The 115,343-nt window shown below is 63.5% G+C and carries 100 protein-coding genes (2 of these 100 only partly in view); 57 read left to right on the top strand and 43 right to left on the bottom strand.

Going from position 1 to position 115,343, the window contains the following annotated elements:
* The 3 genes in view from BM338_RS03390 to BM338_RS03380 are tightly spaced (each overlapping or abutting the next) and all read left to right on the top strand, a layout consistent with a single transcriptional unit that may run on beyond the window.
* Positions 1-3,088: the 3' portion of an efflux RND transporter permease subunit gene (locus BM338_RS03390; protein ID WP_090449413.1), read on the top strand. It extends 119 nt beyond the left edge of the window; only the last 3,088 of its 3,207 coding nucleotides appear in the window; the start codon falls outside the window, past its left edge; the stop codon is at positions 3,086-3,088.
* Complete coding sequence (locus tag BM338_RS03385; RefSeq protein WP_090449412.1) at positions 3,078-4,280, top strand: efflux RND transporter periplasmic adaptor subunit; 1,203 nt, start codon at positions 3,078-3,080, stop codon at positions 4,278-4,280. The genes BM338_RS03390 and BM338_RS03385 overlap by 11 nt, the downstream gene beginning before the upstream one ends.
* Complete coding sequence (locus BM338_RS03380) at positions 4,264-5,724, top strand: efflux transporter outer membrane subunit (protein ID WP_090449411.1); 1,461 nt, start codon at positions 4,264-4,266, stop codon at positions 5,722-5,724. Before BM338_RS03385 ends, BM338_RS03380 begins: the two co-directional genes overlap by 17 nt.
* A gap of 58 nt (positions 5,725-5,782) precedes the next feature.
* On the opposite strand, the gene tal is transcribed toward BM338_RS03380, so the two are convergent.
* The 4 genes from tal to BM338_RS03360 all read right to left on the bottom strand — a co-directional run bounded on the left by tal (position 5,783) and on the right by BM338_RS03360 (position 12,152).
* Positions 5,783-6,736, bottom strand: a complete 954-nt coding sequence (gene tal / locus BM338_RS03375; protein WP_090449410.1) for a transaldolase — start codon at positions 6,734-6,736, stop codon at positions 5,783-5,785.
* Between the two features lie 37 nt (positions 6,737-6,773).
* Positions 6,774-8,069, bottom strand: a complete 1,296-nt coding sequence (locus BM338_RS03370; RefSeq protein ID WP_090449409.1) for an NAD(P)/FAD-dependent oxidoreductase — start codon at positions 8,067-8,069, stop codon at positions 6,774-6,776.
* A 98-nt stretch (positions 8,070-8,167) separates the two neighbouring features.
* On the bottom strand, positions 8,168-10,336 hold the full coding sequence (locus tag BM338_RS03365; protein ID WP_090449408.1) for a primosomal protein N': 2,169 nt from the start codon (positions 10,334-10,336) through the stop codon (positions 8,168-8,170).
* Between the two features lie 478 nt (positions 10,337-10,814).
* Positions 10,815-12,152: a DUF3667 domain-containing protein gene (locus BM338_RS03360; protein WP_255367175.1), complete on the bottom strand. Its 1,338-nt coding sequence runs from the start codon at positions 12,150-12,152 to the stop codon at positions 10,815-10,817.
* On the opposite strand from BM338_RS03360, the gene BM338_RS03355 reads away from it, so the two are divergent.
* Positions 12,114-13,493: an MATE family efflux transporter gene (locus BM338_RS03355; RefSeq protein ID WP_090449406.1), complete on the top strand. Its 1,380-nt coding sequence runs from the start codon at positions 12,114-12,116 to the stop codon at positions 13,491-13,493. The genes BM338_RS03360 and BM338_RS03355 overlap by 39 nt on opposite strands.
* A gap of 51 nt (positions 13,494-13,544) precedes the next feature.
* Positions 13,545-15,407 (top strand): signal peptide peptidase SppA, encoded by a 1,863-nt coding sequence (gene sppA, locus BM338_RS03350; protein ID WP_090449405.1) that lies wholly within the window; start codon positions 13,545-13,547, stop codon positions 15,405-15,407.
* A gap of 30 nt (positions 15,408-15,437) precedes the next feature.
* On the opposite strand, the gene BM338_RS03345 is transcribed toward sppA, so the two are convergent.
* On the bottom strand, positions 15,438-16,271 hold the full coding sequence (locus tag BM338_RS03345) for an ABC transporter ATP-binding protein (RefSeq protein ID WP_090450091.1): 834 nt from the start codon (positions 16,269-16,271) through the stop codon (positions 15,438-15,440).
* Positions 16,272-16,275: 4 nt separating this feature from the next.
* On the bottom strand, positions 16,276-16,488 hold the full coding sequence (locus tag BM338_RS03340; RefSeq protein WP_090449404.1) for a hypothetical protein: 213 nt from the start codon (positions 16,486-16,488) through the stop codon (positions 16,276-16,278).
* A 75-nt stretch (positions 16,489-16,563) separates the two neighbouring features.
* On the opposite strand from BM338_RS03340, the gene BM338_RS03335 reads away from it, so the two are divergent.
* Positions 16,564-17,346 (top strand): SDR family oxidoreductase, encoded by a 783-nt coding sequence (locus BM338_RS03335; RefSeq protein WP_090449403.1) that lies wholly within the window; start codon positions 16,564-16,566, stop codon positions 17,344-17,346.
* A gap of 179 nt (positions 17,347-17,525) precedes the next feature.
* Here BM338_RS03335 and BM338_RS03330 read toward each other — a convergent pair whose 3' ends face one another.
* Positions 17,526-18,173: a DUF4124 domain-containing protein gene (locus tag BM338_RS03330; protein WP_090449402.1), complete on the bottom strand. Its 648-nt coding sequence runs from the start codon at positions 18,171-18,173 to the stop codon at positions 17,526-17,528.
* Between the two features lie 26 nt (positions 18,174-18,199).
* Positions 18,200-19,144, bottom strand: coding sequence for a DegV family protein (locus BM338_RS03325; protein WP_177229211.1), 945 nt, complete (start codon positions 19,142-19,144; stop codon positions 18,200-18,202).
* A 232-nt stretch (positions 19,145-19,376) separates the two neighbouring features.
* Here BM338_RS03325 and BM338_RS03320 point away from each other — a divergent pair, with 232 nt between their 5' ends.
* Positions 19,377-20,162: an AMP nucleosidase gene (locus tag BM338_RS03320; protein WP_090449401.1), complete on the top strand. Its 786-nt coding sequence runs from the start codon at positions 19,377-19,379 to the stop codon at positions 20,160-20,162.
* A 162-nt stretch (positions 20,163-20,324) separates the two neighbouring features.
* On the opposite strand, the gene BM338_RS03315 is transcribed toward BM338_RS03320, so the two are convergent.
* From BM338_RS03315 to BM338_RS03295, 5 genes are all read right to left on the bottom strand, one after another.
* Entirely contained in the window at positions 20,325-23,399 is a 3,075-nt protein-coding gene (locus tag BM338_RS03315; protein ID WP_090449400.1) for a TonB-dependent receptor, read from the bottom strand.
* A gap of 574 nt (positions 23,400-23,973) precedes the next feature.
* A complete protein-coding gene (gene grxD, locus BM338_RS03310; protein ID WP_090449398.1) occupies positions 23,974-24,897 on the bottom strand; it encodes a Grx4 family monothiol glutaredoxin in 924 nt (307 codons plus the stop codon).
* A gap of 88 nt (positions 24,898-24,985) precedes the next feature.
* On the bottom strand, positions 24,986-25,843 hold the full coding sequence (locus BM338_RS03305; protein WP_090449396.1) for a UDP-2,3-diacylglucosamine diphosphatase: 858 nt from the start codon (positions 25,841-25,843) through the stop codon (positions 24,986-24,988).
* 109 nt (positions 25,844-25,952) lie between these two features.
* On the bottom strand, positions 25,953-26,555 hold the full coding sequence (locus BM338_RS03300; RefSeq protein ID WP_090449394.1) for an SGNH/GDSL hydrolase family protein: 603 nt from the start codon (positions 26,553-26,555) through the stop codon (positions 25,953-25,955).
* An 8-nt stretch (positions 26,556-26,563) separates the two neighbouring features.
* A complete protein-coding gene (locus BM338_RS03295) occupies positions 26,564-27,802 on the bottom strand; it encodes an aminotransferase class I/II-fold pyridoxal phosphate-dependent enzyme (RefSeq protein ID WP_090449392.1) in 1,239 nt (412 codons plus the stop codon).
* Positions 27,803-27,942: 140 nt separating this feature from the next.
* On the opposite strand from BM338_RS03295, the gene rsgA reads away from it, so the two are divergent.
* From rsgA to aceE, 4 genes are all read left to right on the top strand, one after another.
* Positions 27,943-28,998 (top strand): ribosome small subunit-dependent GTPase A, encoded by a 1,056-nt coding sequence (rsgA, locus tag BM338_RS03290; protein WP_090449391.1) that lies wholly within the window; start codon positions 27,943-27,945, stop codon positions 28,996-28,998.
* A 29-nt stretch (positions 28,999-29,027) separates the two neighbouring features.
* On the top strand, positions 29,028-30,299 hold the full coding sequence (locus tag BM338_RS03285) for a peptidase MATCAP family protein (protein WP_090449389.1): 1,272 nt from the start codon (positions 29,028-29,030) through the stop codon (positions 30,297-30,299).
* Between the two features lie 570 nt (positions 30,300-30,869).
* Positions 30,870-33,161 carry an NADP-dependent malic enzyme gene (locus BM338_RS03280; protein WP_090449387.1) on the top strand — a complete coding sequence of 764 codons (2,292 nt, stop codon included), beginning with the start codon at positions 30,870-30,872 and terminating at the stop codon, positions 33,159-33,161.
* A gap of 362 nt (positions 33,162-33,523) precedes the next feature.
* Positions 33,524-36,217 (top strand): pyruvate dehydrogenase (acetyl-transferring), homodimeric type, encoded by a 2,694-nt coding sequence (gene aceE, locus BM338_RS03275; protein WP_090449384.1) that lies wholly within the window; start codon positions 33,524-33,526, stop codon positions 36,215-36,217.
* A gap of 71 nt (positions 36,218-36,288) precedes the next feature.
* Here aceE and BM338_RS03270 read toward each other — a convergent pair whose 3' ends face one another.
* The 3 genes from BM338_RS03270 to BM338_RS03260 all read right to left on the bottom strand — a co-directional run bounded on the left by BM338_RS03270 (position 36,289) and on the right by BM338_RS03260 (position 38,366).
* Positions 36,289-36,624, bottom strand: coding sequence for a hypothetical protein (locus BM338_RS03270; protein ID WP_090449382.1), 336 nt, complete (start codon positions 36,622-36,624; stop codon positions 36,289-36,291).
* A 93-nt stretch (positions 36,625-36,717) separates the two neighbouring features.
* Positions 36,718-37,392 (bottom strand): glutathione S-transferase family protein, encoded by a 675-nt coding sequence (locus tag BM338_RS03265; protein ID WP_090449380.1) that lies wholly within the window; start codon positions 37,390-37,392, stop codon positions 36,718-36,720.
* Between the two features lie 50 nt (positions 37,393-37,442).
* Positions 37,443-38,366, bottom strand: a complete 924-nt coding sequence (locus tag BM338_RS03260; protein ID WP_090450089.1) for a LysR family transcriptional regulator — start codon at positions 38,364-38,366, stop codon at positions 37,443-37,445.
* A gap of 98 nt (positions 38,367-38,464) precedes the next feature.
* Between BM338_RS03260 and BM338_RS03255 the strand changes: the two genes are divergently transcribed.
* Together BM338_RS03255 and BM338_RS03250 are read left to right on the top strand one after the other, a co-directional pair.
* Complete coding sequence (locus BM338_RS03255) at positions 38,465-39,691, top strand: MFS transporter (protein ID WP_090449378.1); 1,227 nt, start codon at positions 38,465-38,467, stop codon at positions 39,689-39,691.
* Between the two features lie 119 nt (positions 39,692-39,810).
* Complete coding sequence (locus BM338_RS03250; protein WP_255367214.1) at positions 39,811-41,037, top strand: SGNH/GDSL hydrolase family protein; 1,227 nt, start codon at positions 39,811-39,813, stop codon at positions 41,035-41,037.
* A gap of 355 nt (positions 41,038-41,392) precedes the next feature.
* Here the strand turns inward: BM338_RS03250 and BM338_RS03245 are convergent, their stop codons facing one another.
* Entirely contained in the window at positions 41,393-42,658 is a 1,266-nt protein-coding gene (locus BM338_RS03245; RefSeq protein WP_090449374.1) for an MFS transporter, read from the bottom strand.
* A gap of 61 nt (positions 42,659-42,719) precedes the next feature.
* A complete protein-coding gene (locus tag BM338_RS03240) occupies positions 42,720-43,925 on the bottom strand; it encodes an acyltransferase family protein (protein ID WP_090449372.1) in 1,206 nt (401 codons plus the stop codon).
* 154 nt (positions 43,926-44,079) lie between these two features.
* Here BM338_RS03240 and BM338_RS03235 point away from each other — a divergent pair, with 154 nt between their 5' ends.
* From BM338_RS03235 to BM338_RS03220, 4 genes are all read left to right on the top strand, one after another.
* A complete protein-coding gene (locus BM338_RS03235) occupies positions 44,080-44,955 on the top strand; it encodes a LytTR family DNA-binding domain-containing protein (protein WP_090449370.1) in 876 nt (291 codons plus the stop codon).
* Between the two features lie 161 nt (positions 44,956-45,116).
* Entirely contained in the window at positions 45,117-45,848 is a 732-nt protein-coding gene (locus tag BM338_RS03230) for a hypothetical protein (RefSeq protein ID WP_090449368.1), read from the top strand.
* 75 nt (positions 45,849-45,923) lie between these two features.
* Positions 45,924-46,370, top strand: coding sequence for a DUF6491 family protein (locus BM338_RS03225; protein ID WP_090449366.1), 447 nt, complete (start codon positions 45,924-45,926; stop codon positions 46,368-46,370).
* Between the two features lie 10 nt (positions 46,371-46,380).
* Complete coding sequence (locus BM338_RS03220; RefSeq protein ID WP_090449364.1) at positions 46,381-46,644, top strand: hypothetical protein; 264 nt, start codon at positions 46,381-46,383, stop codon at positions 46,642-46,644.
* A 27-nt stretch (positions 46,645-46,671) separates the two neighbouring features.
* Here BM338_RS03220 and BM338_RS03215 read toward each other — a convergent pair whose 3' ends face one another.
* Complete coding sequence (locus BM338_RS03215; RefSeq protein ID WP_090449363.1) at positions 46,672-47,493, bottom strand: ferritin-like domain-containing protein; 822 nt, start codon at positions 47,491-47,493, stop codon at positions 46,672-46,674.
* A 161-nt stretch (positions 47,494-47,654) separates the two neighbouring features.
* On the opposite strand from BM338_RS03215, the gene BM338_RS03210 reads away from it, so the two are divergent.
* Positions 47,655-48,101 (top strand): DUF1801 domain-containing protein, encoded by a 447-nt coding sequence (locus BM338_RS03210; RefSeq protein ID WP_090449361.1) that lies wholly within the window; start codon positions 47,655-47,657, stop codon positions 48,099-48,101.
* On the opposite strand, the gene BM338_RS03205 is transcribed toward BM338_RS03210, so the two are convergent.
* Together BM338_RS03205 and BM338_RS21850 are read right to left on the bottom strand one after the other, a co-directional pair.
* Entirely contained in the window at positions 48,098-48,514 is a 417-nt protein-coding gene (locus tag BM338_RS03205; protein ID WP_090449359.1) for a universal stress protein, read from the bottom strand. The genes BM338_RS03210 and BM338_RS03205 overlap by 4 nt on opposite strands.
* Before the next feature lie 27 nt (positions 48,515-48,541).
* Positions 48,542-48,967 carry a glycine zipper 2TM domain-containing protein gene (locus tag BM338_RS21850; protein WP_304529038.1) on the bottom strand — a complete coding sequence of 142 codons (426 nt, stop codon included), beginning with the start codon at positions 48,965-48,967 and terminating at the stop codon, positions 48,542-48,544.
* Between the two features lie 224 nt (positions 48,968-49,191).
* Here BM338_RS21850 and BM338_RS03195 point away from each other — a divergent pair, with 224 nt between their 5' ends.
* From BM338_RS03195 to BM338_RS03155, 9 genes are all read left to right on the top strand, one after another.
* Positions 49,192-49,650, top strand: a complete 459-nt coding sequence (locus tag BM338_RS03195) for a hypothetical protein (RefSeq protein WP_090449357.1) — start codon at positions 49,192-49,194, stop codon at positions 49,648-49,650.
* Between the two features lie 96 nt (positions 49,651-49,746).
* Positions 49,747-50,289: a peroxiredoxin gene (locus tag BM338_RS03190; RefSeq protein WP_090449355.1), complete on the top strand. Its 543-nt coding sequence runs from the start codon at positions 49,747-49,749 to the stop codon at positions 50,287-50,289.
* Positions 50,289-50,765 (top strand): hypothetical protein, encoded by a 477-nt coding sequence (locus BM338_RS03185; RefSeq protein WP_090449353.1) that lies wholly within the window; start codon positions 50,289-50,291, stop codon positions 50,763-50,765. The genes BM338_RS03190 and BM338_RS03185 overlap by 1 nt, the downstream gene beginning before the upstream one ends.
* Before the next feature lie 84 nt (positions 50,766-50,849).
* A complete protein-coding gene (locus BM338_RS03180) occupies positions 50,850-51,602 on the top strand; it encodes a DUF2884 family protein (RefSeq protein ID WP_090449352.1) in 753 nt (250 codons plus the stop codon).
* 118 nt (positions 51,603-51,720) lie between these two features.
* Positions 51,721-52,161, top strand: a complete 441-nt coding sequence (locus BM338_RS03175; RefSeq protein WP_090449350.1) for a PA2169 family four-helix-bundle protein — start codon at positions 51,721-51,723, stop codon at positions 52,159-52,161.
* Positions 52,162-52,171: 10 nt separating this feature from the next.
* A complete protein-coding gene (locus tag BM338_RS03170) occupies positions 52,172-52,738 on the top strand; it encodes a DUF924 family protein (RefSeq protein ID WP_090449348.1) in 567 nt (188 codons plus the stop codon).
* A gap of 36 nt (positions 52,739-52,774) precedes the next feature.
* On the top strand, positions 52,775-53,047 hold the full coding sequence (locus BM338_RS03165; protein ID WP_090449346.1) for a DUF2845 domain-containing protein: 273 nt from the start codon (positions 52,775-52,777) through the stop codon (positions 53,045-53,047).
* Positions 53,048-53,159: 112 nt separating this feature from the next.
* Complete coding sequence (locus tag BM338_RS03160) at positions 53,160-53,471, top strand: DUF2845 domain-containing protein (protein ID WP_090449345.1); 312 nt, start codon at positions 53,160-53,162, stop codon at positions 53,469-53,471.
* A gap of 74 nt (positions 53,472-53,545) precedes the next feature.
* The gene (locus tag BM338_RS03155; protein ID WP_090449343.1) at positions 53,546-54,769 is read left to right on the top strand and encodes a low temperature requirement protein A; all 1,224 of its coding nucleotides are present in this window, start codon (positions 53,546-53,548) and stop codon (positions 54,767-54,769) included.
* A gap of 491 nt (positions 54,770-55,260) precedes the next feature.
* On the opposite strand, the gene BM338_RS03150 is transcribed toward BM338_RS03155, so the two are convergent.
* Together BM338_RS03150 and BM338_RS03145 are read right to left on the bottom strand one after the other, a co-directional pair.
* Positions 55,261-56,283, bottom strand: a complete 1,023-nt coding sequence (locus BM338_RS03150; RefSeq protein ID WP_090449342.1) for a 2-dehydropantoate 2-reductase — start codon at positions 56,281-56,283, stop codon at positions 55,261-55,263.
* Positions 56,280-57,938, bottom strand: a complete 1,659-nt coding sequence (locus tag BM338_RS03145) for an FAD-binding dehydrogenase (RefSeq protein WP_090449341.1) — start codon at positions 57,936-57,938, stop codon at positions 56,280-56,282. The genes BM338_RS03150 and BM338_RS03145 overlap by 4 nt, the downstream gene beginning before the upstream one ends.
* A 195-nt stretch (positions 57,939-58,133) precedes the next feature.
* On the opposite strand from BM338_RS03145, the gene BM338_RS03140 reads away from it, so the two are divergent.
* The 5 genes from BM338_RS03140 to lpdA all read left to right on the top strand — a co-directional run bounded on the left by BM338_RS03140 (position 58,134) and on the right by lpdA (position 64,598).
* Complete coding sequence (locus BM338_RS03140; RefSeq protein ID WP_177229210.1) at positions 58,134-58,952, top strand: DUF2884 family protein; 819 nt, start codon at positions 58,134-58,136, stop codon at positions 58,950-58,952.
* Between the two features lie 191 nt (positions 58,953-59,143).
* Positions 59,144-59,971, top strand: coding sequence for a mechanosensitive ion channel family protein (locus BM338_RS03135; RefSeq protein WP_090449338.1), 828 nt, complete (start codon positions 59,144-59,146; stop codon positions 59,969-59,971).
* Between the two features lie 151 nt (positions 59,972-60,122).
* Positions 60,123-61,799, top strand: coding sequence for a dihydrolipoyllysine-residue acetyltransferase (aceF, locus tag BM338_RS03130; protein WP_090449336.1), 1,677 nt, complete (start codon positions 60,123-60,125; stop codon positions 61,797-61,799).
* A 22-nt stretch (positions 61,800-61,821) separates the two neighbouring features.
* Entirely contained in the window at positions 61,822-62,760 is a 939-nt protein-coding gene (locus BM338_RS03125) for a mechanosensitive ion channel family protein (protein WP_090449334.1), read from the top strand.
* A 53-nt stretch (positions 62,761-62,813) separates the two neighbouring features.
* A complete protein-coding gene (gene lpdA, locus BM338_RS03120; protein WP_090449332.1) occupies positions 62,814-64,598 on the top strand; it encodes a dihydrolipoyl dehydrogenase in 1,785 nt (594 codons plus the stop codon).
* 84 nt (positions 64,599-64,682) lie between these two features.
* Here the strand turns inward: lpdA and BM338_RS03115 are convergent, their stop codons facing one another.
* Positions 64,683-65,378 carry a hypothetical protein gene (locus tag BM338_RS03115; RefSeq protein ID WP_090449331.1) on the bottom strand — a complete coding sequence of 232 codons (696 nt, stop codon included), beginning with the start codon at positions 65,376-65,378 and terminating at the stop codon, positions 64,683-64,685.
* A 186-nt stretch (positions 65,379-65,564) separates the two neighbouring features.
* Between BM338_RS03115 and dapB the strand changes: the two genes are divergently transcribed.
* Positions 65,565-66,365 (top strand): 4-hydroxy-tetrahydrodipicolinate reductase, encoded by an 801-nt coding sequence (gene dapB, locus BM338_RS03110; protein WP_090449330.1) that lies wholly within the window; start codon positions 65,565-65,567, stop codon positions 66,363-66,365.
* Between the two features lie 9 nt (positions 66,366-66,374).
* Here dapB and BM338_RS03105 read toward each other — a convergent pair whose 3' ends face one another.
* The 3 genes from BM338_RS03105 to BM338_RS03095 form a co-directional block, all read right to left on the bottom strand.
* A complete protein-coding gene (locus BM338_RS03105; protein ID WP_090449328.1) occupies positions 66,375-67,055 on the bottom strand; it encodes a hypothetical protein in 681 nt (226 codons plus the stop codon).
* A 500-nt stretch (positions 67,056-67,555) separates the two neighbouring features.
* Positions 67,556-68,647, bottom strand: coding sequence for a DNA polymerase IV (gene dinB, locus BM338_RS03100; protein ID WP_090449326.1), 1,092 nt, complete (start codon positions 68,645-68,647; stop codon positions 67,556-67,558).
* A 24-nt stretch (positions 68,648-68,671) separates the two neighbouring features.
* Complete coding sequence (locus BM338_RS03095; RefSeq protein ID WP_090449324.1) at positions 68,672-69,604, bottom strand: alpha/beta hydrolase family protein; 933 nt, start codon at positions 69,602-69,604, stop codon at positions 68,672-68,674.
* A gap of 374 nt (positions 69,605-69,978) precedes the next feature.
* On the opposite strand from BM338_RS03095, the gene BM338_RS03090 reads away from it, so the two are divergent.
* The 12 genes from BM338_RS03090 (at position 69,979) to BM338_RS03035 (ending at position 87,234) form a co-directional block, all read left to right on the top strand.
* Positions 69,979-70,641 carry a YdaS family helix-turn-helix protein gene (locus BM338_RS03090; protein ID WP_143109230.1) on the top strand — a complete coding sequence of 221 codons (663 nt, stop codon included), beginning with the start codon at positions 69,979-69,981 and terminating at the stop codon, positions 70,639-70,641.
* Positions 70,642-70,838: 197 nt separating this feature from the next.
* Positions 70,839-73,991: a TonB-dependent receptor gene (locus tag BM338_RS03085; RefSeq protein ID WP_177229208.1), complete on the top strand. Its 3,153-nt coding sequence runs from the start codon at positions 70,839-70,841 to the stop codon at positions 73,989-73,991.
* A 64-nt stretch (positions 73,992-74,055) separates the two neighbouring features.
* On the top strand, positions 74,056-75,006 hold the full coding sequence (locus BM338_RS03080) for a thioredoxin family protein (RefSeq protein ID WP_177229207.1): 951 nt from the start codon (positions 74,056-74,058) through the stop codon (positions 75,004-75,006).
* Positions 75,007-75,113: 107 nt separating this feature from the next.
* Positions 75,114-76,547, top strand: a complete 1,434-nt coding sequence (locus tag BM338_RS03075) for a MocR-like pyridoxine biosynthesis transcription factor PdxR (RefSeq protein ID WP_090450086.1) — start codon at positions 75,114-75,116, stop codon at positions 76,545-76,547.
* Between the two features lie 257 nt (positions 76,548-76,804).
* Positions 76,805-77,491 (top strand): type 1 glutamine amidotransferase domain-containing protein, encoded by a 687-nt coding sequence (locus BM338_RS03070; protein WP_090449320.1) that lies wholly within the window; start codon positions 76,805-76,807, stop codon positions 77,489-77,491.
* Between the two features lie 203 nt (positions 77,492-77,694).
* Positions 77,695-79,026 (top strand): APC family permease, encoded by a 1,332-nt coding sequence (locus tag BM338_RS03065; RefSeq protein WP_090449318.1) that lies wholly within the window; start codon positions 77,695-77,697, stop codon positions 79,024-79,026.
* 407 nt (positions 79,027-79,433) lie between these two features.
* On the top strand, positions 79,434-81,575 hold the full coding sequence (locus BM338_RS03060) for a beta-galactosidase (protein WP_090449317.1): 2,142 nt from the start codon (positions 79,434-79,436) through the stop codon (positions 81,573-81,575).
* 190 nt (positions 81,576-81,765) lie between these two features.
* On the top strand, positions 81,766-83,580 hold the full coding sequence (locus BM338_RS03055) for a type IV secretory system conjugative DNA transfer family protein (RefSeq protein ID WP_090449315.1): 1,815 nt from the start codon (positions 81,766-81,768) through the stop codon (positions 83,578-83,580).
* 107 nt (positions 83,581-83,687) lie between these two features.
* Entirely contained in the window at positions 83,688-84,233 is a 546-nt protein-coding gene (locus BM338_RS03050; RefSeq protein WP_143109228.1) for a hypothetical protein, read from the top strand.
* A 184-nt stretch (positions 84,234-84,417) separates the two neighbouring features.
* Complete coding sequence (locus BM338_RS03045) at positions 84,418-84,954, top strand: hypothetical protein (protein ID WP_143109227.1); 537 nt, start codon at positions 84,418-84,420, stop codon at positions 84,952-84,954.
* A gap of 2 nt (positions 84,955-84,956) precedes the next feature.
* Complete coding sequence (locus BM338_RS03040; protein WP_090449310.1) at positions 84,957-86,846, top strand: Tle-like phospholipase domain-containing protein; 1,890 nt, start codon at positions 84,957-84,959, stop codon at positions 86,844-86,846.
* Positions 86,847-86,889: 43 nt separating this feature from the next.
* Positions 86,890-87,234: a hypothetical protein gene (locus BM338_RS03035; RefSeq protein ID WP_090449308.1), complete on the top strand. Its 345-nt coding sequence runs from the start codon at positions 86,890-86,892 to the stop codon at positions 87,232-87,234.
* Between the two features lie 104 nt (positions 87,235-87,338).
* Here the strand turns inward: BM338_RS03035 and BM338_RS03030 are convergent, their stop codons facing one another.
* Together BM338_RS03030 and BM338_RS03025 are read right to left on the bottom strand one after the other, a co-directional pair.
* Positions 87,339-87,791: a hypothetical protein gene (locus BM338_RS03030; RefSeq protein ID WP_090449307.1), complete on the bottom strand. Its 453-nt coding sequence runs from the start codon at positions 87,789-87,791 to the stop codon at positions 87,339-87,341.
* Positions 87,788-88,354: an RNA polymerase sigma factor gene (locus BM338_RS03025; RefSeq protein WP_090449305.1), complete on the bottom strand. Its 567-nt coding sequence runs from the start codon at positions 88,352-88,354 to the stop codon at positions 87,788-87,790. The genes BM338_RS03030 and BM338_RS03025 overlap by 4 nt, the downstream gene beginning before the upstream one ends.
* A 127-nt stretch (positions 88,355-88,481) precedes the next feature.
* Between BM338_RS03025 and BM338_RS03020 the strand changes: the two genes are divergently transcribed.
* Both BM338_RS03020 and BM338_RS03015 read left to right on the top strand, forming a co-directional pair.
* On the top strand, positions 88,482-88,805 hold the full coding sequence (locus BM338_RS03020; protein ID WP_255367174.1) for a DUF6249 domain-containing protein: 324 nt from the start codon (positions 88,482-88,484) through the stop codon (positions 88,803-88,805).
* 114 nt (positions 88,806-88,919) lie between these two features.
* Positions 88,920-89,285: a hypothetical protein gene (locus tag BM338_RS03015; protein WP_090449303.1), complete on the top strand. Its 366-nt coding sequence runs from the start codon at positions 88,920-88,922 to the stop codon at positions 89,283-89,285.
* A gap of 20 nt (positions 89,286-89,305) precedes the next feature.
* Here the strand turns inward: BM338_RS03015 and BM338_RS03010 are convergent, their stop codons facing one another.
* From BM338_RS03010 to BM338_RS02995, 4 genes are read right to left on the bottom strand one after another with little or no spacing between them, the layout of a single operon-like run.
* The gene (locus tag BM338_RS03010) at positions 89,306-89,710 is read right to left on the bottom strand and encodes a hypothetical protein (RefSeq protein WP_090449301.1); all 405 of its coding nucleotides are present in this window, start codon (positions 89,708-89,710) and stop codon (positions 89,306-89,308) included.
* Complete coding sequence (locus BM338_RS03005) at positions 89,707-90,195, bottom strand: Mpo1 family 2-hydroxy fatty acid dioxygenase (RefSeq protein WP_255367173.1); 489 nt, start codon at positions 90,193-90,195, stop codon at positions 89,707-89,709. Before BM338_RS03005 ends, BM338_RS03010 begins: the two co-directional genes overlap by 4 nt.
* Positions 90,195-90,527, bottom strand: coding sequence for a DMT family transporter (locus BM338_RS03000; protein WP_090449300.1), 333 nt, complete (start codon positions 90,525-90,527; stop codon positions 90,195-90,197). Before BM338_RS03000 ends, BM338_RS03005 begins: the two co-directional genes overlap by 1 nt.
* A gap of 4 nt (positions 90,528-90,531) precedes the next feature.
* Positions 90,532-91,428, bottom strand: coding sequence for a phosphoribosylaminoimidazolesuccinocarboxamide synthase (locus BM338_RS02995; RefSeq protein WP_177229206.1), 897 nt, complete (start codon positions 91,426-91,428; stop codon positions 90,532-90,534).
* Positions 91,429-91,625: 197 nt separating this feature from the next.
* Here BM338_RS02995 and BM338_RS02990 point away from each other — a divergent pair, with 197 nt between their 5' ends.
* The 6 genes from BM338_RS02990 (at position 91,626) to BM338_RS02965 (ending at position 97,524) form a co-directional block, all read left to right on the top strand.
* Positions 91,626-91,943 carry a c-type cytochrome gene (locus tag BM338_RS02990; protein ID WP_090449297.1) on the top strand — a complete coding sequence of 106 codons (318 nt, stop codon included), beginning with the start codon at positions 91,626-91,628 and terminating at the stop codon, positions 91,941-91,943.
* The gene (djlA, locus tag BM338_RS02985) at positions 91,940-92,746 is read left to right on the top strand and encodes a co-chaperone DjlA (protein WP_090449295.1); all 807 of its coding nucleotides are present in this window, start codon (positions 91,940-91,942) and stop codon (positions 92,744-92,746) included. The genes BM338_RS02990 and djlA overlap by 4 nt, the downstream gene beginning before the upstream one ends.
* A gap of 112 nt (positions 92,747-92,858) precedes the next feature.
* Positions 92,859-93,527: a ribulose-phosphate 3-epimerase gene (gene rpe, locus BM338_RS02980; RefSeq protein ID WP_090449294.1), complete on the top strand. Its 669-nt coding sequence runs from the start codon at positions 92,859-92,861 to the stop codon at positions 93,525-93,527.
* A 667-nt stretch (positions 93,528-94,194) separates the two neighbouring features.
* Positions 94,195-94,884 (top strand): proteobacterial dedicated sortase system response regulator, encoded by a 690-nt coding sequence (pdsR, locus tag BM338_RS02975; RefSeq protein ID WP_090449292.1) that lies wholly within the window; start codon positions 94,195-94,197, stop codon positions 94,882-94,884.
* Positions 94,884-95,468, top strand: coding sequence for a hypothetical protein (locus tag BM338_RS02970; protein WP_090449290.1), 585 nt, complete (start codon positions 94,884-94,886; stop codon positions 95,466-95,468). The genes pdsR and BM338_RS02970 overlap by 1 nt, the downstream gene beginning before the upstream one ends.
* A gap of 40 nt (positions 95,469-95,508) precedes the next feature.
* Positions 95,509-97,524, top strand: a complete 2,016-nt coding sequence (locus BM338_RS02965) for an ATP-binding protein (RefSeq protein ID WP_090449288.1) — start codon at positions 95,509-95,511, stop codon at positions 97,522-97,524.
* A 446-nt stretch (positions 97,525-97,970) separates the two neighbouring features.
* On the opposite strand, the gene BM338_RS02960 is transcribed toward BM338_RS02965, so the two are convergent.
* The gene (locus BM338_RS02960) at positions 97,971-99,131 is read right to left on the bottom strand and encodes a hypothetical protein (protein ID WP_090449286.1); all 1,161 of its coding nucleotides are present in this window, start codon (positions 99,129-99,131) and stop codon (positions 97,971-97,973) included.
* Between the two features lie 149 nt (positions 99,132-99,280).
* Between BM338_RS02960 and trpE the strand changes: the two genes are divergently transcribed.
* The 3 genes from trpE to BM338_RS02945 all read left to right on the top strand — a co-directional run bounded on the left by trpE (position 99,281) and on the right by BM338_RS02945 (position 102,806).
* Positions 99,281-100,756, top strand: coding sequence for an anthranilate synthase component I (gene trpE / locus BM338_RS02955; protein ID WP_090449284.1), 1,476 nt, complete (start codon positions 99,281-99,283; stop codon positions 100,754-100,756).
* Positions 100,757-100,790: 34 nt separating this feature from the next.
* Positions 100,791-101,486, top strand: coding sequence for a hypothetical protein (locus BM338_RS02950; RefSeq protein ID WP_255367172.1), 696 nt, complete (start codon positions 100,791-100,793; stop codon positions 101,484-101,486).
* Between the two features lie 612 nt (positions 101,487-102,098).
* Complete coding sequence (locus tag BM338_RS02945; protein ID WP_090449283.1) at positions 102,099-102,806, top strand: hypothetical protein; 708 nt, start codon at positions 102,099-102,101, stop codon at positions 102,804-102,806.
* A gap of 61 nt (positions 102,807-102,867) precedes the next feature.
* Here the strand turns inward: BM338_RS02945 and BM338_RS02940 are convergent, their stop codons facing one another.
* From BM338_RS02940 to BM338_RS02900, 9 genes are all read right to left on the bottom strand, one after another.
* Complete coding sequence (locus BM338_RS02940) at positions 102,868-103,281, bottom strand: DoxX family protein (protein ID WP_090449281.1); 414 nt, start codon at positions 103,279-103,281, stop codon at positions 102,868-102,870.
* Between the two features lie 175 nt (positions 103,282-103,456).
* The gene (locus tag BM338_RS02935; RefSeq protein WP_090449280.1) at positions 103,457-104,470 is read right to left on the bottom strand and encodes an alpha/beta fold hydrolase; all 1,014 of its coding nucleotides are present in this window, start codon (positions 104,468-104,470) and stop codon (positions 103,457-103,459) included.
* 52 nt (positions 104,471-104,522) lie between these two features.
* The gene (locus tag BM338_RS02930; protein ID WP_090449279.1) at positions 104,523-105,566 is read right to left on the bottom strand and encodes a serine hydrolase domain-containing protein; all 1,044 of its coding nucleotides are present in this window, start codon (positions 105,564-105,566) and stop codon (positions 104,523-104,525) included.
* Between the two features lie 19 nt (positions 105,567-105,585).
* The gene (locus BM338_RS02925; protein WP_090449277.1) at positions 105,586-106,269 is read right to left on the bottom strand and encodes a M15 family metallopeptidase; all 684 of its coding nucleotides are present in this window, start codon (positions 106,267-106,269) and stop codon (positions 105,586-105,588) included.
* A 34-nt stretch (positions 106,270-106,303) separates the two neighbouring features.
* Entirely contained in the window at positions 106,304-107,845 is a 1,542-nt protein-coding gene (locus BM338_RS02920) for a serine hydrolase domain-containing protein (RefSeq protein WP_090450082.1), read from the bottom strand.
* The gene (locus tag BM338_RS02915) at positions 107,832-109,055 is read right to left on the bottom strand and encodes a dipeptidase (RefSeq protein WP_090449275.1); all 1,224 of its coding nucleotides are present in this window, start codon (positions 109,053-109,055) and stop codon (positions 107,832-107,834) included. Before BM338_RS02915 ends, BM338_RS02920 begins: the two co-directional genes overlap by 14 nt.
* Positions 109,052-110,338, bottom strand: coding sequence for a diaminopimelate decarboxylase (gene lysA / locus BM338_RS02910; protein ID WP_090449273.1), 1,287 nt, complete (start codon positions 110,336-110,338; stop codon positions 109,052-109,054). The genes BM338_RS02915 and lysA overlap by 4 nt, the downstream gene beginning before the upstream one ends.
* A gap of 50 nt (positions 110,339-110,388) precedes the next feature.
* Positions 110,389-113,385 carry a TonB-dependent receptor gene (locus tag BM338_RS02905; RefSeq protein ID WP_090449271.1) on the bottom strand — a complete coding sequence of 999 codons (2,997 nt, stop codon included), beginning with the start codon at positions 113,383-113,385 and terminating at the stop codon, positions 110,389-110,391.
* A gap of 57 nt (positions 113,386-113,442) precedes the next feature.
* Positions 113,443-114,918 carry a transglutaminase-like domain-containing protein gene (locus tag BM338_RS02900; protein ID WP_090450081.1) on the bottom strand — a complete coding sequence of 492 codons (1,476 nt, stop codon included), beginning with the start codon at positions 114,916-114,918 and terminating at the stop codon, positions 113,443-113,445.
* Between the two features lie 180 nt (positions 114,919-115,098).
* Between BM338_RS02900 and BM338_RS02895 the strand changes: the two genes are divergently transcribed.
* Positions 115,099-115,343, top strand: the 5' end (the start) of a protein-coding gene (locus BM338_RS02895; RefSeq protein ID WP_090449269.1) for a DUF819 family protein. It continues 907 nt past the right edge of the window; the window shows 245 of its 1,152 coding nt (coding positions 1-245); the start codon lies at positions 115,099-115,101; its stop codon lies beyond the right edge, outside the window.

Raw genomic sequence — 115,343 nt, 5'->3', positions numbered from 1 at the left:
CATCAAGATTCCGGTGATCAGCGTGGTGTGGCAGTACACCGGTCTGCCGCCTGACCAGATGGCGGGCCGCATCGCCTCGCCGTTCGAGCGCGTGCTGACCACCACGGTGAACGACGTGGAGCACATCGAGGCGCAGTCGATCGCCGGCTTCGGGGTGATCAAGATCTTCTTCCAGCCCACGGTCGATATCCGTACGGCAAACGCACAGGTGACGGCGGTTGCGCAGACCCTGCTGCGACAACTTCCGCCGGGTATCACGCCGCCTCTGATCCTCAACTACAACGCATCCACTGTCCCCATCATCCAGCTCGCGCTATCGGGCAAGGGCCTTAGCGAACAGAACCTGGGTGACCTCGGCATCAATGCGGTGCGTCCGGTGCTGACTTCGGTGGCGGGAGCGTCGATTCCATATCCGTTCGGCGGTAAAACACGCCAGGTGCAGATCGATATCGATTCGGCGGCACTGCAGGCGCGCGGACTATCGGCGCAGGACGTGGCCAATGCGCTGGCCGCGCAGAACCTCATCGTGCCGGTGGGCACGCAGAAGATCGGCTCCTACGAATACACCCTGCAGCTCAACAATGCGCCGTCGGACATCAACGCGCTGGGCGACCTGCCGGTGAAGACGGTGAATGGCACCACGGTCTATATCCGCGACGTGGCTCATGTGCGCGATGGCAACCCGCCGCAGACTAATGTCGTGCATGTGGACGGCGGCCGTTCGGTGCTGATGACAGTGCTGAAGAACGGCTCGGCTTCGACGCTAGCGATCATCGAAGGCGTGAAGCAGAAGCTCGCGGCGGCGAAAGATTCGTTCCCAGACACGCTGGAAATCGCTCCTATCGGCGATCAGTCGCTGTTCGTGCGCGCGGCGATCAGCGGCGTGGCGAAGGAGGGCATCATCGCAGCAGCGCTGACCAGTCTGATGATCCTGCTGTTCCTCGGCAGTTGGCGCTCCACCGTGATCATCGCCACCTCGATTCCTCTGGCGATCCTGGGCTCCATCGCCGCGTTGTCGGCGGTGGGCGAGACCATGAACATCATGACCCTGGGCGGCCTGGCGTTGGCGGTGGGCATCCTGGTGGACGACGCCACGGTGACCATCGAGAACATCAACTGGCACTTAGAACATGGCAAGGATGTGGAGACGGCGATCATGGATGGCGCGCGCCAGATCGTGACGCCGGCATTCGTCTCGCTGCTGTGCATCTGCATCGTGTTCGTGCCGATGTTCTTCCTGCAGGGTGTGGCGCGTTTCCTGTTCGTGCCGATGGCCGAAGCGGTAATGTTCGCCATGATCTGCTCGTTCATCCTCTCGCGCACCCTGGTGCCGACGATGGCGATGTACCTGTTGAAGCCGCACGCGCCGCACACCGACGAGCACGGCACCAATGAAGCCTTGCCGCCGTCGCGCAATCCGCTGGTGCGTTTCCAGCGTGGTTTCGAGGCGCGTTTCGAGCGGGTGCGTTCGGTGTATCACGACCTGCTGGCGATGGCGCTCGAGCACCGGCGCGTGTTTGTAGTGGGCTTTCTGAGCTTCATCGTGCTGTCGTTCGGGCTGGTGCCGTTCCTCGGGCGCAACTTTTTCCCGTCGGTGGACGCGGGCCAGATCCTGCTGCACGTCCGCGCACCGGTCGGCACGCGCGTGGAACAGAGCGCGACACTGTTTGCTAATGTGCAAGCCTCGATCCGCCGCATCATTCCGCCGGATGAGCTGGGCACGGTGGTCGACAACATCGGCCAGTCCATCAGCGGCATCAACACGGCTTACAACAACACCGGCACCACCGGCTCCTGGGATGGCGACATCCAGTTAAGCCTGAAAGAAGGACACCGCCCCACGGCGGACTACGTACGCGAGATGCGTGAGCGCCTGCCGCGTGAATTCCCCGGCGTGACGTTCTCGTTCCCGCCGGCGGACATCATCAGTCAGATCCTTAACTTCGGTTCGCCCGCGCCAATCGACTTGCAGATTCGCGGCAACAACTTGCCGAAGAACTTCGTCTTCGCTAACCAGCTGTTGCGCGGAATCAGGCGCGTGCCGGGCGTGGCCGATGCGCGCATCCAGCAGTCGCAGTCGAACCCGACCTTCGCCATCGACGTGGATCGCACGCGGGCGCAGCTGCTCGGTGTTACCGAGCGCGACGTTACCAACAGCCTGGTGGTGAACCTGGCGGGTTCCAGCCAGGTGGCGCCAACGTTCTGGTTGAACCCGGTGAACCAGATTTCCTATCCCATCGTGATGCAGACACCGCAATACAAACTCGATTCGCTGTCCGCGTTGGAGAACCTGCCGGTGACGTCGAGTGGCGGCGGCCAGTCGCAGATTCTCGGTGGCCTCTCCACTATGACGCGCGGCGCTAGCAATGCGGTGGTGAGCCAGTACAACATCCAGCCGATGGTGGAGATCTTCGCCACCACGCAAGGGCGTGATCTTGGTGCGGTGGCGGCCGACATCCAGAAGATCATCGACGCGCACGCCAAGGATCTGCCGAAGGGGTCGTCCACCGCGTTGTTGGGTCAGGTGCAGACCATGAACAGCGCCTTCTCCGGCCTGATCTTCGGCCTGCTCGGCGCAGCGGTACTGATCTATCTGCTGATCGTGGTGAACTTCCAGTCGTGGAGCGATCCCTTCGTGATCATTACCGCGCTGCCCGCCGCACTGGCTGGCATTGTGTGGATGCTGTTCGCCACGCACACCACGTTGTCGGTGCCCGCGCTCACCGGTGCCATCATGTGTATGGGTGTGGCCACGGCCAACTCGATTCTGGTGGTGAGTTTCTGCCGCGAGCGTCTGGCCGAGCATGGCGACGCGCATCAGGCGGCGCTGGAAGCCGGTTTCGTACGCTTCCGCCCGGTGCTGATGACCGCGCTGGCCATGATCATCGGCATGGCACCGATGGCGTTGGGCCTGGGCGAGGGCGGCGAGCAGAACGCGCCGCTCGGTCGTGCCGTGATCGGCGGCCTGATCTTCGCCACCGTCGCCACCTTGTTCTTCGTACCCGTGGTGTTCCGCATCATTCACGCGCGGCATGGCCGCGCCTCTGCCCCGGCACTTGCTTCCGGAGAGCCCGCCCATGTCGCCTGATACCCACAAGCCCGCCCCCATCTCCCCGCGTCGCCTCAAGCGCGCCGGGTGGGTCGCCGTCATCGTCATCGTTGTGGTGGTGGTGAGCGGCGTCGCTACCCGCGCCAACGACGCACGCAAGCTCAAGAGCTGGACCGAGGCGCAGGCCGTGCCCACGGTCAGCGTGGTGGCGGCGGAGCGCAGCGACAAAGGTTCCTCGCTGGATCTGCCCGGCCGTCTGGAGGCCTATTCGCGCGCGCCCATCTATGCGCGCGTCAGCGGCTACCTGAAATCCTGGAAGGTCGATATCGGCACGCCGGTGAAGGCCGGCCAGTTGTTGGCGGAAATCGAAACGCCGGATCTCGATCAACAGTTGTTGCAGGCCAAGGCTGATCTCGCCAGCGCGGAAGCGAATTCCGCGCTGGCCGCCACTACCGCCAAGCGCTGGCAGGCCATGCTCGGTTCCGACTCGGTATCGCGTCAGGAAGTGGATGAGAAGAGCGGCGACTACACCGCCAAGCAAGCGATCGCCAAGGCGGCAAAGGCCAACCTGGACCGCATCGAGGCAATGAAGGGTTTTGCCCGCATCCTGGCGCCGTTCGATGGCGTGGTCACCGCGCGCGAGACCGATGTCGGTGCGCTGATCAACGCCGGCAGCGGCAGCGGTCCCGAGCTGTTCGTGGTCTCCGATATGCGCAAGCTGCGTGTGTACGTACGCGTGCCGCAGAACTACGCGCCATCGATCAAGCCCGGTGCCATCGCCCAACTCACCGTACCGGAATATCCGGGCCGTACCTTCCAGGCCAAGGTCGAAGCATCGGCGGGCGCAGTCAATGCGGAGTCCGGCACCACGCTGATCCAGCTCGCCGTGGATAACGCCGACGGCAAGCTGATGCCCGGCGGCTTTGCCGGCGTGAAGCTGGAGCGTCCCGCCGACGTTGCCGCGCTTCGCGTGCCCGCCAGCGCGCTGATCTTCGATGACCAAGGCTTGCGCGTGGCAACGCTGGGCGCGGACGGCAAGGTGGCCTTCAAGAAGGTCACCATCCTGCGCGACTACGGCAAATCGGTGGAGATCGGTACCGGCCTTGCCGAAGGCGATCGCGTGATCGAAAGCCCGCCGGACGGCCTCGCCGAAGGCGACCACGTGCAGACCGCCACCAACAACACCGAGCTGGCCAAGGCCCAGGGTCGTACCAATGAAAAGAAGGCCTGAACTGGCGTTGCTGATGCTCGCCCTGGGCGGATGCTCGCTGGCGCCCGCGTACAAAGTGCCGGAAGTGCCGGTGGCGGAGCAGTACCAGGAACACGGTGCCGCGTTGGGCAAGAGTTGGGTCGAAGCCCAGCCGGCCGACCATTTGCCGCGTGATGGCTGGTGGAAGCTGTACGCTGATAAGCAACTCGATCAGTTGCAGCAACGCCTGCTGGCCAACAACACCGATCTCGCCGTTGCGCTCGCGCACTATCAGCAGGCGCAGGCGTACAGCATGCAGGCGCGTGCCGGGTTGTTCCCGCAGATCGGCGCGAATGCCAATGCGCAGCGTGACCGGCAATCGGATACCCGGCCGCTGCGCGGCGCAACCTCCCCGGCCTATTACGACAGCTACGCGCTGGGCGCCGAACTCGATTACGAGCTCGATCTGTGGGGACGCGTGCGCAACACGGTCGAAGCGGGCAAAGACGATGCGCTCGCCGCCGCTGCCGATCTGGCTTCCGCGCGCCTCAGCCTGCAGGCGCAGCTGGCCGACAACTACATTGTGCTGCGCGGGCTGGATCAGCAGATCCAGTTGTTGAAAGACAGCGTCGGCGCATATGAAAAAGCGCTGGAGCTGACCAAGACGCGCCACGGAGGCGGCATCGCTTCCGGCCTGGACGTGGCACGTGCGCAGACGCAGTTGTCTTCGGCCAAGTCGATGTGGTCGCAGACGCTGGCACAACGTGCCATGGCGGAGCACGCGATCGCGGTGTTGGTGGGCGAGTCGGCATCCAACTTCAGTCTGGCGGCGGAGACGAATGCGTTGCCGTTGCCGGCGGTGCCGGTCAGTTTGCCGTCCACGCTATTGCAGCGTCGCCCTGATGTGGCGGCCGCCGAGCGACGCACCGCCGCAGCGAATGCGCGCATCGGCGTAGCGCGCGCAGCCTATTTCCCTTCGTTGAGTCTGAGCGCGTTGGGTGGTTACCAGAGCGCGGAGTCGGCGGGACTGCTTACTGCGCCGAATCGCTTCTGGGCGATCGGACCCACTTCGCTTCTCACGATCTTCGACGGCGGCCGGCGCAAGGCCGGCGTGGAGGCGGCAAAGGCAGCTACTGACGAGGCCGGTGCACGCTACCGTGGCGTGGTGCTCGCGGCCTTCCAGCAAGTGGAAGACAACCTCGCCCAGCTGGATCACTACGGCACGGCGCGCTCGGACCAGAAGGACGCTGCCGAAGCCGCAGCACATTCGCTGGATCTGGCCATGGACCGTTACAAGCAGGGCGCCGTCGGTTATCTCGATGTGGTGCAGGCGCAGACCGTGTCGCTCGATGCGAAGCGCAGTTTGCTCGATCTGGATACGCGGCAGTTACGCGCGAGTGTGCAGTTGGTGCGTGCGCTCGGTGGTGGATGGTCGACGGAGCAATGGGCAGCAGCGAATGGCGAGCCGGCATCCGGCACCCGTTGAAACCTTGCTGGAATGCGAGTCGTCGCGATAGCTCTCGCGACGACTCGCTAGGCCGGCCTTACAGTTTGCCGGCTAACAGGGTTTCCAGCTTGCGCTGATCTGCCGCGAACTTGCGGATGCCGTCGGCCAGCTTGTCCGTCGCCATCGCGTCTTCGTTGTGACCCCAGCGGAACTGAGCTTCGCTGATTGGTGCGGTTTTCGCTTCGCGCACGCCGTCATCGTGCAGCGCGCGCGGCAAGGCATCGTGGCTCGCTTCGAGTTTTTCCAGCAGGTCGGGGCTGATGGTCAGGCGGTCACAGCCGGCCAATGCTTGGATCTGGCCGATATTGCGGAAGCTGGCGCCCATCACCACCGTTTCGAAGCCGTGGTGCTTGTACCAATCGTAGATGCGGCGCACAGACTGCACGCCCGGGTCTTCTTCCGGTGCATAGCTCTTGGTGCCGGTGTTAGCCACGTACCAGTCCATGATGCGGCCCACGAACGGCGAGATCAGGAACACGCCCGCCTCGGCGCAAGCCTGCGCCTGCTCGAACGAGAACAGCAGGGTGAGGTTGCACTGGATGCCGCGGCGCTCCAGTTGCTCGGCGGCGCGAATGCCTTCCCAGGTGGAGGCGATCTTGATCAGGATGCGGTCGCGTTTCACGCCTGCCGCTTCGTACAGGCCGATCAGGCGCTCGGCCTTGGCGATAGTGGCGTCGGTGTCGAACGAGAGACGTGCATCCACTTCGGTGGAGACGCGGCCAGGCACCAGTTCCACGATTTTGCGGCCCACCGCCACGGCGAGATGATCGCCGGCATCGACCAGTTGTTGTTCGCGCGAATGGCTCTGCGCTTTTGCCCACCGCACCGCTTCGTCGATCAGCGGCGCATAGGCTGGCAGCTCGGTCGCTTTCAGCAGCAGCGAAGGGTTGGTGGTGGCGTCCACCGGACGATAGCGGGCGATCGCCTCGATATCGCCGGTATCGGCGACCACGGTGGTGTACTGGCGCAGTTGTTCGAGTTGGTTGGACACGTCGGAATCCGTCAGGGGGAACAGCCTATTGTCGCTTTCAGACGTCCTTGGGCAAGCAAGAATCGCTTTCGTCTGTCTGGTCGGAACCGATGACGATGCGGGCGTGGCGCTGGTAGGTCCAGTAAGACCAGGCCCAGTCCAGCAGCACCACCAGGCGGTTCCGGAAGCCGATCAGGAAATACACGTGGGCCACCAGCCACACCCCCCATGCCAGCAGGCCGGAGAACTTCATCCGCCCGAACTGTGCCACCGCAGCCATGCGGCCGATGGTGGCGAGTGAACCATCGTCGCGGTAACGGAAGGGTTGGACCGGTTTCCCGCCACGCAGGCGGGCAAGAATGCATAGGCCCGCATAGCGGCCCATCTGCTTCGCCGCCGGCGCCACGCCAGGTACGGGTTTGCCGTCCGGCTGGCTGACGCTGGCCAGGTCGCCCACCACGAACACCTCAGGGTGATCGGGCAAGTTCAAATGGGGTGACACCTGCACCCGTCCGGCGCGATCCAGCGGTACATGCAGCTTCTGGCCCAGCGGCGATGCCGCCACGCCGGCCGCCCACAAGACGGTGCGGGCAGGCAGGGGCTGATCACCCAGGATGACGCCCTTGTCGTCGATGGCAGTGACCGCGGTGCCGGTACGCACGTCCACGCCCAGCTTCTCCAACTGGCGCTGGGCCTTCTCGGAGAGGTTGGGCGCGAACCCGGGCAGCAGCCGCGAGCCCGCTTCCACCAACAACACATGGGCGCGGCGCGGATCGCTGCGACGGAACTCGCGCGGCAATGTGTGGCGTGCGATCTCGGCCAGGGTGCCGGCCAGTTCCACGCCGGTGGCGCCGCCGCCGACCACCACGAAGTTGAGCCACTCCTGCCGTCGCACAGGATCGTCCTCGCGCTCGGCGTGTTCAAACGCCAGCAGCACGCGACGGCGGATGGTGAAGGCGTCGTCGAGCGTCTTCAGTCCGGGCGCATGCCGTGCCCAGTCGTCATGGCCGAAGTAGGCATGGGTGGCACCGGTGGAGACGACCAGGAAATCGTAGTCGAGCATGCCGTGCGCCAGCTGCACCTGGCGCTTCGTCAGATCGATGTCGAGCACCTCGTCCAGCAACACTGTGGCGTTGCCCTGCTTGCGCAGGATTTGCCGTAGCGGCGCTGCGATAGAGGGCGCGGAGAGTCCTGCGGTAGCGACCTGATAGAGCAGGGGCTGGAACAGGTGATGGTTGCGCCGGTCGACCAGGGTGACGCGGAGCGATGGATCGTCAAGCTGGCGGGCAGCGGCGAGGCCGCCGAAACCACCGCCGAGGATCACGACATGCGGTCGTGCATCGGTGTCTGCCATGAGCTACCTCGAAGCGTGGAGCTTTCCGTAAATAGGGGGACGGAACACGTCCATGGTAGAGGCAACCCATCGCGACCGCGCTTCGGTGCGGCGTTTTTTCAGTACAGGTCGATGGGATCCACATCCAGCGACCAACGCACGCGGCGTGCCGACGGCAGCGCTGCCAGAGTGCGTTGCCATGGCTTCAGGACCGCATGCAAGGCGCTGCGGCTGGCCGCTTCGATCAGTAACTGTCCGCGATGGCGCCCCGCGCGCAGCGGCATGGGGGCGGGCATGGGGCCGGCGATCTGCAGCGAGTCGCTGGTCAGCGCACCGTGAGCTTCTCGCAGGAAGGTATCGACGTGGTCGCGTTGGAGGGCGTCAGCGCGCAGCAGCACCTGGTGATGGTAAGGCGGCAGTTGTAGCAGTTGCCGTTCGGTGAGCAACTCCTTGGCCGCGGCAGCGTAACCCTGTGCGAGCAATTGGCGCAGCAACGGATGTTCGGGATGATGCGTCTGCAACAGTACGCGGCCGGGCTTGCTGGCGCGCCCCGCACGGCCGGCCACCTGCACCACCAGCTGCGCCAGGCGTTCGCTGGCGCGAAAATCCACGCTATGCAGGCCTTCGTCGACGCCAACAATGGCGACCAGGGTGAGGTTGGGCAGGTCATGACCCTTGGCCAGCATCTGTGTACCGACCAGGATCGCCGCGCCTTCGTCGCGCAAGCGATCCAGCAAGTGCTCGAAAGCATCGCGCCGGCGGGTGGTTTCACGATCGATGCGCAACACGGGTACCTGAGGAAACTGCGCGGCAAGCGCTTCTTCCAGTCGCTCGGTGCCCTGGCCCTGCGGCTTCAAATCCTTCGCGTCGCATGAGGGGCAGCTTTCCGGCACACGCGCGTGGTAATCGCAGTGGTGGCAGATCAGCTGCCGGCGTCCCGCATGCAAGGTCAGCGGATGCTCGCAACGCGGACATTCGGCATGCCATCCACACTGATGGCAGAGCAACACCGGCGCATAGCCGCGGCGATTGCGGAACACCAGCACCTGTTCGCCGCGCGCCACGGTATCAGCCACCGTGCTCAGCAGCGTAGGCGATAAGCCGTGCTCCAGGCGTTGCGCACGCATGTCCACGATCTGCACCTGCGGCGCATGCACCGCTCCCGGGCGCGCACGCAGATGCAGGGTGCGATAGCGGCCCACCTCTACGTTTGCCAGCGATTCCAGCGAGGGCGTGGCGGAGCCGAGCAGTACCGGGATGCCCAGTTCGCGGGCGCGCAGCAGAGCGAGGTCGCGTGCGTGGTAGCGGAAGCCTTCCTGCTGCTTGTAGGCGCTGTCGTGTTCTTCGTCGACCACGATCAGCCCGGCCCGTGGCAGGGGTGTGAACACCGCCGAGCGCGTGCCGAGGATCACTTTGGCCTCGCCGCTGCGCGCGCGCAGCCAGGCGCGCGCACGATCGCCCTCGGAGAGATTGGAGTGCAGCACCTCGACGACCACGCCCAGCCGTTCGCGCACACGCCGAACGGTCTGCGGCGCCAAGCCGATCTCGGGCACCAGCAACAAGGCCTGCTTGCCTTCCTTGAGCACCTGCTCGATCAGGGCGAGGTAGACCTCGGTCTTGCCGCTGCCGGTGACGCCGTCGAGCAGAAAGGGTTGGAAGCGATCCAGCGCGGCCGCGACCGATGCCACGGCCTGCTGTTGCTCGGGACTGAGTGCGGGCGGCGTGGTGTTGGGCGAGGGTGCGTCAGCTGCACGCTCCACGCGTTCGATCAGGCCAGCGCTGGACAGCCGTCGCGCGGCTTCGCGCCAATCGGGGAGTTGTTCGTGCAGCTCTGCCGCACTCAGGGGCGTGGGGGCCAGCGTTTCCAGCAGACGGCGGCTGCCTCCCTTGCGGCTGCCCGCGTCCAGGGCGCTGTGGCCGGCCACGGTCAGTGCCCAGGCTTCCTCGCGGGTATCCGGCAATGGCTTGTCTTCGCGCAGCGCGAGCGGCAAGGCATTGGCATAGGCTTCGCCGGGCGCGCCGAGCCAGTAGTCGGCAGCCCAGGCCAGGGTCTTCATCAGCTCGGTGTCGAGCAGAGGCGCGTCGTCAAGCAAGCGGATAACCCGCTTCAGGCGTGCCCCGCCTACCGTCGCCTCAGCACCGGTGTCCACCACCACGCCGACCGCTTTGCCGCGGCCGAATGGCACCAGCACGCGACTACCCGCCTGCGCGTCACCCGCCGCGGGCGGCAGGTAGTCGAACAGGGTCGGCAAGGGAACGGGCAGGGCGACGCGAAGAACAGCTGGCATGCAAACCTCGTGGCGGGCCAGTGTAACGGCGAGCCGAAATCCGAGTGAGAGGGCGTCGGGAAGCAGTCGTGGCTTTTGTCACTCGGGCGGATGTCCCGCCGTGGTTGGCGCTTGGCTGTGCTTGCTGCTCCGGGGTCGAGGAGTGGCAGGTAAGTGGTTAAGTCCGTAAGAAATTTGCCCTTATCCACAAGAGCTGTGGATAAGTCTGTGGATGTAACGGGGACGGGGGCCCTTCAGGCCCGTATTCAAGCCCTTCGCGACTCAGTGAACAAGTTTTAGCCATGGATTAATGGCTTTATCTATCAATGAGTTGCGGTTGTCGCTTGGCTGGTGTTCATACAACTGCCATGAAGCCATGGCCTGTCTTGACAGCTTTGTGATGCTGTGCAAAACCCGCTTTCACGGGGTTGCAGTCGGGCCGCGAATCTGCTGGATTGCACGGCCTTTGTGTGATGCGAGTCTCAAAATAGAGGGCTGCTCAATGCGTGATGCCAAGCACTGCGGCGAAGCCCAGCGCGAACCCCAGCAGCCACGTGTAACACCAGCCTACGAACAGGTACTTGAAGACGGTCATGACCCATCCCTGGCGGTAGATGCGTTTCTGCATCCATAGCAGATAGACCGGCGCCCACAGGGCCAGGCCCCATTCGATCCAGCGCAACGGATAGCCCGTCCAGGCCGCATGGGGTTCGATCCACGCCTTGAGTAATGCAACTACGACTGCGAGCAAGAGCGTCAGGAACAGGAAGGCGTGGCTATGCAGCGCCACGATCAGGTGCTCCATGTAGAGCCGGCGCTTGAACACGTAGACCAGTTTCAACAGTAGGGCGAACAGCGGCATCATCAGGAACATGGTTTGCGGCAGTACACCGAACAAGCCGGCCTTGATGCGTTCGATGGCCTCTTCCTTGGCGGCACCGCCCTTGTTGATGCCATCCAGGTTGGCCTTGAAATTAGCCGCCGCATGGGAGAGTCGGGCATTGGCGAATTCAGGTAGCCAGGCAATGTGGATACCAGAGGGATTGCGAAGCCACTCACTGTTAGAGGTGTCTTCTTCAGTGTCGTCCTTGCTGGATACCGTGGACGCCGGTGCCGGAGTCGTGGCCGACGTGGCGCCCGCCGGTGTTGCCTGTAGCTTGGCGATGCGTTTAGCGGCCTGCTTCCGTAGTTTCTTCTCGGCTGCATCCAACCCGCCATAGGCTATGGAGGGGCTCGCCTCCCTGGCTTTGTGCAGATCCGCCAGTTTGTGGTCCAGCGACTGCTGTACCTCCTCGACGGTACCCAAATCGTCAAATTCCGACTTGCCGATATGCGCCGTAGACGTAGCGTTATCTCCCAGGCGATGCTCTCCCAGCACGTCGATGGCAATGTGCGTCAGAAAAAACGCCAGCAGGCACAGGATGAACATCAGGCGGAACGGCGCGATGTAGCGCTGGCGCCGGCCAGCAAAGTATTCCAGGGTGAGAAAGCCGGGTTTGGTGAATAGCGGCGGCAGCGTGTGAAACAGGCGACCGTCTACGTGCAGCACCGTTTCCAGGGCATCTTCCGCCATGTGGTGCACCGGCTTGAGCACGCTATGGATGGACTGCCCGCAGTGGTGGCAGAACTCCCCCTGCATCGGCGCGCTGCAATTGGCGCAATGCACGCCGTCGTAGGAAACGACTTCCTTCATGCCCTGACCCCTCCCCATGAAGCGGGCGATCTTGGCACAACCTGATGGCGGCGACAGCTCCGTCAGACGACTCCTGTAGAATCGCAAGTTCTGGAGTCTCTGCTTATGAATTTGTTCCGTTCCGATCGCGCCCGCATCGCGCATGAGATCGGCGCCACCGTTCGCCTCGCGCTTCCCCTGATCGCCGCCCAGCTCGCCGCGGTGGGCACCAATGTGGTCGACGCCGTGCTGGCCGGTCATTACAGCGCGCACGTACTTGGCGCGGTCGCCGTGGGCGCCAGCATCTGGGCGCTCGCCATCGTGTCGGGCATCGGCATGATGATGGCGGTGCCGCCCTCCGTCTCGCAGCTCGATGGTGCCGGCCGGCGGCATGAGGTGGGCGCAGTGTTCCGTCAGGCGCTATGGCTGGCTGTCGGCATGGGCGTCCTGCTGTGGGCTGGCGTGCGGCATGCCGCACCGCTGATCGACCTCATCGGCGTGGCGCCGGGCCTGCGCGCCGACGTGGTCGAATTCCTGCACGCGATCAGCTGGGGCGCGCCGGCGCTGACGACATACTTCGCCTTGCGTGGGCTGTCGGAAGGCCTCTCGATGACCCGGCCCTCGATGTACTTCAGTCTCGGTGGCCTCGCCGTGCTGGCGCCGCTGGGCTATGTGCTGATGTTCGGCAAGTTCGGTCTGGAGCCGCAGGGGGCGCGCGGCTGCGGCATCGCCACGGCGCTGGTGCTGTGGATGGAAATGCTCGGCTTTGCCTTCTACGTGTCGCGCCATCCCAACTATCGCGGCCTGAATCTGGGCGAGCGCTTTGACCTGCCGAGCCCGCACCGTATCCGCGAGCTGATGTCGGTCGGTCTGCCGATGGCGGTGACTCTGCTGGCCGAGGGCGGACTGTTCGTGGCGGTGGCCCTGGCGCTCGGCACCCTAGGTGAAGACGTCGTGGCCAGCCACCAAGTGGCGCTGAACATCGCCTCGTTCTTCTTCATGATTCCGCTGGGCCTGGCCATGGCGATTACCGTACGTGTCGGCAATGCGGTGGGCCGCGGCGACGCTGCGGGCGTGCGTTATGCCGGCTTCTGTGGCATTGGGCTGACCCTGGTGACCCAGCTGGTGTCGGCGGGATTGATGCTGAGCCTGCCGCATGTGATTGCCTCACTGTATACGCGCGACGCTACGGTGATCGCGCTGGCGACCCAGCTGATCGTGCTGGCCGGCATTTTCCAGTTCTCCGACGGCATCCAGGTCGCCTCCAACGGCGCCCTGCGCGGGCTCAAGGACACGCGCGCCCCGATGGCGATGACGCTGTTTGCCTATTGGGTCATCGGTATGCCGGTGGGCTGGTGGCTGGCGTTCCGCCACGGCCTGGGCGCGCGTGGCATGTGGATGGGGCTGGTGGCCGGGCTCAGCGTGGCAGCGGTATTGCTGTTCACCCGCTTCTGGCGCAGCTCGGCCACTGAGCGTTGGCGCCGCTATGCCGAGAGACCCACATGACCGCAGCAGCCTGAACGGTTACGCTGCCACTGTCTTGGCGAGGAATGACGAATGACGGAGCGCAGCGGTAACGGTTTCTGGAATTTTCTCTGCGTGTTCGGGCGCGGTATCAATGTGGTCAGGCTGGTCATCATCAACCTGATCTTCTTCGCGTTCCTGTTCGTGTTCCTGCTGATCGTGCTGGGTTTCACCCTGGGCAGTCGCAGCGAGCGCAACATTCAGAACGACAGCGTGCTGGTGCTGAAGCCGCAGGGCGAGCTGGTCGAGCAATACAGCATCGAGCCGCTGCAGCGTGCGCTGGCCGGACTCTCCGGCAACCAGCCCAAACAGACTCAGCTGCGCGATCTGATCGGCGCTATTGATGGAGCGGCCAAAGACAGCCGCATTAGCCGCATCTTGCTGGAACCGGGCGAATTGCATGGCGGCGGTTTCGCCGCGTTGCGCGAAGTGGGCGCGGCGCTGGATCGTTTCCGCGCCAGCGGCAAGCCGGTAGTGGTGTGGGCGGTGAACATGGACCAGGGCCAGTACTACCTGGCTTCGCATGCCGACCGCGTGCTGCTCGATCCCAAGGGTGGCGTGGTACTCACCGGCCTCGCCAACTATCGGCTGTTCTACAAGGATCTGCTCGACAAGCTGGGCGTTGACGTGCACCTGTTCCGCGTCGGCCAATTCAAGAGTGCCGCCGAGCCTTACATCCTGGACCACGCCTCGCCCGAATCGAAGGAAGCCGACAGCTACTGGATGGGCGGTCTGTGGAACAGCTACATCGACGAGGTTGCCAAGGCACGCAAGCTGGAAGCCGCCAACCTGCGTACCGACATCGATGGTTTGCCGGAAGCCATCGCCAGCACTCAGGGCGATCTCGCCCAGCTGGCCTTGAACGAACACCTAGTCGACGGTCTTGCCACGCGCGCCGAACTCGAAACCATGATGCGCAAGGAAGGCGTGCCGGCAGGCAAGAAGGGCCAGGGTTTCCGACAGGTTGAGCTGCAGCGCTATGCGGCGAACTTGCCTGCCAGCAGCCTGATGGCGTCGGGTGTCTCTGTGGTCGTGGCCGAAGGCGAGATCACGGGTGGCAAGCAGCCGCAGGGATCCGTCGGCGGTGAGTCCACCGCCGCGCTGATCCGCGCCGCGCGCGAAGATCGCCGCACCAAGGCACTGGTACTGCGCGTGAACTCGCCGGGTGGCGAGGTGTATGCCGCAGAGCAGATCCGTCGTGAAGTCGAGTTGACCAAGGAAGCCGGCATTCCTGTGGTGGTCTCGATGGGCAATGTCGCCGCCAGCGGCGGTTACTGGATCTCGATGAATGCCGATCGCATCTTCGCCGAACCCAATACCATCACCGGCTCCATCGGCATCTTCGGCATGTATTTCACCGTGCCCGGCACGCTGGACAAGCTGGGCGTGAAGAGCGACGGCGTCGGCACCAGTCCGCTGGCCGGCGCCTTCAACATCACGCGTCCGCTGGATCCCAAGGTCGGCACCTTGATCCAGGCCATTATCGACAAGGGTTATCACGACTTCGTCGGCAGTGTGGCCAAGGCACGCGGCAAGGATTACGACGCTATCGACACCATCGCGCAGGGGCGCGTGTGGACCGGTCAGCAGGCACTGGAGCGCGGCCTGGTCGACCAGCTCGGCGGCCTGGGCGATGCGATCGCCGATGCGGCCAAGCGTGCCAAGCTCGGTGGCAACGCGCCGGTGCACTACATCGAGGCGCCGCTGGGTGGCTTCGAACAGTTCCTGGTCGGCCTCAACGACAATGCGGCGACAGCTGCTCTGCAGGCTTACGGTGTTCGCCTGCCGTCGTGGGTGGCGCAACTGCCGGCCATGGCACCGGAGCTGAAGCTGCTGCGCACGGCGCAGTCCGGAAGTCCGAACATTTACGCGTATTGTTTCTGCGAGCCGCGTTGAGCCGGCGTCGGTAGATTCGGGGAGCGCGGGTTACTCGAGCGGGACCGCGTTGTAGTACTCGCCATGCCGTTGCACAGTCATCGGCATGGCGAATGCCTCGGTAAGCAGGTCGTCGGTCAGCACATCATGCTTGTCGCCACGGCGCAGCACTTTGCCCTCGCGAAGTAGCACGACCTGCGAAATCTCCGGCACGATCTCTTCGATGTGATGTGTCACTAGCAGCAGCGTGGTGCCATCCCGCGCAAGTTGCCGCAGGCTCTCCAGGAAGCGCCGGCGCGTAGCCAGATCCAGGCCCGCGCTAGGTTCGTCCAGCAGCAGTGCGCGTGGCCGGTGCACCAGTGCGCGGGCGATCAGTACGCGCCGCGCCTCGCCGGTGGAAAGGCTAGACATGTGGCGCCCGATGAGATGGCTTACACCCATCTGCTCTAGTGCTTCCTGCGCGCGCTGGTGCATGGATACCGTTACACGATGATCCAGGCCCACGCCGCGCGCGGCGAAGAAACCGGAAACCACGGCATCGAAGACTTCAAGCGGTGTTTCGGTGGTGTAGTCCAGTTGCAGGGCCGGCGACACCATGCCCAGCAGCCCGCGCAGCTCAGTGACATGCCAGCGATCACGGCCGAACACTTGCACGCTGCTGCCGCCATGGTCGTGGGCCAGCGGATAGATCTGGCGCGCCACCAGCTTGACTAGGGTGGATTTGCCCGAGCCATTGGCGCCGAGGATCGCGGTGTGTTGCCCGGCCGCAACATGCAGGCTGAGCTGGTCGAGGATCAGCCGGCCACCACGCAGCACGCTGGCGTGATTGAGTTCCAGCACGGGTGCGTTGGCTTCCGTGGCGGTGCGGATATTCGCTGAGCTCATGCCGTCACTGTTCGGCGGCATCGATCTGCTTGTGCTGCTGCTCGGCCTGCTGGTCTACCGTCTTCTGCACGTCCTTGGCTTTCTGTTCGTCTTTCTTCAGGTCGTCCCAGGGCGTGGCGGTGCGAGCCTCGGCTTTGGGTACGGCCTGCGGAGCCGGCGGCTTGCCGGAACAGGCCACCAGCGCGAACGTGCACAGAGGAAGGATGAGCCACTTCATGGACGATTCCTGCCGTAGAGACAAAGCGAGTGTCACCCGCAGGCAACGTGCCGGCAAGCGCGTTAAGCTTCCCGCATGAACAGCCGCATCGACGCCTGGCAGTTGCAGGGACACACCGCTTTGATCACCGGTGCCAGCAAGGGCATCGGCTACGCCGCCGCGCGCGAACTGGCTGGTCTGGGTGCCAACCTGTTGCTGGTGGCGCGCGACGAGGACTATCTCGAGCAGGTGCGGGTCGAGCTGAGCGACGATTTCGAGGGTATCGAAGTGCTCGCCTTTGGCGCCGATCTGAGCCAGCAGGAAGAACGCCTCGCGGTGTTCGACTGGATCGCCGATCTGGGTGCCCCGCTGTCGCTGCTGGTCAACAATGCGGGCGGCAACATGCCGGCGCCCACGCTGGAGTACAGCGAGAACGACTATCGTGCGATCTTCGAGCTGAATATTTTTTCCGCCTTCGAGATGTGCCGGCTGGCGCATCCGCAATTGGTGCAGCATGCCAACGCGGCGATCGTGAATGTGGGTTCGGTCTCCGGCGTCACCCATGTGCGCACTGGTTCTGCCTATGGCATGAGCAAGGCGGCGCTGCATCAGCTCACCCGCAATCTCGCGGCGGAATGGGCTGTCGACGGCATTCGTGTCAACGCGGTGGCGCCCTGGTATATCCGCACCCAGCGTTCTGAGCCTGCACTGGCCGACGACGACTATCTCGACGAAGTACTCGATCGCACACCACTGCGTCGCATCGGTGAGCCCGAAGAAGTCGCCGCGGCGATCGCCTTCCTGTGTCTGCCGGCGGCCAGCTACATCACTGGCCAGGTGCTCGCGGTGGATGGTGGTTTTCTCAATTACGGCTTCTGAAGTTTTCCACAGCGGCTGGGGAAAGCCTGGTGACAAGCCTGTGGATGACTTGCCGATCGCCTTATGCCACCGGCACTTGGCTTACATTGAGTAGAGCTTGACCAGTAGGAGCGCACCCTGTGCGCGATGGCTTGTCGCCAACAAGTCGCGCACAGGGTGCGCTCCTACAGTTGCCGTGCTCAGCAGTTGCCGAGCTGCGCGCGCAGTTCGTTGTCGCGCTGTTCCAGCGGAGGCCGGTCGCTCTTGAACGCGCGCCTCAGCTTGCGGGCGTTCTCGTCATAAGCGTCTTGCAGTGCGTGGCAAGTCTCCTGCGCGGTCAGCGGACGGCACTGGTCCTGCACCCACACATAGTTGCCGGCGACCAGGCCGGGCGTGATCTTGCTGCGATTGACCTCCGGCGCCGAGATGCCTGCGCCGCCCGAAGGGCCATAGGCCTGCGCGAGCGGCATCTGCACCGCACCGAGCATGCCGAACGGAGCGAGATAAGGCTCGGGATAACCGTGGCCGCTCAGGTAAGCCTTGCCATCGGTCGCGCGGATACAGGCATACATGCGCGGCAGCGGCGCCGCCGGTTCGGAAGGTGGCGGTGTTGGCGCAGCGTCGGCGCGGTCCATGGTTGCCGAAGGTGGCGACGCTGCTGCCACTGGCGTGGGCTGGGTCGCTACGTCGGGCAGATCTAGCGTCTGCTGTCGCTGGGCCTTGCCGCAGGGCGAATCCTGAAAGGTCACCTTGCCATCGCTGCCCGTGCATTTGTACACAGTCGTACCACCCATCGGCAGGGCGACGCAGGGTAATAGCCACAGCAGCAGGGCGAGGGAGCGGCGCATGAGCGGATTCTAGTCCCGCCGCGGATTCAGAACTCGGCCACGTGCTCCTCGGCGGCAAAGCCCAAAGTCACGGCGCCTTCGCCTACGTTGACCATGCCGGTGATGCTCATCGGCGCTTCCATCAGCGCGACGCCGCATTCCTCGCAGGCCGTGCGTAGTCCGGCGTAGCCCGGCAGCTTGGGCAGCTCGGCCAGGTCACCGCCATAGCTCACGCAAACCACCGGCACCAGCAGGCCGGCGTGCACGCGTTGCGCGGCGTAGTTGAACAGGGTTTCGGCGCCATGCTCGAAGCCGCGCACCTTGCCGACCGGACCGGTGTCGCCGCGGTAGCCGCGCAGCAGCGGCTTGATATCGAGTGCAGAGCCGAGCATCGCGCTCAACAGGCCGACGCTGCGATCGCCCTTTTTTTTGGCGCGTGCGCGCAGGTAGTACAGATCGCGCGGCAGCATGTAGCCATAGGAGTTGTTGGCGATATGGGTGAGCCGTTCGCGGATCGCCGGGGCCGATTCGCCGGCCTGGATCAGCCGCGTGGCTTCGACGATGCACGGTGCCGCACCGGCGAACAGGTTGCGCGTGTCGATCACCCGCATCAGGAAGGGGCCGGGGATGCCTGCCTTGTCGCGCACCTCGCGGTAGTGCTTGAGCACGCCGAAGCTGGCCTTGATCACGTGCTCGTTGATCGGGCTGCGGGTCGCCGTGATGGTGAGGCAAAATACGCAGTCCTGCTCCAGCACCAGCTTGTCCAGGAACAGCTTCTGCACCTCTTCGACCGAACAGGGCTCGGTCTCGGCGGAATGGCTGCGGTCGCCCAGCTTGCGGTCGAGGAAGCGGTGGATCTCGGTCTGGCTGCGGTTGTCCAGGAAGACGTCGCTGTCGACCCGGACCGTAATAGGCATCACCGCGATACGGTGTTCCTGCAAGAAGGCCTGCGGAATATCGCAGGACGCATCGATAGCCAGTCCCATGCGCATCCGTTCTTCTCCCCCGTGATAGATGGCGGGCGCAACATAGCATGGGGCGGACGTGCTGCCGACTGGGTCACAGGGAGGCGGTGCTGGTGGTGGCCATGCTCCCCCACACGATCCATACAGGGCCAGGCAAGCCGCGACAGGTAGAATAGGCCGAATTAACTGGCATATCGCCGGCGTGGCGTCGCCGGTAACGCGCAGCGGAAGGCTCCCTGCGCCGACCTCAAGGGGTCTTATGAAAGACAAGCATGAAATCGTCTCCAACTGGCTGCCGCGCTATACCGGCACGCCGCTGGAGCAGTTTGGCGAGCACATTCTGCTCACCAACTTCGGCCACTACGTGGACCTGTTCGCGGAGTGGCATGGCGTGGAGGTGCAGGGACGTGACAAGCCCATGCCCAACGCCACCGCCGACGGCATCACCCTGATCAACTTCGGCATGGGCAGCCCCAACGCGGCCACCGTGATGGACCTGCTCAGCGCGATCGAGCCGAAGGCGGCGCTGTTCCTTGGTAAATGCGGTGGCGTGAAAAAGAAGAACGCGATTGGCGACCTAGTGCTGCCGATTGCTGCCATCCGCGGCGAAGGCACGTCCAACGACTACCTGCCACCGGAAGTGCCGGCGCTGCCGGCGTTCCAGTTGCAGCGTGGCGTATCCACCATGATCCGCGACCTGGGCTACGACTACTGGACCGGCACGGTGTACACCACCAATCGCCGTGTGTGGGAACACGACGAAGCCTTCAAGGATTATCTACGCCGCACTCGTTGCATGGCGGTGGACATGGAAACCGCCACCATCTTCGCGGCGGGCTTCGCCAACAAGATTCCATGCGGTGCGCTGCTGTTGGTATCCGACCAGCCGATGATTCCGGAAGGCGTGAAGACCGAGGCCAGCGACCGCAGCGTGACGGCGCAGTACGTGGAGCGCCATATCCGCATCGGCATCGAGGCGTTGAAGCTGGTGCGTCGCAATGGCCGCAGCGTGAAGCACCTGCGTTTCGAGGAAGGCGCGGAGTGAGTCTGAGCCGGTGCGCGTCAGACGCATCGGCCGCCCCCGAAGTAAACATTCCGAATAAAAAAAAAGGGCCGCCAGCGAGGCGGCCCGGATTGGGGAGATTCCAGCTGTTTTTGGTGTGGAACCCCCGTCCAGAGATTCCACACACTTTGTTGATGACTTAACTCAGAGCGAGAAGTCGTAACGCGCGCCGAGGCGGACGTAACGCGGATCCTGGAACGAACGCGGGCGGAAGCAGTTGATCGAGGTGTTGCCCGACGGGTCTTCGCAGGATTCGAACAGCTGGGTCACGCGCTGCTTGCCGAGCAGGTTGAAGACATCCGCCGACAGGGTGAGCTTGTGATCCAGGAAGGCCGGCTGCCAGGCAGCGCTCACATTGAACGTGTAGGTCCATGGCGTGCGGCCGCGGGAGCCGCGCGGCGACGGCTGGCCGTTGCACCAGAAGTAAGCGGCGCCATAGCTGAAGGGATCGCCACCTGCAGACAGCGGACGGGCACCGATACAACTGACCGGCGTGCCGGAAGCGATACGGGTCACTGTGGAGACGCGCCATTCCGGCGTCGGCTGGTACATGCCGATGACGCGGATCTGATGCGTCTGGTCGTTGGCCAGCGGACCATTGGTGTTTTCCATGACCTCCGGGAAGTCCCAGCTCTCGGTGGTCGAAACGTCGGCCTGCACGATGTCGGAGTCGAGCTGGCCTTCCGAGTTGCCGTAGCTGCGCGAGAAGGTGTACTCGAACTTGCCGTACCACTTGTCGCTGAACTGATGCTCCGCATACATGTCGAGCATGTAGTAGCGGCGCTTGGCGTGTGGTTCGCCGATTTGCGCAGCATTGAGCGGCACGTCGAGGTATTGGCCTGGCGCGGGCGATAGCACGAAGGTGCCGTGGTTACCCGGGTTGAACAGCCAGCAGCCCGTACTGGCGTTGAGGCCGGCCAGCACCTGGTCGTGCAGACCATGCGCATCGCCCCAGGCTTGCAGCGGACGTGAGTCGCAGTCGTCGTCGATCAGGTTGCGCAGGACACGGAACATGGCCTTGGCGCCGACCGTCCAGTTGTTCGGCAACTGCTTGTCGAAGCCCAGGATGTATTCGTCCTGGAAGTAGGTCTTCATGTCCTTGATGGAGACAGTCTTCGCATCCGGAGGCGTACCGTTGGCGCCGTTGGCGTAGAACGTGCCGGAGAACGGCTTACCTACGCTCAGACCCGTCGGGATGCCAGTGGCCGGGTCGATGCCGGTGAAGCTGTAGTAGGTTGTCGGGAAGGTCGACGGACCGGCGCCGCGCACGGCCACGCTGGTCGGCAGGCCGAGGTGGTAGCGGCCTGCGTTGCCGTAGATCTTCAGGCTGCTGTCGCCATAGACGTCCCAGGCAAAGCCCAGGCGCGGATCAAGCTGATTGCGCTCTTTGGCGTAAGGCTGACCAACACCGTTGTAGTTGGTGAACTGCTCGTTGCGCAGGCCGAGGTAGGCGTGCCAGCGGTCGGTGATCTGCCAGTTATCTTCGATGAACTCCGAACGCTGCGCGGTGCGCGCCGAGGTGCCTGTGCTCAGACCGGTGGATTCGACATACCAGCCGTTCGGGAAGTCCGCCGGGTTGTACAGGGTCGGGCTGAGGCCGAGGTTGACCAGGCGGTTAACGATGGCCTGGCCGTTTCCGACGTCGAAGTAGCGATAGCCGGTGCCGCTGACGGGTGCGTTGCCCCAGGTCGCGCGCAGGTTGTAGTTGTCCATACCGGCACGCAGATCATGGCTGCCCAAGCGGTATTCGACGTTGAAGCTCCAGCCCGAGGTCCGGTCTTTCGAGCCAGGCATAAGGATGGAACCATTGCCGAAGCTGCAGCTCGGCGCTGGATTGCTGGATGCGATAGCGCGGTTGTCAGTGATGGTCGGGCAGGCGGTGCCGCCGCTACCCGTAAGCGTCTGGACATGGTCCGAATTGCTCTTGCCGTACATGGCGTTCACGGTCAGGTTGTCCGTGATGTAGCCGGTGTAGTGGCCGATATAGATGTTGCCGCCCGGCGTGCCGTTGGTCTGGGTGCCGTTGTAGTTCTTGGTGTACTGATGACCGAGGAACTTGGTGGTCTGACTGGTGAGATAGTTGTAGCCGTAGATCTGCGAATCAGTCTGCTCGTCATCACCGATGCCGGTGAACTCGAGGATGTGGTTATCGGTAATGTTCCAGTCCAGCTTCACCAACCAGCGGCTGATCTTGTTCTTATCGTTCTGGACAGTGGAGCCTGCGGTCTGCGCGGTATAAGCCTGATCCGTCGAATGAATCGCGTCGGCCGCGCCGAAGAAGAACAACTTGTCCTTGATCAGAGCGCCGCCGATCGAACCGGAATACTGCAGCTCGTCACGATCACGGCCGGCGAAGCCATTGCCGACCTGGTACAGAGTGCCGTTGCGGCGACGCACGTTGCGCGGTTCTTGCGCCAGATCACTAGGCGACCACAACACCTGCACATCGCCCTTCCACTCGTTGGTACCGCGCTTGCTCACCACGTTGATGACGCCACCGGTGGATCGGCCATATTCAGCGCCGTAGCCGCCGATCAGCACCTGCTCCTGATCGATCGCGTCATACGGCAACTGGCGTGAGCTCACGCCGGTCAGCGGGTTGGTCGCGGAAAAGCCGTTGATGTAGTACGAGTTCTCGGAGGCCGACGAGCCACCGAACGACAACGCGTTGCCGTAGCCACGGGATGCGGGAACCGTGCCCGGCGCGAGAAGGGCGACCGAGCTGATCGAGGTGCGGGCAATCGGCAACTTGGCGAGCTGATCGGCAGTGACAACGGCGCGCGAGTCCACCGACGATACGTCGATGGCCGGGAGTACGTTGCCCACGACCTGCACGGCGCCGAGGTTCTGCGCGTTGGCAGAGCTTGCTGCATTGACGAAGGAGACCTCGGTACCGCTGCTGATGGTGGTCTGTACGCCGGTTCGGCTATCGACGACCTTGCCGTCCTTGATGATCGACACGGAGTACACGCCAATCGGCAGCGAGGCGGCGCGATAGCGGCCCTGCGAGTCGGTAGTGAGATCGCGCTTGAGGCCGGTCTGTGTGCTTTCGACGTGAACCGTTTCCCCCGGAGCGGCTTGGCCGAAGATCACGCCTGTCGCGTTGGACTGGGCAAACGAAGCGCCACTGGCAAGGCTGAGGCATAGCGCCACGGCAAGGGCTATCTGACGTCGCGGCAGTGCGTAACTACCCGGACGGTTGGCTTTGCTGGAAGTCATGGTCAAACCTCGGTTGATGATTGTTCTGGCTACTGAGCGATGTCATCGAACCGGAATGCCGCCCACGGCAAGGCACGCATGGACGCGTTCTACTCCGCCATGCGACGTGCCAGCCCTGGTAGGTGTACTCCCCCGATTCGTCCGGATGTCCCCACACCCGGAGGCCCGGTCCGACATAAATGCCGTGACTTATGGCCTAGGTTGAAACTACGAAGGGGGTATTTGTTATGCAACGGTTACGGTGTGAAGGTGAGATCTTGCGATCGGGCCTTTGGCTTGGTTTTTGCGCAACCGCAGCCCGTTTGAAAGTTCGAAAGTTATTTCGAAATAATGAGATTTAGACAGCTATGAGCAAGCTTTCAGCAAAATCATGTGTCCTGATTTCGCCCGAATTTTCGTTATCCCCGGAAGGCATCATGCTTACGTGAAGCCGTCATTCGAGTTTTATAAACGAACCATGAACGATGAGTCACGATTTTGAAATTTTCTGGGCTGGATTTCGCTAGGTGTCCGGTTTTTCGACACAAAAAAACGGGGCCGAAGCCCCGTCTCCTTTGACCGATGAGCGTGTGGCTCAGTACCGCGGCACGCTCGAATCGATCTCCGCCGCCCACGCATCCATGCCGCCCTCGACGTTATAGATGTTGCTAAAGCCATGCGCCGCGAAGCGCTCGGCTACGCCGCGGCTGGAAACGCCGTGGTGGCAGATGAAGGCGAGGTGGGTGTCTTTGGGTAGGGCGGCCAGCGTCTCGTAACCCTCTTCCTCAAGCACACGGGCCTGGGCTAGTGGCGCGGCCTGGGCGCGGCCGTGAGCCGGGCGCACGTCGATCAGGGTGATGTCGCCGGCGGCCAGACGGGCCTTGAGCTCGTGCACGGTCAGCGATTTGATTTCCTGGGCGCCGGGGAATTTCAGGCTGAGGCCTTCGCCCTGCACGGTGGACACCCAGTCAATCACGATGCCCTTGGCGCGATGAGCGCTGGCCGGGTCGAAATGGACCTCGATGCCGTTGCTGCTGACCATGATGTCGTGGTCGCCGGCCGGGGCCAGCTGAAAGCCGGCGCTATGGTCCGGGCCGATCTCCAGATGCAGGGCCAGGCCCTGGGCGTTGGTCGTGCCCTGGCGGATGGCCTCGGCAGCCTTGTCCGTAATGGTGATTTCCGGCGGCGTGCGGTCCGGCGCGGCAGCGCCAAACAGCTGGTGCAGCTCGCCGCTGGTGTACATCTGGCGAATGATGTCGGCGCCGCCGACCAGCTCGCCTTCCACATAGAGCTGAGGGATGGTCGGCCAGTCGCCGTAAGCCTTGATCCCTTCGCGGATCTCCGGATCTTCCAGCACGTTGACCGTGTGGTATTCCGGCAGCAACTCATTGAGCGTGTTGGTGGCTGCGGCGGAGAAACCGCACATCGGCTGTTGGCGGGTCCCCTTCATGAACAACACCACGCGGTGGCTCTTGAGCAGGGATTCGATACGGTCGCGGGTGGCGCTGTCGATGGACATGAGGGACTCCGGCAAAGGGGCTTAATAATACGCCCCCCTCCATATGCCGTCGCCGCCGGGGTGCTTCAAGCGTGCCGGCGATGAGAACTCAAGCCGCCGGCCGCAACTCCGCGAGATCGCGCCGATGCCGGGCCAGCGGCGCCAGCGCCAGCGCCGCAGCCGGCGAGGGCAATACCAGTTCGCGGCTGGCGCGGCCGAGGGCGGCGGGCTGCTCGCTCCAGTGGATCAGCTCCATGGCGCCGGTGTGGTCCTCGACCAGCGCGGTGCAGTGTTCCACCCAGTCGCCGTCGTTGAGGTAGAGCACGCCATCCATTTCGCGCACGTGGCCGAAATGGATGTGGCCGCAGATGTGACCGTCGAAGCCACGCTCGCGCGCGTCGTCGGCCACGCGGTTTTCGTAGGCGCGGATGTAGGCCAGCGCCTTGCCGATATGCGACTTCACGATGATCGACAGCGGCAGGTAGGGCAGCTCCATCCGGCGCCGCATGGCGTGCACACGGCGGTTGGTCCAGCAGATGAAGCGATGCATCACTTCGCCCAGGTGCAGCATCCAGGTGCGGCCGACCTGCTCGGGGTCGAATTCGTCGCCGTGGCTCACGTGGTAGCGCCGTCCGTCGGCGCCCTCATGCACGGCGTCCAGTGCAATGCGCACGCCGCCGAAGCTCTGCCCGGCCAGCCCGCGCAGTGGGGCATCGTGATTGCCGGGGATGTAGGTCACCTCGACGCCGCGGCGAGCCATGTCCAGCACTTCGGCCAGCACGGCGCCATGGTCGGCATGCCACCAGGTGCGGCGCGCCAGCGCTTCCATGTCGATGATGTCGCCGACCAGATAGAGCTTTTCGCAACGCAATTTGCGTAGAAAGTCGAGCAGGTAACCGGCCTTGCAATCGGGCGTGCCCAAGTGCACGTCGGAGATGAAGGCGCTGCGGCAGTGGAAGGTCGCCATGGCTGTCTCTCCCGGTGTTATCCGGGATGTCAGTGTGGTGCGCTTGCGTCACCGTGCGATGGCGGAATGGTTGCAGTGTTGTTGCGCCGCGCCAAGGCGATGTGATGACTCAGAGCGAAGCGAGGGCGGCCTGGGCCGCCGGCAATGCCTGCTGCATCCACTGGGTGTATTGCGCGGCAGAGGGGTGCAAGCCGTCGTCGGCGAGCAGGCCGGGGTGCTGGCGGGATAGTGGCGTGATATCGACCCAATGAGAGCCTGCGCGCCGTGTCTCGTCGCGGGCGACGGCGTTATAGGTATCCAGTTCCGCAGCGATGCGGGCCACATCTCTGCCGCTGTTGTGGCCGAACGATGTGACACCCCAGTCGGGGATCGACAGCACCAACAGCCGTTGCGGACGCGCCCCGGCCAAGGCGATGGCGCGGTCGCGCAGACGGAGAAATTCCTCGCGGTAATCCTCCGCGCTACGCCCGCGGTATTGGTTGTTCACGCCGATCAGCAGGCTTACCAGGTCGTACGGCGGTGAGACGGTGGCGGCGTCCATCGCGGCCGACAGCTCATCGGTAGTCCAGCCGGTGACGGCAATGATCTGTGGATCACCCAGCGGCACACCTTCGTCGCGCAGGCATGCGGCCAGTTGCATCGGCCAGCGGCCGTCGGCAGGCACGCCTTCGCCGATGGTGTAGGAGTCGCCTAGCGCGAGATAACGGAGCATCGCGAGGGTCAGGCCACCGCGCGGGTTTTCTGCTCGCTGGCCATGCGAGCCAGCACGCGCTCAATGCGCACGAACACCTCGCGCATCTGTTCCGGCGGCGGCAGCAGGGTCAGTCGCAGATGGCGGCTGTGCGGCACGTTGAAGCTACTGCCCGGTACCACCAGTACCGATTCTTCTTCCAGCAGGCGCAGGGCGAAGGCGTTATCGTCGAATTCGGCCAGGTGATCGGCACGCACGCGCGGGAAGGCATAGAGCGCGCCGCCCGGCGTGACCAGATCCAGATAATCGCTGGCGGCCACGCCTTCCAGGATCATGCGGCGCGCCTCGTGCAGGCGGCCGCCGGCGCTGGTCAGGCTGCCGATGGTGGGCGCGGTCTCCAGTGCCGGGAGTACCGCCCATTGCGCGGTGACATTGGCGCACAGGCGCAGCGCGGCAAGCAATTGCAGCGCGTCGCGGTAATCCGCCGTGCGCGAAGGGTCACCCGACAGGCTCATCCAGCCCACGCGGTAGCCGCAGGCGCGATGCACCTTGCTCAGGCCACCAAAGCTGACGCAGGGCACGTCACCGGCGACTTCGGCCAACGGCTGGAATAGGGCGCCGTCGTAGAGGATCTCGTCATAGATCTCATCGCACAGCAGCAGCAGGCGATGGCGCGCGGCGACCTCGACGATGCGTTCCAGCAGTTCGCGTGGATACACCGCGCCGGTGGGATTGTTCGGGTTGATCAGCACCAGGGCGCGGGTGCGAGGGGTGATCAGCGACTCGATCTCGGCCGGGTCGGGGAGGTGCCCGTTCTCGGCGAGGCAGCGGTAATAGCGCGGCTTGCCGTCGTTGAGAATGGTGGCCGCGCTCCACAGCGGGTAGTCCGGGCTGGGCAGCAGCACTTCGTCGCCGGGCTGCAACAGGGCGCGCAGGCTCAGGTCGATCAGTTCGCTGACGCCATTGCCGATAAAGATGCGCTCCACTTCCACGCCACGCGCGCCGCGAAAACGCTGCTGGGCGGCGATGGCCTCGCGCGCTTCTTCCAGGCCCTGTTCGTGGCCGTAGGCCTCGCTGTCGCGCAGATGCTGGCCGATGGCCTCGCGCAGATGCGGCGGTGTTTCGAATCCGTAGCGGCCCGGGTTGCCGATATTCAACTTGATGATGGGCAGGCCGGCGGCCTCCAGCTCGCGCGAGCGCCGGGTGAGTGCGCCACGGATTTCATAGCGCACGTCCGCCAGGTGCGCACTGGGTTTGATCGAGGCCAAGATTCGCGTCCTTCCTGTGCTTGCCGGCCTGAAAAATGGCCGCTGTCATCGTCGAGGCATGCTAGCAGCGTCATGCTGCACTGCGCGAGGCGCCTGAATGCCCGATTCCTGACGCGAAGCGGGCAGGGCATAATCGCCCGATGAGTGAGGCCGAGATCATCGAACGGCTGCGCCGCGTGGGCTGGCGTGGCGATGCCCTGCCGGGCGGCGGCCTGCGCCTGGCCCGTGTAGTGGCCCAGCACCGGGCAGGCTACGAATTGCACGACGGCGAATCGCTGTTCGGCGCCCAGCCGGCCGGCTATTTCCTCAAGCGCAACCTGGATCCTTCGGAACGTCCCTCCGTGGGCGATTTCGTGGAGCTCGAACCGGGCAGCCCGCCGCATATTGCCAAGGTGCTGCCGCGCCGCACGGTACTATCCCGCGCCGCAGCCGGCGAGCGCTACGAGCGCCAGATCATCGCCACCAATATTGACTACGTGCTGGTGCTGACCGGCCTGGACGGTGACTTCAATCCGGCCCGCATCGAGCGTTACCTCTCGCTCACCGAGGACTCCGGCGCGCAGCCGGTGGTGCTGCTCAGCAAGCTGGACACGCGCGCTGATGCCGACGAACTGCTGCATGCCCTGCGTTCCCGCTTGCCGGCGGGAACGCCCGTGCATGCCATCAACGGCAAGGATCCGGCCAGCGTGGCGTTGCTGACGCAATACCTGCAGCCCGGCGACAGCGCGGTGCTGGTCGGTTCTTCGGGCGCGGGCAAATCCACGCTCACCAATACGCTGCTCGGCACCGACCGCATGGCCACCAGCGAGGTGCGCGCGCACGACAGCCGCGGCCGTCACACCACGACGCATCGCGCCTTGCTGCAGCTGCCCAGCGGCGGCTGCCTGATCGACACCCCCGGCATGCGCGAACTCAAGCTCACCGGCGAGGAAAATCTCGACCTGTTTGCCGATATTGAAGCCTTGGCCGAAACCTGCCGCTTTGCCGACTGCGGCCACGGCAGTGAGCCGGGCTGCGCCGTGCAGGTCGCGCTGGACAGCGGCGATCTGTCGGCCGAGCGCTGGCGCAACTATCTAAAGCTGCGCGACGAGCGCGAGGAACAGGCCGCGACGCTTGAAGCCCGCCTGCGCCGTCAGCGCGGCGGCCGGCCACCCACCCGGCCGCATAACCAGCGCGGCACGCGCGAACGGGAATAGGGCGCCACAACGGGTCAATGGAGACAGCCATGAACGCAGCCACCCCTCTTGCCCCCGAACTACAGCGCTACGCGGACCTCGATCAGCGTCTGCTGGGCGCCGTCAAAGGCATCCGCATCCTGCCCACCGTGGCGTGGCCGGCGACAGTCGAGAACCGCATGATCGAAGCGTTCGGCAAGGGGCAATACAGCCTGCCGGAAGTGAGCTACCAGCGGCCGGATCTGTCCGAGGCGCGTGCTGAGCTTGCCGCGATCGAGCGCGAAGCCGGGCATGACGACCCGATGGGCGAATACCTGTGCCGTACCGCCGAGTCCTGGCGTATTGCGGCGGAGATGCTGGAAGCCGTAGGCACCGCCGAAGTCACGGCACCTTCCATCGTGCTGTATGGCCGCCCCGGCGATCCGATTCCCGGCAGCGATCGCAGCAATCTGGATGCGGCGCGCTACTTCGTGGAGCTCTCCGATGAGCTTGGTGCCGACCTGCTTGCCGACGACGTCAACACGAACCTGCCAGCCGACGCATTGCGTGCGGATCTGGCCAAGACACTGGATGACTTTTTCGGCGCCGGCACCATCAGCGTCGAAGTGGACGATGAGCTGACCGCCAAGGCGGCCGCCGGTGCCACCCGCATCCGCCTGCGTGGCGGCACCAGTTTCAGTGAGTACGACCGTCATCAACTCTTGGCGCATGAGGCCTTCGTGCATTCGCTGACCGCCTTGAACGGTCGCGCCCAGCCGGTGTTGGCCTCGCTGGCGCGTACCTCGCCGCGCGTCACAGCGACCCAGGAGGGGTTGGCGGTATTCGCCGAGTTGATGTCCGGGGCGATCGATATTGCGCGGCTCAAGCGCATCAGTCTGCGCATTCTGGCTATCGATATGGCGCTCAATGGCGCCGATTTTGTCGAGGTCTACAAGTACTTCAGCAGTTGCGGACAAAGTCCCGGCGACAGTTTTCACTCGGCACAGCGTGTATTTCGTGGCGTGCCGCTGACGGGGGGTGCGGCCTTCGCCAAGGACAACGTGTACCTCAGCGGGCTGCTCACGGTGCACACGTTTTTCCGCTGGGCGCTCAAGCAGCGGCGCATGGATATGCTGCGGCATCTGTTCGCTGGCAAGTTGTCGTTGCACGATGTGATTAGCCTGGAGCCGCATTTTGAATCCGGCGCTATCGCGCCGCCGCGCTGGTTGCCGCCGTGGATGCAGCATGTGCACGGGCTGGCGGGGAAGTTGGCGTTTTCTTTGTTCGTCAATCGCATCCATATGGGAAGGGTGCAGGCGGATGCGCTTTCGTTGAGCCTCTGAGTGGCGATGCTTTTCTTTCTCTGCCCCTTCAGGGAGAGGGTTGGGATGAGGGGGCGGTTCTTGCGATATCCCTTCCTACTCGTCATTCCGGCGAAGGCCGGAGGCGCTTTTCAACAGCGAAGCTGGTCATCCAGTGGCGTTGTCGCCTGATTGTCGCGTCTGCGTGCGCTGGCTCGCCTGCCGCGGGCTTCCGAACCGCTGCCGCGGCCCGGGTCACTTTCTCTTTGCTGGCCCAAAGAGAAAGTAACCAAAGAGAAATGGCCTGAGAGCAGGCGGTGCGCTCTGTAGCTGCGCCTTTTCCAGTGTCAGGCGTCGGGATCGTTTTCTTTGAGAGCTGATCGTGCAGCCCACACGCTGCACAAGGGCGGAGATCAAGAGCCAAGTGCAAAAAACCGCCTGCCCGGCTTCGTCATTGCACGCTGTTAGCTCTAAAGCATTAGTTGTCACACCTGCGGGCCATATCTACGCTCGTGTTCTTGCGGCGCAGCGGGTTTGGCTTGCTAACACGGTGCTAACATGCCCGGATGCCGCCGTCGCGGCACTTTATTCCCTCACCCGATAGCGCATCCCATGGCACTCCCCGAAGAACTTCGACTCGCCGCTCTCGAATATCACCGCTTGCCGCATCCCGGCAAAATCAAGGTAACGGCCACCAAGGCCATGGTTACGCAGCGTGACCTCGCCCTGGCGTATTCGCCGGGCGTGGCTTATGCCTGCGAGGCGATCGTGGAGGATCCCAACGCCGCCAGCGAGATGACGGCGCGCGGCAATTTGGTGGCGGTGATCACCAACGGCACGGCAGTGCTGGGCCTGGGCGATATCGGGCCGCTGGCGGGTAAGCCGGTAATGGAAGGCAAGGGTGTGCTGTTCCAGAAGTTCGCCGGCATCGACGTGTTCGACATTGAGTTGAACGAGCGCGATCCGGACAAGCTGGTCGACATCATCGCCTCGATGGAGCCGACCTTCGGCGGCATCAATCTGGAAGACATCAAGGCACCCGAGTGCTTCGTGGTCGAGCGCAAGTTGCGCGAGCGCATGAAGATCCCGGTGTTCCACGACGATCAACACGGCACTGCCATCATCGTGGGCGCCGCCGTTTTGAATGCGCTCGAGGTGGTCGGCAAGAAGATCGAGGACGTGAAGCTGGCCACCGCCGGTGCGGGTGCGGCCGGCATCGCCTGTCTCGACATGCTGGTGGCTCTGGGTCTGAAGCCGGAGCACATCCTGGCTTTCGATCGCGAGGGCGTGCTCTACACCGGTCGCGATCACATGGATCCGGACAAGCAGCGTTATGCCCGCGACACCAAGGCGCGCACGCTGGCGGAAATCGTTTCGGGCTCGGACGTCTTCCTCGGTCTTTCCGCGGGTGGCGTGCTGAAGCCGGAGATGGTGGCGACGATGGCCGACAAGCCGATCATCCTCGCTCTGGCCAACCCGAATCCCGAGATCTCGCCGGAAGACGCGAAGAAAGTCCGCCCGGACTGCATCATCGCCACCGGCCGTTCGGACTACCCGAACCAGGTCAATAACGCCCTGTGCTTCCCGTACATCTTCCGCGGTGCGCTGGACGTCGGTGCCACCGGCATCAATGAGGCCATGAAGCTCGCCTGCGTGCGTGCCATCGCTGAGCTGGCACGGATGGAGGCTGGTGATCTGGCCAGTGCCTACGGTGGCGATGTGCCGACTTTCGGCGCCGACTACCTCATTCCGCGTCCGTTCGACCCCCGTCTGCTGGTCATGCTGGCTCCGGCCGTGGCGCAGGCGGCGATGGATTCCGGTGTGGCTGCGCGTCCCATCACCGACATGGATGCGTACAAGGAAAAACTCGGCCAGTTCATCTACCGCACCGGTCTGCTGATGAAGCCGGTGTATGAGCGTGCGCGCGCTGACCGCAAGCGTGTGGTCTATGCGGAAGGCGAGGAAGAGACCGTATTGCGTGCGGTGCAGACGGTGATCGACGAGCGCCTGGCGTTCCCGATCCTGATCGGTCGCCCCGACGTGATCGAGACGCGCATCCAGCGCCTCGGCCTGCGTATGCGCGAGGGCACCGATTTCGAGTTGACCAATATCAATGACGACCCGCGCTTCAATGACTACTGGCAGCAGTACCACGCGCTGACCGAGCGCCGCGGCGTATCACCGGCGGCGGCGAAGAACCTGCTGCGCTCACGCCCGACCCTGATCGCTTCGCTGATGGTGGAGCGTGGTGAGGCCGACGCAATGATCTGCGGCCTGGTCGGCCGCTTCCACAAGAAGCTCGGCTATATGCGCAGCGTGTTCGGTCTCGACCCGGGTGTGCAGTGCACCTCGGCGATGACCGGCGTGATCAATGACCAGGGCGCGTGGTTCTTCCTCGACACCCATGTGCAGATCGATCCCTCCGCCGAGCAGATCGCGGAAGCGACGTTGCAGGCCACCTACCGCCTCAAGCTGTTCGGTATCGAACCGAAGGTGGCGCTACTGTCGCACTCCAATTACGGCAGCCACGACAATCCGAGCGCCCAGAAAATGCGCAAGGTGTACCAGTTACTGAAGTCGCGCATGCCCAAACTGGAGGTGGATGGTGAGATGCAGGCCGATACCGCGTGGGATGAAGGGCTGCGTACGCGCATGTTCCCCAACACCACGCTGACCGGCCGCGCCAATCTGTTTGTGATGCCGAACCTCGATGCGGCCAACATCACCTACAACATGGTGCGTGTGATGACCGATGGCGTGGCCATTGGTCCGATCCTGATGGGCCCGAACAAGTCGGCGCACATCCTCACCCCGGCCTCCACCCCGCGTCGCGTGGTCAACATGACGGCCATTGCCGCAGTGGATGCGCAGATCCGCGCCGTGCAGAGCGACCGCCGCAGCTAATGTAGGAGCCAGCCCCCGGATCAAGTCCGGGGCAGGCTCTGTGGGCGAAGCGGCCCGCAAGGGCCGCTTGTTTTGGGCGAGCCCTAGATAAAAGGCAGGCCGGCGTTGCCGGCCGTTCGCGCACAGGGTGCGCTCCTACGGTCAATCCTAGAGTGGGGCAGGAAGCCGCTCTCGACCAAAGTCGAGTGGCGGCTTTTTCATGGGTGTGCCGCGATCGCCACGCGCCACCATGCGCCAGCGCACGGGCCTGTACGAATTGTCGGCCAGCCGTGCGGAGGGCTAAACTCGGGCGTTAAACCGTCGCATCCCCGGCGACCGGTATTCACCTCAAGCCAGCGCCGCACAGCGCCGCGGAGATTTTCATGGATCAGCTCGACGACATCCTCCACCAGGACCTCGACCCCACCGAAACCCAGGAATGGGTCGACTCGCTCACCGCGGTCATCAACCATGACGGCACCGAGCGCGCGCACTACCTGCTGGAGAAGATGGTCGACTCGACCCGCCGCGCGGGTGGCTATCTGCCGTTCAACCCCACCACCGAATACGTCAACACCATCTCGCCCGGCAACGAGGCGAAGATGAGCGGCGACGCGGCGATGGAATGGCGCATCCGCACCCTAGTCCGCTGGAACGCCATGGCGATGGTCGTGCGCGCCAACCGCAAGCCCGGCGAACTGGGCGGCCATATCGCCAGCTTCGCCTCTTCGGCGACGCTGTACGACGTGGGTTTCAACCATTTTTGGCGAGCGCCGAGCGCCGAGCATCCGGGCGATCTGATTTTCCATCAGGGCCATTCCAGCCCCGGCATCTATGCGCGCTCCTTCCTCGAAGGCCGTATTGGCGAAGAGCAGCTTGATCTGTTCCGCATGGAAGTGGCCGGCCACGGCCGCGGGCTTTCCTCGTATCCGCATCCCTGGCTGATGCCGGATTACTGGCAGGTGCCCACCGTATCGATGGGTCTGGGTCCGATCCAGGCGATCTACCAGGCGCAGTTCTGGAAGTACCTGGAGCATCGCGGCCTGATTCCGAAGTCCGACCGGAAAATCTGGTGCTTCATGGGCGACGGCGAGACCGACGAGCCCGAGTCGCTCGGTGCCATCTCGCTGGCCGGCCGCGAAGGCCTGGACAACCTGGTGTTCGTGATCAACTGCAACCTGCAGCGCCTGGATGGTCCGGTGCGCGGCAATGGCAAGATCATCCAGGAACTGGAAGGCGTGTTCCGCGGCGCCGGCTGGAACGCCATCAAAGTGATCTGGGGCAGCTACTGGGATCCGCTCCTCGCCCGCGACACCAAGGGCGTGTTGACCAAGCTGATGATGGAAACCATCGACGGCGAGTACCAGGCGTGCAAGGCCTTCGGTGGCGCGTACACGCGCGAGCATTTCTTCGGTAAGTACCCGGAGACGCGCGAGATGGTCGCCAACCTCAGCGACGACGACATCTGGCGCCTCAACCGCGGCGGCCATGACCCGCACAAGGTTTACGCGGCCTACCACCAGGCGGTGAATACCAAAGGCATGCCCACGGTGATTCTTGCCAAGACGGTGAAGGGTTACGGCATGGGCGCGGCCGGTGAGTCGCAGAACCCCACGCACCAGCAGAAGAAGCTGGACGACGAGGCCGTGCGCCACTTCCGCGACCGCTTCAACATCCCGGTGCCGGACGACAAGCTGGCCGACGTGCCGTACTACCACCCGGGCAAGGATTCGCCGGAGGTGCAGTACATGCTTGAGCGCCGCCGCGCGCTCGGCGGTGCGCTGCCGCAGCGTCGCCGCAAGACTGACGTGAAGATCACCGCACCGGAACTGTCGGCGTTCGAGCAGATCACCAAGGGCACCGGCGAGCGCGAGATTTCCACCACCATGGCGCTGGTGCGCGGCATGAACCTGCTGCTGCGCGACAAGCAGATCGGCGAGCGCATCGTGCCGATCGTGGCCGATGAGGCGCGCACGTTTGGTATGGAAGGCATGTTCCGCCAGATCGGCATCTATGCGCCGTTCGGCCAGAAGTACCGTCCGCAGGACGCCGACCAGCTGCTGTACTACCGTGAAGACCAGAAAGGCCAGGTGCTGCAGGAAGGCATCTCCGAGGCCGGTGGCATGGCCGCGTGGATGGCGGCGGCCACCAGCTACAGCATCAGCAACGTGCCGATGCTGCCGTTCTTCATCTACTACTCGATGTTCGGCTTCCAGCGAATCGGCGACTTGGCCTGGGCCGCCGGCGACATGCGCGCGCGCGGCTTCCTGATCGGCGGCACTGCCGGCCGCACCACGCTCAACGGCGAAGGCCTGCAGCATGAGGACGGCAGTTCGCACCTGATGTCTGGCGCGATCCCGAACGTCAAGTCGTATGACCCGACCTTCTCGTATGAGGTCGCGGTGATCATGCAGGACGGTACGCGCCGCATGTTGCAAGAGCAGGAGGACGTGTACTACTACATCACTGTGATGAATGAGAACTACAGCCACCCCGACCTGCCGCAGGGCATCGAGGCGGACATCATCAAGGGCATGTACCTGTTCAAGGATGCCGGCAAGCCGAAGAAGGGCGAGCCGCGCGTGCAGCTGCTCGGTTCCGGCACCATCCTGCGCGAAGTGATCGCCGCCGCCGAATTGCTGGAGAAAGATTTCGGCGTCACTGCCGACATCTGGTCGGTGCCTAGCTTCAGCGAAGTGCGTCGCGACGGTTTCGACGCCGAACGCTGGAACCGCCTGCATCCGGAAGCGGAGCAGCGCGTACCGCACGTCACCGCTCTGTTGCAGGGGCGTCAGGGTCCGGCCATCGCGGCCACCGACTATGTGCGTGAATTCGCCGACCAGATCCGTGCCTTCATGCCGGACGGCATGCGCTACACCGTGCTGGGCACGGACGGCTTCGGCCGCAGCGACACGCGTGCCAATTTGCGCGGCTTCTTCGAGGTCGATCGTTACTGGATCGCCCAGGCTGCGCTGACCGCGCTGGCGAAGGAAGGCAAGGTCAACGCCAAGGATGTCAGCCGCGCCATCAAGACCTACAAGCTGGATCCGGATAAGCCGAATCCGATGACGGTCTAAAGGTCCAAACAAGAAACCCGCCGAAAGGCGGGTTTCTTGTTTGGTGAATCGAACGGATCGAAACGAGTCGATCAATCCTCGTCGCGACTGCGAAACGCGCGGCGCAGCAGCAGGAACGCACCGATGGTTCCAGCCACCACAGCCGCGGTCGCTACCGGATGACGGCCGACGTGGCGGCGCAGGCGGCGGTACTGATAGTTCGCCTCGTCGGCGAAATCCTCGGCCGCGTGCGACAGGCGCTGCGCATAGTCGTAGCGCTGGCGGCCGAAGCGGCGGCGGATCTCGCGGCTGCGCTCCAGCAGGCCGTCGGCGCGGTCACCCGCTTCGCTGGCGTAGTGACGCACGCGTTCGCGCACTTGCTCACCCACGCCGTTGATGCTGCTTTCGATGTCGCGGTTCCGGGCCATGGTTGCTGCCTCCTTGTGTTCAGAACTGCAAACTTGCCAGCGCGCGCGTGAGCGGTGCGTAAACAGCAGTCGTCGCGGTTCAGCTGCGGTCGTCTAGCCGACCATCTCGTAATCGCCGCCGCGTTCGATCGCACGTTGATAGGCGGGGCGCGCGCGAATGCGCTGCAGGAAATCCCACAGGCGCGGCCTTGTAGTGGCGTTGAGTCCGGCGCGGGCCGCGGCGGCCTCCAATGGAAAACTCATCTGAATGTCTGCAGCACTGAAAGCATCGCCACCGAACCACGGCGACTTCGCCAGTTCGCCTTCGAGAAAGTCGAGATGCAACTTCAGCTGCGGATCAACGAAGCCGCGCAGCACCTTGCCGGCAATGCCGCGCAGCAGCGGCTTTACGAAGAACGGCGCGGGACTCGTGGCGAGCCGGTTGAAAACCAGCTTGAGCAACAGTGGCGGCATGGCCGAGCCTTCCGCGTAGTGCAGCCAGTAGCTGCAGCGCAGCCGTGCGGGTGTGCCGGGGGTGGGCAGCCACTGATCCTGGCCGTAACGGTCGGCGAGGTACTCGATGATGGCGCCGGACTCCGCTGTGGTCACGTCGCCATCGGTGATCACCGGCGATTTGCCCAGCGGGTGCACCTGACGCAGCTCTGGCGGCGCCAGCAGCGTTTTCGGGTCGCGCTGGTAGCGCTTGATCTCGTAGGGCAGGCCCATTTCTTCGAGCAACCAGAGAATGCGCTGCGAGCGAGAGTTATTGAGATGGTGGACGACGATCATGGTGAGCTCCGAAGTGGTGCTGCTTCTGCATCAAAGTGCCTGTGCCGCGGTCACGGTTGTTGCAGATGTTTTTCCCACGGCAAGTCGTCGCTGAAATGTTCGGCGAGGAAGTCGATGAAAGCCTGCACTCGCTGCGGCACCATGCGTCGCTGCGGCATCACCGCATAGATGCCTGTATCGGGCGGCGGGTAGTCTGGCAGCACCACGCGCAGGCGGCCCGCGCGCAGTTCACCACCGATATGCCAGGTGGAATGCAATGAAATACCCAGCCCGGCGAGGGTGGCGTCGCCCAGCAGCTCACCAAAGTTACTCTCGAAACGCCCGTTGACGCGTACGGCTAATGGGCGCCCGGTGGTGTCGCTCAGCGTCCAGATATCCTGCCGACCCTGGCTGCCTACCTGCAGCAGGCATTCGTGGTGTGCCAGATCGGCCGGCGTGCGCGGCGTGCCGTGTTGTTTCAGATAGGTGGGCGATGCGCACAACACGCGCTTGTTGGTCGCCAGCCGGCGGGCCACCAGGTTGGAGTCGCTCAGCATACCGATGCGGATGGCCAGATCGAAACCGGCGGTGACCAGATCGACCACCTGATCGCTCAGGTTGACGTTGAGCTTGATGCCTGGATGCCGCGCCAGAAACTGGGGCAGCAGCGGCGAGACGTATTGACGTCCAAACGCGGCGGACATGGTGACCCGCACCGGGCCACTGACACTGCTGCCTGACTTGCGCAGACCGGAGGTCAGCGCCTCTAAGTCCTCGATCAGCGCGCGGCCCTGCTCGGCCAGGGCAGTGCCCTCGGGTGTGGCGTGCAGCTGGCGGGTAGTCCGGTGCAGCAGGCGCACGCCGAGATCGCGTTCGAGCCGCTTCAGGCGTTGGCTGGCCACCGCCACGGAGAGATCGAGACTGCGCGCCGCGGCGCTGATCGAGCCCAGATCGAGCACGCGCAGGAACAGGCAGATGTCGTCGATGCGGTTCATCATTATCAATAATATATTGAAAGTGATTCTTCGATCTGGTGGTTGTTGAAGAATATGGCTGGGCCTAGGCTGCCGCATCTTTTTTGCGGACCTTATCTATGGCCAGCACCGTTCCCGCCAAGCCACGCATACCCATCGGCCTGTACTCGCTCACCGCCGGTGCCTTCGGCATCGGCACCACTGAATTCGTGATCATGGGCCTGCTGCTCCAGGTGGCTGCCGACCTGCACGTGTCGATCACCGCCGCCGGCTTACTGATCTCTGGCTATGCCCTGGGCGTGTTCGTCGGCGCGCCGTTGCTGACCATGGCGACCAGCCGCATGCCGCGCAAAGCGGCGCTGGTTGCGCTGATGGTGATCTTCACTATCGGCAACCTGGCCTGTGCGCTTGCGCCCAGCTACGGCTTGTTGATGGTTGCGCGCGTGATCACTTCGCTCGCGCATGGCACCTTCTTCGGCGTGGGCGCGGTGGTCGCTACCGGCATGGTGCCTGCGGATCGCAAGGCGTCGGCCATCTCGATCATGTTTACCGGCCTGACCGTGGCGACCCTGCTTGGCGTGCCCGCCGGTGCCTGGCTGGGGCTGCATTACGGCTGGCGCGCGACGTTCTGGGCAGTCGCGGCGATTGGCCTGGTCGCCACGCTGATCATCGCGACGCTGGTGCCGGCCGATGCGGGCAAGCGCGAGCCGATCGCTTTCGCCGAAGAGCTGAAAGTCATCGCGCGGCCGCAGGTGTTGCTTGGCCTGTTGATGACCGTGCTCGGCTATGCCGGCGTGTTTGCCGTGTTCACTTACATCCAGCCGATTCTCACGCAACTGAGCGGATTCGCCGAAAGCGCGGTATCACCGATCCTGCTGGTGTTCGGCGTGGGCCTGATCGTTGGGAACCTGCTCGGTGGTCGCCTCGCGGATCGCCGGCTGGTGCCGGCATTGCTCGGCACGTTGATGGCGTTGGTACTGGTGCTCGGCGCCATGAGTTTCGCGTTGCATAGCAAAGTGGCGGTGATCGCTTTCACTGGGCTGCTTGGTGTAGCTGCATTCGCCACCGTGTCGCCGCTGCAGTTGCGCGTGCTGCAAAAGGCGGAAGGGGCGGGCCAGAGCCTGGCTTCCAGCTTCAACATCGCGGCCTTCAATCTTGGCAATGCCATCGGTGCCTGGCTGGGCGGTGCCGTGATCGATCGTGGCCCGGGCCTGGGCGCAGTGACATGGGTCGCGGCGCTGGTCACGTTGTCCGGATGGCTGGTGGCATGGTGGAGCGTCCGTCTCGATGGCAGTCGTCGCACGACGGTCGCCGCGACAGCAGCTTGCATGCCCGGCCAGCTGTGATCGCTGTCGTTCTCTACGCGCGTTCTTTCTCTGAGGTCATCATGTTCAACCATCCATGGTTTCGTCGTTCGGTGTCTGTTGTGTGCCGGCGTTTATTGACGGGGTTCGCTTTGGCCTTTGTGGTCATGGGGGCGCTGCACGCGGCACCCGCGCCGAAAGCCCTGCAGCGTGACGACGCGCGCTGGATAGCCACCTGGACCGCCAGTCCCGAGCCGCGCTGGGATGGCGATTTCGCGCTGCCGCTCAATCTGCCTTCGAGTCTGTGGCACCAGACCGTGCGCCAGTCGGCGCGCGTGAGCGTGGGTGGCGAGCGGGTGCGCGTGATGCTGACGAATGAATACGGCACGCGCCCGTTGGTGATTGGCGCCGCACATATCGCTCTGGCAAGCGAGGGCGCCACGATTGCTGCCGGTTCGGATCGTACGCTGACCTTCAACGGCCAGCCGTCAGTGACGATACCGCCGGGTGCGCCGATGCTCAGCGATCCCGTCGATTTGAACGTGGGGGCGTTGGGCGATGTCAGCGTCAGTTTGTACCTGCCCGAGCCCACGGCACCCGCGAGCTTTCACTGGGATGCGCGCCAGACGACTTATGTAGCGACAGGTAATCAAGTCGGCGCACAAACGATCAATCCGGACACAACACTGACCTCACGCGTCTTCCTGCGCTCGATCCTGGTGGCCGACACGGCGGGCACGCGCGCCGTAGTGACGCTGGGTGATTCGATCACCGATGGCAACGGCTCCAGCATGGATGCCAACACACGCTGGCCGGACTTTCTCGCCAAGCGTTTCGCCGGGCAGCATGTCGCCGTACTCAATGCTGGTATCTCAGGGGCGCGCGTGTTGCGCGACGGCATGGGCGAGAACGCGCTGGCGCGCTTCGAGCGGGATGTGCTCAGCCAGCCTGGTGTGTCGAGCGTGATCGTGATGATGGGTATCAACGACATCGGCTGGTTCGGTACACCACTGGGACCCAGGGATGACGTAGCGCCTGCCGAAATACTGATCGCTGGCTATCAGCAGTTGATTGCCCGTGCGCATCTGCATGGCGTGCGCATCGTTGGCGCCACGTTGACGCCGTTCGAAGGTGCGCTGGAAGACACGCCAATGAAGGGCTATTACAACGCTGACAAGGAGCGTGTGCGCCAGGCCGTCAATCGCTGGATCCGCGAAAGCGGAGCGTTCGATGCCGTGGTGGACTTCGACGCGGCGCTACGCGATCCGGCACACCCGCAGCGTTTTCTGCCAGCCTACGATTCCGGAGATCACCTGCATCCTGGCGACGCTGGTTACAAGGTCATGGCCGACAGCGTCGACACGCGAGCGGTGCTTGGCAATCCGTGATGGAAGTCGGCCTGCGCAGCGACGCATGCCGCGCAGAGATATCAGGCTGGCGCTCAGGGGGGGGCTCTTCTATTCGCGTCAATCGCTGCGCTATCGCGACCTGGCCGCTTATGCAGCGGGCATTTCGGACGCCTGCCGGCGCCCGAGTCACTTTCTCTTTGCTGACCCAAAGAGAAAGTAACCAAAGAGAAATGGTCGGAAGAGCGTGGCGCGCTTCGTAGCTGCGCATTTTCCAGTGTCAGGCTACGGGATGGTTTTTCGCCTTGCTCCCTCCCCTGCGTGCAGGGGAGGGTTGGGGAGGGGTAGGTACTTGGCTCGCGGCTTCCTACTTAGAAAAGTTGGACAGGCTCCAAGGTCACAGCGTATCGGCCGCCGGTTCCGACAATTCGCTGGGCTCCGCATGCAGGCGTTGGCGACGACGCAACGTGGGGAACATCCACATCCACAGGCCAACGACCACTAGTGTACCGATGCCACCCAGCAACGTAGCGTTGATCGCACCGATCCACGCGGCGAGCAGACCAGATTCGAACTCGCCGAGCTGGTTGGAGGTATTGATGAAGATCGCGTTCACCGCACTCACGCGGCCGCGCATATCGTCCGGCGTATCCAGCTGCACCAGCGCGCCGCGGATCACCATGCTCACCATGTCGAAGGCGCCGAGTGCGAACAGCGCGGCAAGCGACAGCCACAGCGTGCTCGACACCGCGAACACCAGCGTGGCGAGACCGAAGCCGGCCACCGAGGCGAACATGATTGTCCCTACGCGACGCTCCAGGTTGTGTCGCGCGAGCCAGAACGACATCAGCAGCGCGCCCACGGCCGGCGCCGCGCGCAACAAGCCCAGGCCCCAGGGCCCGGTGTGCAGCACGTCCTTGGCGAAGATCGGCAGTAACGCAGTGGCGCCGCCCAGCAGCACCGCGAACAGATCCAGCGAGATCACGCCAAGCACGTCCGGCCGCTGGCGGATGAAATGCACGCCAGCGAACAGCGTTTTCAATGTGGCTGGTTCGCGCCGCGGCGGCGCCTGTTCGTAGCGCAGGCGGCTCATCAGCGTGGCCGCGATGAGGTACAGCACGCCCGAGACCACATACACCGTGCCGGGACCAGCGATATAGAGCAGGCCGCCGAGTGCTGGCCCCATGATCATCGCCGCCTGACCGGCGGAGCCGTTTACCGCCATCGCACGCGCCAGCATCGGCGGCGGCACCAGGGCCGGCAGCATGGATTGCATGGCGGGGAATTCGAACGCCTTTGCCACGCCGATGGCGAACACCAGGATCAGGATGCCGGCTTCATGCACCGCGTGCATCAGGCTGAGCGCCGCCAGCACGACGATGGCCAGCAGCTCAACGATCTGCCCCAGCAACACGATGCGCCGCCGTTCGAACTGATCGGCCACGTGTCCGGCGGGCAGGGCCAGCAGCACTGAGGGAATGAACTGCACCAGGCCGATCAGGCCCAGATCGAAAGCGCGGCCGGTGATCTCGTAGATCTGCCAGCCCACCGCGACGGAAAGCATTTGGAAGCCGAAACTGGAAGCGATGCGCGCGAACCAGAACTGGACGAAGGCGGGATGTTGGAACAGCGAATCCGTCGTGACAGGGGATGGGGACGACATGAGGTTTCCCGGAGGCGAGCGCGCATTATCAGGCTCGCCTCCGGGCTCGGCAAAACCTTCCTCAGGCGATGTCGTCGGCCGGGCGCAGAAGGGCCTGCGATGTGCCGCGGTGGTTCGGGCTGGCATCCAGTCCGAATAGCGGCCGCAGCCAGCGCGTGCGGCGAATGACGCATTCGTGCAGCAACGCGCAACCGCCTATCGTGCCGAACACAACCAGCAGCGGTTCCATCACCGGTCCGAGATGCATCTGCATGATCCACCACGCGACCAGCAACAGCAGGCTCTGATGCAGCACGTACCAGGGGTACACCGCCTCGCGGGCATAGGGCAGCCAGCGGAATGGCCGGTTGAGCAGGGCATGGCCCCAGCCCAGCACCGCGGCGATGGCCGTCCAGCAGTACAAATAGCGCAGGCCGTCGATCGTTGCCTTGGCGATCAAGGCTTGGGCGAGCGTCGGTGGCTTGCCGCCGAGCAGGTCAGGGCCGAATTTGTCGAGGAACAGATAGAGCGCGAAGCAGCTCAGTGCCAGCGTCAGCGAGAAACGGCGCAGACGCGCCAGTTCGCTCCACAGCCCAGTGTCGGTGCCGAGCAGGTAGCCATAGAGAAAGCAGGTGGCATACAGCGCATGCGCATACCAGTCGCCGACCAGGGCGTGGGTTTCCGGGAAGCGATGGCGCAGCACGAAGCCGATCACGAAAAGCGGCAAAGCTGGCAGCAGCAACAGAGGGGTTCCCCGCAATTGGCGCATAGACGCGCAGAAGCGCTTCCCCGGCGCCGATTCAAACACCGGCAGCAGCGCCAGCAGGCCCATGGTGTACAGCCACAGATAGGGCAGGTACCACAGGTGGTTCCAGGTCAGCCCGTAGTCGCGGTAGCCGTGCGTCCAGTAGTGCGGTAGGAAGGCCAGGAAGCCCGATTCGATGCCGTGCTCGGCGAGCCCCTGCACGTAGGGCTGGATCGGGATCACCACCAGCATGCCGAACACCAGCGGCAGCAGCAGGCGCACCGTGCGCTTCCAGGCCAGCCCGGGCAGGCCGGTCTTGCCTCGCAGGAAATGCACGGCCAGGCCGGAGATCAGGAACAGCAGCTCCATGCGCCAACGGTTGAGGAACAGCATCGGGTACTGCAGCCATTCGGCCAGGTGAGTGCTCTTGAGATGAAAGCCCCAGTCCGACACCGGTGCCACATAGAGCATGGCGGCGTGGTAGAGGATCAATAGGCCGAAGGCCAGCGCGCGTAGCGCGTCGATGTCGTGGCGGCGGTTCATGACGGGACTCCATCGGGAAAGTGCATCCGATGCTGAGCCCCGGCTTTCGGCGAGTCGCCCGCTAAGTGACTGATCGCGATGTGGTTGGGACAAGCGGTGGATAGATGGGACGAATAGGGACGGCACGGGTCGGCCCTGTGCGTAGAATCCGCGCATGACGAACCGGCCCGGCTTCAGCTACGAGTCCTTCCAGCCCTGGCGGCGCACCTTCGAGGTGGGCTTCTGGGTGGCCGTGTACGTCTTGAATGCGACGTTCAATAGCGTGGTCTCGCAGATCGACCATCCCAAGGTGGCCGCCTGGGAGCCCTGGGTATGGGAGTGGAGTAGTGCGCTGGTGATGCTCGCCCTGGTGCCAGCGGTGATCGCCATCGAAAGGCGCTGGCCGATCCGCTTCGATACGTGGCGGCGCAGCCTTCCCATCCACCTGCTGGCCAGCGTGCCGTACAGCCTGATCCACGTGGCTGGGATGGTGGCCTTGCGCACACTTGTCTATGCCAGCCAGGGCGGGCGCTACGACTTCGGTCCGTGGTTGCCCACCTGGGGCTATGAATATCTCAAGGATGTGCGGACCTATCTTTCGGTCATCGCCACCGTCACCTTGTACCACCTGTGGCTGATGCGCCTGCAAGGCGAGGCCCGCCTGCTGGTCGCCCCGGACGACGGCCCGCCGGTGGAGCCGCTGGAGCGGCCGGAGCGTTTCCTGGTACGCAAACTCGGCAAAGAGTTTCTGATCAACGCGCGCGAGATCGAGTGGCTGCAGGCGTCCGGCAACTACGTGAACCTGCATGTCCGCGGCCGCGACTATCCGCTGCGCACCACCATGGCGGGGATCGAGGATCGCGTGGATCCGTCGCGCTTCGTGCGGGTGCACCGCAGCTACATGGTCAACCTCGACTACCTGGCCGAGATCGAGCCGCTGGATACCGGCGATGCCCGCTTGTCGCTGCGCGATGGCGCCAGGATTCCCTGCAGCCGCCGCTATCGGGCGCAATTGCGCGAGCGCTTCGGTGAGGCGATGCCGACGCCATAACGGGCAGCTTTGCTTTTGTAGGAGCACACCCTGTGCGCGAGCCTACGAAGTGCCGACGCCTGGTCGCCCACAGGGTGGGCTCCTACAGGAGGCACTTGTCGGTTGCACCATCCTGGCCACCCGTTCCACTCTAGGTACCTTCCCGTCACCGGACTTCGCTGATGAACCTGCCGCGCTTCCGCTCCGCCGTTACTGTCCTGGGGGTCGCTCTCGTCCTTGCCGGCTGTTCGCAGTCTGGCGACCAGGCCCCAGCAGCCCAGGCGTCCGCCCAGGCCCAGGCCGACGAGGCGGCGAAGAAGCTGGATACCTACCATCAGCTGCTTCGTATCAACAACGACGAAATGGCCGTCACCATGGGCAAGGACGTCGTCAGCCGCTATCCCGATAGCGCAGCCGCCAAGGAAGTGCAGCAGAGCCTGCCCGAGATTGAAAAGCGCTGGAAGGAAACTAGCGAGAAGAATCGTTTGCAGGGCTTGTGGCTGTATCAGGTGTCGCCGATGCAGGGCGGCACACAGTCCACCGCTACCATCTACAGCAGCCAGCCCTCCGGCAACGATCGCGTGCGCCTCGTACTGCGCCGGCATACCGAGTGGGGGCAGAACGCCTTCCTCTACAGCGGCGGTGCCCACGGCTTTGTGTGCAAGGCCAATTGCACCTTGCATACGGTGGTGGACGGCAAGGAGACCGGCATTAAGGCGTTCGCGCCGAGCACCGGCGAGCCGGCGCTGATGATCCGCGACGACAAGGCTTTTATCGCGATGCTGGAGAAGGCGAAGAAGATCGCCATCGACGTCACCATGCAGGATGGCGAGAAGAAGCTGACACTGGTGTATGAGGTCGGCGGGTTCGATCCGGCGAAGTGGCAAAGCGTCGGCAAAAGCAAGAAGAAATAAACGCCCGCTCACAAGGGCGTGAACCGATCGGGTCGTCGAGCGTTCTTACGATAGTCCCCACATGGAGGTTGTCTTATGTCCGCCAAACGTTTGTTGATCGGTGCGATGCTGGCCGCATCGCTGGTTGCCTGCTCGAGCGTGCCTTATGCGCAACGCATGAGTAATCGCCAGGCTGCCTATGCAGCGGCGGCCGGCGAGCCAGTGCGCAACTTCCGCTTCTTCGATCTTTATTCGTGGGAGCCGCTGGGCGACAGTCAGTTGGCCGTCTATACACGGCCGAACGAAGCCTGGTTGCTGACCGTATCCGGACCGTGTCCGGATCTGGAGTTCACCAACGCCATCGGCCTCACCTCCAATTTGCACGAGGTGTCGATCAATTTCGACAAGGTGCTGACAGGCCGTACCTTCCCTTGCACCATCGCGCAGATTCGCCCGGTGGATGTGGCCAAGCTGAAAGCGGTGGAGCACGAGCAGCGCAAGATCGAAGCCGCCGAGCGTCCGAAAGAGCCCGCGAAGAACTGATGTCAGAGACATGAGCGAGCCGGAAATCTACTGCCCGCTGTGCACTTGGCGTCCGGCAGGCAGTAGCCGGTGGCTGTGCGCGCCCCGCATGGGAGGCTGCGGCACGCAGTGGAATACGTTCTGGACCGGCGGCGTCTGTCCCGGCTGCAGCTATCGTTGGGAAATCACGGTGTGCCTGACCTGCAAACAGTTCTCGCTGCACGAGGACTGGTATCACTGGCCTGAAACGGCATCGGACGAACGTCGTCGGCAACTAGAGACGGAACAGCCGTAGCCGTGCTCGCACGGCGCGGCCATCAGTTCAATTGAGGAACAGCCGCTCCGCGATGCGGGCCAGCGGCTTTTCCACCATGTTCTGCACGCGCGGCGGCAAATCCAGTGGCTTGAGCAGCATCTTCACCGTCATCTCGGCCGGGATATTGCGACGGAGCAGCGCCTGCGCGCGGCCGGTGATACGCCGGAACTCGGCCTGGTTCTCCTTGTGCTGCGGGTAGCACTGGTTGAACACGTGGCGCAGCGCGATATCGCTGTCTTCGCTCTTGATCTCGTTCACGCGCTTGAGGATGGTGCGGAACACCTTGTAGCGGCCGAAGCCTTCCCGTTCGCGATATAGGCGGAAGTGCTGGTAGAAGTGCTTGTAGTGGCGCACTTCATCGCTCTTGATGTGATTGGTGAGCTGCTTCAGCACGGGCTCGTCAGTGATGTCGTTGAGCGCGCGGTACAGGCTGGCGGTGCCGGTTTCCACCACGCAGCGCGCGGCCAGTTCTAGTCCGCGGCTGGTTTCCAACTGGTCGCTGGTGCACACCGCACCGTATTCCTGCCAGAACGCCTGGAAGCCGCGCTCCCAGTCGAATTCCGGCCATACCTTCCTTACGTAGGCGGCGAGGGCGTGGCCGTGTTGCAGTTCCTCCTGCTCCCAGTGCTGGCTGAGCCAGGTCTGCAGAGCCTCGTCGCCGGCGAAGTGGTCGACCAGATTATGCGTGTAGAGATCGGAGCCACTCTCGACGAAGGAGGAGCTGCACAGTAAAAAAAACAGGTCTTCGTTGTGGCGGATGCGCTCGAGTTCGATCCGATCGAAGTCCAGGCTTTCCAGAGTCCAGGGCAACGGGGTGTTGTAGCTCACGCGGGGGTTCCTGTGCGGGGCATGGGCCGGTTCGTTGCGGGGCTTACGCCGGCCTGGCATGACTGTTCTATGACAACAGGATACGACGAGTCCGCCCAGGCGGATTAACGTCCGCCGACCTATAGTGTGGACAGGGTCATAACAAGCAGGTGGGGGCGGGGATGGCGCGCAGCGAGGCGGTCACCGTAGAAACTTACCTTGCCGCATTGCCCCCGGCCCGGCGCGAGGCATTGGCCGCTGTGCGTAGCCTGGTCCTCAGGCATCTGCCGGCGGTCTACGAGGAGGCCATGGCGTGGGGCATGATCGGCTATGGCGTGCCGCTATCCCGCTATGCCGACACCTACAACGGGCAGCCATTGAGTTACCTCGCGCTCGCCGCGCAAAAGAATTACCTGGCGCTCTATCTCACTTGCGTCTACATGGATCCGGTACGGGAGGCGGCATTGCGCGATGCGTTCGCCAAGGCTGGCAAGAAACTGGATATGGGCAAATCCTGCCTGCGCTTCCAGACGCTGGACGATCTGCCCTTGCTCTATCTCGGACAGCTGGTGGCATCCCTATCGGTGGACGCCTATATCCGTCTGTACGAGAAAGCGCGCCGGCGCTAGCGCACCACCGTCACCGGCACGTGCGAGCCGGCCAGCACGTCGGTGGAGACCGAGCCGAGCAGCCAGCGCGCCAAGGCGCCGCGCTCGGTATGACCGATCACGATGTGGTCGACGCCGTGCCGCTGCACTTGCTGCAGTAGCACGTCGCCCGGGTTGCCGGAGACGACTTCGACGTCGATCAGCTCGGCGGCTTCCGGCGCCATCGTTTTCAGTTCCGCCATCAATTCATTGGCGCGCCGGGCGCCGGAGTCGGCCATCACCAGTGCACACGTGTCGGCGGCACCTTCGATCAGCTTCACCGCGTTGACCACGCGCACCCGTCCACCGCAGGTGCGCGCCAAGTCGATCGCGAGCCGGAATGCGCGCTGCGAAGTGACGGAGCCGTCATAGCCGACCAGGGAATACTTGAACATGGAACGCTCCTTGGACCGGCGCAAACGTCATGGAGTCACTTCGCGGCAGCGGCGCTCGACATGAGTGTTCTTCGCCTGCTGGTTTTCCTGGATCTTCTTGCCCGCGTAACCGCCACCGACCGCGCCGGCCACGGTGGCCAACGTACGGCCCTTACCGCTGCCGATCTGGTTGCCGAGCAGGCCACCGGCCACACCGCCGATCGCCATGCCGGCGAGCTGGTTGGAGTCCTTGGGCTGATCCTGCACGGTTACGTCCTCGCACACCGTGCGCGTCTTTGGTTGGGCGACGGCGGTGTGTTTGGTGGTCTTGTGCTTGGTCGTGGTGTGCTTGGTCGTGGTTTGTCCACTGCTCGTGGAGCTTTGGGTGCTCGGCTGGCTGGTCTGTGCAAAGGCGGCGGGGCTACTGACTAGGGTTAGTACAAAACCGAGACTGCAGACGGTGCGCATGCTCATGACATCCCCCTTCAGTGCATGTGTTGGGTGGCTGCAGTTTGCGCGGGAACTTGTTAGCGGATGATCAAAAATGCCGGATGACCCCGGGCACCCTTTTCTATCCACGCCACGCTCATGTGCAATGACCAAGGCTGAATGCCTCCGAGCGATCTTGCTGATTCGTTCAGCAGACCGGTCTAGCATGTATCGCTGCAGGACCCCTCACTACGCGAAAGGAGACGACGATGATCAAGCGCTCTATGGCAATGGCGGCGTTGGTGCTGGCAATGGCCAGCAGCGTGGCAATGTTGCCGGCGGCACATGTGCAGGCTGCCGAGTCGAAGGTGGATTGCGATCTCAAGTTCAACCTCTCCGGCTGGTCCATTCTGTACAAGCACGCCGAGGGTTCCGGCACCATCACCTGTAACAACGGCCAGAGTTCGCCGGTGAAGATCACCGTGGTGGGCGGTGGCCTGACCGCCGGCAAGTACCGCATCGATAACGGCAAGGGCGAGATCACCCACGTGCGCAGCATCCAGGATGTGTTCGGTGACTACGTGCAGGCGGGTGCCGAAGCTGGCATCGTTAAAAGTGGCACTGCACAGGTGCTGACCAAGGGCACTACCTCGCTGGCGCTGGCCGGTGCGGGCGAAGGTATAAATCTGGGCATATCGGTGGGCAAGTTCACCATCAGCAAGCCGTAAGCCAAGGCAAGTCGATTCGCAAAGGGCGCCGCATGGCGCCCTTTGTTGTTGCTGCGCGTACACTTTGCGCGTTATCCCCCACCCCGGAGTACCGTCATGCGTCGCAACGCCTTGCTCCTTCTGCTGACCTTGCTGGTTGGCATGATCGCGCCCGCATTTGCCGACACCCCCAGCACCTTGCCGCAGGCAGGCCAGGCCGCGCCGGATTTTCGCCTGCAGGACCAGAACGGCAAATGGCACACTGCGGCTGAGCATCGCGGCCATTGGTTGGTGCTGTACTTCTATCCCAAGGATTTCACGCCGGGCTGCACCACCGAGGTCTGCACCTTCCGCGATGACATCGCCAAGCTCCGCCAGGCCGGCGCGGATGTGGTCGGCGTGAGCCTGGACGACGTGAAATCGCACGCCGAATTCGCGGCCAAATACAAAGTGCCGTTCCCGCTGCTGGCCGACTCCGAGCACAAGATGTCCGAAGCCTACGGCGTGCTCACTTCCAAGATGGGCATGCACTACGCCAAGCGCACCACCTTCCTGGTCGATCCGCAGGGCAAAGTGGCCAAGGTCTATCAGGACGTTGACCCGGAGAAGAACTCCGCTCAGGTGCTGGCCGATCTCGCCGCGCTGAAGGCTGCTTCCTGATGCTATTGAAGGTTCGCCGTGATGCGGCACATGCCGGTCGAGGATTTGCCGCGTGGCGCATCGCGCTATGGTTGTTGCTTCTGCTGGCGGCGTTCGGTGGCGTGCAATATCTGCGTTACGCCCAATACCCGTACCTGGTGGGTGCTTTCGCTGTGATCGTGGTGTGCGTCGGCTGCATCATGCAGCAGGAATGGGCGCGCCGCGCTATGCGTGTGCTGGCCGTGCTGCTGGCTCTGTGGTCGCTGGCTACCGGCGGCCTGATGCTCGCGCAATGGGGCCAGTTCGAGCAGGCCAGGCAGGCGGCACAAGCTCAGCCGCAACTCGCCGAGCTGGCGACGATGATGATCGAGCACGCCAAGCGCATCTTTGAGATCGTGCTGGTCATCAAGGCTGTCGCCGTGCCGGTGTTGTTGTGGCTGTCCTGGCAACTGGGCTTGCCTGCCGTGCGCAAGGAATTCCATACGCGCCCGGTGTAAGAGCTGGAACAAACTCAAAGCGGATTCAGCGGGGGTTGGCGCGCAGCGGGGTATCGCTGCGGCCTTCCTTATCGAGGATGCTTCATGCGCCGCCCTCTGCTTCCGACTGTTTTGATGCTGGCTTTTGCTTCCACAGGCCTGCACGCCCAGGACCTCGCGACCACCTGCCAGGCCAGCAGCAGCTACGACCTGACCTTGAAGCCGGATAGCGTGATGTTCGATCGTCCGCAGCCGGCGCCATTCCATGTGGAGTTGCACGACGGCGGCCTGCGCACGGATGGCGCCGCCGTGCGCCTGAGTGCTGAGGATCAGGATCGCCTGGCCTTATTCGAGCGCGAATTGCGCGCGCTGGCCCCACGCGCCAAGGGTGTCGCCCAGAATGGTGTGGATCTGTTGGCGCAGGGCATGCGCGAGGAGGCGGCCGGTATGGGGCTGGGGGCTGACACCCAGGCCGAATTGAATCAGCGTCTGGCTTCCCGCGTCGCCGAGTTGAAGCAGCGCATCGCCGCCAGCAATAGCACGCATGACTGGCAGGGCGACATGGCCGATCAATACGCCAACCAGATCGCCAGCGATCTGCTGCCCCTGCTGGCTGGGGATCTGGGGCAGCAGGCCGTACAGGCGGCGGTGAGCGGCGATCTGCAGGCGGCTGCCAGCTTGCGCGACCGTGCCTCCGATCTGGCTACCCAGCTACGGCCACGGCTGGAGCGCCGGATGCAGGCCCTGCGTCCGCAAATCCAGGCCCTGTGCCCCTCTATCCAGCGCCTGGCCGAGCTGCAGCAAGGGGTGCGTGGGAGCAATGGCCAGCCTTTGAACTTGTTGCGGATCGGTCAGTAGCAACGGCGGCTGAGCGCGCAGGCGCGGCTAATGACAAATTAATGTCCGGCTAAGCGGGCGGGCCCGAGGATAGCAACAGTTCGAACCCCACCCCTCGAACCGCCCGGAGGCGGTCGCCGTGTCCTCTCTTAATCGCCCGCTCTATAACGCCCTGATCCGTCGCGGTATTGACGACCGTGGCCTGCATCGGCGGGCGATGGCCCAGGTCCGCGACCCGGCCCTGCAGATGTTGCTGTTCGAAAACCTGCAGACGCTGGACTCGTTGATCGACGACCTACAGGGTCTGGTGCGCGCCGACGGTGGCGCGCCAGCGCAGCACGGCACGGTGACGGGCAAGCTGCGCAACGTAATGGCGGATCTTTCCACGCGCTTCTCCGCGCATCGCGATACTGCCTGGGTGCAGTGGCTAGCCCGCAACGAATGCGATCTGCTGCATAGCTTCGAGCGGCGCATGCAGCGCGCGCTACGCGAAGCCGGCAGTGTGCCCGGTAGCCAGTTGAGCCGTCTCTACGGCATGCACAAAGACATGCATTGCCTTGCCGGAACCACTCACGGTTAAAGAGCCAGCCATGCCTACGGCCAAGGATGTGCTGGATTTCTGGTTCGACCCCGCCAACGAGCCGCGCTGGTTCGAGCGCGACGACGCTTTCGATGCAGAAATCCGCGAACGCTTTGGTGCCTTGCAGGGCCGGGCGTCATGCGGTGAACTCGACGCCTGGGCCGAAACGCCTGAAGGCTGGCTGGCCCTGCTGATCCTGCTGGATCAATTCAGCCGCAATCTTTATCGCAATGATCCGCGCGCCTTCGCCAGCGATTTGCACGCGCAGGCGCTGGCCATAGCCGGTATCACTCGTGGCTACGATGCAGCGTTGCCACCGCTATGGCGCGCGTTTGCCTATCTGCCGCTGGAACATGCCGAAGATCCAGCTTTGCAACAGCACTGCGTCGACTTGTTCGGCGGTCTTTGCGCGCAGGTGCCGGACGAAGCGCGCTATGCCAACTATCTGGACTACGCGCGTCGTCATCAGGCAGTGATTGACCGCTTCGGGCGCTTCCCCCATCGCAACGCCGTACTCGGTCGCCGCTCGACGCAAGATGAGGAAAGTTATCTTGCGCAGCCCGGCGCGGGCTTCTAGCTTCACCGTCCCCCACCCCAGGAAAGGAGATCCACCATGCGTCGTTCTCTGTTGTTTGTGCTGTTGTCGGTCAGTGTTGCCGCTCATGCCTCCGGCACGTTGCGCATCGGCAGTCAGGTACTGGTGGTTGGTGACAGCGTTTCGCGCGCCGTGCAGCTACTGGGCACGCCTGGTTTCAAGGAGCCGATCGAGAACGATAAGGGCGCGTATGTCGGTGAGCGCTGGCAGTATCAGCGTGATGATGGCCATGTCGTGACCATCACTGTGATCCACGGCAAGGTGGGTTCGATCGAGGACCGCGCGCGCTAAGCGTGTCGGCCAATCCTTACAGCTTTGGCTGGCGCGGCGGGGATGCCGTCGCGCCAGCCTGCATCGCTATGGTTTCCGGCAGGCGGTTGAGCCGCGGTCAACGGGAATCTTCATGCGCAAAGGCTGGGTAATGGGTTTATTCGTATGGGCTGCAATGGCTCATGCGAGCGATACGCTGCGGGTAGGCAGCAAAGTGTTGAGCAGCGGAGACAGTGCGGCGCGGGTGGTGGAATTGCTTGGCAAGCCTTTGCATAAGGCGCGTGGCAGCAAGCCGGCCAGTGGCAAGTCGGCCCGCAGCAAGTCCAAGGGGCAGGCGGCGCGAGCGGATACCGGCGGTGAGCGCTGGCAATATCGGCGCGGCGGCCGGACCGTCATGATCACCCTGACCGATGGCAAGGTCAGTCGCATCGACGACGGCGGCTAGACATGGAATCGGTAACCCGTGGCGGCCCGTCGTGCGCCATGCGATAAAAGTGCCGGTTCCTGGGGAGGTCTTCCATGTCGCAGCATCCATCTACACCGACGACACCGGCCGGTAGTCTGCTTCGCGCACGCGTGGCTGGCGGGCACGGCAAGGTCACCAATATCGAGCTGTTCTTCGATCTGGTGTTCGTCTACGCGATCACCCAGCTTTCGCACACGCTGCTGCATGGGCTGAATCTGGCGGGGGCAATCCAGGTGTTGCTGCTGTTCCTGGCGGTGTGGTGGGTGTGGGTATTCACCAGTTGGATCACCAACTGGCTGGATCCCGAGCGGCTCGCGGTCCGGGTGATGCTGCTGGCGTTGACCTTCGCCGGCCTGCTGTTGTCGACGTCGTTACCGCAAGCCTTCGGTGAACACGGTTTGCTGTTCGCCGGTGCCTATGTCGCCATGCAGGTGGGGCGCACGTTGTTCATGCTGTGGGCGATGGGGCGCGATGCGCCCGCGGCGAACCGGCGCAACATCATCCGCATTGCCGTGTGGCTTTCCACTGCCGGTGTGCTGTGGTTACTCGGTGGCACGCAAGAGGGTGACGCGCGATTCGCCCTATGGGCGGCGGCACTTGCCATCGAATATCTCGGACCCGCCGCTTATTTTTTTGTGCCGGGACTGGGGCGTTCGAGTACGTCCGAATGGGATGTCGAGGGTGGCCATATGGCGGAGCGCTGCAGTCTGTTCGTGATCATCGCGCTGGGTGAATCCGTGGTGGTGACCGGGTCCACCTTTGCGGAGAGCATGCGGCAGGCGGACTCTGTATTCGCGTTCGCGTCGGCATTTCTAGGTTGCGTGGCGATGTGGTGGATTTACTTCGACCTGGGCGCCGAGCGTGGCAGCCATTCGATCCGCCACGCCACCGATCCGGGGCGTACTGCGCGGCTGGGTTACACCTATCTGCACCTGCTGATCGTCGCGGGCATTGTGGTGAGCGCGGTGGGCGACGAGTTGAGCCTCGGTCATCCACATGCGCGCGGGGATCTGGCGAGCATGGCGGTGTTGGTGGGTGGGCCAGCGCTGTATTTGCTCGGCAATGCGTTGTTCAAGATGACGGTCAATCGCATCAACTTTCCGTTGTCGCATCTGGTGGGGCTGGGGTTGCTGGTGTTTTTGGTGGCGCCGGCGTTTTTGTTGCCGGTGTTGTGGTTGGGGGCGCTGACTACGGGGGTGTTGGTGGTGGTAGCGGTTTGGGAGACGGTGTCGTTGAGGGAGGTGAGGAGGATGTTGGGGGAGCAGGCTGAGCTTTGATCTCGTTTTTCTCCGGCTTCCTTCGAGAGATGGTTGGGGTAAGAGTTTTGTTTTAGCGATATCCCTTCCTACTTCGTCATTCCGGCGAAGGCCGGAGGCGCTTTTCAACAGCGAAGCTGGTCATCCAGTGGCGTTGTCGCTTCGATTGTCGCGTTGTCGCGACCGGGCTAGCCTGCCGCGGGCTTCCGAACCGCTGCCGCGGTCCGGGTCACTTTCTCTTTGCTGGCCCAAAGAGAAAGTAACCAAAGAGAAATAGCCTGAAAGCAGGCGGTGTGCTTTGTAGCTACGCCTTTTCCAGTGTCGGGCGTTGGGATCGTTTTCTTCGAGGCCTGATCGCCTAGTCCTCACCGACGCGCCAAGCTATTACTCCCTCCCCTGCTTGCGACGCAAAGCTAGTCCCGCGGGACAGGGGAGGGTTGGGGTGGGGTCTGGGTGCTCGGGATCGCGTTGCTACTTCATCGGTTGAAATGGCGGGCTTGTACTTGCGCACGCTAGCCTGCTTTTGATTGCGCTTCGCGAAGCTCTCTCAACAACCGTTCGGACGTCCATTCAACTGGCGCCTTTTCCGCCTCTCGTATCAATTCAATGATGCGCTGGTTAACCGGCGCCCGCTTTCCCATCATGGCGGCCAGCTCCACGATCGCACCGTGCAACACATCGACCTCTGTACGCCGCCCTGCCTGCAGATCTTCCCATGTAGATGAGCGCGCAAGCGGGTCGATGGCCAGCATGCGCGGTGCGATGCGGGCGAATAGGGCGTTGGGTAGGGTGAGGATGTTTGGTAGCCAGTGCGGGGGGAGTGGAGTGAGTCGTGCGACGGGCAGGTGTGCGGCGGCGAAGATGGCTAGGGCTTCGCGTTGGGCCAGTGCGAGGCAGCGGCGCCAGCCGCGTTCGGCGAGTTCCTGGCGTAGTGGCCGGTTGGACAGAGCGTTGATGGCGTTGTTGAGGTTGAACAGCAGTTTGGCGCGCTGGATGGCGGGCATGTCGGTGTGCTGTTGCAGCGGAAGTCCGGCAGCGGTGAATGCAGGGAGGTAGGGGGCGAGCGCGGGGTGGGCTTCGACCATGAGTTCGCCACCGGAGCCCTGATGGAAGCGGCCGGGTGCGTGTTGCAGCACGTTGAACGGCACCATGCCGGCGAGCACGGTGCGGCCGGGCAGGGCGGTGCGTAGCAGGTCGGCGTTGTGCAGGCCGTTCTGGAAGCTGATGACGATGGCGTCGGGCGGCAACACGTCGGCCAGTTCACGGCCGGCCTGGGCGGTATCGGCGGATTTCACCGTAACCAAGGTCAGTGGTGCGTTGGCGTTTTGTGCTTGTATTTGAACGTCCAGCGCTTTGGCGGGAATGTGTTGTTGAAACCCCTGCAAGTCGCTGAGTGTGAGGCCGTGTTCGTGCAGCACGTCAGCCATACGCGGTCGCGTGATCAGCCGCACGGCAATGTGCTCATGCAGGCGGCCGCCGAGATAGCAGCCCACGCTGCCGGCGCCGTAGATAACGATCGCCGGCTGGTCGTTCATGCTGTCGCTGCGGCGGCGGCACGTCCCGCGACGCGGCCGGAGAACAGGCAGCCGCCGAGGAAGCTGCCTTCGAGCGCGCGATAGCCATGCAGGCCGCCGCCGCCGAATCCCGCGGCCTCGCCTGCGGCGTACAAACCGGGTAGCGGCTGTCCATCGTGGCCCAGCACGCGAGCCTGCAGGTCCGTTTCGAGTCCGCCCAGGGTCTTGCGGGTAAGTATGTTGAGCCGCACCGCGATCAGCGGGCCGTTCGCGGGATCGAGCAGGCGATGTGGCTTGGCCACGCGCACGAGTTTGTCGCCGCGATAACGGCGTGCGTTATGGATGGCCATCACCTGCCCATCCTTGGCATACGGGTTGTTGAACTGCAGGTCGCGCGCTTCGATCTCGCGGCGGATCAATGCGGCATCGAGCAGGCCATTGCCGGCCAGCGTGTTCATGCCGGCGACCAGCTCTTCCAGCGTGTCGCGCACGATGAAGTCGCGGCCGTGTTGTTTGAACGCCTCCACTGGTGCGGGCGCGCCTTTGCCGACAGCGCGCTTCGCCACCTGCCGCCAGCTTTTGTTGGTGAGGTCGGGATTCTGCTCGGAACCGGACAGCGCGAACTCACGGCGGATGATTTGCTGGTCAAGGATGAACCAGCTGTAGTCATAGCCCGTGCGGCGCAGGTACTCCAGCGTGCCGAGCGTGTCGAAGCCCGGCCATAGAGGACCGGGCAGGCGCTTGCCGGTGGCGTCGAACCATAGTGAGGAAGGGCCGGGAAGGATGCGGATCGCGTGCATCGGCCAGATCGGGTTCCAATTCTCGATGCCTTCCACGTAGTGCCACATGCGGTCGCGATTGATCAGTCGCGCACCCGCGGTTTCGCTGATGCCGAGCATGCGGCCATCCACATGGGCCGGCACGCCGCACAGCATGTGCGCGGGCGGCGCACCCAGACTTTGCGGCCAATTGCGGCGCACCAGTTCGTGATTGGCGCCGATGCCGCCGGAAGCGACGATCACCGCCTGCGCGCGCTGCTCGAACTGGCCCGCGACTTCGCGCGAGCTTGGCTTGCCGCGCTCCATCGCATCGGCCGCCAGCACGCTGCCGCGCGCGCCAGCGATAGCGCCGTTCTCCACGATCAGCTCATCGACGCGGTGGCGGAAGGCGAAGCGCAACAGGCCTTTCGCCTGTGCTTCGCGCGCGCGCCGCACGAACGGTTCGATCACGCCGGGCCCAGTGCCCCAGGTGACATGGAAGCGCGGCACCGAATTGCCGTGCCCATAAGCGCCATGCCCGCCGCGCTCGGCCCAGCCGACCACCGGAAACCAGCGCATGCCCATCGCGTACAGCCACGAGCGCTTCTCGCCCGCGGCGAAATCCACATAGGCTTCGGCCCAGCGGCGTGGCCAGTGATCCTCGGGCCGGTCGAAGCCGGCGGTGCCCATCCAGTCGGCCAGGGCCAGTGCGTGGGAGTCGCGCACGCCCATGCGGCGCTGCTCTGGCGAGTCCACAAAGAACAGGCCGCCGAATGACCAGAACGCTTGGCCCCCCAGGCTCTGCTCCGGCTCCTGTTCCAGCACCAGCACCCGCTTGCCTGCATCGGCCAGCTCGGTGGCGGCCACCAGGCCGGCCAGCCCGGCGCCGATCACGATTACATCGCACCCGTCCTGCATGGCTTCCCCCTCATGAGCACAGGTGCCGAACTTAGCCTGTTGAAGCGTGACTGCCTATGCGCATTGCGCCATCGGGATGGCTATGACCGATGGCAGGGGATGACGCCTGGCCCATGTCTGGCGCGCGGCGCAGCGCGATGGTGTCGACCACGTGCCGAGGGGATCAGTCGGCCGGCGACGAATAGGGAGGCAGTCATGCGTATAGCGTTTACCGCAATCACTTTGGCACTGGGCCTGGCGCTTGTTGCCCCCGCGCCGGCACATGAGATCCATGTCCACCACCAGTCCTGCGAATACAGCAGCGACTACGACGTGCAGGTGGATGCCTCGGGCATTCGCTTCGACCGCGACAGCGGCACTCCCGCCAAGGTCTTCATACACGACGGCCGTTTGCAGGTGGATGGCCGCGACATTGCGGTCTCCGCCGGCGACGCGACCCGTTTGCGCGAGTACGAAAGCAACGTGCGTGCGCTGCTGCCCGAGGTGGCGGGCGTCGCGCGCGAAGGCGTCGATGTTGGCTTCGCCGCGATGCGGGCGGTGCTGATGACGTTTGCCGAGAACGATAGCGAACGCCGCCAGTTGATCGGCCGCCTCGACGACAACCATCGGCGCGCGATGGCCCAGGTCGAGGGTTCGCTTGACCAGGGCGTGTGGAAACACGCCGCGATGGGGCGCGCGCTGGGCGACAGCATCCAGGACACCGTGTCCGACCTGGTCAGCAAGGTGACGGCCAGCGCGGTCAAGGCGGCACTGAGCGGTGACCAGAGCAAGGTGGCGGCGCTGCAGGCGCGCGCGGATTCGCTGGACAAGACCATCGATAAGGAAATCAACACGCGCGCCGACCGGCTCGAACAGCATGCGCAGGCACTGTGCCCGCGCCTGCAGTCGTTGGCGCAGTTGCAACAGCAGTTCCAGTTCCACCTTGTCGACGGTTCCCGCCTCGAGCTGGTGACGAAGGACAAGGATGACAACAAAAAGGCGAACGGCAAGAGTTCCAATGTCGCCTCGCGCTAAGAGCCTCTGAGCGGGCTCGCCGCGCTTGCAGGGCCGGCAGTTTCTCCCTCGTGTACGGCCCTCCGTGCCGCGTCCCTTCCCCAGGGCGCGGCTTTTTTGTTTCGGAGCGATCTTGTCAGGGATGCAACAGAACCTTGATATTTTGCCTGCTAGGCTTCGCAGCCTTGCTTTACCGATCAAGGCTCTGTTCGATGCATGATTTTCTTCTCCAGAGGCTGCATTTCTCCGAAGGCGTCATCCAGCTGATCCTCAACGTGGGCAGCGCGCTGCTGATCCTGCTGATCGGCATCTGGCTGGCCGCGCGTATCGCCAATTTCGCGCAGCGCGCGATGCGGCGCGCCAACGTCGATTCCACCCTCAGCGGCTTCCTGCGCAACCTGATCAACGGCGTGCTGATCGTGCTGCTGGCGGTGATGGCTTTGCAGCAGGCCGGCATTCCGTCGGCGCCGCTGATCGCCGCCCTGAGTACCGCCGGCCTGGCCATCGGCCTGGCACTGCAGGGCTCGCTGAGCAATCTCGCCTGGGGCGTGCTGTTGATTGTGTTCCGCCCCTTCCGCGTAGGCGACTTCATTCATGCCGGTGGCATCGACGGCACAGTGGAAAGCGTCAACCTCATGCACACCTTGCTGGTGCTGCCGGACAACCGCGAGGCGGTGGTGCCCAATGGCAAGATTGGCGCCGATTCCATCATCAACTTCAACCGTCGCGGCACGCGCCGCCTCGAGGTGAAGGTGGGCATCGGCTACAAGGACGACATCGGCAAGGCGATGAGCGCGGTGCAACAGCTGTTTGCGGCCGACTCGCGCATCCTGCGCGACCCGGAGCCGGGCGTGTGGACCGAAAGCCTGGGTGACAGTGCCGTGAACCTGGTGGTGCGGGCTTATGTGCGCAGCGGCGACGTCTGGGCGGTGCAGACCGACCTGCTGCGTTCCATCAAGGAGCGTTTCGACGCCGAGGGCATCAGCATCCCGTTCCCGCAGCGCGAGCTGACGGTGGTGCAGGGCCGCCTGCCGGAGTAACAAAGCGGCCCGGCCGGGCGCCTGCATACGTATGCGCATGGTGCCCAAGACCAAGGTCGAGCCTCACGGAACTGGCACTCCTTCGCTATGATTGGACTCTTGCGCGCCGCCATCCCCGGGCGTTGCGCCATCGCCATCCGCAGGAGAAACCATGGCCGACCTGAAAGAAGCCCGCGTTCCGGACATCGGACACGACAATGTCCCGGTGATCGAGGTTCTGGTGAAACCCGGCGACAAGGTCGCGAAAGAGCAGAGTCTGATCACCCTGGAATCGGACAAGGCCACCATGGAAGTGCCGGCCCCGTTCGCCGGCACCATCAAGGAAATGAAGCTCAAGGTCGGCGACGAAGTCTCCGAAGGCGCGGTGATCGCCATCATCGAGGCCGATGAGGCCGGCGCCGCGCCGGCCCAGCCGGAAGCGCCCAAGGCCGCCGCTCCGGCGCCTGCCCCGGCGCCCGCCAAAGCGGCCGAGCCCACCCGCGCCGAGCCAGTCAAGGCTGCTGCCACCGGCGGCGTGCGCGAGGCGCTGGTGCCGGACATCGGCGGCCACGACGGCGTGCCGGTGATCGAAGTGCTGGTGAAGGTCGGCGACACCGTCGCCAAGGACCAGAGCCTGATCACCCTGGAGTCCGACAAGGCCACCATGGAAGTGCCGGCGCCGTTCGGCGGTGTCATCAAAGAACTCAAGGTCAAGGTGGGCGACGAGCTCTCCGAGGGCAACGTGATCGCGCTGATCGAAAGCGCGGACGCCGCTCCGGCAGCAGCCCCGGCACCGGCCAAGGTCGAAGCGCCCAAGGTGGAAGAGAAGCCGGCACCGGTCGGCGGCCGCAGCGTGTTGCCGGGCAATGCGCCCGAGGGCGACGTGGCGCCCGCCGCGCGTCCGCCGTTCGACTCGCGCATCGTCATGCCGGGCGACGCCCCGTACGCCAGCCCGGCCATCCGCGCCTTCGCGCGCGAGTTGGGTGTGGATGTCCAGCAGGTGAAGGGTAGCGGCCGCGGCGGCCGCATCATGCGTGAGGACGTCACTGCCTACGTGAAGCATGCGCTGGCCTCCGGTGCGCGCCCGACAGGTGCCCCGCAGCCTACCGGTGGCGGGCTCAACCTGCTGCCGTGGCCCAAGGTCGATTTCGCCAAGTTCGGCGAGATCGAAGAGAAGCCGCTGTCGCGCATCCAGAAGATCTCGGGCGCCAACCTGGCCCGCAACTGGGCGATGATCCCGCACGTCACCCAGCACGAAGACGCCGACATCACCGAGCTGGAAGCTTTCCGCAAAAAGCTCGGCGAAGAGAACAAAGACCTCAAGGTCACCCCGCTGGTGTTCCAGATCAAGGCGGTGGTTGCGGCGCTGAAGAAATTCCCGCAGTTCAATGCCTCGCTCGACGAGAGCGGCGAGAAGCTGATCCTCAAGAAGTACTTCCACATCGGCATCGCGGTGGACACACCGGATGGCCTGGTGGTGCCGGTGATCCGCGACTGCGACAAGAAGGGTTTGTTGGACCTGGCGACGGAGCTGGGCGAGATTTCCAAGAAGGCGCGCGACAAGAAGCTCGGGCCGAGCGAAATGTCCGGCGGCTGCTTCTCGATCTCCTCGCTCGGTGGCATTGGCGGCACCGCGTTCACGCCGATCGTCAACGCGCCGGAAGTGGCGATCCTCGGCGTTTCCAAGGCACAGACCAAGCCGGTATGGAACGGTAAGGAATTCACGCCGCGCCTGATCCTGCCGCTGTCGCTGAGCTACGACCATCGCGTGATCGACGGCGCGCTGGCCGCACGCTTCGCCTCCTTCCTCGCTACCCAGCTCGGCGACATCCGCCGCCTGCTGCTCTGACTGAGACGGTGAGGCGGTGCTTATGCGCGCCCACCAGACCACGTCCGCACTGACCACATGGGCCAGTGCGGGCGTGAGCGACGCGCCCGGCAACTGGTTCGGTACGCGTTTGATCCATACCGAAGAATTCGACCTTTCCCTCGGTGCGGTGATCGCCGCGTGTCTGCTGTTCCTGGCCTGCCTGGTACTGTCGGCGGTGCTGCGCTATCTGCTGCGGCGCTATGCGCGCAGGCACGACAACGTCAATCAATCGGCCGTCTATACCGTTGGCCGCTTGACCCACTATCTGTTGCTCACGCTGGGCGTGCTGCTGGCGCTCAACGCCACCGGTATTCCGATGGCGCGCTTCACGGTGTTCGCTGGTGCGCTTGGTGTCGGCCTGGGTTTTGGCTTGCAGGCAATCTTCAATAACTTTGTCTGTGGCCTGATCCTGTTGTTCGACCGCAGCTTGAAGGTGGGCGATTTCGTCGAGCTGGCTTCCGGTGTGCATGGTGTGGTGCGCGACATCCACATCCGGGCCACGCGGGTCACCACCAATGACGATCTCGACATCCTGGTGCCGAACTCGGAATTCGTGAACGGCCAGGTGGTCAACTGGACCGTGCGCGAGGGCCTGCGCCGCCTGAAGGTGCCTTTCCATGTCGCTTACGGCAGCGACAAGGAACAGGTGAAAGAAGCCGCCCTGGACGCCGCGCGCGCCGTGCCTCACACCCATACGCTCGAAGGGCCGCGTGCCCCGCAGGTATGGCTGGCGGAGTTCGGCGACTGGGCGCTGAAATTCCAGCTGGTGGTATGGCTCAACGCCGACGCCACCCGCCGGCCCGGTGCGGCGAAGGCAGCCTACAACTGGGCGCTGCATTCGGCGCTGCAGGCTCACGGCATCCGCATTCCGCTACCCCAATACGACGTGCGCATGCGTGACCCGCAGGCCGTGACGGCGACTGATCGTTCTCCCCATTGATCACACGGTGGTTGCCGGTTGCCGGCAACCACCCGAACACCCAAGGAAACAGCATGGCCAACACCATTGAAATCAAGGTTCCCGATATCGGCGGCCACGACAACGTGCCGGTGATCGAAGTGCTGGTGAAGGCCGGCGATAGCGTGACCAAAGATCAGAGCCTGATCACGCTGGAATCCGACAAGGCCACGATGGAAATCCCGTCGAGCGCCGCCGGCACTATCAAAGAGCTGAAGGTGAAGGTAGGCGACGAGCTTTCCGAAGGCGCGGTGATCGCTGTGCTCGAAGTGGCCGGCGATGCCGCCGCACCCAAGGCCGAAGCGCCGAAGGCCGCGCCGGCTCCCGCGCCAGCACCAGCTGCTGCATCGGCACCCGCGAAGGCTGCCGCACCGGCGCCTCAGGCGGCCGGCGCTTCCGGTCGCACTGCCGACATCGAGTGCAAGCTCGTAGTGCTCGGCTCGGGCCCGGGCGGCTACACCGCCGCCTTCCGCGCGGCCGATCTCGGCGTGGACACGGTGCTGGTGGAACGCTACGCCACTCTCGGCGGCGTCTGCCTCAACGTCGGCTGCATTCCGTCCAAGGCGCTGCTGCATGCAGCCGCTGTGATCGACGAGGCCGAAGCGATGGCCGCGCATGGCGTGAGCTTCGGCAAGCCCAAGCTCGATCTCGACAAGCTGCGCAGCTTCAAGAACAAAGTCGTCGGCCAGCTCACGGGTGGTCTCGCCGGCATGGCGAAGCAGCGCAAGGTGCGTACGGTGCAGGGTGTCGGCACCTTTGTGTCACCGCATGAGATGGAAGTGGCGACGGCTGAGGGCAAGAAGCTGATCCGCTTCGAGAACGCCATCATCGCCGCCGGCTCGCAGTCGGTGAAACTGCCGGCATTCCCGTGGGATGACGAGCGCATCGTGGATTCCACCGGCGCGCTCGAACTGAAGGACGTGCCGGCCAAGCTGCTGGTGGTCGGCGGCGGCATCATCGGCCTGGAAATGGCGACGGTGTATGCCGCGCTCGGCAGCGAAGTGACCGTGGTCGAGTTCATGGATCAGCTGATCCCCGGCGCCGATGCCGACCTGATCAAGCCGTTGGCCAAGCGTCTCGGTGGCAGGCTCAAGGGCGTGCACCTCAAGACCAAGGTGGTTGACGCCAAGGCCACCAAGAAGGGCATTGAGGTCAGCTACGAAGGCGACAGCATTCCCGAGACCAAGCTGTTCGATCGCGTGCTCGTTTCCGTGGGCCGCTCGCCGAACGGCGCGAAGATCGGCGCCGACAAGGCCGGCGTCGCCGTCACCGATCGCGGCTTCATCAACGTCGACACGCAGATGCGCACTAACGTGCCGTACATCTACGCCATCGGCGATCTGGTCGGCCAGCCGATGCTGGCGCACAAGGCCACCCATGAAGCCCGCGTGGCCGCGGAAGTGGTTGCCGGCATGAAGAGCTACTTCGACGCGCGCGTGATTCCGTCCGTCGCCTTCACCGATCCGGAAGTGGCATGGGTCGGCGTGACCGAACGCGAGGCGAAGGAAAAGGGGCTGAAGATCGGCGTCGGCAAGTTCCCTTGGGCGGCCAGTGGTCGAGCCATCGGCATCGACCGTACCGAAGGCTTCACCAAGTTGCTGTTCGACGAAGAAACCCATCGTGTGGTCGGCGGCGCCATCGTCGGCCCACATGCGGGCGATCTCATCGCTGAGATCACCCATGCCATCGAGATGGGCAGCGAAGCTGCCGACATCGGCCTAACCATCCATCCGCATCCGACGCTCAGCGAGTCGGTGGGTATGGCGGCCGAGGTGTACGAGGGCACCATCACCGATTTGTATATCCCGAAGCGGAAGTGAACTTCGGTGACGCAAAAAAAGCCCGGGCATGCCCGGGCTTTTTTTCTATCGGTGGAGCGCGCTACGCGTAAGTATCAGCGCGGATCAGGAAGCGGGCGACGGCTTCGTATCCGCAGCGCCATCGTTCGGCAGGGCGGTCATGAGCTGCTTTTCCAACGCGCCCAGTGCGTTCACTGTCTGCTGTTGAATGGCGATCATCTGGCTCACGACATGCAGGAATTCGCGGGGCTGCACTTCGTTGGTCTGCAGATCGGCGACCGTGTCGACCAGACGCGAGCCACTCATCAGGATGGTGGTGTTTTCGGTCATGTTGGTAATGGAGTCGCGCTGGTTGGCATAGGCAGCGGCGTAGCGCTGCAGGCGATCATCCTCCATCCAGCTCGCCGCCTGGTTCGCCACGCTCACGTCCCAGGCTTCGTGGCGCAAGGTGGGGAAGCTCAGATTCAGGTCGAAGCGATCCTTGGTCAACGCCAGAATGCGCTGCTTGATCGTGTCGTCGGCGACGCCTGATTTCAGATTGTCGATGACCGCCTTGCGGATCTCACTCAGGCGTTTCAGTTGCTCGGTGTCCTGGTGCAGGGAGGTACGCGTCTCGCTCAGGTTGGTGCGGATCTCCGCCTCGATTCGCTGGCTGGCCGCGTTGGCGGCATGGGTGCGGTGTGAATGTTCGATCCACGCCTCCAGGCCCAGCGCGGTGAGAATACTGAGCACGATCATCAGATAGTGCTTGGCAAAATCCTTGAGCGAGTGAAGGCGCACTTTCGTCACTTCGAGATGCATGGTGCGAATCCGGGCTGGTGGGCGGAGATCAAGGAGCCGGAGCGTACCTGATTGGCTTCGGGAATCGCAGTACGGCACGCTGAGCCGGCATGGCTGGTGTCGCGCCGCTGCTTCGGCGCATTGAGTATCCCCAGGAACAGCCCAATCTCCCTGGGTTCGACGAGTGCGATAGCCAAGGAAATCGCTATGACCTTGAACGTTTGTCTTGCTGGTGCCACTGGATGGGCCGGTTCCGAACTGGCCCGGGGTATCGCGGCAGCCGCCGACCTCAAACTGGTCAGCGCGATCTCACGCAAACAGGCGGGCCAGAATCTCGGTGCGGTGCTCGGCGACAGCCGCCTGGATACCCCGATCTTCGCCAGCGCTGCCGAAGCACTCGCACAACCTTGCGATGTCTTCATGGAATACACCAAGCCCGACAGCGCCAAGGCGAACATCCTCGCCGCGCTGGCGCACGGTGCGCATGTCGTGGTGGGCACCTCGGGACTGACCGACGAGGATTACGCACAAATCGACGAGGTGGCGCGCAAGCATCAGCGCGGCGTGCTGGCTTGCGGCAACTTCGCGCTCACCATGGTGCTGATGCAGAAATTTGCCGAGATGGCGGCGAAATACATCCCCAGCTGGGAAATCATCGACTACGCCTACGAAGGCAAACCCGATGCGCCGAGCGGCACCGTGCGCGAACTTGCAGGTCGCCTAGGCAAGGTGCGGCAGCCGGAACTGGCGGTGCCGGTGGAAAAGACCGGTGGCGTGCCTGAGACGCGCGGCGGCAATCTGTCCGGCACCCAAGTGCATGCGATACGCCTGCCGGGTTTCGTGCTGGGCGCCGAGGTGATCTTCGGCATGCCCGATCAGACGCTGACGCTCAGGCATAACGCGGGCGCTAGCGCGAAACCTTACGTGGACGGTGCGCTGCTCGCCATCCGCAAAGTGTCCACTCTGGTGGGTGTGCACCGCGGCCTGGACGCGGTGCTCGACATTTAAACGATCTGACTAGCCTTGCGCCTTGCCCGCTTCGGCGGGTATGGCTTTGACCAGATGATCTTCCAGTTGCTTGAGATGCGACTGGGTTTCCCCCGCAGTGTTGATCATCTGACGTAGCACGGCTAGGTATTCGACCGGATCGACTTGCATGCCCAGGTTGATCCGCGTGCGCAGCGTGGACATATGCGGCGCGTCGAGGGTGATGGTGCTGTCGTGCGTCATCCACGACGAGGCATCGCGCAGGTCGGCATAGGCGGCGGAGTACTGGCGCAGTTTGGCCGGATCGATCCAGCTGGCGGACTGATTCGCCACGGCCACGTCCCAGGCCTGGCTGGCGAAAGCTGGCCAGTTGAGGCTGAGCCGAAAGTCGTCTTTATGGGCCTGGATATGCTGATTGATGGTGGCCGTCGGCAGGCCATCGTGGATGTCCTTGGCGATAGCAGTGTCAAGTTCGCGCATCGGTCGGAAGCGCCCCTCGTTGGTTGTGATCGAGCTGCGCACGTCGGCCAGGGTAGCGCGCAGCTCTTCATCGATCTGCGCGCTCGCCGATTCGGCGGCATGTAAGTGATGCGTGTGTTCGATCCATGCCTCCAGCCCCAGCGCGGTCAGGATACTGAGCACGATCATCAGATAGTGCTTGGCGAAATCCTTGAACGAGTGCATCGGAACCTTGGGAACTTCGAAGTGCATGAGGCGCTCCGGATGGGTGGGGTTGAAGGACGCGCAGCGTAGCCTATCCCTCGCCGCGTCAGCGAGTGCTGGCGTTTGGCTGTTGAGGAGGTGGGAGGATTTGCGCGAGCCTTTATTGCAGACCTCCTTTGGAGGAAAGCCCATTAAGCGTCTGACACTGGAGAAGACGCTGCTACAAAGCCCGCCGCCTGCTTTCAGGCCATTTCTCTTTGGTTACTTTCTCTTTGGGCCAGCAAAGAGAAAGTGACCCGGACCGCGGCAGCGGTTCGGAAGCCCGTGGCAGGCGAACCAGGGCACTCAGACGCTAAAACCGAGCGACAACGCCACTGGACCCCGGCCTACGCCGGGGTGACAAAGTAGGAAAAGGTGTCGCAAGAATCGAACCCTGGAGACAGTTGCACCCCTGCGAGCAGAGAGGGAGTCGAGAGCTCGCATAGCTGAGACTCGACACTAATCAGGTCCCGAAGGGATAGGTGAGCAGCGTCTGTAGCGCAACGTTCTCAGGTGCGATCTTCAAAGAGATCGCGCTGCGCAATAAAACTGTCCAGTTCCACAAAGCCCGACAGCCCCACGCCTACCAGTCGATAGCGGCTCTCGGCCGGCCGTTCCACGCGGGCACGCAGGGCGCAGGCGAGATCGGCCAGTTCGGTCGCCGACGTGGGCCGGGTCGACGGCGTCAGGCTGCGGGTCAGTGTGTGGAAGTCGGAGGTTTTCAGTTTCAGCACCACGGTGCGCGCAATGCGGCCATGGTCGCTCTGCGCCTCGCGTTCGTGCGCGGCCCAGGCTTTCTCGGCAAGCCGGCGGATATGCGGTTCCAGCTCGTCGAGTGTCAGATCGTGTTCGAACGTATCTTCGGCAGAGACCTGCAGGGTCGGGCGATCTGGCTGTACCGCATGGTCGTCGATGCCTAGCGACAGTTCGTGCAGGCGCCGCCCCCAGCGGCCGAATTGTTGTTCCAATTCTTGCAATGACCGCGCGCGCACATCGCCCACGGTGGCGATTCCCAGCGCGGCCATTTTTGTTTCCATCACTTTGCCTACGCCGGGCAGGCGACCGACGGCGAGCGGAGCGAGAAAGGTCAGGACTTGGTGCGGACGAATCACAAACAAGCCATCGGGCTTGTTCCAGTCGGACGCGATCTTGGCGAGGAACTTGTTGGGTGCGACACCGGCGGATGCGGTGAGCTGTGTCTCTTCGCGTATGGCCGTGCGAATCGCTTCGGCGGTGGCGGTGGCGGAGGGCAGGCCGGTCTTGGTGGCGGTGACGTCGAGGTATGCCTCGTCCAGCGATAACGGCTCGATCAGGTCGGTATGACGCGAAAAGATCTCACGTACCTGCCGCGACACGGCTTTGTAGCGCACGAAATCCGGTGGCACGAAGATCGCCTTCGGACACAAACGCTCCGCGCGTACCGCCGGCATCGCCGAACGCACGCCGAACTTGCGCGCCTCATAGCTCGCCGCGCACACCACCGAGCGAGCGCCACGCCAGGCCACCACTACCGGCTTGCCGCGCAGCGAAGGATCGTCGCGCTGTTCCACCGACGCGTAGAACGCGTCCATGTCGACATGCAAAATCTTCCTGCTATTCATGCTTGCCCTGGCGTATGCGCTGAATCACTTGGCAAACGGTGCGAGCCATTGCAGCAATGCGCGCGAGAGTTTCGTGCGCTGATCGGAATACGCGTGATCGGCAGGCAGGTGCAGGGTGGTTACCTGGGTGTTTCCCGCTCGGCGAAGCGCGGCGGCGAAAGCTTCATTAGGGTTCGTCAAGCCGTCGTCTGATGTGATGACTAGTGCGGGCCGCTCCTTGAGCGCACCCACTTTTGACTGGAACGACCAGCCAGAGGCGTGGTCGGCGAGCTCTTTGGCCAGCCCATCGGGGGTGCATCCATTGAGCGGGGCCATACCTTCCTCGGCCAAGCCTGTGCTCATCTTTCGCAGGGCCGTCGCTCGAGAGTCCTGTGTCAGCATCTGTCCGAAGATACCTCCCATATCAGCCGCGGAGATCATGGCGATGCCTTTGACGGCGGGGTCCACCGAGGCCGCCTGGACAGCCATGAATCCCCCCATGCTATGTCCCACCAACACAATGCGTGTTGGGTCCAGCCGAAATCGCTGGGCATTCGCGGGTTGCCGCACAAAGGCGAGCACCGCTGCTACGTCTTCCATGGCATGCGAGAAAGAAAAGTCGCCGGGGGTGCCCCAGGACCCGCGGTAGTTGAAGTAGACAACGTCCCATCCTGCGCGACGCATGTCCTGCGCCAAGTCCAGGTTGCGCTCATTGCCTGGAAAGCCGTGCAAGAGGATCACCGCCGGATGCGGCCCAGCGCCCGCCGCGACGTAGATCAACGCGTTCATTCGCGTCCCGTGGCTGGGTATCTGCATGGTCTCCATAGAAGCGCGGTCCGCGTTCTGTGGCTTGGACACGATGGCTGCTTTGGCGTTGGCGGTATTTGGTATGGCTTCCCCTTTCGCGCGGGAAGGGCACAAGGCGAGGCACGCGCACAAACAAACCATCAAGAACACAGATGCCGAGTAAGTCTTCATGTAGTCCCCGCTAAATGGATTGCCAGACTTCTGATGAAAATTCACACGTAAACACCAGATGCGCTGTGTGCACCAGGAAGTGCTCGTTGAACCGATGCTCCCGATCGAAAGCCGATCGTATCAAGTACTGCGCAGCTGGCACGCCCTGACCTTTCACCGCGGCGCAGGTCGCCGCGGATCAATTGGCTTCTAGAGATTCGCGTGAATTGGCTATGTACCGCCCGAGTGGCGCACGCCTATCTTTGCTTCCAGGCGTACATAACGAAAAGTTGATGGTCCCCACCTCAGCGGCTTAACGCCGATGTACGGCTCGCCGGGAGATCCCCACTTCCGCGCGAGTCCTTTTCCAACTCTTTTGATCCGGAGTGAACCCTGTGTCCGCTTTGGTATCCATGCCCGATGATGCTCTGACGGTTGCGGCCAGAGAGAGGCCGCCTGGTCCCGCCGCGTCCACCTATCCTTATGCATTCGCCACCGCTCCCGGAAAGGACGAGCTGGGCGAGGCCGGCGGCCCAGCTGCGGCTGTCGCGTCGCTTCCGCCGTCGGCGCCAGCTGACGCGCAGGATTTTTCCGCCCGCATACACCTGTTGATCAAACACGCGGGAGGTGCAGGCGCGCTCGCACGATGCTGCGGTGTCACCGAGCGCACGGTGCGCAACTGGTGTCATGGCCGCAGCGACATCTCGCGCGAGCGCTGCCTCGTGCTCGCTCGCGCACTTCGCGTATCGCCGCTCTGGTTGATCAGCGGCGAGGGCTGCATGACGGGTGGCCCAGCGAAGCATTCGCCGCCAGTCGTCGACGCGCCGGACCGTCGGTCGAGCGTCGACTCCGAACGGCTCGCTGCCGCCTTGCAAGTGCTGCAGTCGTACATCGTGCTGGCCGGCGGCTCGCTGGGTGTCGCGCAGCGGGCCGAAGCGGTCGCCGAACTCTACGGCATGCTCGCTCAGCCGGGGCCGAGTGATGCCGGGCGTCTCATCGCGTTCCACAAGATGCTTGCTGCCTATCTGCGTAGCAATCGTCAAGCGTTGATCACGTGATCGACAGGATCACATCCGTATTTGCGCATGCAGGCTTCCGCTCGGGAGGGCGCGGAGTGCTGTGCGCGGAGATAGCCACCCAAGGGTGGCTGCAATTGGTGCAGTCGGCACCACCAGAAGCCTTTCGCGGCGACGTGGCCTGCCCGGCCTTCGCTCTATGCCGCAGGCATCCACGAAGCTATTGAGAGGGGAGTTGCATGAACGACCAGCGTCAGATTCGCACAGATCGTGCGGCCCGATATACGTCGAGTCTCGGTATGGCCCTAGCGCTAGCGTTGTACGGCGCAAGCCCGATGCCAGCGCATGCTCAGGCCACGACTGGCAGCATCTTCGGCCAGGCGCCCGCTGCCACGGGGGAAACCGTGAAAGTGCAGAACGCGTCGGGCGTCACTAGACAGGTGACGGTCGATGCGTCCGGCCGCTATTCGATCGGCGCGCTGCCGCTGGGCAGCTACACCGTCACTCTGCAACGCGACGGGCAGACAGTCGATACGCGCAACAATGTCGAATTGCGCGTGGGTGCGGGTACTGAAGTCTCGTTCGTGCCGTCGGCGAACGCACAGAACCTGTCGTCGGTGACGGTGACGGCTAATAGCCTGCCGGCCATCGACGTGTCCCAGGTCGATTCGCGCACCGTGATCACTTCGCAGCAGCTGGCCAGGCTGCCGCTGGTGCGCAGCGCCGAGGCGATCGCGCTGCTCGCGCCGGGCACAGTGGAAGGTAGCGAATTGTTCATGGGCATGGGCATGGGTGCGTCGTCGCCGCGCAAGTTCGTGTCGTTCGGTGGCTCGTCGGTCACCGAGAACGCGTACTACATCAACGGTTTCAACACCACCGATCCGATCAGTGGCTTCGGTGGCCTGACGCTGCCTTACGGCTCGATCGACCAGCAGGAAATTCTCAACGGCGGCTATGGTGCGGCGTTCGGGCGTTCCGACGGCGGTGTGATCAGCCAGGTGGGCAAACGCGGTACCAACGAATGGCACTTCGGCGGACAGGTGCTGTGGAAGCCCTCCGGCTTGCAGGGCAACCCGCGCGATATCTATTACGGCCAGGGCAGCCCCAAAGCGGGTCAGTTGTATTGGCGACGCAGCGACAACAAATCCACCACCACCACCGCCGATGCGTACGTTGGCGGCCCGCTGATCAAGGACAAGCTGTATGTGTTCGCCTCGGTGGAAGGCGAGCGTATCCAGGGCACGGGTGCGTCTGCCGGCACGCCTTCGGGCGCGGTCGGTTCTGTCGCAGGAGTGGGCTTCAACGCGCCGCCCACCTACAACAACCATAGCCGGCTAAACGACCCGAAGTGGTACGCCAAGCTGGACTGGAATATCTCAGACAGCAACTTGCTTGAGCTTACCGGCGCCTCGAACAAGTCGTCCTATCGTGGCGACCTGTACCAGTACGACTACGCGACCGGCAAGCAAGGACCGTTCGACCACCACGATTTGCACGTCAAGGACGGTTCCGATCTGTATCTGGGCAAATTCACCAGCTACATCACCGACGCCCTGACCCTCTCCGTGCTCTACGGAAAGATGAAGGGCACGCACTACAACGAGCTGCCCGGCTATGACCCGACACTGATCCCGATCATTACCCAGACATCGCAGAACCCCGACCTCACTGGCGGCCAGTCCTTCGGCAATGCGCAGTCACTGACGCAGTTGTTCGATCCGAAGCACATCACCAAGAACACCAATCTACGCCTGGACCTGAGTTACAAGCTGAGCAACCACACATTGACTGTCGGTATCGACAATCAGGACGTGCGCGACATCCACGACGGCCAGTTCACCTCCGGTCCCGGCTACGGATGGGCGTATGCGTCCGGCGACCCGAACTCATGGATCACCGGCGGCCCGGATGCGAATGGACCCGGCTGGCAGGGTTATCCATGGGTGCGGCCACCAAGCCAGTATCCCGGGGGCTCGACCGGCTACTACGTCTCCAAGCAGATCTTCGCCAACAGCGCTTCGGTGCGCGTAAAGCAGCAGGCGCAGTACATCGAGGACGCCTGGCAGATCAACGATCGTTGGTTAGTCAAAATCGGCCTGCGCAACGACGAGTTCACCAACTACAACGCTGCCGGCACACCCTACCTGCGTCTCACCCATTCGCAACTGGCGCCCCGGCTGGGTTTCACCTGGGACGTCAATGGCGACTCCAGTCTGAAGGTGTACGGCAATGCCGGTCGCTACTACCTGGCGGTACCTGCTTCGGTGGCGCTGCGCTCAGCGGGCTCATCGACATTTACCAATGTGTACTACACGTACACCGGTATCGATCCGAGGACCGGCTACCCTACCGGTCTGACGCCGATCGACACCTACCGCGGCCTGGAGCAACCAGTCTCGGCCAATCTGGAGTACGGCCAGCCGCGCGATCCGAAGACGGCCGCCGCCACCAATATCAAGTCCGAGTACCAGGACGAGTTCATCCTGGGCTTCGATAAGAAGCTCGGCGACGCCTGGGTGTACGGTGCCAAAGCCACGTACCGCGATCTCGGCCGCGCCATCGACGACTGGGGCGACACCGGCCGCATCGCCACCAAGATGGCGGAGCTGGGCATGGACGATTACGACAAGGTCAACGGCATCCAGGGCAGCTATTTGATCAACCCTGGCAGCAACCCGATCATCCAGATTCCGAAATTGTCCGGCGGCTACTACCAGGTGCCGCTGGACTGGAAGAAGGACATGGGCTTCAACACCTCACTGAAGCGCAAGTACTACGCGCTGGAGCTGTATCTGGAGCATCCGTTCGACGGCAAGTGGTACGGCAAGCTCGACTACCTGTTCTCGCGCAATTACGGCAACACGGAGGGCCAGGTGCGCTCGGACATCGGTCAGACCGACGTGTCGGCGACGGTGGACTGGGACTACACCCAGGTCATGGACTACGCCAATGGCGCTTTGTCCAATGACCGTCGCCATCAGATCAAAGCCTATGGTTACTATCAGGTCGCACCGGAGTGGCTGGTATCGGGCAACGTCGCGATTCTGTCCGGCGCACCCAAGACCTGCCTAGGTCTCTATGGCGCGGACCAGACCAACCCCGGTCTGGGCTACGGCTCCTTCTATCATTTCTGCGGCGGTGTGCCGATATCGCCCGGCTACAAGCGTGAGGCATGGACCTACTTGCTCAGCCTCGGTGCCGAATACCGTCCGGACTGGGCGAGCCGTCGACTGGCCTTCCAACTGCAGATCTACAACGTGCTCGACAAACAGCAGATCACGCAGACCAACGGACGCTACGGCAGTTCGGCGAAAGTGCGGCCGACCTACGATCTGCCGCTGTCCACGCAGGCGCCGCGCTATGTGCAACTGGGCATAACCTACGACTACTGAGTTTTCGCTACAGGTGCCGATGCCCGTCCCGGGCATCGGCACACCTCCTGCCGGAGTCATGGCGATGAAAAAGCTGATGCTGTTTGCCGGACTACTGCTCGGCGCCATGTCCAGCAGCGCAAGCGCGCCCGCGCTCACGCAAGCCCCCGAGTTCGCCGGCATCGATCACTGGTTCAACTCGCCGCCGCTGAGTATGTCCGACCTGCGCGGCAAGGTAGTGCTGATCGATTTCTGGGCGTATTCCTGCATCAATTGCGTCCGCGCCATGCCGCATGTCGAGCATCTGTACGAGACCTACAAGGACAAGGGCCTGGTGGTGATCGGCGTGCACTCGCCGGAGTTCGACTTCGAGCATGACCCGGCCAACGTGCAAGCGGCGATCGGACAGATAGGCGTTACTTATCCCGTGGCGATGGATAGCCGCCTGGCTACCTGGCACGCTTGGCATAACCAGTATTGGCCGGCCGAATATCTGGTCGACCAGGATGGCCGGCTCATCGGCCACCACTACGGCGAAGACGGCTACGACAAGATGGAGAACGCGATCCGGCTGCTGCTCGGTTTAAATATGCTGCCGGCCGGCAATGCCGCGGACGTCTTCAAACCTGGTCCCGGTGACACGCCCGAGCTGCACCTGGGCAGTTCAGGCCAGGAGGGCTTCGGTAGCGTGGAAAGTGGTAGCGATGGCACGCGCCGCTTCAGCGTCCCCGCGCAGCTGGCGGTGCACAAATTCGCGCTGGCCGGCCAGTGGGAAATCACGCGCCAGTACGCCCGCGCAGTCAGCGCGCAAGTCGAGCTGCAGCTCCGCTTCAAGGCCGCGAAGTTGTACATGGTCGCCAGCGCGGATCGTGCGATCCCGCTCGACGTGACGGTCGACGGCAATCCGCAGCCGCCGGTGATCGTGCAGGGTAGTCGCCTCTACACACTGTTCGACAGTCACGACGACCGTGAGCATCTGCTACGCCTGCGCGTCTCGCAGGCGGACCTGCGCGTGTACTCCTTCACCTTTGGTTGAGCCGGGACACGATCGGCGTCTGCGCCGCTCGACGGAGCATCCAGGCCGGCGTGAGAGTGATGCGTGCTTTATCCCTCTTCGACCGTCCGATCTCAGAGTGCGCCGGCATGTTCCTCGAACTTGATGGTCACGGTCCCCATTACGCGCAGCTGATCCGCGCTCTCAAGTCCGCCATCCTCGACGGCCGCATGGTTACCGGTTCGCGTCTGCCGCCCACGCGTGACTTCGCGCTCGACCTGGGGCTGTCGCGCACTACCGTGCTGGCTGCCTACGAGCAGCTGCGCGCGGAAGGCTTCATCAATGGCCGTGTTGGCTCAGGCAGCTACGTGACCAGCCTGCAGCTCACGCCGTCGTTGCGGCAGGTCGCGAACACGACCGACACAGCCGACTCACGTTACGCAGAGCGGGCCCGACAGTTCCGCGAGCGCTGGATTGCGCGCATGCATTTTGGTCTGCGCTACGACATGCGCTACGGCGATCCACTCACCAACCCGGCCTTGAACGCCGCGTGGGGGCGCGAGCTGGCTCGCGCGGCCGCCTACTCGCCGCTGACTGTGACCGGCTCATGGGGCTTGCTGGCGCTACGCCAGCAGATATGCGAATACCTTGCGCGACGACGCGGTCTGCAAGCTCAGCCAGACGACATTCTGATCGTCACCGGCACTCAGCAGGCCTACGCGCTTTGCGCGCGCGTGTTGCTCAATGAGGGTGATACGGCGGTACTGGAGGAACCACATTACTTCGGCGCGTATCACATCCTGGCTGCGCACGGTGCTCAGCTGCGCCCGGTGCGCTCCGACGATAACGGACTGGTTTGCGACGAGTTGCCGGATACGGCGCCGAAACTTATCTGCGTAACGCCCTCACATCAGTTCCCCACCGGTGCCGTGCTGTCGTTGTCGCGCCGACTTGAGTTGCTGCGTTACGCCGCAAGCAAGCGCTGCTGGATCATGGAGGACGATTACGACGGCGAGTTCCGCTACGACGCTTATCCACTGGCTCCGCTGCGTTCGCTCGATGAAGGTGACCGCGTGATCTATGCAGGGACTTTTTCCAAGACGCTGTTTGGCGCGCTGCGCATGGGCTATCTGGTGCTGCCGGTGGCGCTGCGCGAGGACTTCATTACCGCCAAGTACCTCAGCGACGTTTCATCACCCGGTATAGAACAGGCCGCGCTGGCGCACTTTATGGAAAGCGGCGGGTTCGAGCGGCACCTTCGCCATGCTCGCAAGGAGCTGCACGCGCGCCGTGAGGCACTGATTGCGGGACTGCATCGCCATGCCGGCGAACGTGTGCGGATTGTGCATTCGCCGGCTGGGATGCATGTCGTAGCCTGGTTGAACGGTTACGACCACGATCGTGCCGAGGCGCTGATTGCGCACGCGCACGATCGGGGGCTTGGGCTATATCCCATGGCGCCGCACTATTTCGTGCCGCCGGCTCGCCCAGGTCTGCTACTGGGCTACTGCAGCCTGTCGGTCGCCGAATTGCGCGAGGCAATGCAGCTGTTTGGCGAGTGCCTGGACGCGATTCCCGCGTGAGCATGCTGACCTCGGCGTCACAAGCCCAACATGTCGCTGGCGGGCAAAATATCCCGCGTTGATCGGGCGCCGCGAGAAGCCATCCATCCGTTTGGCGGGCAGCAAAGATAAGCGCGGAACCACTGCAGCTTGCCTGATCCAGCAGATGGCTTGCCCATTCCTTCGGAGGGTATTGAACGCGCCTGCCACATCCCACAAATCACGCTCGCTTGCCGCTTTCGCTGTCAGCATAGGCGGTCCATAACGAGGAATGATCCATGAAGATCTTGATGGTGCTTACGTCGCACGACCAGCTCGGCAACACCGGTCACAAGACCGGTTTCTGGCTGGAGGAATTCGCGGCACCGTATTACGCGTTCAAGGATGCCGGGGCCGAGATCGTGCTTGCCTCGCCCAAGGGCGGCCAGCCGCCGCTAGACTCCAAGAGCGATGCGCCTGAGTCGCAGACCGAAGCTACCCGACGCTTTCGCGCCGACGCCGCGGCCACCGCTGCACTCGCCTCGACGCTCAAACTCGCCGACGCAGCGAAAGGCCAGTACAACGCGATTTTCTATCCGGGCGGCCACGGTCCCCTGTGGGATCTGGCGGAAGACGCGGATTCGATCCGGTTGATCGAACGCACCTATGCCGCCGGCAAGCCAGTCGGTGCGGTGTGCCATGCACCGGCCGTGTTCCGCCATACCAAGCGCAGCGACGGCCAGCCGTTGGTGCAGGGCAAGTCGGTCACCGGCTTCACCAATAGCGAGGAAGCGGCGGTCGGCCTGACCGACGTGGTGCCGTTCCTGGTCGAGGACATGCTCAAGGCGAATGGTGGCAATTATTCGAAGAAGGCCGACTGGCAGGCCTACGCCGTCACCGACGGCAACCTGGTCACCGGTCAGAATCCGGCGTCATCGGTAGATGCGGCGAAGGCCGTGCTGGCCCTCCTTCGCGCCGAAGGCTAAGCACCCTTTGTAGGAGCCCATCCTGTGGGCGACCCAGCCCGCGAGGGCTGCAGTTGCCCCTGTTGCCCCGAGCCTTCGCGCACAGGGTGTGCTCCTACAATGAATGGCAGCGCGGGGCTTCGTGCAAGGCATGAGCCCCGCCCCCGCGAATGTGGCAGAGGTCATCGGTTCTTCCGCCGCTTCTCGGGTTATCGTCGGCAACCATGACCGATAACTCATCCAGCTCGTATCTGCGCCGCCTCGGCACCTGGGACGCCGCCGCCATTGTGATCGGCGGTGTGATCGGTGGCGGTATTTTCCGCAGCGCCTCAAGCGTGGCCGAGAGCACCTCGTCAGGCGCGCAACTGCTGACGCTGTGGGTCATCGGCGGCCTGCTCACCCTGGCTGGCGTGTTGTGTTACGCGGAGCTGGGTGCAAGGCGCCCGCATGCGGGCGGCATCTATATCTATCTGCGCGAGGCCTTCGGCCAATTACCGGCGTTCCTGTTCGGCTGGTGCATGGCCTTGATCAACTACCCCGGCAGCGTGGCGGCGGTGGCCACTACCTTCGCAGATTATTTCTGCGCGGCTGTCGGGTTACCGCTGCAGTGGGTGAAGCCGGTGGCGGCGGGCGCCATCATGTTCATCGTTGGCGTGAACTTCTTCGGCATTCGTGCCGGTGCACGCATGCAGAACCTGTTCACCGTGCTCAAGTTGGGTGCCATCGTGGTGCTGGTGGTGACGGGCCTGGTGCTGGCGCGCGGACACCTGGGCCTGGCATTGGAGCCGGATACCTCGCATCCAGCGGCGCCGTGGGCGTTCCTCGGCGCCTTGCTGCCGGTGCTGTTTACCTATGGTGGCTTCCACTATCTCAACGACCTGGCTGGTGAAGTGAAGGAGCCGCAGCGCACTCTGCCACGCGCGCTCGGTCTCGGCATGGCTGGTGTGGTGGTGTGTTACGTGCTGGTCAATCTGGCTTACCTGGCCGGTCTCGGTCACGCCGGGCTCGCCGCCAGCCATGCGCCGGCGGCGGATTTGATGCGCCGGTTGTTCGGCGAATCCGGTGCGAAGCTGATCGCGGTGGGCATCGCGTGCTCAACCTTCGGCTATTGCAGCATTGCGATCGCCGGCGGTGCGCGCGTGCTGCAGACGATGGGTGCGGACGGTATGTTTTTTCGCGCGGTCGGCCGCATCGAGCCGCACGCGCGCGCGCCGCAGGTGGCGTTGGCGGTGCTGGGTGGGTGGGCGATCGTTCTGGTGTTGTCGGGCAGCTTTAATCAGTTGCTCAATTACACGACGGTGGGTGAGTGGTTGTTCCATGCGTTTGGCATCGCTACGTTGTTTTGGTATCGCCGCCGGTTTGCCAATGAGCCTTCGCCGTATCGGGTGCCGTTGTATCCGGTGTTGCCGTTGGTGTTTGTGGTGACGGTGCTTGGTGTGATCGCCGCTACTACGGTGGGGTCGCCTGGGGATGCGGGGATCAGTTTGTTGTTGGTGTTGATGGGGGCGCCGGTTTATTTCGTTTGGCGGGCTTGGCAGGGGCGGCGGGCGGTTTGAGGTTTTGGGTTCGCGGTAACACGCCCTCCTATTTCGTCATCCCTGCGAAGGCAGGGATCCAGTGGTGTTGTCGCTCGGTTTTAGCGTCTGCGTGCGCTGGCTCGCCTGCCGCGGGCTTCCGAACCGCTGCCGCGGTCCGGGTCACTTTCTCTTTGCTGGCCCAAAGAGAAAGTAACCAAAGAGAAATGGCCTGAAGAGCAGGCGGTGCGCTCTGTAGCTACTCATCTTCCAGTGTCAGGCGTCGGGATCGTTTTTTGTCTCGGCCTGATCGTCCGGCCCTCACCGTCGCACAGATTCCCCTAATCAAAAGCCGGAGCGAAAGCTCCAGGCCGATGCGCTGGTGCATGGCAAGCCGCGCTTCATGCGGTAGGGGCATACTTTGGCTCTCTTTGCGGGAAGGATGTCGCATGAACCGGGTTTGGGTGGTTGGTGTGCTGAGCCTTGCTTTGCTGGCGGCGTGTCATGGGGCGGCGGATGTGCCGGTGGCTGATCTTGGGCAGGCGGCAGCGGGGTCTCGTGTGACGTTGGATCAGGTGCAGCGGGTGGGTGCGCCGGAGAAAACGGCGGATGGGCAGATGCTGCAGCGCTATGCGTTCCAGCCGACGGTGCAGCCGCAGGTGGTTTTGTCGGCGGAGCATGGCGGGTGGGATTGGTCGACGCAGGGTGAGTTGCGGGTGCGTGTGCAGAACGCGATGGATTGGGCGGTGACGCTGACGGTCGATATCGATGGCGCGGGCAAGGATCAGCATCTGCATGCCACGGTCGGTTTACCGGCGGGGCCGGCGCAGACGGTGGTGGTGCCGTTGCATGCGGTATCGCCGCGCGCGCAGGGTATGCAGGTGGGGCCGCCGATGCCGTACGACGCGAACGGGCAGCGCATCCTGCTGGCGACTACGGTGGAGGGAGTGCTGGATCTCAAGCAGGTCGTGGCGATGCGGCTCGGCATGCCCGCACCGCAAGCGCCGCAAACCTTGTTGCTCGGTCGCGTCGAAACAAAGGCGGGCAACGCCGCTTTGGCTGATGCCTATAGCGGCATCGTCGATCGCTATGGTCAGTACACGCGTGGGAAGTGGCCGGAGAAGATCGAAACGGACGACGCCTTGCGTGTCGCGCAGGCGAAGGCGCAAACCGAGCTCGCCGCCGTACAGGCTGCATCAGGCGGCTACGACACGTATGGCGGGCGCACCGATGTCGCTTCGTTCAAATCCAGCGGCTGGTTCCGGGCCGAGCAGCGCGGCGGACGCTGGCAACTGGTGACGCCCGAGGGGCATGCGTTCTTCTCGCTGGGCGTCAACGCGGTGGTGCCCGATGGCGGCCGCAGTTATGTGGAAGGCCGCGAATCGATGTTCAAGGATTTGCCGGCGGATGGCGGCGAGTGGAGCGCGTTCTACGGTAGCAGCGATAACCGCCGGCCCGACGCGGGCTCTACCGCAGGCATCGGCTACAACCATGGTCGCTGGTTCGATTTCTATGCCGCCAATCTTTATCGCCTCGGTGGTAAGGATTGGCTCGCGGCGTGGCGCACGCGCACGCTGGATCGCCTGCACGGCTGGGGTTTCAACACGCTGGGCAACTGGAGTGACGATGCTTTAGGCAAGGCGCACAAACTGGCCTATACGCGTTCGATCAATATCGATGGCGAGTTCGGCAATGTGTCCAGCGGTTACGACTATTGGGGCCGCATGCCCGATCCGTTCGATCCGCGTTTTGCGCAGGCGACCGAGACCGCCGTGACGAACGCGGTGAAGGATGTGCGCGACGATCCCTGGCTGCTCGGCTATTTCGCCGACAACGAACTGGCCTGGGCGGGGCAGGGGCTGCAAGGGCGCTGGGGGCTGGCGCAGGGCACCTTGCATGGCGAGGCGCGCAGTCACGCCAAGCAGGCGTTTATCGCGACGCTGAAACAGAAGTACTCCGAGCCTGCGAAGCTGGCGGCGGCGTGGGGTGTCGCGGTGCCGTCGTGGGATGCATTGAATGCCACCAACTTCCCGGCGCCCGATCCCAGCGAAGCGCATCCTGCCATCGCGACCGACTACAGCGCGTGGTTGCGGCAATACGCCGACCAGTATTTCCGCGTCGTCGCCGAAACCATTCGTCGGCACGATCCGCATCACCTGTTCCTGGGCGGTCGCTTTGCAGTGAATACGCCGGAAGCGGTGGGCTCGTGCGCGCAGTACTGCGACGTGATGAGTTTCAACAGCTACACCGACGTGCCGCAGCATGGCGTCGACATGGCGACCGTGGCCAAACTCAACAAGCCGGTGCTGATCACCGAGTTTCACTTCGGCTCCGACGATCGCGGTCCGTTCGGCAAGGGTGTGGCGTCGGTATGGAATGAGCAGCAGCGAGGCGAGGCCTATGCGCGCTATGTCGATGCCGCCGCCAAGGATCCGAACATCGTCGGCGCCCATTGGTTCCAGTACGCCGACCAACCGACCAGCGGCCGCCTGCAGGATGGCGAGAACGCACACATCGGCTTGGTGGGCATCACCGATGTGCCGTTCGATGGTTTCGTGAAGGCGGTGCGTGAAGCTAATCGAGGAAAGTAGGAATACGCCTAGTCCTATGGGTGTGGCCGTTGCGCCGTTTGGCCGACTCGAAGCGCATGAAGCGCTGCGTTTTAAGTAAGAAATATCCGGTGCGTGTCGAATCTACCGCCTGATTGACAGCCATCAAACGCGTTGTCGAATATCGAACGCGCCCGCTATTTCGGGGCGCGTCTTTAAGGACGATGATTCGATGAGCAAGGGAAAGCTGGGGTTTGTCGCTGTCGCGCTACTGGTCGCCTTGATGGGAGGCTGGTTCCTTTCCAACTATCTGGTTTTGCTCTTTCTCGGTCTGCACGATGAGCCGCAGTCCTGGAGCACGTGGTGGCAGTATTTCCAGGCGCTTGGTCTGCCGCAGTTCGCGCCCTACGCGGTCAAGATCAAGCTCAGTGGCGGCGTTGGTTTCGGTTTGCCGCTGTTGGCCTGGGTCGGGTTATTGATTCCGCTCTTCAAAGCCAAATCCGAATCCCTGCATGGCGATGCCAGCTTCGCGGAATTGTCGGACCTGAAAAAGGCCGGCCTGCTCACGCAGACCCCGCAAAGCATCCTCATCGGCAAATTCAAAGGCCGCTACTTGTGGCTGGGTGGTGCGCAGCACGTCATCACCATCAGCCCTACAAGGTCGGGCAAGACGACCAGCATCGCCATCCCAGTACTGCTGTCGTACTTGCACTCGATGATCGTGCTCGACCTGAAAGGGGAGTTGCGGAAAGCCACCAGTGGCTGGCGTGAAGCACAGGGCCAGGGCATTTTCGTGTGGGCGCCCTACGACGAAGCGGGGAACACCCACCGCTTCAATCCGTTCACCCTGTTGGCGGGGATGGACCCTGGCAAGCGCATCGGGGAAATCCAGACCATTGCCGCCATCTTGTATCCAGACGAACCCGGCAGGGACCCGTTCTGGACCTCGCAGAGCCGCGCGGCGTTCACCGCCTTTGCCTCCTACATGTTCGAGGTATGGGATCACGAGGCGATTCCGCTGATCGCCGGCAAGGCGCCCGCCTTATTGATACCCGATGTCAACACCGCGCCGGACTTCCCCAGCTTCGAGCGCATCCTGCGCTTCTCCAGCGGCACGAACGATCAAGACACCAAGACGATGCTGCAAGACATCCTCAAGGACCCGAGGTGTGCATTTATTGGCCCACAAACGCGCACCGTGTTCAGCAACCTCGTTGGACTGGCCGAACAGACCTTCTCCTCGGTGATCGCCAGTATGCAGGCGCCGTTGCAGCAATTCCTGAGTCCGATCCTGGCGGCTGCCACCAACGCCACCGACATCGACATCACCGCGATCCGCAAGCGTCCCACCACCCTTTATGTGGATATCCCGACCAACAAACTGGACGAGAGCAGCAAGCTCTTGAACATCTTCTTCAGCACCGTGATTGGCAACAACCTCGGCAAACAGCTCGGAGAGGAACCCGATCTGAAATACCAGATGCTGATGCTGATGGACGAATTCACCGCCATGGGCCGGGTGGACGTATGGGCCAAGCGCATCTCGATCGCGGCCAGCTACGGCGTGCGCGATCTGTGCATCGTGCAGAGCCGCGCCCAATTGCGCGCAGCCTACGGTGACCACGACGCGCAGAATTTCATCACCAACCACGGCGCGCAGGTGGTGTTCGCGCCGCGTGAGCAGAGCGACGCCAACGAATACAGTGAAATGGCGGGTTACAAGACGATCCGCAAGCAGCATCGCAGTACCAGCCGTGGCGGCGGTTCGAACCAGGTCTCGATCAGCTACACCGAAGAGCGTCGTGCCCTGTTTCTGCCGCAAGAGATCAAGGAACTGCCCAGCGACGACGAACTGATCTTCTACGAAGGCTGCAGGCCGATCCGGGCGAAGAAGAACTGGTTCTTCAAGGACAAGATGTTCAAGGAGCGGGCGAGCCTTGCACCAGTGAAGATTGTGCGGGTGGAGCAAAGTCCGCAGCAGGCGGCGGCGACGAAAAGCGTGCTGCGGCCGCGGAATGAGCAAGCCCTCGCGGCATTGCGCCAATGAACAAGAGGCTGCCTTCTATGCCTCACCCGATCATGCGCGCGCACCCCTTGCGATTCGCTGCTGCGTTGCTCCTCGTCGTGACTTTGATCACAGGATGTTCGCAGACCATGAACAAGCTCGATCCTAAAAACGTGCGTATCAAGCAGAACCCTAACCCCAAAGAGCGCTACGAACTGACTTTCACTATTCACGATGCGCCTGGCCCATTTGATTCTGCAGACGCTGATATTCATTACGAGGTGAGCAACGAAGCGTGCGTGCCTACCGATGCCATTAGCGGTGCCAAGAGCAAGACACCCAACCTAATCTTGCCGATTCCATTGACGCGTATTAGCGATACTGTTTATCGAGGCGAAGTCGCGCTCGATCTGCCTGTTGCTGAGAATTATTTCGGTCTCGGTGTTTGCCATTGGATGGTTCATGGGGCTGGCATTAGCCTAAAGATTCAGAGCGCTGAATTCGGGGCGGGCATTGGTCGAGCCGATATCGAGGCCCAGAACACTGTTCCGTCGTTCTTATGGAAAGAATATTACATTCATCCGCCGATGGAAAATTATTCTGAAGCCGGTGTTCCTTACTCAGTTTATTCTGGCGCGCCAGATCGCACGAAATATTTTTCCATTGATGTGGCGGCCAGAAAGGCGGTGCTATGACCATTACATCAGATGATTGCGACCATCTTGCCAAAGTGCTTCGCCGAGCCAACAGCCACGCTATCGAAACGAGGTTGGCAAACACGCCCCCGCACGTCCTGCCGCTGCTGGAGATGTCATGCGCCTATGTCTGATTGGCTCGTTGTTTTTTCCCCTGATTCTGACTACAGGATGTTCGCAGACCATGAACCAAATCGATGCCGTCAGCGTAAAAGCCAAATTCAATCAGCACCCGCAGCAGCGCTACGAACTCATCTTTACTATCCACGATGCACCAGGGCCTTTCGGCTCGGCGGACGCAAATATTCAATATGAGGTCTGGAATACCGGTTGCGTGCCAAGCGACCTAATTAGTGGCGGCAAGAGCAAAACCCCGGGTTTCACCCTGCCAATTAAATTAACGCGCCTAAGCGATACTGTGTATCGGGGCGAAGTGGCGCTCGATCTGCCGATGGATGAGGATTATTTTGGGCTGGGAGTCTGTCATTGGATGGTTCAAGGGGCAGGCATTGGGCTGAAGGTGCGTGGTGTCAACTTTGGGGCTGGCCTCATTGCGAAAGATATCGAAGCTCAAAGCATGCGCTCTCTATTTTTTCCAAAGTCAGATTATTTTGATCAAACTCATTCCATTTATGGGGATGATGAGCGTTATTTGACGCCTTTTGAGAAGTTGCATCCAGATAAATTCTTTTACGTGTCTATAGTCGTAAAAATGATTTAGTCATGACTATTACCACCAAAGACAATTCCTTCCTTGCTAAAGATGCGTATACCGAGGATAAAAATAGGCCATTAAATGACCTAAGTCATCCGTTCGTAATAGATGGGCATTCGTATATAATTATAGACGCCATCAACAATGCTCAGACCGGTTATCAAGCCCGCGCCTATCAGCGCATTGATACAAAGGAGGTCGTTATTGTCGAGCGCGGAACTGACCCACGCGCTAATGATGCAGTCGCCGATTTCAAGATGGTGCGTGAGCGGACCAATCTGCAATGGCCAGAAGCGGAGCAGTTTGCAAAGCGTGTCATCAACAACGTGGAAAAAGACGCAGCCGAGCGGGGCTATTTTCCACAGATCACCGTCACCGGCCACAGCCTAGGCGGCACGCTGGCGGAACTGACAGCAGCGAAGTACCACCTCAAAGGCGAGACCTTCAACAGTTACGGAGCAGTTGATCTCGCTTACGGCCTGCGGCCGGATAGCGCGCAAGTGGTCAATCATGTCCTAGCCGGCGATGTGGTGAGCGCGGCCAGCCGTCATGTCGGTATGGTGAAGGTGTATGCAACCGAGGCCGACATCGTCAGCCTGCATCAGAGCCGCTACCTCGGAGGTGACAGCCACCCACCCAATCCCTTGTTGGCAATGCGTTTGGGCGATCACGGCATCGGCAACTTCGCGCCCGACCCTGGTGGCTCGAACGTCAGCGTTCTCACGGCGGCCAATGAAGCACGCTATCAGCAGAACCAGATCGCTATCGATGCGTATCGCGGCGACATCGAGCGCGAGCGTGCCGAACTCGGCGAGGTATTGCGCCGGACGGATAGCCGCACTGTCGGAACGACGCTGGCGAACCTGCCCCCGCACATCCAGCAACAGTTGGCGGAACTGCACGCTGCCAAGGTGGATGCGCCGCTGCAGTCAGCAGTGGAACATCACCCCATGATCGAAGGCGCCAAACAACAGCTGGACGTCGCCAGCGCCGCCCTGCACGCAACCGGACAGACGGTGCACGGACTGGATGAGCGCATGGCAAGCGGCGTGCGCCAGGCCAGCATGTATGCCGCACCCGTCCTGCCAGCGGCGCCAATGGTTGGCGGCGCCCTCGCCGAAGGCGCACACCTGCATGGGCAGGCTGTCCAGGCGGCGGGCCAGTACGCGGCGGAGGGTATGCAAGGCGCCAAACACGTGGTGGAACAAGGTGCCCAGTTCGCCGGAGTGCAGGTCACCGCGGCCGTTCATGCGCAGGAGGCGCGACTGGTCGCCGCCGCCGATGTCGCGACCGAGACGTATCACACCGCCCGGGCCACGGGGAAGGCGATTCACAAGGGCATGACCCATGCCTATAACACCGCCCATCATGCGGTGTCGCACGGCATCGAGGCCACCGAGCAGGCCGCCAGCCGGGCCTACGAGACGCTTAGCCATCCGTCGCAGTGGTTCGACCACACTTCGGCGCCATCGCAAAATCCTCAGGCAAGCACACCAGCACAGACTCACGCGCAGGACATCACGCCACCCGGGTCAACCTATGCGCGCAATGATCCGCGCCATCCGGAGAATTCGGATCACGCGTTGTACAACGAATTGCATCGCCGTATTCCCGATGCGTCGGAGAATCGCCTGTTGCAATTCACCGCCGCCTGTCATTCAAACAAGATCACGGCGGACAATCTCTCCATCATTCATCTGGACGAGGCAAACCTGAAGCTGAGCCTGCATGGGACGGGGCTGCTGACAACCCCTGCGCTGGTCGACTTGAACACCCCACCGCCACAGCCCCAGCAGGCCGTCCAGCAGATCCAGCAATTCGATCAGCAGCAGGCGCAGATGATGGAGCAGATTCAAGCGCAGAATGCGCAGGTCAACCAGCAGGGGACGATGCGGTGATTCGCGGGGCGGCTTCAGGGAGAAGCCCGGAGAGGGTGTCACGATGCTGCCTCTAGAGCCACGGCTTCATGAGCAGATTGCGCCATGGCTGGAGGCCGAGCTTCGACAGCTGACCGGCGGTATGGTCCGCCTCAGTCAGCAGGTACGCGCTCATGAATATGTGTTGGACATGCTGCTGCTTTCGCATCCCGACCCCGAGCGGGCATTGCACATGTGGCAAATGACGCAACCGCAGATGATCGACACCATGATGAAGGTGCCTACACACGACGGCGAAGGTGGCTTCAAGCAGGTTGTGGTGGACGCTTGGCAGGAAATCATCCTGCACTACACGGAGTTGCTTGAGCAGGTTGCCGAGTTCAGGCGCGATACCCAGGGCGATGACTAGGGGGGCTTAAGCAGTGGCGCATGCGTGCGCCTCGGATGGGTAGGGCGTTGGTCCGGAGTTAACGGCGGTAGGCGATGCGAATCGAAAGGCGAAATAGCGCGCGCTCAATGCACGCGCTGCTGCCAGTGAGCGATCCCTTGCGACAGTCCGACGCAACAGGCAAAAGCGAGCAGCCAAGGGTTGGTCAGCACAGCCATCGGCATGGCAGCGGTGAATGAGGGCAGCCATTCGCGGGCGTGGCTGGCGGCAACGACGATGGAGCCCACCATCAGTACCGCGACAAGAATGCGCTGCAGGTAGCGTTCAAAACCGGGATCAGCGCTGGCCTTGTTGGCAGTGCTCAACTCGACCTGGCGAGCGATGCGCTGCGCGAAATCGGCTGGCAGCGCCTGTTCCGGCGGTTGCTTGAGTGCCCGCGCAAGGACGCGATAGCGCAATACCCTGGCATCGTCGCCGGCAGGGTCCAGGCCGGCCCGTTCTCGTTCGACGGCCCGTTCCTGTGCCTGCCATTCGCGCTCGGCGGCGTCGTTGCCGGGTGGGGGTGTATGGGTATTCATACGGTGGTTCCTATCCGGGGTTCGAGCACACTGCGCAAGCGCAGCCGGCTTCGAAACAGATAGCTTTTGATCGTGCCCTCAGCCAGGCCGGTGATCTTCGCTATCTCGGGGATGGTCATCTCTTCCAGGTGATACAGCGTCAGCAGCGTGCGTTGCAATGGGGGCAGGGTTTCGATGGCTGCGTGGAGGTGACGTGCCACTTCCTGGTCCGCGCAGGCCGCCTCCAGATCGAAGCCGTCGCCATGGTTTTCCAGCAGATCTCCATCTTCCTCTCCCTCGGTAGCTTCAACCAGCGGGATGCGCCGCCGTTCGAGGTGCCGCAGCGCGATCGAATACGCCACCTGGCCGATCCAGGACTTCAGCGCGCTCTCGTAGCGGTATTGATGGAGACACTGATGCACCCGCAGGAAAGTGTCCTGGCAAAGCTCGCGCGCGTCCTCCGGGTGGCGGACCATCCGGTAGATGATGTGCCAGCACAAGCCCTGGTATTCGCGCACCAGGCGCTCGAACGCGCCTGGCCGGTTGGCCAGCACGGCTTCGACCAGGTCCCGGTCCTGGTTCATGTAGCTTTGTCATCCATGGGGTACGGGATACGCGCAAGGCGGGAACGGTTGCAAGCCCTGTGGATGCAACCGTCGAGGCCGGGGCCGTATCTATAGCCCCGACTGTCCAAGTTCCGTGGAGATCGACATGCAACAGATCCTGGTTCCGCTCGCGCTGTTCATCTGCGTCACCTATACGATCAAGGTATTGGTTGAGGCGCGCCTGCGCCATCAGCTCTTCAAGAACAATGGTTCCGAAGAGTTGGTGCGGTCGATCCTGCAGGCCGAACAGATCCAGCGCCGGCACGCATCGCTGCGCTGGGGGCTGGTGCTGGTGGCGCTGGGCATCGGGTTCGGCTTGATCCAATGGTTCGGCTGGCAAGAGATCAATCCCGGCGTGGTGGCCGTACTGGCGAGTGTTGCGGGGTTGGGCAATCTGGCTTTCTTCGCCATCTCGCGACGCGAGAGCTGAGCCGCTCACGGTTTTCATCGCCGCCGCTTAAACCCTGAGTACGCCGCGACGCATCACGACGATGCATGTCGTGATGGGGGGGCTGCATTCCATTCCTGCGGGTGGGGGTTCTTTATGCGCGCGTGGTTACTTGCAGCGCTATTCGTCAGCCTTCCGGCCACTGCATCGGTCGATCGCGTGTGTTACGTGTATCTGGTCAACGATGCGAAAAGTAGCGTCGTTTCATTCGAAGCCGCACCCACCAAGAGTCAGCAATGGGTGCGGCTGCCCATCGGCGAGCAGCCGCTGGCGGGTGGTGGGGCGGCGACCATGCTCGGCATACGCAAAGGCACGGACTGTCTGCATGATTTCCGTATTGCTTTCGCGGATGGCCGCGTATTGATCCAGCGCGGTTTCGACATCTGCCGATTCGGCAGCTTTCATCCGGATTTTTATCTGCGGCATAGCCAGCCCGTGCGAGATGGCGAACCGGAGATATAGCTTGCGGCTGTCGCGCCGACTTAGCCCAGCAGGCTGCTGACCGCACCAAATACCACAAGCATGATTACCGCCACCGCGAGGCAGGCGCTGGTGGGCTTGATGCGGCGCGCGTCGATACGCGGCACTAGGCGCCACAGCAAGGCGGCGCCGAGCAGCATGTTGGCGACCATGAAAACGCGCCACCAGACGGTCTTCAGCACGGCAGCATCGAACTGCGCACCGCTACGCACGAACACGACGGCGATAACCACCACGTCGATCATCATCCACAGCAGGCAGGCGAGGTAGGTGCGGTTGAACACCACCGGATAACGCTCGATCCAGCGCAGCACCGCCCACGCGATGATGGCGATGAACAGCGCGCCGATGCTGCTGTAAAGCACCCACCACAACAAGCTGCTGAGCAGTACCAGTAGCGTGTTCATGCGGCATCTCCCAGGCCGAGCCGACGCAATAGTTTGTCCATCAGCCAGGCCGGGCCGATCAACAGATAGGCGAGGTCGGTGAGAAAGCTGGGGCGTCGCCCTTCGATGGCGTGGCCGATGAACTGGCCGACCCAGGCCACGGCGAATACGCCGAGCGCGCTCCACAGCAAGGTCATCGGACCAAGCTGGCGATAGAGCAGTTCGGTAAGCAGATCGAGCAGGACGAAAACGATCAGCAGCGCGCCCGCAAGCCTGCGCGAATGCTTCCAGTACCACGCGAACGCCAGCACCTGCACGCCCACCGACCAGAATCCCGGGCGGCCGAGCATCGACGGTACCGGCACGGTCCACAGCATGGCTACGGCGCACCACACGATCAGTGGCACGCAGATCCAGTGCAGCAGCCGGTTGGTGGGGTGCTGATGATCGCGGCTGTAGCTGTCGAGCCAGTCGCGCATGCTGCGTGGGCCAGGTGTGATGTCCATCAGTGCGCGCTGCTCTTGGAGAACAGGTTGAGCACCAGCACGCCCGCCACGATCAGGCCGATGCCGAGCATGGCGGCCGGATCCAGTTTCTGCCGGTAGGCCACCACGCCAATCAATGCGATCAGGGCAGTACCGGCACCCGACCACACCGCGTAGGCGATGCCGATCGGGATCTGGCGCAAGGTGAGGCTGAGGCAATAGAACGCCACGCCATAACCGACCACCACGGCGATACTTGGCAGCAGCTTGCTGAAGCTATCGGAGGATTTCAGCGCACTGGTGGCGATGACCTCGGCCACGATGGCGAGGCTAAGAAAAAGCCAGGCATTCATCGACTCAATCCAGCACGATGCCGGCAAGGCGCTGCAGTGCCTCGGCGTACTTGGCGGAGGTGCCGGCGATGACCTCGGCGGGCACGCGCGGACCCGGCGCCGTCTTGTTCCAGTCCAGCGTTTCCAGATAGTCGCGCACGAACTGCTTGTCGTAGCTCGGCGGGCTGATGCCCACGCGGTACTGATCGGCCGGCCAGTAGCGACTGGAATCCGGCGTCAGCATTTCGTCCATCACGTACAGCTTGCCGTGTTCGTCGGTGCCGAATTCCAGCTTGGTATCGGCGAGAATGATGCCGCGCTCCGCCGCATACGCGGCGGCCCACTTGTAGATGGCGAGCGTCGCGGTGCGCACCTGCTCGGCGAGCTCGGGGCCGACGGCGGCAACTACCGCGTCGAAGCTCACGTTCTCGTCGTGGTCGCCCACGGCGGCCTTGGTCGACGGGGTGAAGATCGGCTCCGGCAGCTGCTGCGCCTGCTGCAGGCCGGCCGGCAGCGTGATGCCGCACAGCGAGCCGGTGGCCTTGTAGTCCTTCCAGCCCGAGCCGATCAGATAGCCGCGCGCGATCGCCTCCACCGGTACCGGCTTCAGGCGGCGGGTGACCACGGCGCGCTTCTCATACAACTTCAGATCGGTGCCTTCCGGCAGCACTTCGCTCAGCGGCGTGTGCAGCAGATGGTTCGGCACCAGGTGTTCGGTCTTGCCGAACCAGAAGTTGGAGATCTGCGTGAGCATCTCGCCCTTGCCCGGAATCGGGTCGGGCAGCACCACGTCGAAGGCTGACAGGCGGTCGGTGGCCACGATCAGCAAACGGTTGCCGGCCAGCGCATAGACGTCGCGCACTTTGCCGCGATGGATCAGCTCCAGGCCGGGCAGGTTCGATTGCAGCAAGGTGGTGGGCACGGCGGGCTCCTGGGCGATCCGATGGGGCAGGGGAATCGCGACATTGTACTGGCAGGCAGCTGCCCGACGGCCCACAAAGACTGAAGTCGGCCGCCGCACAAAGGGGGAAGGCAAATCCGACATGCGCTGCTGCCGCAGGCCGACTCCGCGCGGTAGGGGCTGCTAGAATCGCCAACCTTTAACCCCATGTGTGGCCGATGCGAATCGTACTGACCGCGGCACTGAGCCTGGCCGCCAGCCTGCCCTCTCTTGCCGCGCCGGTCGCCAAGCCTGCCCGCCTCGGCCTGTGCGCGGCCTGCCACGGTGAAACCGGCATCGCCCAGATTCCCGGTGCTCCCCATCTGGCCGGCCAGAAATTCGACTACCTGCGCGAGGCCCTCAAGCAGTATCGCGATGGCCGCCGCAACGTGCCGCTGATGCGCGCCGCGATCGGCCCGGTCAGCGATACCGATCTGGAAGAACTGGCCCGCTGGTACAGCATCCAATCGCCATCGCAGCCGCAGGCCAAGCCATGAACGTGTCCTGGACCCTGCTGCTGGCCTTTCTCGGCTTGATCTTCGGCCACGGCCTGCCCGGCGCCATCGTGGGCGGCATCGCCGGTTTCATCATCGATAGCCTCAAACAGGGCCAGCGCCGCCGCGCGACGCCCGAGGCCGGCGGCTATATCAGCCCGCTGTTTGCCTTGCTGGGCGCGGTGGCGAAATCGGATGGCCGCGTGTCGGAAGCGGAGATCGCCATCGCCGAGCGCGTGATGTCGCGCATGGGCCTGGATACCGAGCAGCGCAAGCAGGCCATCGGCAGCTTCAACGCTGGCAAGCAGCCCGAGTTCGACGTGACGCCGGCCATCGACGGCCTGCGCCAGTGGGTGGGCATGCGCCGCGACCACGCCTTCCCGGTGCTTGATGTGGTGATCGAAACGGTGCTGGCCGAAGGCAACCCGCCGCCGGAAAAAATGGCCATCCTGCGCCAGCTCGCTTTCGCCCTGCGCGTCAGCGACATGGAGCTGATGGCGCTGATGGCGATGAAGGGCTACGCCTGGAACGCCGCCACCGGTGGCGGCTATCGCGGCAACGCGCATGGCGGTGGCTATGTGCCGCCCCAGCGCAACACCAGCGGCCCCGATCCCTACACTGTGCTGGGTATCTCGCGCAGCGTCGACGACCGTGCGGTCAAGCGTGCCTATCGCAAGCTGATTTCCGAGCACCACCCTGACCGCCTCGGCGATTTGCCCGAAGATATGCGCAAGCGCGCTGAAGCCCGCGCCAGCGAGATCAACGCGGCGTACGAGCGGGTCAAGTCGGAACGCGGGTTTAAATAAGCCTGTTCAAATAATCTCGACATGTAGGAGCCCAGCCTGTGGGCGATGCTCTTACGCGGCAATGTCACAACCTTGGATCGCGCACAGGGTGCGCTCCTACAGGACTTACACCATGAGCAAGCAAAGCCCCGTCATCGCACCTTCGATTCTTTCCGCCGATTTCGCCCGTCTCGGCGAAGACACGGCCAAGGCGCTGGCGGCCGGTGCGGACTGGGTGCACTTCGACGTGATGGACAACCATTACGTGCCCAATCTCACCATCGGTCCGATGGTGCTCAAGGCACTGCGCGGCTACGGCATCACCGTGCCGATCGACGTGCATCTGATGGTGAAGCCGGTGGATCGCATCGTGCCGGACTTCGCCAAGGCCGGCGCCAGCCTGATCAGCTTCCACCCGGAAGCCAGCGAGCATGTCGATCGCACCATCGGTCTGATCAAGGAGTCTGGCTGCCAGGCCGGCCTGGTGTTCAACCCGGCCACGCCGCTGAACTGGCTGGACCACGTGCTCGACAAGCTGGACCTGGTGCTGATCATGTCGGTGAACCCCGGCTTCGGCGGCCAGAAGTTCATCCCCGGCGCGCTGGACAAGCTGCGCGAGGTGCGCCGCCGCATCGACGAAAGCGGCCGCGCCATCCGCCTGGAAGTGGACGGCGGCGTCACTGCCGAGAATATCGGCGAGATCGCCGCAGCCGGTGCCGACACCTTCGTGGCTGGCTCGGCCATCTTCAACGCACCGGACTACCGCACGGTGATCGAAGCCATGCACAAAGCCATCGGCTGAAGCAGAAATAAAAATCCCGGCGCAGGGGAGGCGCCGGGATAAAGGACGTCGGAACGACGTTCAGAGGAGACCACGCTGGCCGGCACCCGGCGCTCCTGCGTGCTCCACGGCAATGGAACGGGTGCCTGCCGCAAGTTCAGACAGGCTTGTGTCGGATTGGTTCCCGCTCGCCCGCTATTTTTTGCTGAACAAAAAAAGCCCCGCGGGGGAGCGGGGCAAGAAAGCATCGTCCAGAGGGGCATCGCAAAAAAATGGTTGTCGGTGGGGCGTTTCCTTGCCCCTGGCGACCGGCGCGCTTCCTTGCACACCGGCCGCCACCATGCCTTCCACGGCAGCTCACAGGAGTCGGATCAGGTCGGACCCAAAGCCATCAATGGATGCTCATGACCAGGCCAAGCAGCAGTGCGCCTACGGCCAGCACCACGCGAAGGGGTTCGAAGCTGCGCAGCTCGGCATTGGGGTCGCGGTCGGTCGATTCGGGCGTAGTCATGGGCGTTGGGGTCCAGTGGGGCTGGAGCCTATGGGGCGCCCGGCTGGGGCGCGCCGCACGGCAGGGTGCGGGCGATCGCGCGATGGCATCTGGCAAAACGCGGGCAAAAGCGATCGCTGGCTTGCGCACAATGGGGCCACATAGCACCCTGCGCAGCACTGACTACAGGGAACCGCCATGGGCCGCAGTATTGCCATCGTCGAAGACGAACCGTTGATCCGCGCCAATTACGTCGAGGCGCTGAACCGCTTCGGCTACGACACGCGCGGCTATGGCTCGCGCCAGGAGGCCTCCAACGCCTTCGCCATGCGCCTGCCGGAGCTGGTGATCATCGACATTGGCCTGGGCGATGAGCCCGAGGGCGGTTTCGACCTGTGCCGCGAGCTGCGGGCGAAGTCGGCCACGCTGCCGATCATCTTCCTCACCGCGCGCGATTCGGATTTCGACGTGATCTCCGGCCTGCGCCTGGGCGCGGATGACTACCTGAGCAAGGACACCAGCCTGCATCAGCTGGCCGCGCGCATCGCCGCGCTGTTCCGCCGCATCGAATCGCTGAAGGCGCCGGCCTCCAGCGAAACGGTGATCGCGCACGGTCAGCTCAAGCTCGAATCCGAGCGCATGCGCATTACCTGGAACGACGAGGAAATCCCGCTCACTGTCACCGAGTTCTGGATGGTGCATACCCTGGTGCGTTTCCCCGGCCACGTGAAGAACCGCGACCAGCTGATGCGCGAAGCCGAGCTGGTGGTCGACGACGCCACCATCACTTCGCACATCAAGCGCATCCGCAAGAAATTCATCGCCATCGCGCCGGAGTTCGATGCGATCGAAACCGTGCATGGCGTCGGCTACCGCTGGCGGCCGTGATGCGAGCTTTGTTGTTGGGTTTTCTGTTCATGCTGGTATCGACAGCGCATGCCGCAGCAGCAGTCTCGGGCGAGCAAACCGCGACTGCTAATGGCAAACCGGATGGCGCGGCACCAGGCTGGGCGATCGCCACGCTGGTGCCCCAGGGCTGGACGCAGGATTGTTGCCAGTACGCCAAGGCGATCGGCGTCAATCTCGTGCTCTACCGCGGCGAATGGAGCGGCGAGCCGGACCGGGTGATGGTGCTCAATGTATGGCCATCAAAGCTGCCGACGCTGGCGGCGGAGTGGCAGGACGACAAGAAGCACTATCTGCAACGCGATCCCGCCGGCAAAGTGGCGGCGTTTGCGGTCAGCAACCCGAAGATGACTTGCCAGGGCGGCTTGTATCAGGGCACGGATCACGTCGATGACGTGGTGGTGTTCTGCGATCCGGGCAAAGCCAGCGGCATTCGCTTCAGCTGGTCGATGACGGTGGCGGCCAATGATGCATCGCGCGATGAAGTGCTTGAGCGCTTCAAGCGCGTGGTTGAGCAATCTACCTACACGACTGGGAACGCTCCGGCACATGCGGCCAAACATTGATTAGTCGCTTGGTACCGGCGGCCGGCGATACAGTGGCGCCATGACTCTCCGCCGCAAACTCCTGCTCGTCGCGCTTTGCACGCTGGCGCTGCCGATCGCCGGGTGGCTCTACGTGCGCCAGATGGAAATGCTGCTGCGCGAAGGGCAGGAGCAGGCGCTGGTCGCTTCGGCGCGCGCGGTGGCGCGCAGTCTGGTGGTGACGCATGCACCGCTGCCGCAAGGCGATACAGGCTGGTATGTGCAGGAGGCAGCCAATCCCATCACCGTGGACGGCTATGGCGATGACTGGGCGCCGTTGACACCGTGGAGCCAGCCGCTGGGCGGGCGCGGCAAACTGCTGCTCGCCGAAGACAAGGATTGGCTCTATCTCTACGTCGACGTGCGCAGCACCCATCGCACGCGCGCCGACGCCGGCGACGCCAATGCACTGGCCGCCGATCATCTGATCCTCGGGCTCGACAAGGGTGGGCAGCAGCGCCGCTATCTGCTGGCCAGCATGGCGCCGGGACCGGTCACTGCGCGCCCGCTCGATCCGCCCGCGCAGAAACTGCCCGACCTGATCGTGGCGCAATGGCAAGAGGACGGCAGCGGTTATCGAATCGAACTGCGGCTGCCGCGAAGCCTCGCCCTGGATGGCCTGGGCGTGGGTGTACATGACGCGTCGACCAATGCCGGCGACGATCCGCAGTCGGTGGAAATCCGTCCATTACTGAGTTACTCCGGCGTGCTGTCGAAGGAGCTCGCTCAGCTGGCACCCGATAATGTCCGCGCGCGTGTGCTGGCGCCGCAAGGCTGGCTGTTGGCGCGCAGCGGCCGCCTCGGCGCTACCGCGGCTACGGTCGCCGAGCAGCCGGGCTGGTTTGCATCGATGGTCTATCGCCTGCTGCTCGCCAATCGCCTCGAGAGCGCGGAGCCGTGGACCGATGAAGCGCCACGCCTGGATGTGCCGGAAGTGAAAACCGCACGCAACGGCAGCCCGGCCACCTTGTGGCGCCGTGGCGAAGCGCGCGGCAGCGTGGTGCTCGCCGCGGCGGTGCCGATCGGGCCGGCGAACGATGCGCAAGGCGTGCTGCTGCTGGAACAGGCCAGTCGTGCCGTGCCGCTGCTGGCCAATCGCGCCCTGCTGGGTCTGCTCGCCATCAGCTTCGGCGTGTTGCTAGTGGCCGGCGCGATCCTGCTGGCCTTCGCCACCCGCCTGAGCATTCGTCTGGCTCGTCTGCGCGATGCGGCCGAACGGGCACAGGCCAACGATGGCCGTCTGGACGGCCAGATGCTCGGCAAGTTCCCGATGACCGACGCCGAGGACGAGATCGGCGATCTCGCGCGCAGCTTCGAGCGCTTGCTGGAAGTGGTCGGCGGCTATACCGATTACCTGCGCACGCTGGCGTCCAAGCTATCGCACGAGTTGAATACGCCGCTGGCGATCGTGAAGTCGTCGCTGGACAACCTTGAGCATGCCGCGTTGCCCGCGGATGCCGTGCCCTATCTGGCGCGTGCGCGTGATGGCGTGGCGCGCCTTGGCACGCTTGTGCGCGCGATGAGTGAGGCCACGCGGATGGAGCGCGCGATCGCCGCGGCCGAGCCGGAGGATGTGGATCTGGTCGAGGTGGTGCGCGGTTGCGCCGAAGCGTATAGGCCGCTGGCTGGTGCGCGGCGGCTGGATTGTGTGTTGCCGGATGGGCCGCTGCGTCTGCATTGCGCGCCGGAGTTGATTGCACAGGCGCTGGACAAGTTGTTCGACAACGCGCTGTCGTTTACGCCGGAAACGGGGTGGCTGCGCTTGAGCTTGCGTGCGTCGGGCGATGGTGCGGAGATCGAGCTGGCGAATCAGGGGGCGCCGTTGCCGGCGGCGATGCATGGGCGGTTGTTCGATTCGCTGGTGAGTTTGCGCGATAAGGCTACGCCGGGGGATGCGCCGCATCTGGGCTTGGGGCTTTATGTGGTGAGGTTGGTGGCGGAGCGCCACCATGGGGTGGCGTTGGCGCGGAATCTTGAGGATGGGAGTGGGGTGGCGTTTGTGTTGCGGTTGCAGGGGATGCCGCGGCAGCGCTTGTAGGTTTTGCTCGTCATCCCTGCGTAGGCAGGGATCCAGTGGCGTTGTCGCCTGGTCTTAGCGTCTGCGTGCTCTGGCTCGCCTGCCGCGGGCATCCGAACCGCTGCCGCGGCTCGGGTCACTTTCTCTTTGCTGGCCCACGCACCCGCAGGAGCGGGTGCGAACAGCACAGCTGGCCCGAAGGGCGGAGGGCAGGGATGCCCGGAGTAAAGAGAAAGTAACCAAAGAGAAATGGCCTGAAGAGCAGGCGGTGCGCTCTGTAGCTACTCATCTTCCAGTGTCAGGCGCCGGGATGGTTTTCTTCCAGGCGTCACCGTCCCACCTTTACCGTTCACAGGGACCTAAGAGCATCGCGGAACAAAGCTTTGCTCCCTCCCCTGCTAGCAGGGGAGGGCTGGGGAGGGGTGTGGGTGCTCGGGAGGGTGTTGCTACGGAAGCGCTTTTAAGTCTTACGGCGTCGGCAGCGCTGCCCGCTTGATGATCCAGCCACCCGCTTCGTGCAGCACTTCAATCTGCTTGATGCTCGGCGTTCCGCAGTCGCCGCCTTTTTCATGGCAGGCGGCGAGAGACACTCGCAGGTGTTGTTCGTCACTGAGTTCGAAGTCGTTGAGGTGGGTGCTGGCTTGGGCGACGGTGTTTTCCAGGGCGGTGCCGATGAAGACGCCGCGGCGGAAGATGTAGAGCTGCAGGTTGTCGGGGTGGCAGGTGCTGTCGTAGCCGGAGGCGGCTTCGGCGACGTAGGTGTCGCCTTTGCGTTGGGCGCGGCCGGTGAGCAGGCGCTGGCCGCCGGTGAGCAGGAAGCGGTCTTCGTCGTTGCGCGGTGTGGGTGTCGTGGCGGGGCATGCCGTGGTGTCGGCGCGGACGGCGGTGGCGTCTTCGGGTTGCTCAGTGTGTAGCGGCTGTAGCGGGCGCGGGACATAGGGCTGTTGCGCCAGTTGGGTGGGTGCGGTTGGCGTCGGCTGATGCAGCCACAGCGTCAGGGCGACGGCGCCGATCAACAGGCTGGTGATGGCCCAGCTGCGGCCACCCACGGTGGGATGCCGCAGCAGCCATAGCAGGATGCCGAGGCCCAGCAGCAGCGCGATGGGTGCGAGGGCGTGCCAGAGCAGGGCGAGTACGGAGAGGACGACCGCAGCGATGGCCCAGCGCGAAACAGCGGCGCGCGAGGTCTTGGGCATCGGCGGTGGCGTTGCCGCGGTGGCGGTCGGCAGGGGTGGGGGGAGCGGGGCTTCGTGCGTGGTGGACGCGGCTTCCCACGGAAACCATTGCTGTCCACCGTCGTGGCACCACTGGTCGCCGGTGTGGGCATAGCGGGACAGTGCGGACTCGGGCAAGGGACCGCGCAGCTGGCCTTCGCGCAGCAGCCAGATCAGCGGTGCGTCGTCGGGAATGACGTGGGCTTCCACCCCCATCTGTTCCAACTGGGTGGCCTGGGCTTGCGCGGCGGCTTCGTCCAGTCCGCGCCGGATCAGCAGCGGCGCGCGCTCGAACACGCGCTGGCGGAAGTCGGTGCCTTCCATGCCGAAAGCCGCCGCCATGCGTGCCTGCACGCTGGCGGAATCCTGGCCATCCAGCAGGCGGCCGGTGAGCACGAGGCAGTAAACGGTCATGCAATTCCCCCAGGCGCCGGTTCCTGCGCCGATACCACAAGGGTAGGTGTGGCACCGGGGACACACAAGCGGATTTCGGTTCGCAGCCGGGGTATGCCTAAAATGCCTCTCTCAAGCTTCCCCCGATTGGCTTTCTGGATCTCCACTACGTGATCTCCCGAGACGAATTCGACGCGCTGGCCGCCCAGGGGCACACGCGCATCCCGCTGGTGCGCGAGGTGTTTTCCGACCTCGACACGCCATTGTCGGTGTATCTGAAACTGGCCGATGGCCCGTACACCTTCCTGTTCGAGTCGGTCGAAGGCGGCGCCACCTGGGGACGCTATTCGATCATCGGCCTGCCCGCGAAGCGCGTGTATCGCCTGCGTGGACACGAGCTTGAAGTGGAAGACTCGGGCGAAGTCACCGAGCGCCGTCACCTGGACGATCCGCTGGGCGAGATCGAAAAGCTGCGCCAGCAGTACGACGTGCCGCGCCTGCCGCAGCTGCCCGCCTTCAGCGGTGGCCTGGTCGGCTATTTCGGTTTCGAGACCATCGGCTACATCGAGCCGCGCCTGGCCCAATGGGATCGCGCCGACGAGCTGGGCACGCCCGATGTGTTGCTGATGCTGGCCGAAGAAGTGGCGGTGTTCGACAACCTCAAGGGCCGCCTGTACCTGATCGTGCACGCCGATCCGTCGCAGCCGCATGCCTATGCCGAAGCGCAGCGGCGGCTGGATGCGCTGGTGTATCGACTGCGCCAGGGTGGTGCCTCGTATCCGCAGCTCACGCAATCCATCGCGCTGGACGAGGGCGACTTCAAATCTTCCTTCACCAAGGAAGAATTCGAGGCGATGGTGGAGCGCGCGAAGGAATACATCCGCGCCGGCGATATTTTCCAGGTCGTGCCGTCGCAGCGCCTGAGTATCGGTTTCCATGCGCGACCGGTGGATGTATATCGCGCGTTGCGCGCACTCAATCCATCGCCTTACATGTACTTCGTCGATCTCGGCGCAACGCAGATCGTCGGTTCCTCGCCGGAAATCCTCGCGCGTCTCAAGGACGGCAAGGTGGTGGTGCGCCCACTCGCCGGCACGCGCAAGCGCGGCGCCACCGAAGAGGAAGACCAGGCGCTGGAAGCCGAACTGCTGGCCGATCCGAAGGAGCGCGCCGAGCACGTGATGCTGATCGACCTGGGCCGTAACGACATCGGCCGCATCAGCGAAACCGGCAGCGTGGAAGTGAGCGAGTCCTTCGCGATCGAACGCTACTCGCACGTGATGCACATCGTGTCGCAGGTGCAGGGCAAGGCGCGTCCCGGCCTCGGCTATATGGATGTGCTCAAGGCGACGTTCCCCGCCGGCACGCTCAGCGGTGCGCCGAAGATCCGCGCGCTGGAAATCATCCAGGAGCTGGAGCCTTACAAGCGCAACATCTATGCCGGTGCGATCGGCTGGATCGGCTGGTGGGGCGATGCGGATACCGCCATCGCCATCCGCACCGCGGTAATTCAGGATGGCCGTCTGCATGTGCAGGCCGGCGCCGGCATCGTCTACGACTCCGATCCCTCGGCCGAGTGGGAGGAGACCATGAATAAGGGACGCGCACTGTTCCGCGCGGTAGCACAAGCAGCGAAGGGGCTGTGACCGGAAGGTCCGGCCCGACTACAGGGATGCCATCGTGAGCCTTTCCATCATGCGGTACGGCATCGTCGCGCTGCCGTTGCTTTGTTCCCTCACTGCGACCGCGCGCGAACCTGCTGACATGCACTGGACGGACGATCCGCTCAGCCGCATGAAGGCGATGGCGATGCTGCAATCGCTCAATGCCGACCTGTTGAGTCATCCGAGTGCAACGCTGACCTTGGAGCGCTGGTGCGGTGCGCATCATCTGGCGCGGGATGCCAAGGTGGTGGCGCGTCGCGTGAAGGGTGTCGACAAACCTCTGCCGGATGGTGCGCGTGAGCAGCTTGGTATCGGTGCCGACGAGGCTGTGAGCTATCGGCAGGTGCAGTTGGTGTGCGGCAATCTGGTGCTGTCCGAAGCTGACAACTGGTACGTGCCTGCGCGGCTTAGTGCGGAGATGAACCACGAGCTGGACAGCACTGATGTGCCGTTCGGCAAGGTGGTGCAATCGCTGCACTTTCGTCGCCAGACGCTTTCCGCCGAATTGTTGTGGTCGCCGTTGCCACAAGGGTGGGATGACGGGGTGGCGTTACCGCCGGGCACGCATGGGCCGCTGGTGATTCCGGCGCATGTGTTGCAGCACCGGGCGGTGTTGGTGGGGCAGGATAATCGGGCGATCAGTTTGGTGGTGGAGAGTTATACGTCGAATGTGTTGGCGATGCCTTCGGCGGTGTTGGCGCCGACGCCCTAGCTTTTCTCCTTCTCCCTGCGGGAGAGGGCTGGGGTGAGGGTTCAGGCCCTGAGCTATTTCCTCCTACTTCGTCATCCCTGCGCAGGCAGGGATCCAGTGGCGTTGTCGCCTGGTTTTAGCGTCTGCGTGCTCTGGCTCGCCTGCCGCGGGCTTCCGAACCGCTGCCGCGGTCCGGGTTACTTTCTCTTTGCTGGCCCAAAGAGAAAGTAACCAAAGAGAAATGGCCTGAGAGCAGGCGGAGTGCTTTGTAGCTACGCCATTTCCAGTGTCAGGCGTCGGGATGGTTGTCTTCAGGCCTGATCGTCTATTTCTCATCGAAGCGCAACATCTCCCTCTCCCCTCCGGGGAGAGGGTTGGGGTGAGGGGTGGGTGCTCGGTTCAATGGAGCTATTGGCAAGCCTTTCCACAAGAACTTGCACCTCAATTCCTGCAAGAATGCCCCGGCGCATGCATTGGGGGGTGGATGCGCCATAGCGTGAGTGCATGCCGGTTTGGCGTGCTGCCCGTGCAAGCGGGCCACGATGTCTACACGACCTCCAGTTGATCCCCGCCGTACGGACGCCGTGGGGGCGGCCCGGTGAACGTGCGGGTGGACATCGTCAGGGGAAAGACATGAATCGTCTGTTGAAGAACGGATGCACGGTGGTTTGTGTGTTGGGTCTTTCGGCGTGCGCAACGATTGTGGGTGGGCGGTATCAGCATGTTGCGGTGGATACCAATGCCGCGGATCAGAGCAGTGTCGGCGCCAATTGCACGTTGACCAATGATCGCGGCACGGTGCGGGTGACGACGCCTGCTACGGCGACGGTGCATCGGTCCAGTGGGCCGCTGGATATCAGTTGCAACAAGGATGGTGCACAGGTCGCGCAGCAGACGTTTCATGCGAATGTGCGGCCGATGGTGTGGGGCAACATTCTGTTCGGCGGCTTGATCGGCATCATCGTCGACTTCTCTAACGGCGCTGCGCATCACTATCCCGACCACCTGAGCCTGACTTCGTACTCGAAGTCTGCCGATGCGATGGTTGTAACACCTGCGGCTGGCGGTAGCGGGATGGGCGCGACGGACGTCCAGGGTCAGGCGCCGGTCGGCGCGCAGCCTCCGTCAGGTGGTCTGGCGAGCCTGGATCGCCGTATCAGCCCGGGCATGTTCAATGCCGCGCAGAACGTGGCGGCCGCACAGCGTTGCGAGCGCAGCCTGCGCGTGCTGATGGCGGAAGGCGAAAGGGCGTTGCTTGAGTCGGAGTGCCCTGGCGCAGAGCCCATTCATATCGAATGCCAGGGCGCGAGCTGCACGGCGGTGCGTCCAGCGGCATCCTGATGCCGGAGGTGCGGCGGCATCGTGTCCGGTGTCGCCGCTCCCAGCGTGAAGACGTGCCGCGTCAGCGTTTGTCGAGGGAATACTTTCCCGGGCCGATTGCGCACAGCAGCAAGAGTCCGCCCACGATGCTGATGTTCTTGTAGAAGTTGATCATCGCCATGTACTGCATGTCTCCCGACATGTTCCAGTACGGATGGCCGATGAGTGCCGTGGCGAAGGTATACACCGCGAGGATCAGCGCTAGCGGCCGCGTGAAGTAGCCGAGTGCCAGCGCGATGCCCACCGCGAATTCCATCACGATGGCGATGATCGTCGATAGCGTCGGCGCCGGCAGGCCGGCCGAGGCCATATAGGTCACGGTGCCCGAGAAGCCGATGACCTTGGACCAGCCGAACTTCACGAACAGGATCATCAAGAGAATGCGGGCGACAAGGATGACCTCGTCTCTGTGTTTCTCGAATAACGTGTAGCGCATGATGTTCTCTCCAAGCCGTCGAAGTCGGTGCTGTGGATAGACATGCTGCTCGTCTGGGTTCGCCGGACCCACCGTGGCGAAGCATTCGTCGAGGGCGTCGCCCCTCGTGAGCCATGGTACGTCCGCGCGAGGTGGCTTTTCCATCGCTGGATGATGCATTTCGTCATGGTTTCGATCAGTCGCCCAAGGCGTCGTCGAGTGCCCGGTAGAACCGGTCCGGCGCTTCAAGCATCGGTGAGTGACCCAAACCGTCGAGCGGGATCAGGCGGGCGCCGGGAATCGCCTGCGCCGCCTGCTTTCCCAGCACCGGATAGTCGCCGAGCGTGGCAGCAACGGAGGGCGGGGCGATGTCCCGGCCGAGCGCGGTGCGGTCGCGCTGGCCGATGATCAGCACGGTGGGCACTTTGATCTGGGGGAACTCGTAGATCACCGGTTGGGTGTAGATCATGTCGTAGGTAAGTGCGCCGGCCCAGGCCGAGGTCTCGCGTCCTTCACCTTCGTATTGCCCGGCCTGCAGGTTCACCCAGCGGTCGTAGTCGGGTTTCCAGTGGCCGTCGTAGTAGCTCTTCAGTTGATAGGCCTTGATGCTGGCGGCGCTGGTCTTGAGCTCGTTCCGGTACCAGTCGTCCACGCTGCGCCAGGGCACGCCCTTGGCCTTCCAGTCTTCCAGGCCGATCGGATCGACTAGCACCAGTTTTTCGACTGATTGCGGAAACATCAGCGCATAGCGCGAACCGACCATGCCACCCATGGAGTGCGCAACCACGATCGCCTTGTCGAGGCCAAGGCTTGCTAGCAGGGCATGGGTGTTCGCTGCCAGCTGGTGCAGGCTGTATTGATAGCCGCGCAGCTTGGAGGATTTGCAGAAGCCGATCTGGTCCGGCACCACCACGCGGTAGCCATGGTCGCGCAGACGTTCGGCGGTGGCGGTCCAATACGGTGCGCAGAAGTTTTTGCCATGCAGCAGTACGACGGCATGGCCGTTGGGCTTCGCTGGTTGCAGATCCATATAGGCCATCTGCAGGGATTGGCCCTGGTTCTGCACGGCGAACTCATGCACGGGATAGGGATAGTCATAGCGTTCCAGGCGCGCACCGAGATCGGCCACTTTGGCTGTGTTCTCCGCGTGGCTCACGGAAGCGACCGACAACGCGGCGATCAATCCAGTGGCGATAAGGGCGCGATGCATGGCGATGCTCCTGTGGGGACAGGTCATCGAGCGTAGCGCATGCTTCGTAAGATCAGTGGCCAAGAAATGGTTGCGCGACAGCAAGCGCGGTGCGATACGGCTCGGGATCGTTGCGATTGCTGAGCAGGATCACCGTCACGTGGTGTTTCGGCCAGCGCACGATCACGTTGCGAAAGCCGATGCTTTCGCCGGAGTGCCAGCGCACGTCGCCGTGGATTCGCCAGCCGTAGCCGTAGGCATCGACGTCGTCCTCGCCGTTGACCTTGTTCTGTGCGGCGAAAGCGAGTTTGCGTGAGGCGTCGCTGAGCAGGCGATGGTCGTATAGCGCCGCGTCCCAGCTCGCGAGATCGTCAATGGAAGCGTAGACGCCGCCGTCGCCGCGCGTGGCGCTGGTCAGGTCCTGGTCGGTGCGGGTCCACTTGCCGTCCGTTTCGCTGTAGCCGAAGGCGCGGTGCGCGGGCTCGGGGCCACTGGGTTCGCGCAGCAGGGTGTGGTCCATATGCAGCGGTTCGAAGATGCGCTGACGCAGGAACTCCGGCAGGCGCTGGCCGGAGGCGCGCTCCACGATCAGCCCGAGCAGCACGTAGCCGCTGTTGCTATAGCGATAGCTCGTGCCGGGCGCAAAGTAGCTGCGGTTTTCGGCGGAGAGCATGCGCAGCACATCGTTGTCGTTGAGTTGAGCGGTCGTGCCGGGCGGAATCAGATCTTCGTAATCGATCAGGCCGGAGCTGTGCGAGAGCAGGTGATGAAGGGTGATCGCCTGGTCGGTGGCGGGCAGTGATGGCAACCAGCGGCGCACCGAATCATCGAGCTTCAGCTTGCCGTCTTCCGCCAGCAGAAGGATCGCTGCCGCGGTGAATTGCTTGCTGACCGAGGCCAGCCGGTAATTGGTGGCCGGCGTCGCTGCCTCGTCGCTTTCGAGATTGGCGTAGCCGTAGGCCTTGCGCAGCACCGGCTTGCCGTCCTTGAGCACCAGCAGCGAGGCACCTGGCACTTTTCCGGTGTAGCGCTGCATCAGTGTGTCGGCGTTGTCGGCGCGGACACCGGTGGAGCCGAGGAGGAGTAGCGAGGCGAGCAGGCGGATGATGGAACGCATGGTGTCCTCGAAGCCGTGCTCAGCGCACGGGCAAGTCGTAGTAGGTGTCAGGCGATGGCTCGGGGTTGAGCGTGTAATGCCACCACTCGAACGGATAGTTGCGGAAGCCGCCGCGCGTCATGGCATCGCGCAGGCGGTCGCGATTCGCGCGCTGCGCGGCGGTGACGACGGGCGAGTCGGTGTTGGCAAGCGGGTCGAAGTAGTCGAACGGCGTGCCCATATCGAGCGGTTCGCAATGATCGCCGCCGGCATCGCATTGCATCAGCGTCAAGTCCAGCGTGGCGCCGCGGCTATGGCCGGAACGCGGCGCGATGTAGTCGCCGAGCAGCATGCGCTTGTCCAGGTGCGGATAGTGCGCGGCCTTGGTGCGCTGGTCGGCGAGATCGCCGCCCCAGCGCACGAAATGCCGCACAGCGCGCGCGGGGCGATAGCAATCCCACAGCAGCAGGCGTTGATGGTTCGCGCGCAAGGCCAGCTCGACTCGTTGCAGTGCTTCCGCCGCCGGACGCAGCAGATAGCATTTCGGTGACTCGTAGCCGTCCACCGGCGCGCCGACGAAATTGTCGCTGCCGGCGTATTTGATGTTTTCGCTGATATCCGGCACCAGGCTGCGGACATCCACCAGTCCCGCTGCCGCCAGCGTGCCTGTGGCGAGTGGTGGCTTGTCAGCTTGCGTAGCACAGCCGCTGGTAAGGACGGTCATTGCCACCACAGTGAGCCAGCGGAAGCGCGTATGCCTATTCACAGCCGCGCACATGCTTGAAGGCGAGGTCTTCATAGTCGTAGCTGAAGTCCGCATCGGGATCGATCTTGCTTAAATGCAGCAGGCCGGTCTTGCCGGTGGGCGGCGCTAGCCAAGCCTCTTCATCGCCGTGTTCCCACTGCACCAGATAGCGCTGACCCACGCGCATCACGGGGCCGCGCAATCGAGGCGACTTGGCGGCCGCAAAAATCACGCCGCCGTCGCGCGGGCAGAGTGTGATATCGCCGAACCACGGGTCGCGCCACACGCCCAGCTGGCTGCGTAACTCGGTGGCTGAAGCGGGGCGCCGGGTGGACGTGTCCGGCACATGCGAGGTGCGCCGGGAGTGTTCCTTGGCAGCGAGCTCATCGGCATAGCTGGCCACGCTGCGCGCCTTGTCCTGCGCGGTGAAGTGCTTGAGCAGCACTTCGATCAGCACGGTGCGCGCGTCATCGGCGTCGCCGTTGATCAGCACCACGAAACCGCTCTGGCGATCCGGCAGCAGATACAGCGCGGAATACATGCCCGACAGCGTGCCCGTGTGCGACACCGTGAGTGCGCCGTCGACATCGGCAATGCGCCAGCCGTAGCCATAGGCGTACAGGCGCGTGCCGTCCCAGGCGCGACGTTGCGCGGAGATCGGCATCGGGGTGTACGGCGTCCACAGCTTGTCGCGCTGTGCCTGCGGCAGCCAGGCCAGTTGCTGTGGCGTCGGCGCCAGCCATTGGTGGGCCCAGATCAGCATGTCGTTGAGACTGCACTGCACACCGCCCGCGGCTTCCATGGTGCTGGCATGCACGACCGGATCGTCTGGTAAGGAAGGCATATACGCGTCGTCGCGCTTCGCATGCGGGAGCGCGACCGGCGCCATCGCATCGCGCCGCCATTCACCTACCTGGCAGCGCGAGAGTCCCAGCGGCTCGAAGACCTCGCGCTTCAACAGTGTTTCGTACGGAGCGCCACCCGCCACAGCGGCGACTTCACCCGCGACGACGTAGAGCAAGTTGTCGTAGGCGTAACCGGCGCGAAAGCTGTAGGCCGGCTTCAGCCAGGCCAGCGCAGAGACGATGTCGGTGCGGGTGAAGTGGTTCGGTTCCGGCCATAGCATCAGATCGCCGGCACCTTCGCGCAGGCCGCTGCGATGCGTCAGCAGGTCGCCGACCTGCATGTGCTGCGTCACCCACGGATCGAACATGCGGAAGGCAGGCAGGTAGCGCGTTACCGGATCGTCCCAGCGCAGCTTGCCCTGCTGGACCAGCCGCGCGAGCAGAGTCGCGGTCATGGCCTTGCTGTTGGAGGCGATTTTGAACAACGCATCCGGCGTCACCGGCTGGCCGGAGCCGCGCGCGAGTTCGCCAGCGGTGCGCTTGTAGATCACTTCGCCATGGTCGATTACCCCCACCGCAAGACCGGGCAGGCGATAACGTGCCATCACCGCATCAATCAGCGGGTCGAAGGTTTCCTTCGGCGTCTGCGCGTGAGCCAATCCCGTCGCCAGGGCCAGCGCGACGGCCAGCCACCGCTTAGCGATGCGCATCGGCATCCTGTTCCACCGCACGCCATACGCGCAGCAGGTTGCCGCCCCACAGCTTGGCGATGTCGTTGTCGCTAAAACCATGGCGGCGCAGTGCTGCGGTGACGTTGCGGGTTTCGGTGGCGTCCTGCCAGCCATCGATACCGCCGCCGCCGTCGAAGTCGGAGGCAATGCCGACGTGATCGATGCCAGCGACATCGACCATATGGCGGATATGCGCCACGTAGTCGTTCAGCGTGGGCAGCGGGAAGGCTGCATCGATGCGGCGCATGCCTTCCACATAAGCGGGCAGGAAATCGTGCTTCTCGCTGTCGTAGCTCTTGTCGCCGGCCTGTTTTGCTACCTGCGCCTGCAATGCCTTCTCAGCCAGCTCGCGACCGGGGTCGAGTTTCAGGAAGCCTTTGTACGCCACGGCCTGCACCACGCCGCCTTTGGCCGCGATGGCGCGCAACAGATCGTCGGGCAGGTTGCGCGGGTGATTGATCAGCGCATGCGCGGCGGAGTGCGAGGCGATGATCGGCGCCTTCGATACCTGCAGCACATCGCGCACACAAGCATCGGAGCTATGCGAGATATCGATCATCATGCCCAGCTGGTTGGCGCGCTCGACCACGCTGCGGCCAAACGGGCTGAGGCCCGCATCGCTGAGCGGTGGATCGCCCAGGTCGGCGGTGGGCATGGAGCTGGTGCACAGATCGTTATGGCCGACGTGGGTCAGGCCGATATAGCGGGCGCCGCGCGCGAAGGCCACGTCGAGGTTCTTCAGATCGTGGCCCAGCGAGTAGCCGTTCTCGATACCGATCATCGCCGACAGCTTGCCGGCCTTGCGGTTGACCAGCACCTGTTCGGGCGTGGTGGCGAGCCGGATACGCTGTGGGTAGCGCTTCACCAGCAGATCGATATCGTCGTATTTCTGCCTGGCCTGCGCCACGGCTTTGGCATAGCCCTCGGCCGTCAACGGGCCTTGTTCCACATAGATCACGAAGAACACGGCATTGAGGCCGCCGCGCTCCATCTTGCCCAAGTCGACGCGCAGTGGCGTGTCCTTGCCTGCATCGAAGCGCGCCTCGCGCATATACGCCAGGGGGATATCCACATGGGTATCGATGGTGATCGGTGGATCTTGCTGTGCCTGGACGCCGATGCTCCAGCAGGCGAGAAGCGGTGCGAATGCGATGCCGATACGCGAAGCCTTCGTGCGCCAGATCTTCATGCGATGTCCCAGTCCCGGGCCGGCTGCTCGCCGGCGACCATGTCTTCGAAACGCTGCCTGCGCCGCACTATGGCATGCCGGCCCTGGTCCAGCAGCACCTCGGCCGCGAGCGGGCGCGAGTTGTAGGTTGAAGCCATGGAGGCGCCATAGGCGCCGGTGCCGCGGATCATCACCAGATCGCCGGGTCGCAACTCGAGCAGTTCGCGATCGCGCGCGAAGGTATCGCCGGTTTCGCAGACCGGGCCGACCACGTCGTAATGCGTACGCTTTCGCTGGCCATCGACCAACGGGACGATGTCGTGCCAGGCGTCGTAGAGGCTGGGGCGCAGCAGGTCGTTCATGGCGGCGTCGAGTACCAGGAAGTTTTGTCGCTCGCCGTGTTTGATGCGGATCACCCGCGTCAACAACACACCCGCCTCGGCCACCAGGTAGCGGCCAGGTTCGAGCAGGATGCGACCGCGGAAGTCGGCCAGCGCGTCGCGGATCGCTGCGGTGTAGTCGGCCGGCGCCACCGGATGATCCTGCCCGGCGCGATAGCACACGCCCAGGCCACCGCCGACATCGATGCTGGCGATGGCGTGGCCATTGGCTTCCAGCTCGCGCCAGAACGCAGCGACGCGCCAAAGCGCCAGACGGAACGGCTCGACGCTGAGAATCTGCGAGCCGATATGCACATGCAGCCCATCCAGTCGCACATGGGTGAGTTGGCCTGCATCGGCGAACCAGCGCCGTGCTTCGGCGATGCTCACGCCGAATTTGTTTTCGGCCTTGCCTGTGGAGATTTTCGCGTGGGTTTGTGCATCCACGTCCGGATTGATGCGCACTGCGGCGCGAGCGTTAATGTGCAGGGCGCTGGCGAGACGTTGCAGCATGTGCAGTTCGTCGATCGATTCGACGTTGAAGCGCAGGATGCCGGCGGCGAGCGCTTCGGCGATTTCCTGCTCGGTCTTGCCGACGCCGGAAAACACGATGCGCTCCGCGGGAATGCCGGCGTGCAGGCTGCGCCATAGCTCCCCGGAAGACACGATGTCGGCGCCGACACCGGCCTCGGCCATCAGTTGCAGGATGGCCAGGGTGGAGTTGGCCTTCACCGCGTAGCAGAGGGTGGCGTCGAGACTGTGCAGAGCCTGTTGCAGACCGGCGATGCGCTGACGGATCGCATTCGCGGAGTAAGCGTGAAAGGGTGTGGGCAGGCGCTCGGCGAGACGACGCAGATCCACGCCGTCAAGGAAGGCATTGGCGTCTGGCGCGTCGGGATGCGAAGAGGGAAGGGTCTGGGGCATGGCCTAAAAGAAGGCGGCCCGCAACACGCGGGCCGCCGTGGGGAGGTAACTCAGAAATCTACGGATACCGTCAGCTGCATGAAGCGCGGCGCCTGGAAGCGCAGCGGCTGGCGGAAAGTGGAGTTGGTGCCATCGCCGATGGAGGTCTGCAGATCCTGATCCACCGCCACCGTGCGCTGCTGGTTGAGCAGGTTGTAGACGGCGAACTTCGCGCGCAGTTGACCCTTGTCGCCCAGCGGCATCAGGTAGGTGATGCTGGCGCCGAGGTTGTAGGTCCACGGCATGGTGCCGTACTTGCCGCGCGGTGAGCGTTCGTAGACGCGGTCTTCCGATCGATCCGACGAGCAGTTCTGCACGCAGATGTAGTAGCTGTGATAGTTGGTGGCATCGTAAGGGTTACCTACGCCGAAGCCCGTGATGGGGCCGCCGGACAGTACGGTGAGGTCACCGCCCAGTTGCCAATGCGGCGTCAGCGAGTAAGTGCCGCGCATCTTCAACTGATGGCGATGGTCGTTCGGCAGGTAGCCGTTGCCGCCCAGGTTGACCCATGGATTATCGAAGTTCTCGGTGCGGCCAGTGTCGTCGAAGTTGGTGTCGGAGTTGACCGGGCCTTCGGCATTGCCGCGGTTCCACGACAGCGTGTAGGAGGCATTGAACGCCCACTTGGCGTCCCATGCGCGGTCGATCTGGAACTCCAGTGCGGTATAGGTGCGCTTGGGTTTCACCCAGCCGCGTTGGCCGAGGTAATTGCCGTCGGCGTCGTACATCGCCCAGCCTTCCTTGGAGGTGTCGATGGTGACCCAGCCATCCCGCTTGCCGGTGCAGTTGGTGTCGCCCCATACCGTGATCTTCTTGCCTGGGTTGGCCATCACCCAGCCGATATAGCCGTCGCCGCCGCATTTGCCGGTGGCGCTGATTTCCATGTCGTCGATGGCGTTGTGCAGGCGGCGATAGGTTCCCTTCACCCCCCATGACCAAGTGGGGCTGAGGAGCTGCTGGAAGCCGAGAATGGCTTCGTCCTGGTAGACCTGATCCATGTCGCGGGCCACCTGCGAGCGGAAATCGCCGACCTTGCCGTTGCCCTGCGAGGTATCAACACCGCCGAGCTGTGGGCCGAGCTTGGGCACGGCGAACTGGTTGCCGTTGCGGTCCATGATCTGCCAGCCATCGAACGCGTAATAGGTGCGCTCATCGAGCAGGCCGCCGGCCTGCTTGATGTTGATCACGTTGGCCACCGGTAGGAAGTAGCGGCCGAGGTTGCCGAACAGCTTGGTGGTGCCGTCGCCCTTGATGTCCCACGAGAAGCCGAAGCGCGGCGCCCACATGTTCTTCATCTTGATATAGCTGGCGCCGTTGGCCGCCTTGTTGTCGAAGCCGTCGTTGCGGATGCCGGCGTTGAGTAGCAGGGTGGGGGTGATCTGCCAGTTGTCTTCGAGGTAGTAGGCCGAGTTGGTTGTCTCGAAGGTGCCGGCGATCTCGTAGCGGCGGGCGCGCACATAGGCGGTATAGCCGGGCGGCAGTACACCGCCGGTGTTGTTGATGGTGGAGCCCGGCGTGGCGAAATAGACGTTGTAGTAGATGGCGCCGGGGCCGGTGTAGTGGCGCTGGTAGATCGACGTGTCTTTCTCGTGGTCGTAGCCGAAGCGCAGCAGATGGTCGCCCAACTTCCATTCGAAATCCGCGCGGGCCTCTTTGCGCGTGTCGTTGCGCTTTTCCACGGTGGAGTTGGTGGTGCAGCCCAGTGGCGCGTTGCCGGGCACGGGCACCGCGTCGGTGACCTTGGTTTCGGCGACGACCCGGTTGCATTCGATGTCGCTGAGCGAACGGGTGAACGACTCGCGCTTGTTGCTGCCGTAGAGCAGTTTCATCGATAGATCGTCGGTGAAGTAGTTGGTATAGGTCAGCGCCCAGTTCTTGCCACCGGTATCGGAAAAGATCTGGTTGGTCTTGTCGCCGATCGTGCGCGAGCCGAAGTCGTAGTTGTAGACGTCGCCGGTGTTCTTGCTTTTGTCGGAGAAGGCCATCAGCGACAGCAGGTTGCTGTCATTGATGCGCCAGTCGATGGTGGTACCCCAGAAGCCGGTCTTGGCGCCGTTGCTGGTCAGCGTCGTGCCGTCGTCGCTGGTGTTGCGCGGGGTGCTGCCGCGCGCCTCGTACATGGCGAAGAAGAACAGCTTGTCCTTCACGATGGGGCCGGAGGCGTAGACGTTGGTCTTCATGAGCCCATCGCGGTCTTCGCTGGAGGCAAGATAGCGATTGCCTTCGGCGTCGTAGCGGTTCTTGGGCCGGTAATGCCACGCGCCGGGTTCGAGCGTGAACTCCGCGCCGTACTTGAACTCGTTGGTGCCGGAGCGCGCGACGGCGTTGATGACGCCGCCGGTCGTGCGGCCGAACTCCACCGAGTAGCCGCCGGTCTTGACCTGGAATTCCTGATAGAACGCGAACGGCGCTTCGGAGTAGCCGTTGCGGTTGTAGAAGTCGGTGACGTTGAGGCCGTTCACGTAGATCGCGTTCTCGGCGATCGACGAGCCGCCGAAAGTGATGCCGCCGAATGAGGCGTTACCCTTGTTGACACCGGGCGCCAGCAGCGCCACCGATGCAATGTTCTGATCCACCGGCAGGCGGCGCAGTTCCTCGCGGCTGATATTGGTAGCCGATTCGGTAGAGCTCACATCCACCGCGGTGATCACGCTGGTGGCAGTGACGCTGACGCCTTCCAGATCCTTCACGCCGAGGTTCACCGTGGTGGCATTGCCCAAGGTCACGGTGATATCCGCAGGCTGCGTGGTGAGCTTGCCGTCCTTGCGGCTCTCCAGCACGTACTTGCCTACCGGCAGGAACGGAATGCGGTAGTTGCCTTTCTCGTCGGCGGTGACCGTGCGTGTGAAACCGGTGGCCGGGTCGCGGATGGTCACCGCGGCACCCGCCTGGGTGCGGCCGACCACCGTACCGTCGTTATTGGCCGCCTGCGCCATCGGCGCTAGCGAAGCCAGGGCCAACCCCATAGCCAAACAAAGCGCACTCTTGCGCCATACGCGGCTGCTCATCTCCCCCATCTCCCCGTCTCCCCGACGATGCTGTCGATGCGTGTGTTGTAGAAATCCCTACCCGCCGCTGCGCCCCTGTGCAGCCGGCAAAACATCCCATTTGAAGCTGTAATCCCACTGGTTGAAGTACAGGTTGCCGCCCTTCCACTCGACCTCGCCGCGTTGCGAGTCGACGTTGTCGGAGCGGAAGTGCTGCTTGGGCGGCACGAAGGACTGGCCGTAGTCGCTGTTGAAAGCGATGCGCCATGCGTCGAGGCCTCCCACGTAGAACCATTGCAGCGGCGCATCGGCCGGCTGCGTGGGATGCAGCTGGCCGGTGGTGACGTCGATCGGCACCCAGCCGTAGGGCGCGAGATAGACCTGGCCCCAGTCGTGGATATTGCTGTAGCCGTTTTCCGCGAAGACCATGCCCGACTGCCAGCGCGCCGGAATGCCGTTGAGGCGTAGCAGGGTGATCAGCAGCAGCGTCTGTTGCCCGCAATCGCCATGGCCGGCGTGCAGGGTGTAGTCGCTGATATTGGAGATGGTGGAGTACTCGCGCGCGCCGGCCCACGGGATCTGGTCCACCGCGGCGAACAGTTTCTGCGTGATGCGATAGGGATTCTTTTCATCGCCCACGACTTTGCGCGAGAACGCACGCATGGCATCGGTGAACACTACGTGCGGCGCGCGTTCGGCGAGGTAGGGCGCCAGTTCCGGCGAGATGTGCGGCGCGACCACTTTGTCCGCATCGATCACGTGGTACTGCGCGGAAAGGGTGAGCTCGTAGGTAACGGAGAACACCGTCTTCTGTCCGGCCTTGGCCGGCTGCTCCAGATAGACGGTGCGCTGCATGGCCGACGCGGGTGCGATGTCATGCTTCGCGGGTGCACTGGCGATGTAGCGGATGTCGTCCTGCTGACCGGGTAGCTCGCGAGGATACGGAATCCATGCGCGTACGGCTTCGCCGGCCGGGACGGCGTCGGCATCGACCGTGACGGTCTGGGTCATGCGCACGCGATGCGGCAGCACACTGCTGCGATGTTCGGCCAGCGCCGCCTCGCGCACCTGCCGATGATACGCATTGAGCGTTTCCATCGGGCCGTCGGTGATCGGCGTCTGATCCTTGCGCCGCTTTACGGCTTCAGGGCTGAGGCGGAACAGGTTGCCGGGCGAGCGCTTGAAGTAGAGCGTCTTGCCATCGATCACCTGATGCTCGAACAGGTCGGCCGCATTCCAGCGTGCGAACTCCGCGTCGCTGAGGTCCGGAATCTGTTTGCGCACGCGCGCCTTGACGGCGTCGGCGTCGAGGGTGAAGTCGAGCAGGATGCGACGCATACGCTCGCGCTGGAACAGCCAGGCATCGCGCGTCTGCGGCGACAGGCCGGGTTGTTCCAGCGCGCGGCTGATGTCCTCTTCGGCGGCCTTGAACTGGCCGGCATCGATCTGCGTGATGGTGTGGTCGAGCGAGGCCGGTACGGTCTGCGCGGCGAGCTGGCCCGCCAGCGACAGTGCGAGCGCAAAGGCCGTGACGCGAAGGCGTCGCCCTGTCATGGTGCGTCGTTTGGAGCGAGCCGTGATCACCGCGAAAACTCCCCGCAAGAAATCGCCGAAATCGCTGTGTAGCACGCTTGCAATCCGCGGTCAATAATTTATGCTTCAATTGAGCTTTGCAGGAATTAGCTATTCCGTGGGGACGGATCGGCGCCGGCGCAGAGCCACTGAGGGGGTGCAATGATCCACACGGTCTGGCCTTACCTGGCAGTGATGTTGTTGGCCGCTGGGCTGTTTCCCGCGATCGAGCGGCGCTTCGGCTGGCGCATCTTCAATGTGCTGCCGCCGATCGTGCTGACCTACCTGCTGGTCACCGCCCTGGCTGTCACCGGGCTGTGGCAGAACAACGCCGAGATCCAGGGCGCGCAGTCCACCCTGGTGACGCGATTGGTGCCGGCGCTGTTGTTTCTGCTGATGATCAATTG

The sequence above is a fragment of the Dyella sp. OK004 genome (assembly GCF_900114495.1).
In the GTDB taxonomy this organism is placed as follows: Bacteria; Pseudomonadota; Gammaproteobacteria; order Xanthomonadales; family Rhodanobacteraceae; genus Dyella_D.
The sequence above is the reverse complement of the archived record's forward strand: the minus strand, read 5'-3'. Positions and strand labels throughout refer to the sequence as shown.

Coding starts and splice junctions, on each gene's coding strand:
- BM338_RS03035 (WP_090449308.1), top strand. CDS start 86,890: ATGCTGCCTCTAGAGCCACGGCTTCATGAGCAGATTGCGCCATGGCTG.
- BM338_RS03105 (WP_090449328.1), bottom strand. CDS start 67,055: ATGCACTTCGAAGTTCCCAAGGTTCCGATGCACTCGTTCAAGGATTTC.
- BM338_RS03095 (WP_090449324.1), bottom strand. CDS start 69,604: ATGAAGACTTACTCGGCATCTGTGTTCTTGATGGTTTGTTTGTGCGCG.
- BM338_RS03020 (WP_255367174.1), top strand. CDS start 88,482: ATGCAACAGATCCTGGTTCCGCTCGCGCTGTTCATCTGCGTCACCTAT.
- BM338_RS03030 (WP_090449307.1), bottom strand. CDS start 87,791: ATGAATACCCATACACCCCCACCCGGCAACGACGCCGCCGAGCGCGAA.
- BM338_RS03205 (WP_090449359.1), bottom strand. CDS start 48,514: ATGTTCAAGTATTCCCTGGTCGGCTATGACGGCTCCGTCACTTCGCAG.
- rsgA (WP_090449391.1), top strand. CDS start 27,943: ATGAGTGAGGCCGAGATCATCGAACGGCTGCGCCGCGTGGGCTGGCGT.
- BM338_RS03085 (WP_177229208.1), top strand. CDS start 70,839: ATGAACGACCAGCGTCAGATTCGCACAGATCGTGCGGCCCGATATACG.
- BM338_RS03210 (WP_090449361.1), top strand. CDS start 47,655: ATGGCGCGCAGCGAGGCGGTCACCGTAGAAACTTACCTTGCCGCATTG.
- BM338_RS02930 (WP_090449279.1), bottom strand. CDS start 105,566: ATGCGTTCCATCATCCGCCTGCTCGCCTCGCTACTCCTCCTCGGCTCC.
- BM338_RS03245 (WP_090449374.1), bottom strand. CDS start 42,658: ATGTCGTCCCCATCCCCTGTCACGACGGATTCGCTGTTCCAACATCCC.
- BM338_RS03340 (WP_090449404.1), bottom strand. CDS start 16,488: ATGAAGTGGCTCATCCTTCCTCTGTGCACGTTCGCGCTGGTGGCCTGT.
- BM338_RS03240 (WP_090449372.1), bottom strand. CDS start 43,925: ATGAACCGCCGCCACGACATCGACGCGCTACGCGCGCTGGCCTTCGGC.
- BM338_RS03265 (WP_090449380.1), bottom strand. CDS start 37,392: ATGATCGTCGTCCACCATCTCAATAACTCTCGCTCGCAGCGCATTCTC.
- BM338_RS03080 (WP_177229207.1), top strand. CDS start 74,056: ATGAAAAAGCTGATGCTGTTTGCCGGACTACTGCTCGGCGCCATGTCC.
- BM338_RS03235 (WP_090449370.1), top strand. CDS start 44,080: ATGACGAACCGGCCCGGCTTCAGCTACGAGTCCTTCCAGCCCTGGCGG.
- BM338_RS21850 (WP_304529038.1), bottom strand. CDS start 48,967: ATGAGCATGCGCACCGTCTGCAGTCTCGGTTTTGTACTAACCCTAGTC.
- BM338_RS03150 (WP_090449342.1), bottom strand. CDS start 56,283: ATGAACGACCAGCCGGCGATCGTTATCTACGGCGCCGGCAGCGTGGGC.
- dapB (WP_090449330.1), top strand. CDS start 65,565: ATGACCTTGAACGTTTGTCTTGCTGGTGCCACTGGATGGGCCGGTTCC.
- aceE (WP_090449384.1), top strand. CDS start 33,524: ATGGATCAGCTCGACGACATCCTCCACCAGGACCTCGACCCCACCGAA.
- BM338_RS03125 (WP_090449334.1), top strand. CDS start 61,822: ATGCGCGCCCACCAGACCACGTCCGCACTGACCACATGGGCCAGTGCG.
- BM338_RS02970 (WP_090449290.1), top strand. CDS start 94,884: ATGCGAGCTTTGTTGTTGGGTTTTCTGTTCATGCTGGTATCGACAGCG.
- BM338_RS03285 (WP_090449389.1), top strand. CDS start 29,028: ATGAACGCAGCCACCCCTCTTGCCCCCGAACTACAGCGCTACGCGGAC.
- BM338_RS03045 (WP_143109227.1), top strand. CDS start 84,418: ATGAACCAAATCGATGCCGTCAGCGTAAAAGCCAAATTCAATCAGCAC.
- BM338_RS03170 (WP_090449348.1), top strand. CDS start 52,172: ATGCCTACGGCCAAGGATGTGCTGGATTTCTGGTTCGACCCCGCCAAC.
- BM338_RS03360 (WP_255367175.1), bottom strand. CDS start 12,152: ATGCGCGATGCGGGCGCGATCGGAACGGAACAAATTCATAAGCAGAGA.
- BM338_RS03370 (WP_090449409.1), bottom strand. CDS start 8,069: ATGGCAGACACCGATGCACGACCGCATGTCGTGATCCTCGGCGGTGGT.
- BM338_RS03305 (WP_090449396.1), bottom strand. CDS start 25,843: ATGGCGACCTTCCACTGCCGCAGCGCCTTCATCTCCGACGTGCACTTG.
- BM338_RS03270 (WP_090449382.1), bottom strand. CDS start 36,624: ATGGCCCGGAACCGCGACATCGAAAGCAGCATCAACGGCGTGGGTGAG.
- aceF (WP_090449336.1), top strand. CDS start 60,123: ATGGCCGACCTGAAAGAAGCCCGCGTTCCGGACATCGGACACGACAAT.
- BM338_RS03135 (WP_090449338.1), top strand. CDS start 59,144: ATGCATGATTTTCTTCTCCAGAGGCTGCATTTCTCCGAAGGCGTCATC.
- BM338_RS02965 (WP_090449288.1), top strand. CDS start 95,509: ATGACTCTCCGCCGCAAACTCCTGCTCGTCGCGCTTTGCACGCTGGCG.
- sppA (WP_090449405.1), top strand. CDS start 13,545: ATGACGGAGCGCAGCGGTAACGGTTTCTGGAATTTTCTCTGCGTGTTC.
- BM338_RS02940 (WP_090449281.1), bottom strand. CDS start 103,281: ATGCGCTACACGTTATTCGAGAAACACAGAGACGAGGTCATCCTTGTC.
- pdsR (WP_090449292.1), top strand. CDS start 94,195: ATGGGCCGCAGTATTGCCATCGTCGAAGACGAACCGTTGATCCGCGCC.
- BM338_RS03225 (WP_090449366.1), top strand. CDS start 45,924: ATGTCCGCCAAACGTTTGTTGATCGGTGCGATGCTGGCCGCATCGCTG.
- BM338_RS03160 (WP_090449345.1), top strand. CDS start 53,160: ATGCGCAAAGGCTGGGTAATGGGTTTATTCGTATGGGCTGCAATGGCT.
- BM338_RS03015 (WP_090449303.1), top strand. CDS start 88,920: ATGCGCGCGTGGTTACTTGCAGCGCTATTCGTCAGCCTTCCGGCCACT.
- BM338_RS03145 (WP_090449341.1), bottom strand. CDS start 57,938: ATGCAGGACGGGTGCGATGTAATCGTGATCGGCGCCGGGCTGGCCGGC.
- rpe (WP_090449294.1), top strand. CDS start 92,859: ATGAGCAAGCAAAGCCCCGTCATCGCACCTTCGATTCTTTCCGCCGAT.
- BM338_RS03335 (WP_090449403.1), top strand. CDS start 16,564: ATGAACAGCCGCATCGACGCCTGGCAGTTGCAGGGACACACCGCTTTG.
- BM338_RS03330 (WP_090449402.1), bottom strand. CDS start 18,173: ATGCGCCGCTCCCTCGCCCTGCTGCTGTGGCTATTACCCTGCGTCGCC.
- BM338_RS03000 (WP_090449300.1), bottom strand. CDS start 90,527: ATGAATGCCTGGCTTTTTCTTAGCCTCGCCATCGTGGCCGAGGTCATC.
- BM338_RS03070 (WP_090449320.1), top strand. CDS start 76,805: ATGAAGATCTTGATGGTGCTTACGTCGCACGACCAGCTCGGCAACACC.
- lysA (WP_090449273.1), bottom strand. CDS start 110,338: ATGCCCCAGACCCTTCCCTCTTCGCATCCCGACGCGCCAGACGCCAAT.
- BM338_RS03060 (WP_090449317.1), top strand. CDS start 79,434: ATGAACCGGGTTTGGGTGGTTGGTGTGCTGAGCCTTGCTTTGCTGGCG.
- BM338_RS02945 (WP_090449283.1), top strand. CDS start 102,099: ATGAATCGTCTGTTGAAGAACGGATGCACGGTGGTTTGTGTGTTGGGT.
- BM338_RS03075 (WP_090450086.1), top strand. CDS start 75,114: ATGTTCCTCGAACTTGATGGTCACGGTCCCCATTACGCGCAGCTGATC.
- BM338_RS03180 (WP_090449352.1), top strand. CDS start 50,850: ATGCGCCGCCCTCTGCTTCCGACTGTTTTGATGCTGGCTTTTGCTTCC.
- BM338_RS02920 (WP_090450082.1), bottom strand. CDS start 107,845: ATGCGCATCGCTAAGCGGTGGCTGGCCGTCGCGCTGGCCCTGGCGACG.
- BM338_RS03010 (WP_090449301.1), bottom strand. CDS start 89,710: ATGAACACGCTACTGGTACTGCTCAGCAGCTTGTTGTGGTGGGTGCTT.
- BM338_RS03065 (WP_090449318.1), top strand. CDS start 77,695: ATGACCGATAACTCATCCAGCTCGTATCTGCGCCGCCTCGGCACCTGG.
- BM338_RS03220 (WP_090449364.1), top strand. CDS start 46,381: ATGAGCGAGCCGGAAATCTACTGCCCGCTGTGCACTTGGCGTCCGGCA.
- BM338_RS03260 (WP_090450089.1), bottom strand. CDS start 38,366: ATGAACCGCATCGACGACATCTGCCTGTTCCTGCGCGTGCTCGATCTG.
- BM338_RS02905 (WP_090449271.1), bottom strand. CDS start 113,385: ATGAGCAGCCGCGTATGGCGCAAGAGTGCGCTTTGTTTGGCTATGGGG.
- djlA (WP_090449295.1), top strand. CDS start 91,940: ATGAACGTGTCCTGGACCCTGCTGCTGGCCTTTCTCGGCTTGATCTTC.
- lpdA (WP_090449332.1), top strand. CDS start 62,814: ATGGCCAACACCATTGAAATCAAGGTTCCCGATATCGGCGGCCACGAC.
- BM338_RS03115 (WP_090449331.1), bottom strand. CDS start 65,378: ATGCATCTCGAAGTGACGAAAGTGCGCCTTCACTCGCTCAAGGATTTT.
- BM338_RS03185 (WP_090449353.1), top strand. CDS start 50,289: ATGCTATTGAAGGTTCGCCGTGATGCGGCACATGCCGGTCGAGGATTT.
- dinB (WP_090449326.1), bottom strand. CDS start 68,647: ATGAATAGCAGGAAGATTTTGCATGTCGACATGGACGCGTTCTACGCG.
- BM338_RS03190 (WP_090449355.1), top strand. CDS start 49,747: ATGCGTCGCAACGCCTTGCTCCTTCTGCTGACCTTGCTGGTTGGCATG.
- BM338_RS03165 (WP_090449346.1), top strand. CDS start 52,775: ATGCGTCGTTCTCTGTTGTTTGTGCTGTTGTCGGTCAGTGTTGCCGCT.
- BM338_RS03365 (WP_090449408.1), bottom strand. CDS start 10,336: ATGCCAGCTGTTCTTCGCGTCGCCCTGCCCGTTCCCTTGCCGACCCTG.
- grxD (WP_090449398.1), bottom strand. CDS start 24,897: ATGTCCATCGACAGCGCCACCCGCGACCGTATCGAATCCCTGCTCAAG.
- BM338_RS03155 (WP_090449343.1), top strand. CDS start 53,546: ATGTCGCAGCATCCATCTACACCGACGACACCGGCCGGTAGTCTGCTT.
- BM338_RS02915 (WP_090449275.1), bottom strand. CDS start 109,055: ATGAAGATCTGGCGCACGAAGGCTTCGCGTATCGGCATCGCATTCGCA.
- BM338_RS03055 (WP_090449315.1), top strand. CDS start 81,766: ATGAGCAAGGGAAAGCTGGGGTTTGTCGCTGTCGCGCTACTGGTCGCC.
- BM338_RS03385 (WP_090449412.1), top strand. CDS start 3,078: ATGTCGCCTGATACCCACAAGCCCGCCCCCATCTCCCCGCGTCGCCTC.
- BM338_RS03040 (WP_090449310.1), top strand. CDS start 84,957: ATGACTATTACCACCAAAGACAATTCCTTCCTTGCTAAAGATGCGTAT.
- BM338_RS02900 (WP_090450081.1), bottom strand. CDS start 114,918: ATGACAGGGCGACGCCTTCGCGTCACGGCCTTTGCGCTCGCACTGTCG.
- BM338_RS02960 (WP_090449286.1), bottom strand. CDS start 99,131: ATGACCGTTTACTGCCTCGTGCTCACCGGCCGCCTGCTGGATGGCCAG.
- BM338_RS02990 (WP_090449297.1), top strand. CDS start 91,626: ATGCGAATCGTACTGACCGCGGCACTGAGCCTGGCCGCCAGCCTGCCC.
- BM338_RS03255 (WP_090449378.1), top strand. CDS start 38,465: ATGGCCAGCACCGTTCCCGCCAAGCCACGCATACCCATCGGCCTGTAC.
- BM338_RS03230 (WP_090449368.1), top strand. CDS start 45,117: ATGAACCTGCCGCGCTTCCGCTCCGCCGTTACTGTCCTGGGGGTCGCT.
- BM338_RS03140 (WP_177229210.1), top strand. CDS start 58,134: ATGCGTATAGCGTTTACCGCAATCACTTTGGCACTGGGCCTGGCGCTT.
- BM338_RS03025 (WP_090449305.1), bottom strand. CDS start 88,354: ATGAACCAGGACCGGGACCTGGTCGAAGCCGTGCTGGCCAACCGGCCA.
- BM338_RS03320 (WP_090449401.1), top strand. CDS start 19,377: ATGAAAGACAAGCATGAAATCGTCTCCAACTGGCTGCCGCGCTATACC.
- BM338_RS03345 (WP_090450091.1), bottom strand. CDS start 16,271: ATGAGCTCAGCGAATATCCGCACCGCCACGGAAGCCAACGCACCCGTG.
- BM338_RS03280 (WP_090449387.1), top strand. CDS start 30,870: ATGGCACTCCCCGAAGAACTTCGACTCGCCGCTCTCGAATATCACCGC.
- BM338_RS02935 (WP_090449280.1), bottom strand. CDS start 104,470: ATGCATCGCGCCCTTATCGCCACTGGATTGATCGCCGCGTTGTCGGTC.
- BM338_RS03315 (WP_090449400.1), bottom strand. CDS start 23,399: ATGACTTCCAGCAAAGCCAACCGTCCGGGTAGTTACGCACTGCCGCGA.
- BM338_RS03195 (WP_090449357.1), top strand. CDS start 49,192: ATGATCAAGCGCTCTATGGCAATGGCGGCGTTGGTGCTGGCAATGGCC.
- BM338_RS03325 (WP_177229211.1), bottom strand. CDS start 19,144: ATGCGCATGGGACTGGCTATCGATGCGTCCTGCGATATTCCGCAGGCC.
- BM338_RS03300 (WP_090449394.1), bottom strand. CDS start 26,555: ATGCTCCGTTATCTCGCGCTAGGCGACTCCTACACCATCGGCGAAGGC.
- BM338_RS03050 (WP_143109228.1), top strand. CDS start 83,688: ATGAACAAGCTCGATCCTAAAAACGTGCGTATCAAGCAGAACCCTAAC.
- BM338_RS02925 (WP_090449277.1), bottom strand. CDS start 106,269: ATGACCGTCCTTACCAGCGGCTGTGCTACGCAAGCTGACAAGCCACCA.
- BM338_RS03380 (WP_090449411.1), top strand. CDS start 4,264: ATGAAAAGAAGGCCTGAACTGGCGTTGCTGATGCTCGCCCTGGGCGGA.
- BM338_RS03355 (WP_090449406.1), top strand. CDS start 12,114: ATGAATTTGTTCCGTTCCGATCGCGCCCGCATCGCGCATGAGATCGGC.
- BM338_RS03005 (WP_255367173.1), bottom strand. CDS start 90,195: ATGGACATCACACCTGGCCCACGCAGCATGCGCGACTGGCTCGACAGC.